Genomic DNA, 114,811 nt, shown 5'->3' with positions numbered 1-114,811 from the left:
GCGGGCGGCTTTGGCGCGGTGCTCATGAACGGCGTGAAGCGCGGCCTGTTTTCCAATGAGGCTGGTTCCGGTTCCGCACCATGCGCGGCGGCTGCGGCGGAGGAGAGCAATCCGGTAAAGGTCGGTCTCGTGCAGGCGCTTGGCGTATTTATCGACACCATCGTGATCTGCAGCTGCACGGCGATGATCATGCTGCTCGTCCCGGAAGAACTGATGACGGGGCTTGTGGGAATGGATCTTTTACAGAAAGTCATGAGCTACTATATGGGTGAGTTCGGCGTGGTATTTATCGCGGTGACGCTGGCGTTATTCAGCTTCTCAACGTTCCTCGGTATCCTGTTCTACGCTAGATCCAACGTTGCGTACCTGTTCGGAAACCGTTGGATTTATCAGACACTCTACAAGATCTTTGCTTTGATCATGCTGTTCGTCGGCGGACTGCAGGCGTACACGGTGGTGTGGGATCTCGGAGACGTGGGCGTTGGTCTTATGACGGTGTTTAACCTGATAGTGCTGTTTCCGCTGTCAGGGGAGGCACTGCGGGCGCTGAAGGAGTATGAGGAGAAAAAGATAAATAAGTAAGAAATAAAGTAACTGTTCCGCAGGTCTGCGCACTTGCCGCGTTGACCGTATGAGACACAGGGAAAAGGCGCTGAACAGTTACGAAATAAAGAAAAAAGATCTGTCAGGATACCGAAGATAGTTTCGTACGGTATGCTGGCGGATCTTTTTTATGGACTTTTCCTGGGAAAAACTAACCGCGGATTCTTGCATGGACTCCGGAAGTGAGATCCGGATGGCGCAGACCGCAGATCCGCTTTTCGGTTCCGCCGCCGATAAATACACGCTTCCAGACGTCCTGGTTTAATTCATCATCGTGGACATACACTTCGATATCGCTCATCGTCGGAAGAGGATTGCCGCCGAGCGTGAAATTTCCGGCCGCATCCTGGAGCAGAATTCCTTCCTTCACGATATCCTTCTGCATGTAGGAAGAGACGAACTGCGCGGAGGAGAGGTGGGTGACAAGTTCTAACATCAGGTCTATTTTCAAGCTGTCCTCAGCGGACATTTTCGTCTTATTCAGCGCGTCCGTGAGCTGTGATTCATATTTTCCGAGAAAACTGCTGCACGCAGATTCCAGCTCGGAGAGATCCTGTTTTAATTCTTTTGTGATTTCCATAAATAAATCCTCCTTTGAAAAGTTGTATATTTAAGAGATCTGCTCCTGTGGTGCGGCAGCAGGATCATATTATTTTGGTTTGATAATGCGTACCAATAAAATCTTCTTGTGACATCCAGTGAATGTCATGACTGTTTTAATAATAACATATATTGTTTGGAGTGACAATTAGTGAATGCCAAACAAGGAGTGTTATTATATGTACAAAAACAAGTCAATATCCGGCAGGAACAATATCTGCGGGATCAAGATCCGTGAACTTCGCAGCAGGATGAACGATGTTTCACAGAAACGACTGGCGGATATGCTTCAGCTTCTCGGTCTGGACCTTGATAAGAACGCGATCCAGAGGATTGAGAGCGGAAAGAGGTTTGTGACCGATATTGAACTGAGATACTTCGCAAAAGTCTTAAATGTCAGTTATGAGGAGCTTTTGAGTGAGGACACTCCTGAGGCAGATTAAAGATTCCTGAGTAACAGGTTCCCGCGAAGGTATCTGCCCGTGCCACATGCCGCCTTTTTGCGGAAAAGTCATCTTTGTCCTGGACCAGATAGGCAATCTCGTAAGGAAGGCTGTCATCGAAGATACGGTGGTAAGCGACACTTCCGTCCTCATGGACCAGAAGCCTTTCCAACGGAACCTTGAACAGCTCACCGAGGACCAGCATATTCGGAAGAGAGGGGAGCGATTCCCCGCGAAGCCACTTATAGATCGACTGGGGACTGTCCAGTTCCAGTGCATCCTGGAGATCGCGGACTGTCATCTTTCTTTTTAACATTTCATCCCGGATCTTTTTTCCGGTCAGCGTTTTCGATAATTCTTTCATACATCATCCTCCAAATTTCCAATCAGGGCAGACTGATGTCAGCTGTCGGCCATTAAAAAATGTTTCTGGCAGCGGGTAATGTAAGTATTCATTAATTTTCATAGGGAAACGGACGACGGATCCTTGTCGCCGGTATATGAGACTTAGAACCTCTGTTTTGTAAGTAGCTATATCATACTATAAAATTCGCGGTTTGTCTTGAACTAAAAGGTTAAAATCACATATTTTTTGAAAAAAATTTATAAGAAAATGCTGACGGACAGAAATGCAGATCATCGGAGAATGCGAAAAGACGAGGAATGATTTTGAACTTCGGAAAAGAGGTAATAACAAAAAGGCATGTAAACTTCAGTCTGGCAAAGCCGTTTCATACACGGAAATAACCGGGAGAAACGACCTGTCAGGACGTAAGCTTACATGTCTGAAAAATTCGATTCTTTAATTAAAAAACTATTTTCCCTGCTGTGCTTTCAACGGAATGATCTCCTTACGGTACACATGGACAAGGCACACACCGCTGAAGATGATCGCGAAAGCTTCGGCGATCGGGAAGGCAAACCACACGGTGTGAAGACCACCGATCCTTGCGAAGATAAATGCCACCGGCAGAAGAACGACAAGCTGACGGAACACGGAGATCCATAAACTCAGCATTCCATGTCCAAGTGCCTGGAACAGGGAAGTACAGACGATGGAGCAGCCCGCAAACAGGAAACTGATGGAGATGATCCGGAGTGCCGGAATGCCGATGGAGAGCATCGTATCGGAGGCGCTGAAGATCATTAAAAGCTTATCCGGCATGAGCTGGAAGACAGCGAAGCCGCACAGCATGATCGTTGTAGCGTACACAGCGGCCAGCTTTATGGTTCCCATAATTCGGTCCGGTTTTCCGGCACCGTAGTTGTAGGCGATGATCGGAACGGTTCCGTTGTTTAAACCGAAGACCGGCATGAACACGAAGCTCTGGAGCTTGAAGTAGACACCGAATACAGCTGTCGCCGTGGAAGAAAAGGCAATAAGGATCTTGTTGATTCCAAAGGTCATGATACTTCCGATGGATGCCATGATGATGGACGGAACGCCCACCGCGTAAATGTGGCGTATGATCTCACCGTTGGGCTTAAAGCTCCTGAGGGAGATCGTGATCTCGTGGTTTTTCGTCTTATTTAAGTAAAAACCGAGGCCGAAGGCGATGATCTGTCCGAAAACAGTGGCGCCTGCGGCACCGGCGATCCCGAGAGCCGGTGCTCCGAAGTAACCGAAGATCAGGATCGGGTCCAGGACGATGTTGATGATGGCGCCGAGTCCCTGGGTGTACATGGAGTAAATCGTTTTTCCGGTAGACTGTAAGAGACGCTCACATGCGATCTCCATAAAGAGTCCGAAGGAAGCGATCGTGCAGACTCTCAAATAAGTAGTTCCGAGATCCACAATCTCCTCGATATCGGTCTGGAGACGGAAGAACTGTCTCGCAAAGAAGAGACCGAAGAGCGCGAATACGATGTAGCTCATAGCCGCCAGGAACAGCGCGTGGTCCGCGATCCTGTTGGCGCGATCAAAGTTCTTTTCGCCGAGATTTCTTGAGAGGGCAGCATTGACACCGACGCCGGTTCCGGTCGCCACGGCGATCATCAGGTTCTGCGCCGGGAACGCCAGGGATACGGCGGTCAGGGCATTCTCGCTTAACTGCGCGACGAACATACTGTCCACAATGTTATAGAGTGCCTGGACGAGCATCGAGATCATCATTGGTACGGACATGGAGATCAGAAGCCGGTTTAGCGGCATGACGCCCATTTTGTTTTCTGTTGCCATTTGGGTAACTCCTTTCGTAAAACATAGATAACCGTGAAGAAATTTCACGGTTACAAATAAACATACATTCTCCCTTTGTGAAGGGACACTGAATGGCATTATAAGGCAAATGAACATGTTCGTCAACCGAAACAGGGAAACATATGGCGGAGTTTCTTTGAGGAACTGTGCAGAGCGGAAGGTTTTGATGGATTGACAAAAATGAATGCCCGTCGTATCATGGAAATGATGTGAAAATTTTAAGGTTTTGCCGGGTCGGCAGCAGAAACTGAGAGGTGCTGCGGGGAGGCAGAAACTTGTGTCAACGAATAAGGAGTATAGGAATGATCCAGGATATCAACCCGCATAAATTTGACCTGACCTACGGACAGCCGAAGGCGCAGGATGAGGACTTTGTCCTTTATATAAAGAAGAGTAAGACACTTTTAAGAAAAGTGGACGAGGAAAATCACGAGATTCCGAAGTTTTCTGATTTCCCGGAGGACAAAGAGCTGCTGAAAGAAAGCGCGTATTATCTGTTCGCCATCGATGGAAATCATTATTACTATGTGACGGAGATGCCGAGATATGATTCCGATGTCTATGAACTCTGTTCGACAGCGGCGTACAGAAAGATGCATCCGATGTATCAGGCTTTCGCGGGAATCACGGCGACACAGATTCATCGCTTTAAAGAGAGCAGAAAGTACTGCGGACGCTGTGGTCATCTGATGGAGAACAGCAAGACTGAGCGTGCGTTAGTGTGCCCGGAGTGCGGACAGACGGAGTATCCGAAGATCTCTCCGGCTGTCATCGTTGCAATCTCCGACGGGGACAGACTTTTAATGTCCAGATACCGCGTGAACAACAACCCGTACCGCGGATACGCGCTGATCGCCGGTTTCGTGGAGATCGGGGAGAGCTTTGAGGAGACGATCCACCGTGAGGTCATGGAGGAGGTCGGACTGAAGGTCAAGAACATCCGCTATTATAAGAGCCAGCCATGGGCATTCTCTGACACGGAGATGATCGGATTTTTTGCGGAGTTAGACGGACCGGATAAGATCAAGCTTCAGGAAGATGAGCTCTCTGAGGCGGGATGGTACCACCGCGACGAGATCCCGGATGAGACGATGATGAACAGCATCGGAAGTGAGCTTAAGATGGTGTTTAAGTATGGAAGTCTTGAGAAGTTTTATGAAGTGACTGGGTATAAGGACCAGAATTAGGGATTTGGTTTGTAAAAACGCGTGCGGAGACTGCGCCTGGAGGAGTGGTTGAGCGTACATAAGAAAAATGAGAGTAAATGTTCAGTAGGTCTACGCACTTGCTGCGCTGACCGTAAGAAAACCTAGGCAAAAAGGCAAAAATCCATCGGCGTAGCCGATTTGGAATGGATTTTTGCATGTAACTGTGAAGGTACTGAACAGTTACAAATGAGAAACTAAAAAGAGCCGTGAACTGGATTTTGTAATTGATCGGAATTCAGTTCCCGGCTCTTTTTTGCGGGCGATTCGTACTTATATTGTTTGTTTGCCAATTCTGGGAAGATCGGTATTAAAAATGCCCGCGATTGTCAGATCATGCTTTGTGGAATGTCCGGGAGAATTCCATGAATTCTCTCAGGGTATCCGGCATATCCTGAGGATGGCAGCAGAAGCCGATGACGCGTTTCGGGATCGGGATATCTAACGGGATCTCAATGAGTGTACCGTTTTTCAGGTCATCCTCGACGAAATCTTTGATGACGCAGCCGATTCCGAGTCCGATCCGGGAGAATTCGATGAGGAGTTCCATGTCAGTGGTCTCCAGGATCTGGTTGATCTCGATCTGGTTGTCAGCCAGGTAGGCGTCCACATGTTTCCGGCTCATATTGGAGCGGTTTAAGAGCATGATGTTTCCGGTTTTAAAAATATCGGTGTCATTGCCTTCTCTCAGATGGAGGTTTTCCAGATAGGCCGGAGTACAGACGAATGCATCGCTGATTTCCATTACCGGCTGGAAGTGGAGGCCTTTTTTGCTTTTTGGCTCCGCCACGAGTCCGATATCGATCTTTCTGGCATCCAGCATGTCGAGGGTCTGGTAGGTGGACTGGCTCTCGATGGCGATGTTTACGTGCGGGTATTTTCCGATGAATCCTTTTAAGTAGGGGAGAAGGACGTATTTGCACAGGGTGTTGCTGACACCGATCTTCAAGTTCCCGATATGGAAATCATGGATCCGCTTCAGTTCGCGTTCGCCGCGGCCGATGGAGTCGAAGGCGGTGTTCACATGCTGGAAGAGGATCGCGCCTTCTCTTGTTAGTTGGACGCCGCGGGAGTTTCGGCTGAAGAGTTTGATGCCGAGGCTTTCTTCAAGTTTGCTGATGGCTTTGCTGATGGCAGGCTGGCTGATGTAGAGTTCTTTGGCGGCGCGGGAGATGTTGCCGCAACGGGCTACTTCGTAGAAGATTTTGTATTGTGACAGGTGCTGTTCCATAAAAATACTGCCGTCCGGGTGGGACCGCAGGAGTATAACCCCCTTTCATATGTGGTATTCGTATTATTTATGTCTATTATATAGAATGGGGGTGGGGGATGTCAATATGAAATGTGCGGGGGATTGGCTAAAGGGTACGTGCTGGCCTGGGATGTGGCTGCGGGGCACCCGGATCCGGACCCAGGCCAGCGCTGAGATTGGCTGCGCGAGGGTGGCCAGCCGAGTGTATTGGCGGGATCGCAGGCGCTGCGCTGTGCGATATGGAGATTACTTTATGCAATTGCACATATGTCCAGTTCTTTCTTTAAGATGTCGTTAACAGAATCCAGGATTCCGAGATGCGTCTCGAGATCCAGGCGGTCGACGGTCATTTCGTTCTTTTTGGTGCAACCGTCTACGCTGCCGGCGGCTACGGCGAGGCGGAGAGACTCGGTCTCTTCCTCGCGGGTCGGGAGGAGATTTTTTTCAGCGAAGAGGGAGCAGAGGGCGGCGATACCAATTCCCCACCAGTTGGAGACGCCGCTGGCGAGGGTGATGTCGGCGGATTCAGCGGTGCAGATCGTTCCACCGAAGGGAACGAAATGTTCGATTACGTCGCGGTAGGTGCCCATGCCCATCTCGTTGCCGCCGTCGCCGATGGAGATGGTGGTGGCTCCGGATTTTTTTGCTTCGGAGAGAAAGAGGGCGGAGTCAGTGATCATGTCATCGAGGACTTCGCCGCGCATGCTGTGGTAGTGGCCGTTGGCGGCTTTACCAGGGCGTTCTAAGGAGATGAGGTGAGTTGGGGCGAAGGTTTTGATGCAATTTCGGATGAAGTCGCCGGTGTCTGTTTTAGGGAGCATCATGAGTTTTGCTTTTGGAGCGCGGTAGCAGACAACGTCGCTTACAATGGAAAAGGCGGGCTCATCGGTGATCACGAGGACGGAGGCGCCGAGAGCGGTCAGGGCTGCTGCAATATCAGCGGTGCCTAAGGGGCCGTCGGTTTCACCAACAAAAGAGCCGTCGCTGAGTCGGACCGGAAAGCCGGTTAAGAGAATGACACGGCGGGCGTCCGCGAGCGTGTTTAAGGTTTCCTGGATCGGATTGTCCGGGAGTGCTTTTAAGAGCCCACGGTTTCCGAAATCCTGTTTCATAATGGTATCCAGATCTTTAAAAAATGTCATGGTATTTATCCTCCAAATATGTTTGATGAGGGGGAAAACTTTTTTCACTGCTGTGTGTATGAAAAAGCCGATATGGATCGTTTTTCGGATTTCAGGCAACAAAAAAAGCCACTGATCCCCTGTTGGAAGATTCATGGCTCTTATTTACGGAGGGAACATCCGGGCAGGAGTCCCGATAAATAAAAGAATCTGTTTTCGTTGTCTCTAGTCTAGTGGAAATGCATAGAAAAGTCAATGGAAAACGAATATATTTTGTGATATACTATGTAACGGGCGCAAAAGTAAAACAAGCGGCACCGCAGATGACATTTGTTTTTCTTGCGCTGTCAGCAAAGGTTTCGTCTGCGTGAGCGGGCAGGTCGGTCACTATGAGCAATTTCTTATATCGGGGAACAAAAAGGGGTATATTATATGGAAAACAAAAACACGATCCTTGTGGTCGGCCAGGCAAAGCCGAGCAAAGAGGATGCGATCTACAATCTCCACGGGGAATTTTATATCAGTCTGATCGTGGAGCGGGATACGGGGAAGATCCTGGAACTGGACTGCAATACGATCCTTGAGGTGACGAAGCAGTTCGTGGCATCCATGTTTGTGGGGAAGAGCCTGAGGACAGACGTTCCGCTGATCGAGAAGGAGATCAGGGAGCGCTATTTTGCTTTGACGCAGAAGCCATTGATCGCGTGCATGAAGGATGCGTGCAACCGGTACCTCACGGCGATCGGGGAAAACCGCGGAAAATAATTGTACAGATGCGGAAACAAGAGAATAGAATTTTTAACATTATTAAGCCGGAGTTCTCCTCCGGTTGTTTTTTTCTCGTTTTTCAAGAGACCGATTGACAATCAAAAAAATCATGATAAAGTTAGGAAGGTCGTTTTTCTAATACCCCATACAAAACGGCAAAGAATCTGAAAACGATGGACCGATTCGGGAAAATACACCATTTGATTTATCAAATACAACAATACCGGATCGCAGCACCAAGAGTATGAAAAAGGAGTACCCCACTTATGAGTTCCTGGAATGATGTTACCAAAAAGGTACGTGAAATACGGAAAAATTTTGTTGTCCGCTGTGCGATTTCCTTCGTGGCAGTTCTGGCATCTGCCCTTCTGCAGTCTTATGTAATTCTGGCCTTTATTCGTCCGGCAGGCCTTCTGTCCAGCGGATTTACGGGACTTGCGATTTTGATCGACCGAATCGCTGAACTGTATGGATTTACCGTCTCGACATCTTTGGCACTCGTTGTTTTAAACCTGCCTGTTGCCCTGATGTGCTGCCGCAGCATCAACGTGAAATTCACGGTGTTTTCGCTGCTGCAGGTATTTTTTGCAAGCTTTTTCTTAAAAGTCTGCCACTATACTCCGCTATTTGAGAATCTGACCCTGAATGTGATCTTCGGCGGTGTGCTTTACGGACTGTCCGTTGTCCTTTCCTTAAAAGGAAACGCATCCACAGGTGGTACCGACTTTATTGCCCTCTATGTTTCCAATAAGACCGGAAAGTCCATTTGGAACTATGTGTTCATGGGAAATGTGTGTATCCTTGTAATTTTTGGACACATGTTCGGTTGGGAGTATGCAGGATATTCCATCCTGTTCCAGTTCATCTCCACAAAGATGATCTCCACCTTCCATCACCGCTATGACCGCGTGACCTTACAGATCACCACGGAGAAAGCGGAAGAGGTCATGAAGGCGTATGTCAGCAAGTATCACCACGGTATTTCCTGCGTGGACGCCATCGGCGGCTATAGCCACAAAAAAATGTACCTGCTCCACACCGTAATTTCTTCCTATGAGATCAACGATATCGTCCAGCTGATCCAGGAAGTAGATGAAAACGTGATCATAAACGTATTCAAAACAGAAGACTTCTACGGCGGATTCTACAGAGAGTCCTTGGACTAGCTTAAAATCAAAAAATATTCCCCAGAAGACATGCTCCATTATATGGGCGGTGTTTTCTGGGGATTTTTGTTTGTGAGACTATTTCTTCCAGTCACTGATGAGAGCGGTGCATGATGTTGGTAAAAAAATTTGTTTAGAAAGATTTTATGGATTAACGGATTGTCATACATCCGAAAAACCTACCGATACCAGAAGCTGTGGATGGGATTCTACTGCCTACACCTCCGTTCCAGCACTGCCACCGCCTGATACAGGATTGCGGACAGAATACAGAGGATCACGATGGACATGATCACGAGATCCAGCTTAAAGACCTGGCTGCCGTAGATGATGAGGAAGCCAAGGCCTGCCTGGGCGGAGAGAAACTCGCCGATGATGACGCCGACGAGGCAGAGACCGATGTTGACCTTCATGTTGCTGATGATAAGTGGAACAGAGCCGGGCAGCAGGACCTTTGTGAGGACATCCTTCTGTTTTCCTCCCAGCGTGTAGATCAGACGGATCTGGTCAGGATCCATGGAGAGAAAGCCGTTGTAGAGCGTTAAGATCGAGCCAAATACCGCCACAGAGACCGCCGCCGTGATGATCGTCTTCATGTTGTTGCCCAGCCATACGATGAGCAGCGGCGCGAGAGCGGACTTCGGCAGACTGTTCAATATGACAAGGTACGGTTCCAGAATCTTTGCCAGCCGCCTGCTGGACCAGAGCGCCACCGCGCCGAAGATCCCGATCCATGTCACAAGAAAAAAGCTCAAAAGCGTCTCCAAAACCGTGACTCCCGTGTGGTAAAAGATCGTCCGGTCTGCCGCCATGGAAAGAAAACAGAAGAGCACCCGGGACGGGGAACTGAAAATAAAATCGTTCAGGATCCCGATCCGGGCGCTGATCTCCCAGGAAAAAAGAAACAGGACCAGAAATAAGATCCTGCAGATGAAGATCTGCCTCCGGATCCGCCGCTCCTGCTCCAGATACCGGCACTGGGCCGGGGAGACCGCAAGATCCGCTGCCGGGATCACAGCCCGGTGCCTGCGCAGGATAAAAGAAGCGATACTATGAAATCTCATCCGGCTCACCTCCCACATTGACAGCGGTCATGAGTCCGTTTCTGGCTGCCGGTGGATTCTCATCACCGGATTCCGTTCCATTGATAATATCTGTATCTCCAGATCCGGCCCCATCGACAGTTGACGTATCATCACCATTCCCGTTCCCAAGAATCTTCCACAATTCATTAAAATAAGAAGAAAACTCCGGATAATTCCGCCGCTTCAAAGGACTCATTTCATGGTTCGGAAACCGAATCACAAGCTCCCCCTTGATCGTCCCCGGTCTGTTCGTCAGCACCAGGATCCGGTCCGCTGTGCTCACCGCCTCCGAAAGATCATGGGTGATCAGGATCGCCGTTTTCTTTCTGCTGCGGATGATCGAACTGATATCATCACAGACCGAAAGCCTCGTCTGATAATCCAGAGCAGAAAACGGCTCATCAAGAAGCAGAAGATCCGGCTCCAAAGCAAGAGTCCGGATCAAAGCAGCCCGCTGCCGCATCCCCCCGGAAAGCTCCGACGGATGCGCATCGTAAAAATACTGAAGTCCATAAGAATCCAGAAGCTCCTTCACCCGGCTCAAATGCTTTGAATCACACTTCCTCCGCACCTCAAGCCCCAGTGAAACATTCGAAAGGATCGTCCGCCACTCAAACAAATGATCCCTCTGCAGCATGTACCCGATCCCCGAAGCCCCCTTCCCGACAGAAACCCCGTCCAAAAGAATCTCCCCCCGCTCAGGGGCCAAAAGCCCGGCAAGCAGAGAAAGCAACGTAGACTTCCCACACCCGGACGGCCCGACAATACAAAGAAACTCGCCGGAATTCACATGAAACGATATATCAGAAAGGGCCTTCGTCTCTCCCTCCATGGTATGGTAGGAATAATCCACCCCTCTAACTTCCAATTTCGGAGTCATGGATACCTCACTCAAACGTACTTACTATAAAATATGTAAAAACCTCTCATCCGTGAGCCAACCGTCAAAAACAACAGCACAGTACACAACTATTATGCAGCATTGCTTATTCCTTTCTCGTCCCTCAGCACAGCCACATCCTCAACGCACAGCGCAGCGCCTGCGCTCCCGCCAGTACACAGCACAGACCAGCTTTCAGATCCTCTGAGCCCGAATCTGAAAGCTGGTCTGTGCGTACCCCCCGCCAATTCACCTCTCCCCCAAAAAACGTAAGAAAATCGCAAGAAAACCGCCAGATAAAAGACCCAAGAAAGAAACATTTCCCTGCTATACTAAATTCCAGTGTTAAAATAATCACATTTAACATAGAAAACCTCGGAAGGAACACATGAGTATGAGCAGTGAAGAAAAAATCTCACCAGAAGAATTCGACAAAGAACTAGACTCCCTACTGGCCGGAACCACAGAAAAGAAACCCAAAAACCCAAAGAGAAAAAAGATCATAATCGCCGCCGCCATTGCCATCCTCGGAATCACCGGCATCAAACTCCTGTCCGGCGGAAAAGATATGGTCCCCGTCGTGGACACTGTGACTCCAACCCGCAAAACCATCCAAAACCGCCTCACCGTCACCGGCCCCATCTCCGGAACCGACAGCGTAGACGTCGTCTCAAACCTCCACGCTGAGATCCTCGAAATTCCCGTAAAAGAAGGCGACAAAGTCACAAAAGGCCAGCCTCTGGCAGTCCTCGACGATTCCGACGTAAAAAAAGAAGCCGACATCGCCAAAAACGACTACGACCTCGCCGTGACCACCTGCGCCGAAAAAGATAAAGAAGCAAGAAACGGCTACGCCAAAGCCATCCAGGACCTGAACACCGCCCAGGCCAACTACGACCGCACAAAAGCCCTCTTTGATGGCGGCAGCGTCCCCAAAGTTGATCTTGAGACAGCGGAAAACGGTCTCCACGACGCAGAACGGGAATGCGACTCCTACACAATAAAAAACGGATCCGCCGTCGCCGATGACTCCTACCGCCTCCAGATCGAAAAAGCAAAATTCGACTACGAAAAAGCCGTAGAGCAGTTAGATAATACGATATTAAAAGCCCCTATCGATGGCACCGTCGTCCGCGTCAACACAAAAGTAGGCCGCTTTGCCGACAAAATGGAAAACGACGCCCCACTCTTCGTGATCGAAAACCTCGATAACCTGGAACTCGAGATCAAAGTCAGCGAGTACACCATCGGAAAAGTCGCCGTCGGCCAGGAAGCCGAGATCTCCGCGGACATCTTAAACGGTGAGACCGTCCACGGCGAAGTCATCTCGATCTCCCCGACCGGCGAAGAAAAAGGCGGCGGTTCCAGCGAGCGCGTCATCCCCACAAAGATCCGCGTCACAGATCAGGACACAAAACTGATCGCTGGAATCACCGCCCGCGCGTCCATTGTCCTGGAAGAATCCGAGAACGCCCTGACAGTCCCAGTCTCCGCCGTGATGGAAAAAGACGGAACGAACTACGTACAGGAGATCAGTGACGGAACCGTATCCTGGGTTCCGGTGGACATCGGTGTGGAAGGCGATGTGGAGATGGAGATCATCCCGGTGGAAGGGAGCTCCCTGGATGAAAACTCCGTCCTGATCGCGGAGCCGGGAGAACAGTACACAGATGGAATGGCAGTCACATCATCCGGAAAACAGGGGGAATAAACAATGTTTGAAAAACTGACAAGATCCCGCTACATGACGGAAAACGTGACAGACGAGCTGATCCGCCTGGAAAACCTCGTAAAGATCTACGACACAGGCGCGATCCGGGTCATGGGACTAAAGAAAATCAACCTGACGATCCACCGCGGTGAGTTCGTTGCGATCATGGGACACTCCGGATCGGGAAAATCTACCCTGATGAATATTTTAGGCTGCCTGGACCGCCCGACACTGGGTCACTATTACCTCGACGGGATCGACACGGCGGCCCTGTCCCCGGACGAACTCTCCGCGGTGCGGAATAAAAAGATCGGCTTCGTGTTCCAATCCTTCAACCTGATCTCCAGGACATCGGCGTTAAAAAATGTGGAGCTCCCGATGACCTACGCGAGGATCCCGAAAAGGAAAAGGACGGAGCGGGCCATGGAACTGTTGGAGTGCGTGGGGCTGGAAAAACGCGCCGGACACATGCCCAATGAGATGTCCGGCGGACAGAGACAGCGCGTTGCCATTGCGAGAGCGCTGGCGAACGAGCCGCCGCTGATCCTGGCGGATGAACCGACGGGAAATCTCGATACAGCCGCGTCCATCGAGATCATGGAGATCTTCTCAGAACTCCACAAGGCGGGAGCCACCGTGATCGTTGTCACCCACGAGGAAAATATCGCCGCCTTTACGGACCGGATCATCCACTTCTCGGATGGTCAGATCATCAAAGATGAGATCAACGAAAACCCGACAAAAGGAAGCGGTAAAGTCCACATGAAAGGTCTCTACAGACATTTCCGGAAAACAGCCGGAACAGAGAGTGGGGTGGTCGGATGCTAGGCGAAAATATGATCATGGCCTTCCATGCCATCATGGCGAACAAGATGCGCTCATTCCTGACGATGCTGGGCATTATCATCGGAATCGGTTCTGTCATCTCCATCGTTTCCATCGGCGATACGATGCGCGGGCTGTTCGCGGACCTCTATAAGGACGCGGGGGCCACCCAGGCGGTGGTCTCCATCGGATACAACGTGGAGGATGTGCGGGACAGCGATTACTTTACCCTGGATGAACTTGATAAGATCAAGGAAGTCTTCGGGGATGAGATATCCTATATCGACAGTTACGCCAGCGTAAATTCAGAAGTCCTTGCGGGACGGACAAACATGAAATTTGACTTCCAGGGGATCGACTGGAATTTTAGCGATGTCCAACCGGTGACCATGATTTCCGGACGTTATTTAAACGAAGGAGATATCCTTGGACGAAAGAAAAATGTGGTGATAGAGGAGGAGAGTGCCAGAAAACTTTTCGGAACGGAAAACGCGGTGGGAAAGACCTTCCGGACCACCGTCTACGGGGATACAGACATGTATACGGTAGTCGGTGTCTATAAAAAAGAGATGAGCGCCTTCCAGAAGCTTTTGACCGGAGGCTCCGGCGATACGGGATCCGCGTATATCCCGTATACACTGCTCACGTGGCCGAATGACCAGTTCTATTACTGCCGTTTGTACGCGAAAGAGGGAACGGACATGGTAAATTTCATGTCAAGGCTGACGGTGTATCTTGGGAAAATTAAGAATAGAAACGCGGAAGATTTCTATACGAATACGGTGGCGGACGAGATGGGATCCATCGACAGCCTCATGGGCGGACTTTCCATGGCTGTGGGCGGGATCGCTGCGATCTCTCTCCTGGTGGGCGGCATCGGGATCATGAACATCATGCTGGTGTCCGTCACGGAGAGGACCCGCGAGATCGGTATCAGAAAGGCGCTCGGTGCAAGGACCCGGGATGTCCTGATCCAGTTCCTGACAGAGTCCGCGATCCTGTCCGCTCTGGGCGGAATCATCGGCGTTCTTCTCGCTGTGAGTCTCGTGACGGCGGGCGGCGCGGCGCTTGGACTCCCTGTTGTGATCAAACCTGGGATCATCCTTCTTGCGGTATCCTTTTCGGCCGTAGTCGGCATCTTCTTTGGGATTTACCCGGCGTCGAAAGCCGCAAAGGCGGATCCGATCGATGCTCTGAGATATGAATAAAGAGGAACTGCCGATCAATGGGACATATGCAAGAAACGTATTATTGGAACGGATGCTATATGGACCGGCAAAAAATCCCCGCAGGATGCGGAAAAACGATCCTGCGGGGATTTTTAAAATTTATGCCAGTGACTATTCTACAAGCGCACCATTCACGTCAACGGTGTATCCGTCCGGAGTCTCACAGTTTACCATGAGAGTGCCCTTGAAGCCATCGCCTTCCTCGTGGAAATAGTACCACTTGCCGCTGATCTCGTGCCAGCCGGTGAAGAGAGCGCCGGTCTTAAGGTCCATGTAGTACCAGTTGCCGTCATCCTTTACCCATCCGGTCTGCATGATATTGTCATGACCGAAATAGTACCAGGTTCCATCGATCTCCAGCCAGTAATCGGTAGCTTCGAGACCTTCCGCAAAGTGATATTTATAGGTACCGTCAGAAAGCTTCTCCCAGGCACCGCCTGCCGGGGACTTTAAACCGCGGCGGCGTCCGCCGTTTGTGCTGCGTTTGTATGTGCCGGATACAACAGTTCCATCTATTGTATCAGCAGCCTGAGCTGTGATCATGGTTCCGAGAGCCAGTGTTGCAGCGAGAGCTGCGATGCAAAATTTTTTCATAAACGTACCTCCTGGGATTTCGTCTTTTGGTACAAAAATGCACATAAAATATATGTAGATTTGTCCTTTTCATATAGATATATCCTAATATGGAAACTGGAAAGAGTCAATGGGATTTAAAAGGAATTTATGGAAAAAAACTGTAAGAATGACTGAAACTGTCAGAAATATACGACTGATGCTTCTCATTCCAAATCGGCAAAATCCACTAGCCGTGTACAGTAATAAAAGAACGGACAGAGCCCTATATATGCGCAGAAAGGTATTGTCATTTTTTTTTTAGTGTGATAAAATGAGTGGCACAGTTTTTGATTCGTTTTTGCTTTATATGGAGGCAGATATGAAATATAAGTGTCTGATCTTTGATCTGGATGGAACGCTGGTAAACTCGATCCATGCGCTGACATACTGTACGAACCTTTCACTGGAGAAGTTTGGGCTCGGTCCTTTGACAGAGGAACAGATGATGACCATCGTCGGCGATGGATATAAAATGCAGATGAAACGTTCCCTCGCGGCCTGCGGGGATACGGATGAGGCGCACTACGAGGCGATCCTTCCTGTATATATGGAGATATTCGGAAAATACTGTAATTATGAGATGCATCCTTACGATGGAATCGTGGAGCTCACATCGAAGGCGAAAGAGCTGGGTTTAAAGATTGCTGTTGTATCCAACAAGCCTGATGCCCAGGCGAAGAAGACCGTAGAATATGTATTCGGCGCGGGATATTTTGACACGGTGATCGGGGAGCAGGAGGGCGTTCCGAAGAAGCCGGATCCGTCGGGAGCATTGAAGGCGGCGAAGATCTGTGGCGCGGATCCGTCAGAGTGCCTGTATTTTGGAGATACGAATACGGACATGAAGACTGGAAAGAACGCGAAGATGACGACGGTGGGAGTTCTCTGGGGATTCAGGGGCCGTGAGGAGCTTGCGGCATTCCAGCCGGAATTTCTGCTTGAGAAACCGCTTGATATCTTAACGGAGATTGAAAAGTAGCTGTTTGGCAGACCTGTGTAGATGCGGCATGACTTATCAATGTGCCATAAAAAGGTGACAGCAGCCCGCGCGTTAGATACCGGAGGAAATGGATTGAAGGATTTTAGAAAAACAAGACGAAAACGGATAGAAGCATGGCTCACCGCAGCGATGTTTCTTTTTGGTACCCTGACAGGCTGTGGCTCTGTTAGTGACACACACGGAGATGTGGGAACTCCGAATGATGGAAAGCTGAAAGTTGTAACGACCCTGTTCCCGTACTACGATTTCACGAGACAGATCGCGGGGGATGCCGTAGATCTTTCCATGGTGATCCCGGCGGGACAGGACAGCCATTCCTTTGAGCCGACACCGGCAGATATCCGCCTGATCCAGAACGCGGACCTTCTGATCTGCAACGGTGGTGCCATGGAGCAGTGGGTGAGCCAGGTTGTGGCATCCCTGGATTCGGAGAGCTTAAAGGTCATCACGATGATGGACTATGTGGATACCGTGGAGGAAGAGATCGTGGAAGGCATGGAGGACGCAGGTGAGGAACATCACCACAGCCATGCGTCGGCAGACGATACCCACGATGACCACGACCATGATGAGGCGGTCCATGCTGATGACGATGATCACGATCACGATGCGGAAGATCATGACCACACGGATGATGAACACGATCATGATGCGGAAGATCACACACACACGCACGATGATGACGACGCAGACTACGAGATCGAATACGACGAGCACATCTGGACTTCCCCGGTGAATGCCATGAAGATCACCCAGGTGATCGCGGACACGCTTCAGGAGATGGACTCGGCGGACGCGGACACCTTTGCGGCAAACGCAGAGGATTATCTCGGAAAACTTAAAAATCTCGATCAGGAATTCCGCAATGTGGCAGACGGCGCGGACTTAGACCTCATTGTCATGGCGGACAAGTTTCCGCTCCGCTATTTTGCGGACACTTACGGACTCCGATACCGGGCAGCGTTTTCCGGCTGCGCCTCCGACACGGAGCCAAGTGCCAAGACCATCGCCTATCTGATCGACAAGGTGCGGGAGGAACAGATCCCGGCGGTCTATTACCTGGAACTCTCCAGCCACCGGGTGGCGGAGATCATCAGCGAGGAGACCGGTGCGAAGCCGCTGTTATTTCACTCCTGTCATAACGTGACGAGAAGAGAGTTTGATAACGGCGTCACCTATCTGGAACTGATGGAACAGAATGTTGTCAATTTACGGGAAGGACTTTATCGATGAACCAGCCATTATTAAAATGTGAACATGTGGACTTTGGATATGAAAATTATGACGTGGTGAAGGACGTGTCCATGGAGATCAATCCTGGGGACTACCTCTGCATCGTCGGCGAGAACGGATCCGGAAAGAGCACCCTGATGAAAGGACTCCTGGGACTTATAAAGCCCACCGGCGGTGTTCTGACGCTGGCGGACGAGTTGAGACGGTCCGGAATCGGATATCTCCCGCAGCAGACCCCCGCCCAGAAGGATTTCCCTGCGACGGTACAGGAGGTCGTGATCTCCGGCTGCCTTGGAAAGCGTGGAAATCGTCCGTTTTATTCAATGGAAGAGAGGAAGCTTGCGGCGGTCAACATGGAAAAGCTCGGAATCACGGATCTCAAAAAGAACTGTTACCGGGATCTCTCCGGCGGACAGAAACAGCGCACCCTGATCGCGAGAGCCCTCTGTGCTACGGACAAGCTCCTGATCCTGGACGAGCCGATCACGGGGCTTGATCCGGCGTCCACCCAGGATTTCTACGCGGTGATCCGCCATTTAAACCGGGATGAGAAGGTGGCGGTCCTCATGGTCTCCCACGATATCGGAAATATCGTGACCCAGGCCAACAAGATCTTACAGTTGAAACAGACGGTCCAGTTTTACGGGAGCGTGGATGAGTATAAGAAATCGGAATTCGGAAGAGAATTCCTCGGAGGTGAGAACTAAATGGGACTTTTACTGGAAATGTTTTCCTATCCGTTTCTCGTGCGGGCGATGATCGGCGGGATCTGCATCTCGCTCTGCGCGTCGCTCCTCGGCGTCAGCCTTGTGCTGAAACGGTATTCGATGATCGGTGACGGACTGTCCCATGTTTCCTTCGGGGCACTCTCCATCGCGGTGGCCTTTAACTGGGCACCTCTCGCGGTATCGATCCCGGTGGTGGCAGCGGCGGCGGTCCTGCTTCTTCGGATCACGGGAAACGGAAAGATCAAGAGTGACGCGGCGATCGCGATGATTTCCGCAGGATCTCTCGCCATCGGTATCATCGTCACATCCCTGACGACGGGAATGACGACGGATGTCAGCAGCTATATGTTCGGAAGTATTTTAGCAATGAGCCGCGAGGACATGTACTTAAGCGTAGTCCTGTCCCTGGTGGTCCTCGGCATGTTTGTGATCTGCTACAACAAGGTCTTTGCCGTGACCTTCGATGAGAGCTTCGCGAAGGCGACGGGTGTGCGGGTCTCCGCCTATAACCTTCTGATCGCGGTCCTGACTGCCATTACGATCGTTCTCGGTATGAGAATGATGGGTGCCATGCTGATCTCGAGCCTTGTGATCTTCCCGGCACTGACATCCATGCGGGTATTTAAGAGTTTCCTCGGCGTTGTGGTATCCTCGGGCGTTGTGTCTGTGGTGTGCTTCTTTATCGGGCTCATTCTTTCCTATGTATATTCAATTCCGGCGGGAGCCAGCGTTGTTGTGGTGAACCTGGCGATGTTCGGGGGGTTCAGTGTCGTTCAGATGGTGAAGCAGTCGAGATAGGGGAGAAACAGCAGGATGCCAGCAGATACGTAATCGCAAGCGCTCAATGAGGCTGGATTTTGCCAGATCCTGAAGACTGTACAAGAAAACAATATTATATGAGAAAATTTCTCGTATTTCTGCCGCTTTCCAGACATCCGCTGGAAGCGGCAGTACTTGACTTTGTTAGAAAATGTGTTAAAGTTAGTAATTGGTAATGAAAAATGAAAGTGCGGCAGTGGATCTGGTCTGTATACAGTATAAAATTAAGGCGGACAGATAAAAATACAGGAATGCCGCGCGGATGGCAAGAAAGAGGTGTCATTATGACAAAAATTGATATTATCTCCGGTTTCCTCGGAGCCGGAAAAACAACATTTATAAAGAAGCTTCTGAAAGAAGCAATTGCGGGCGAGAAAGTAGTCCTGATCGAGAATGAATTTGGTGAGATCGGTATCGACGGCGGCTTCTTAAAGGATTCCGGCATCGAGATCCGTGAGATGAACTCCGGATGCATCTGCTGTTCCTTAGTCGGTGATTTCGGACGTTCCTTAAATGAAGTCCTTACAAAGTATACACCGGACCGTGTAATTATCGAGCCGTCAGGTGTCGGCAAGCTTTCCGACGTCATGAAGGCAGTCTGCGACGTTGCGGGCGAGATCGACGTTGTATTAAACGGTTCCGTGACAGTCGTTGACGCTCAGAAGTGTAAGATGTACATGAAGAACTTTGGTGAGTTCTTCAATAACCAGATCGAGAGCGCAGGAACGATCGTGTTAAGCCGTACCGATGTCGCTGACGCAGACAAGGTCGCTCAGTGTGTAGAGATGATCCGCGAGAAGAACCCGAAGGCAGCTATCGTTACAACTCCGATCGACAAGCTCACAGGCGAGCAGCTTCTTGAGATCATCGAGAAGCCGACAGATGATATGGCTGAGAAGCTCCTTGAGGAGGTAAAAGAGGGCCATCACCATCATCATGACGATGACGACGAGGAGTGCTGCTGTGGCCACCACCATCACCACCACGATGACGATGATGACGACGAAGATGAGCATGAGCACCATCATCACCACCATGACGATGACGAAGAGTGTGAGTGCGGCCACCACCATCACCACCACGATGACGATGATGACGACGAAGATGAGCATGAGCACCATCATCACCACCATGGCGATGACGAAGAGTGCGGATGCGGCCATCACCATCACCACGATGATGACGATGATGAGCACGAGCATCACCATCATCATGACGGCGAGTGTGGATGCGGCCACCACCATCACCACCACGATCATGACGCCGACGAGGTATTCACAAGCTGGGGTCTTGAGACAAACCGTACCATCACAAAGGAGAAACTCGAGTCCCTGTTACAGGAACTCGCACATTCCGAGAAGTACGGCCAGGTTCTCCGCGCAAAGGGAATGCTGCCGGATGCGGACGGAACATGGTACTACTTCGATCTTGTACCGGAAGAGACCGAGATCCGCACAGGCGCTCCGATCTACACAGGAAAAGTGTGCGTGATCGGTTCCAACCTGAAGGAAGGCGAGTTAAAGGCTGCGTTTGAGGCTTAATGAACGTATTCTGCCAGGGTCAGGCTGCCAGATCTGCAGAACCTGTTCAGTGGCAGTTCCTGTCTGCGCAAGACGTGGGCAGGAACCATTTTATATAATTAGGAGAATAAGACAGTGAAACAGCAGGAAAAAATGCCGGTATTTGTCATCAACGGCTTTCTGGAAGCGGGAAAGACCCAGTTCATCACAAATACTTTACAGCAGGACTATTTCCAGGCCGACGGTACGACCGTTCTGATCCTCTGCGAGGAAGGCGATACGGAGTACGATAAGGAAATCTTAAAGAAAACAAGAACAAAGATCGTTACCGTGGAAGATATCTCCGAGATGGACGAGGATTTCTACGGACGGATCGAGGCATTATATGACCCGGCCCGCGTGCTCATCGAGTGGAACGGAATGTGGCCGCAGGATCAGCTGCAGCTCCCGGATACCTGGGAACTCTTCCAGCAGATCACGATCATCGACGGCTCCACCTTCGAGCTCTATTTAAGCAACATGAAGCCGCTCTTAGCGCTCCTTGTAAAGCGCTCCGAGCTTGTGATCATGAACCGCTGCGATGAAGTCAGCGATGAGAACATCACCCGCTACCGCCGCGGCTTAAAGGCTTTAAACCCGCAGGCAGAGCTGATCTTCGAGGACGCGGAAGGCGAGATCGAGCAGGAGGTTCTGGAAGAGGATCTTCCGTACGACATGAAAGCAGATGTGATCAAGATCGATCCGAAGGATTACGGCATCTGGTACATCGACGCCATGGATAAGCAGGACCGCTACGAGGGAAAAGTTGTGGAGTTCACCGGTATGGTATTAAAATCCCCGGAATTCCCGAAGAACTATTTCGTTCCGGGCCGAATGGCGATGACATGCTGCGAGGCAGATATGACATTTTTAGGATTTATCTGCAAGGCGCGTGAGGCGAGAAACCTTGAGACAAAGCAGTGGGTCAAGGTCCGCGCGAAGATCGCATACGAGTTCTGGCCGGACTACGACGGTGTCGGTCCGGTGCTCTACGCCGAGAGCGTGGAACCGGCGCAGGAGATCAAGGATATTGTGCAGTTCTAAATGAAGATTTCAGCTGAAAAACAGAAAATGCAGAATAATACCGGGTACGCTGGATGGAAAAACTGTCCAGCGTATTTTGATTTTCTCGAATTCCGAAGAAGCTGCCGTTGGCAGGCTCTGCGGGTTCCCATGTATTCAGAAGGGACTTCCAGTGAAAGCTTTAGCGGATATAAACAAAAGAAACGGACTTCGTGAGCCATATGAGATATGACTTTTGAAGTCCGTTTTTAATTCCAGGTCTAATTCATCGGTGCCACCGGAACCGGCCGTTCGCGGTCGAAGACCTGGGTCACATCGAAGAGGTCGCTTAAGTGGTCTTTATCCGGATTCGTCTCCGGCAGGTCGTAGTACATGCGGTAGCCGTCCAGGTTCCGGCGTCCCTGGCGGAGATAGTCAGATCCAAACTGTACCCAGTACTGGCTGGAGTCTACATTGCAGAAGTAGCGGAAGCCCAGCTCATGGAGATATGCGTATTTTTCATTTTCCATTGTGTACGGATGCCAGTCGCCAACATCTGATCCGAATGGGTAGAGCAGGATATCCGTCTTTCCGATCAGGGATTCCACCCTGGAGGCCCACTTATCGGAGTCTGTCTTCACATCCTCAAAGGAGCGTTTCCCGAAATTGATATGTCCCCAGCTGTGGGAGGCGAGCTCCCAGCCGTTGTCCCTGAGACACTGTGCCACCTGGCGGACCATCTCTTTATCGGCCTCATAATTTGGGTTGGAGCTCTCATAGGACGGATCCGTCCGGTATCCCAGAACGCCCTGATATCCGGTAAACGCCAGGACCGCCCGGGCACCCCGGTAGGAAAAATCGGGGTGTTCCGTGATAAAGTCCTCAAGGAGCGGCACGAGATCATAAGAGCCCACCGACACGGAGCCGTCATCCATCACCATCTCGCAGGTCGGCTTTCCGTTCTCACCCACGATCATCCGGCTTGCGAAACCATCACCGTCCATATACTCGTAATAGCAGAGGTCATCCTGGGACATGACGAAAGGAATCTTTCCAGGCGGCAGCATAATATCTCCCGCCACCATCTTCGTATTGCCGTTTTCGTCCGTCACCTCGTGGGCAATATCGTGGAGCTTTACGAGAACATATCCTTTCTCGTACATGGAATCCAGGATCTTTAAAAATTCGCTCTTCGTGGTCATCACCTGGTTGTAGCCCTTGGAATCCGCGTCCCCGTCGAAGGCTTTGGAGTTATCCATGATCAGGGAGTGGAAGAACACATGGGTGATCTTGTTTACATCCGCCCGGACGAGTGTGGATTTTGTCTCCTCGCAGGCGGCGAGAAGCTCCTTCACATCGGAATTCTCCGCGTAATCCGGGTTGGAGTTTAAGATCTCGATGGCAGCATCGTAGTCGTAGGTGACGAATTTTGCGTGAGCGCTGTTTAAAATCCCATCCAGGGCAGTATCGCCTGTATTGTAGGCGGCAGCCGGTGCGGCAGCTTCCTGTGACTCCGGAGAAGCGTCTTCTCCGGATCCGCTCTCCGCAAGTGAAACAGTCGTTTTATCATCTCCAGACGGATCGGATTCCGCCGAAGATTCAGAAGTGTTGTTTTTCAACTGTGTGGATAAGCGGCCTCCTTTTTTAAAGAGGAGCAGTCCGCCGATTCCCAGGAGAAGAACTCCGAGAACGATCAGCAGTATCGTAATATGAACTGTCCGCCGCCGTTTCCGCAGCTTTTCGCGGCTTGAAATATATGCGCGGCGCCTTTCAAAATCATTATTGTATTCCAAAATATCACCTCGTAATTTAATTCGTAACCGCCGTCCTTTGCCAGACAGAACAACGGATAAAATTCTGTATTTATTACTTCTATCATAGCACAACCCCATGTCCGACGCTACGAGAAATAGAAAAATTAAGCATTTTGTAAGCAGTGACATAAAGGGGGATGTCCGGGCCATATTTTATAAGGAGAAAACTGGCTGAGAACATGAAAAGCGTGCCGCAGGGCGGAATAAAATGGCGTCCGGGCGAAGAAATTTTATGGAACAGCAGGCAGGTCAGGAGTAGAAATATGAGAGTGGGAAAAAGAAGCATTTGTGGGATCATGGCCGGAATCCTGTTCATGATGGAACCGGTGAGCGGATACGGGATGATGAGGGAAGGGACATGGAAAAAGGATATAAGAAATCAGATCATGGAAATACAGCAGATGCAGCCGGAGCTGACACCGTACACCGGCCCGGAGATCACGGCCCCATCCGCGATCCTCATGGAGGCATCCACAGGAACCGTGATCTGCGAGAAAAACGCGGATGAGCCGAGAAATCCCGCCAGTGTCACAAAGATCATGACGCTGATCCTGATCTTCGACGCCCTGCAGTCAGGGAAGATCCGTCTGACAGACGAGGTGGTGACAAGCGCCCACGCGAAATCCATGGGCGGATCCCAGGTGTTCCTGGAGGAGGGCGAGATCCAGACCGTGGAAACTCTGATTAAGTGCATCGTCATCGCCTCCGGCAACGACGCGTCGGTGGCAATGGCTGAGTTTATCGGAGGCGATGAGGGGACTTTTGTGAAGATGATGAATGAGCGGGCGAAAGGCCTGGGGATGGAGCACACGAAGTTCATTGACTGCTGTGGACTCACGGATTCCCCGGAACATGTGACTACGGCGAGGGACATCGCGCTGATGTCCAGGGAACTTATCACAAAATACCCGCAGATCACAAACTATACGACGATCTGGATGGAGAATATCACCCATGTGACGAAGCAGGGGACAAAGGAGTTCGGTCTCTCCAACACAAATAAGCTCTTAAAGATGGCGACGAATTTCGAGGTGACGGGGCTGAAAACAGGTTCCACCAGTATCGCAAAATACTGTCTCTCCGCCACAGCAAAAAAGGATGGCGTGGAGCTTATCGCCGCGATTATGGCGGCACCGGACTTCAAGGCGAGATTTAAGGACGCGGTGACGCTTTTAAATTATGGGTTTGGAAACTGCAGGCTCTATAAAGATGAGACGCCGCCGGAGCTTCCGAAACTCTCCGTGACAGGCGGAAAAGAGCCGGAGGTGGAACTTTCCTACGGCGTAACCTTTACATATCTGGGACTCCACGGCGAGGACTTTTCCGGTGTGGAGCGGGAACTGATGCTGGAAGAGAGCGCAAAGGCCCCGGTAAAGGCGGGAGACCAGCTTGGAACGCTGCGCTACCGGTTCAATGGGGAGGAGATCGGAAACATCCCTGTCATTGCGGCCCGGGATGTGGATCCCGCGGGATTTTCTGACTATGTGAAGTGGATGATGGGATGGTGGAGAATGAGAGGAGAGGAAGTATAAAAATATCGGAGAGATCTGAATTTAAATGATTAGTAACCTCAGTATTTTCATAGTTACAAGCAAAAACCATTCGAGATCGGCTGCGCCGATGGGATTTTTGCCTTCCAGCTTATGTTTTCTTACGGTCAGCGCGGCAAGTGCGCAGACCTGCTGAACAGTTACAATGATTAAAAAAATTCAGATCTCTCCGATTAGAAGGTTATTTCTCTGCGGCTGCCTTCGCAAACTTCGTATTCACAAGATCCTCATAAGGAACCCGCGTGTCAAGCTCACCGGCTTCCTCCAGAATGTTCTCGAGAAGCTCAAAGCTTTCCTTCTCAAAGACCGTATTTTCTTTCCAGGTATCCTGCTCTTTGTAGCGGTCCACGATGATCGCGATCTTTTCGGTGTCGGTCTCCTTAAACTGCGGGCTTATCGTCTCGGCGATCTCCTCAGCGGAGTGGGTGTTCACATAGTCGAGGCCTTTCTGAATCGCATTTGTGAATTTCCGGATGATCTCCGGGTGCTTTTCGAGATAGCTCTTCTTGGCACTGTAGGCGGTGTAGGGTACATAGCCGGAGTCTTTTCCGAGGGACGCGACTACATAGCCGTTTCCTTCCTGTTCCAGGGCTGTCGCGAAGGGTTCGAACTCGACGGTGTAGTCGGAATCATTGCTGGTGAAGGCCGCGGCGGTGAGACCGAAGCTGATGCTCTGGTCGATGGAGAGATCCTTTGTGGGATCGATGCCGTTCTTCTTTAAGATATACTCAAAGACCATCTGGGGCATGCCACCGGCACGGCCGCCTAAAACTTTCTTCCCAATGAGGTTTTCCCACTTGAAATCAGCTTCCGGTGTCCGTCCAACGAGGAAGTTCCCAGCCCGCTGGGTGAGCTGGGCGAAGTTTACGGCGTAGTCATCATCGCCCTGGATATAAGTATAGATACTCGCCTCAGATCCCATGAACCCGATGTCCGCATCCCCGGATACCAGGGCTGTCATGACCTTGTCAGCCCCTGCACCGTTTACCAGTGTCAGATCGATTCCCTCCTCCTCAAAATACCCCAGCTCGATGGCGGCATATTGGGGGGCGTAGAAGATGGAGTGGGCAACCTCATTTAAAGTCACGGGGGTTAAAGATGATTCCGTGTTCTTCTTACATCCGGCAAGCAGAGCCGCTGCCGTAAACACAAGAAGAACCGGTGCCAGAAATTTTCTCATAATACCAAAAGACCTCTCTTTGCGATCGTTCTATATGTTCAGTGTATGAGAAATGCCGGAAAGGGTGCAAAAGATCATGATTCCTGCGGTGCCTTGACGCAGCATAAAGCAATAGGAAAAACCTATAGCAAACCTTGAGTACATCCAATTAGACAGATTTTCCAACATATGGTACTATTACCTTGCAACCAGATAGGATGGTTGGTAAATGAAAATAAGAAATTTTTCGGGAATGAAATGCGATGTCCCGATCCGGAATAAGAGGAGGAAAATCACTATGGCAAAGAAAACAAGAGCGGAGAGAAACTTCAAATTTGAGACATTACAGCTTCATGTAGGACAGGAGCAGCCGGATCCGGTGACAGACGCGAGAGCGGTTCCGATCTACCAGACCTCTTCCTATGTATTCAGAAACTGCGAGCATGCGGCAGCACGTTTCGGACTCACAGACGCAGGAAATATCTACGGCAGGCTGACAAACCCGACCGAGGATGTATTTGAGAAGAGGATCGCAGCATTGGAGGGCGGCGTTGCGGCACTGGCAGTTGCCTCCGGCGCGGCAGCAGCAACCTATGTATTCCAGAACCTTGCGCATGCAGGTGATCACATCGTCGCAGCAAAGAACATCTACGGCGGAACATATAACCTTTTAGCGCACACACTTCCGGAGTACGGCGTGACAGCAACCTTCGTTGATCCGTTCAACTACGAGGAAGTAGAGAATGCGATCCAGGAGAATACAAAAGCGATCCATGTTGAGACACTCGGAAATCCGAACTCCGATGTCGTTGATATCGAGAAGCTGGCTTCCATCGCCCACGCACATAAGATCCCGCTGGTTGTCGACAACACATTCGCAACTCCGTACCTTGTAAGACCGATCGAGTACGGCGCTGATATCGTATTCCACTCCGCGACAAAATTCATCGGCGGCCACGGAACCACCATCGGCGGTGTGATCATTGACAGTGGCAACTTCGACTGGGAAGCAAGCGGAAAGTTCCCGTCCTTAGTTGAGCCGAATCCGAGCTACCATGGCGTAAGCTTCGTAAAGGCAGCAGGAAGAGCTGCATTCGTCACAAAGATCCGCGCGATCTTACTTCGCGACACAGGCGCAACGATATCCCCATTCCACGCATTCATTTTCTTACAGGGACTTGAGACACTGTCTCTCCGCGTAGAGCGCCATGTACAGAACGCATTAAAGGTTGTTGAGTACTTAAACAACCATCCGCTCGTAGAGAAGGTAAACCATCCGTCTGTATCTGATGATCCGGAACAGCAGAGACTCTACAAGAAATACTTCCCGAACGGCGGCGGCTCCATCTTTACCTTCGAGATCAAAGGCGGCGCAGAGGCAGCGAAGAAGTTTATCGATAACCTCGAGCTCTTCTCTTTACTTGCGAACGTTGCAGACGTAAAGTCCCTCGTGATCCATCCGGCATCTACGACCCACTCCCAGTTAAACGACGAGGAGTTGGCGGATCAGGGCATCAAACAGAATACGATCCGTCTCTCCATCGGTACAGAGAACATCGACGACATCATCGAGGATCTGGACGAGGCGTTTAAGACATTACAGGAATAATCCCCCAACAGTTCAGCCGTGCGTCAAGCTGTGCTGGAAAAAATCCCCCTCAATTAACGAACGAATACAGGACAGCGGTCACTGCGTAGCAATATGTGTGACCGCTGTTCTGTTGTTGGACGGAAGTGGAATATATGTGGATGCCATGCTACCGTCCCCAATATATAAATCTGTAACGGTCTGTGCCGTTGAACAGGCACAGAAAAAACTTCGTAAGAAACTGCCTTAAGACAATTTTTTGCGAAGCTTTTTTTCAACATATAAAATACAATATAAAAAAGTCACAAAGCCGCAGATTTTATGACTGACACGGACCCTTCACACGATTTAAGATCTCCTCAGCTGCCAGTCTGTGCTTTTCCTCGAGCTCATGCTTCTGGTCGAGGATCGTCTGGATTGTGATTCCGTCGAGATAATCCATGATGACGCGGTTTAAGCCTTCCCAGACCGGGAGCGTGTCGCAGGCGGAGCAACGTTCGCAGGGGTTTGGAGTGTGCTCGAGGCAGGAGACCGGGGCGAGGCTGCCTTCAGTGGTCTGTAAGATCGCACCGACGGTGCATTCCGACGGGGATTTTGCGAGTTTGTATCCGCCCTGGTAGCCGCGGGTGGTGGAGAGCATTCCGGTCTTGTTTAAGAGTGGAACGATCTGCTCTAAATATTTTTTCGAGAGACCCTGGCGGGCGGCGATGTCCTTTAAGGAGATAAAGCCATCGTCGGCATGTTCAGCCAGGTCGATGACCATGCGCAGTGCATAACGACCCTTTGTAGATATTTTCATGATTATTTCACCAATTTCAACAGTGATCTGACAAGATGTGAGATGTTCAGATCATTGGACTTCCTAAAAAATGTTATAACTGTGCCGATAAGGAACAATTTTGCGATATTATTCTGCAGAAATGCGCTCAGAGGACATCTGCAGATGAAACAAACAAAGATTCCGCTCATCATGCGGAATCTGGAACTGCTCTGATTATACTACAAAAAAGGTAGGCATTCAACCGACGTTTTGCTTTTTCTCAAGGTTGCCAGAAAAAAACACATGTGATAAAATAGAAGTAATCGTGGATCGAATCAGAAAGGAACCATAAATATTATGAAAAAGCTGGAAGATTATGTAGTAAGCATCCCGGATTTTCCGGAGCCGGGGATTATTTTCCGTGATATCACTTCAATTTTACAGGATCCGGATGGATTAAAGCTGGCGATCGATTCTCTCCTTGAGATGGTAAAAGACGTAGATTTCGATGTGGTCGTTGGAGCGGAGTCCAGAGGATTTATTTTTGGAACACCGGTTGCTTACGCGATGGGAAAAGCCTTTGTTCCGGCGAGAAAACCGGGAAAGCTTCCGAGAGAGACCGTTTCTATGGAGTACGCCTTGGAGTACGGCACCGGAACCATCGAGCTCCACAAAGATTCCATCAAACCGGGCCAGAAGGTCGTGATCATCGATGACCTGATCGCCACAGGCGGAACCGTGGAAGCGATCGCAAAGCTTGTGGAAGAGCTTGGCGGAGAGGTCGTTAAGATCTGTTTTGTGATGGAGCTTGCGGGATTAAAGGGAAGAGATAAACTGCAGAAATATGATGTGGATTCTGCGATCATTTACGAGGGGAAATAAGCTCGTCAGACAGGTTTGAGAGAACATGGCAGCAATGCCGGGAAAGTAAAAAGGTAATGCCGCCAGGGAGCGCTAAAAAGCGGTCTGGCGGCATTTTTACGTCACTGGGCATCCGGAAGAAACTGCCTGTGGCGATGATACAAGGCGGAAAGTGAGAACCAGAAGGTACCGACGAAATGTTTCACGGCTTCTGGAATGCCTGTTACCGTAAATAGAAAAGAGGATAAAAATGAGAGAGATCGTATTTAAAATGGAACGTCCGGGCCTTGTGGAGGTCGGACAGGAGGTGGACGTCAGCGAGTCCATCACGCCGGTCAATGTGAACTACATGATCGAGCCGGCAGTGGCGATGTCGGGATTGTTCCGGTTTACGGAGAGACTGAAGAGCAAAAAGGGCATCGTGAAGGATATTATCCAGAATGACCGCGGGTATTATGTGACGGTGGAATTCGACGAGTGATCATGTAGAGGCCGGACTCTGTTTTCTGTGAAAAAACAGCAGAAACAGGAGATACATGGTGGATAAAAGAAGTATCTGCACTGCAGTCCGGAAAAAATCCGGGAGTCCTGCCGGAAGCGGAAGCGTTTCCGGAAAGAGCCGGAAGAGCCACAGGGCGCAAAGCAGGCAGAAAACAGGCTTTCCGATCAATATCCATGCGTTCCAGTCACAGGGGACGATCCTTCGGAGCGCCAGAATATGGAGCAGGGCTAAAAGCATCTCACTCGCCAGCATCCCCCAGAGGCAGGCGCGGATCCCAAACTCCGGGATCCCGAACCACACGAAGGCGATGCGGATGAGAAGTGAGACCAGGTGATGGAAAAACGTGAGTTTCGTTTTTCCGAGCCCATTTAAAATGCTGCCGGATGAGGTGGCGAGATAGAGAAACGGGCAGAGCCAGGCGAGGATCTGAATGAAGGATCCGGCGTCCTGGCTTTTAAATATCTGTAAGCCCAGCGCATCTCCGAAGACTGTGAAGACCCCGATGCAAAAAATTCCGAGATAAAGGCTGTATCGGAAGGACATGGAGATCCCGGCGGCAATTCCGGAGTCGTTTCCGGCGGACTGGTGCCTCGCAGTGGCGGGCAGCAGGACCACAGCCAGGGAGTTTACCAGGGCCGATGGAAAGAGGACAAAAGGCATCGCCATGCCTGTGAGAGTTCCATATGTACTGACGGCCTGGGAACGGGTGAGTCCGTAGACGGTCAGGCGCTCCGGGATCATGATCGTCTCCGCGCTTTGCAAAAGGTTCAGGATGAGACGGTTTGCCATGAGTGGGGCAGCTAGGGCCAGGAGGGCGGCCATGGGAGAGAACAGATTGCCTGAGAAATCTGAAATTCGTTCGGAATTCCTGAAAAGCGGATTTTTTATGGAACTTTGGCCAATCCTGCAGGATCTGCCTGTATTTTCGTGAAACTCATGAAATAAAAGAAAAAATATCAGCACAAACAACGCCGATCCGGCTTCCCCGGCAACCAGCCCGAATACGGCAAGTGACACTGTGACCGGAATCCGTTTCTCGATGCAGACAGACACCAGCAGAAATACCGTAAAGATCCGGATCATCTGTTCAAAAAGCTGGGCGGCAGCGGGGACGGAGACTTTTTCTTTTCCGTAATAGTACCCGCAGATGCAGGCATGGACGGAGGTACACGGAATCGCGAAGGCCATGACGGAGAGCAGCGGGGCACACCGCGGTTCCATGAGGACATGTTCCGCAAGAGGGCCCGAGAAGTGCCGGATCACAAAGGCGGCGGCCAGAGACATGGCGAAGGATAAAGAAAAGCCAGAGAGCAGCGTCCGCTTCGCATGGTCCGGGTCCGCTGCGGTAAAGCGGGAGATGGCGGTCTGGATCGACCCGGCGCAGAGGGAGAAAAAGATTCCGTAGACTGGGAAGATCATCTGGTAGATTCCGAGTCCCTCCGCACCGATAGTCCGGGAGAGAAAGATCCGGTAGAAAAAGCCGAGGACCCGGGAAAGAAGTCCGGCGGCGGTGAGGAGAATGGTTCCAGTGATCAGTGGGTGAGTTTTATGGGATAAAGGCATGGGCAGCTCCGTTGAGGCAGAAGGATTCTGTTATATATATGTGAAAATAAGAGATGGATATGACGGCTGAAACCGCTGAAAATACGGGGATTTCCTAAATACTTAGCGAGTTACTGTGTATTTCTGAAAAAACATAAGATTACCGGTTGAAATTCCCAACAGGTTTCGTATATAATGTAGGATATCTGTGGCCTGTCCGCGCCTTTTTGGGAGCTGACTTTCGGGTCATGGCATAAAATAAATGGTAACAGTTCAGCCTTGCGGCGGTATAACAGCAAGACTGGATGATCAAGCTTTACAGAAAGGCGGAACAATGAAGAAAGTAATCTATCTCGACAATGCGGCTACGACAAAGGTACGTCCGGAAGTCGTGGAAGCCATGCTGCCGTTTTATACAGAATATTACGGAAACCCTTCCGCGGTATATGAGTTTTCCACCCCGTGCAAGGAAGCCCTCGCAAAAGCAAGAGAGACTGTAGCAAACGCTCTCGGCGCAAAGGACAATGAGATCTACTTCACAAATGGCGGTTCCGAGTCCGACAACTGGGCTCTGATCGCGACTGCGGAGGCTTACGCGTCCAAAGGAAAACACATCATCACAACAAAGATCGAGCACCACGCGATCCTTCACACCTGTGAGTATCTCGAGAAGCGCGGCTATGAGATCACCTACCTCCCGGTAGACGAGTACGGCTCCGTTTCCATCGACGAGTTGAAGAAAGCGATCCGCCCGGATACGATCCTGATCTCTGTGATGTTCGCCAACAACGAGATCGGAACGATCCAGCCGATCAGGGAGATCGGTGAGATCGCCCATGAGAACGGGATCATCTTCCACACAGACGCGGTTCAGGCATTCTGCCATGAGCCGATCAATGTGGATGAGTACCATATCGACATGTTAAGCGCCAGTGGCCATAAATTCCACGGACCGAAGGGAGTCGGCTTCCTCTACATCAGAAAAGGCTTAAAGCTCCGCTCCTTCATCCATGGCGGTGCCCAGGAAAGAAAACGCCGTGCCGGAACTGAGAATGTGCCGGGAATCGTCGGTCTCGGGAAGGCAGTCGAGATCGCGATGGCAGAGCTTGAGAATAATAAGAAGAAAGAGACAGAACTCCGTGATTACCTGATCGGACGTGTCATGGACGAGATTCCGTACACACGCTTAAACGGTCACCGCACGAACCGTCTCTCCAACAACGCAAACTTCGCGTTCCAGTTCATCGAGGGTGAGTCCTTACTCATCATGCTGGACATGGACGGAATCTGCGGATCCAGCGGCTCCGCATGCACATCCGGTTCCCTGGACCCGTCCCATGTGCTCTTAGCCATCGGACTTCCGCACGAGATCGCGCACGGATCCTTACGTCTTACCTTAAGCGAGGAGACAACGAAGGAAGAGATCGACCATACTGTAGACTGCCTTAAGAAGATCGTGGAGAAGCTTCGCGCAATGTCCCCGCTCTATGAGGATTTCATTAAGAAGAACAGAAAGTAAGAGGAAAAATAATGTATTCAGAGAAAGTAATGGACCATTTCCAGCACCCGAGAAACATGGGAGAAATTGAGGACGCCAGCGGCGTAGGTACTGTCGGAAACGCAAAATGCGGCGATATCATGAGAATCTATCTCGATATCGATGACGAGAGCCACATCATCCGTGACTGCAAGTTTAAAACCTTCGGCTGCGGCGCTGCAGTTGCTACAAGCAGCATGGCGACAGAGATGGTAATGGGAAAGACGATCGAGGAAGCGATGGAAGTAACCAATAAGGCAGTTATGGAAGCACTTGACGGACTTCCGCCGGTAAAGGTTCACTGCTCCCTGCTTGCAGAGGAAGCGATCCATGCAGCACTCTGGGATTATGCAGAAAAGCACCATATCGAGATCAAAGGCTTACAGAAGCCAGTGTCCGATATCAGTGAGCATGAAGAGGACGAGGAATATTAATGAAGAAAAAAGTCGTGGTAGGAATGTCCGGAGGCGTGGACTCATCGGTTGCTGCCTGTCTTTTAAAGGAGCAGGGATACGACGTGATCGGGGTCACCATGCAGATCTGGCAGGAAGAGGATTCCTGTACTATTGAGGAAAACGGCGGATGCTGCGGACTCAGTGCGGTGGAGGACGCGAGACGTGTCGCGTGGACACTTGGAATTCCCTACTATGTTATGAACTTCCGGAAAGAATTCCAGAAGAATGTCATTGATTATTTTGTTGCGGAGTATCTGCACGGACGGACACCGAATCCGTGCATTGCCTGCAACCGCTATGTAAAATGGGAGGCACTTTTGGAGCGCAGCCTGGAGATCGGCGCCGATTATATTGCGACCGGTCACTATGCCCGGATCAGCCAGCTGCCGAACGGACGTTACACGATCCGCAATTCCGTGACAGCGGCAAAGGACCAGACTTACGCGCTCTACAACCTGACCCAGTTCCAGCTTTCCAAGACTTTAATGCCCATCGGTGATTACACGAAGGACGAGGTGAGAAAGATCGCCGAGGACCGTGGACTCGCCGTGGCAAAGAAGAAGGACAGTATGGAGATCTGCTTTGTGCCGGATAACGATTATGCCGGATTTATCGAGCGCGAGGCGTCCGGTGTTCCGGGATGCGGAAACTTTGTGGATAAAAATGGCGTGATCCTCGGAAAACATAAGGGAATCACCCACTACACTGTCGGTCAGAGAAAAGGCCTGAACCTTGCGATGGGACATCCGGTGTTTGTCACAGGGATCCGTCCGGAGACCAACGAGGTCGTCATCGGTGAGGGAAATGATGTATTTTCCGATCATCTGATCTGCAGGGATGTGAACTGGATGGCGATCGACGGTCTTCATGGAGAGGAGAAAGAGGTTCTCGCGAAGATCCGCTACAGCCACAAGGGATCCCCTTGTATCATCAGGGAACTCCCGGATGGAACGGTGGAGTGCCAGTTTAAGGAACCGCAGCGTGCGATCACGCCGGGACAGGCAGTTGTATTTTATGAAGATGAATGCGTAGTCGGAGGAGGAACGATCCTATGAGCAGGATGAAAAAGGGAAACGGACTCCTCCGATTCCTTGTCTTTGCAGCCCTTTTTGCTCTGGTGCTTACCGGATGCAATGGGGTGAGGAAATATGAGGCAGTGGATCTGAGCAGTGAGACGGCGGCGGGGGCTGAAATGTCCGGGAATGGTGCAGACCTGGCGGCAGAAAGCACGGATACAGGAGCTTCCGGATCCGGGGATGCGGACGTGCAGGCGCTCGGAGAAGCTGCCGGGGAACCGCTAAGCGCAGATCCAGAGGGTGGTGATGTGGCTTCTGAGAGTTCAGAACTGGCGGAAGAGGCTTCAGAATCAGAAGAACTGTCCTCTGGGATGTCCGAGGCGGAGAGCGTCGAGGCCGCGAGAGAGGCGGCTGCGGCGGCTTACACGGCGGCTGCAAGCGATGATGCTGAGATTGCGCCGGAGATTCCGTTTAACGGTCACACCGTTGCCATCGACGCGGGACATCAGGCGAAGGCGAACACCTCAAAAGAGCCTATCGGCCCATCCTCCACGACCATGAAGGCAAAGATGCCGGAAGGCGCGGTGGGAACATCCAGCGGAGTCCCGGAGTACGAGGTGACGCTGACAGTGGCGAAAAAGCTGGAAAAAGAGCTTATAAACCGCGGCTATCATGTCGTCATGATCCGCACGAGCCATGATGTGAATATGAGCAGCGCGGAGCGGTCTGTGGCGGCAAACAAGAGCGGAGCGGATATCCTGATCCGTCTTCATGCCGGTACTATGGATAACTCCAGCGTCTACGGCGCCCTGTCCACCTGCATGACGTCCCAGAATCCTTATAACGCCAGTCTTCACGACAAGAGCTATAATCTTTCCAAGAAGATCGTTGACACCGTCTGCGGCACCACAGGCACGAAAAACCGCGGCGTCCAGGAGACGGACAGCTCCTCCGATATCAACTGGTGCGAGATTCCGGTCTGTGTGTTTGAAATGGGATTTTTAAGCAATCCGGATGAGGATACCTGGCTGCAGGATGACGGTTACCAGGGGAAAATCGCGAGCGGGATCGCAGGGGCGGTGGACGCTTATTTTGCGGAGGGGAATTAGTGGATTGATGCCTGCTATCTTCTGTTTTCATGTGCATGAAAACCGACGCAAGAGCAAACTGGTGAAAATTATTTTGTGATTTCTCTATACAAATCTCAAAAAATATGTATAATAATATGTAGTCTGCCTTTTTTAAAGAGGCAGACATCCTGGAGACGTAGCGAAGCGGCCGTAACGCGGCGCACTCGAAATGCGTTTATCGGTTCATCCCGGTACGAGGGTTCGAATCCCTCCGTCTCCGCTCCGGAACCCTTGGTTTTCAAGGGTTCTTTTGTTTTTGCGGCACAGGGAAGGCTGTCAGGAAACTGGCGACTTTTATCCTGGACGAAATTTTGCCACAAAGTCTTAGAGGTGTGACAACGAAAATGTAAGAAGTTCTTAATAAAAAAAGAGGGAAATTGTAGTATACTTGTGAAGACTTAAAGAAAACTGTTTGTAACCGTTCAGCATCCTCATAGTCACAACGGTTTCTTGTGCAGCTTTGAAGATGGAAAATATTTAAGGAATAAAACACGGACAGAGAAGAAAGGCGGAATCAGAATGTTTCAGAAAAAATTTCGATATATGGCAGCAGTCCTTGCGGTGCTAATGATCACACAGGGCAGTTTTACCGCGTTTGCGGATGAGATCGGACCGGGTTATGATGAGCAGAATAAGGCATCCACGGATACCAGTGTAACGGATCCTGCAAATGCATGGAAAAAGGTAAATGGTGTTTATGTGGACAATAATGGAAAAACAATAGAGGGAGCGCTTCGCCGCGGCATCAGTGTTGCAAAATGGCAGGGAGATATCGACTGGGCGAAGGTTGCGGCAGATGATATATCATTCGCTTTTATTAAGATGATGTCTTACGGATATGAGGGTGGTTACACCATGGATCCGAATTATGAGAAAAATATGAAGGGTGCTTTGGACAACGGAGTTCAGGCAGCTCCGTATGTTTATCTTCAGACGAAAACTGTGGAGGAAGCGAAGGCGGCTGCGAAATATGCAGTAGAAAAAGTATCCGGATACAATGTAAAGTATCCGATCGCTGTGGATGTAGAGTCAAAATATATCCTGGAGCTTTCGGTTCAGGAGCTCACAGATGTGGTAAACGCATTCTGTGATACGATCGCTGCGGCAGGCTACACACCGATCGTATACAGCGACTACAGCAAATTTACGACCGAGATGGACACAAAGCAGATCCACTATGATATCTGGCTTGCGAGATACGGCGCGGACGGTACATATGAGGGTCGCACGATCTGGCAGTGTACGGATAAGGGGCATGTAAACGGAATCAACGGAAATGTATGCCTGGAATTCGCTTACAAGGATTATGCTCCGGTCACTAAGGGAACCGCGGTGGATACCGGTGAGTGGAAGAATGAGAGCGGCAAAGGGTACTTCTACCGTGATGGCGGAAGAATGAGCGGCTGGATCAATCCGGATGGATACTGGTATTATCTGGATCCGTCTGAGTTAGGTGCTATGGTGACAGGCACGACGATGACGATCGATGGTGTCAGCTATACGTTTGATGCAAATGGCATCATGCAGTAAAACCGGAGCTTCCGGGGAGCAGGCGGCAGATCAGCACATTTTGGATGCTGACGGCCAGGAAAATGGTATGCTTTCTGCGAAAATGCGCAGTGAGCGGATAAAGGTTTCAGGATAGAATAAAGGATAAAAAAGAAGAACGGGGACGCGGTCTCTTGATGAGATCTGCGTTCCTGTTCTTCTTTTTGTAGATATACATTTAAAGTAACTGTTCAGTAGGTCTGCGCACTTGCTGCGCTGACCGCAAGAAAACATAGGCTGGAAGGCAAAAATCCCATCAGCGAAGCTGATCTGGAATGGATTCTACAGGTGACTTTAGCGTGTGGGAAAACTGGTACTTACGATGATTGGTGGAAAACGCTGTTTTTATTCCTCCCATGGAAGATCCACGATCGTCGGCTCGTGATGAACAGCCGGAAGAAATTTCTCCATGATATCGGACGTTTTGAGCTTCATGCTTGTGGTGTTGATACACGGATGGCAGCCGAAATACTCGTCCTTTAAGACGTCAGAATCGATCAGAAGCTTTACATGGTTCTCAGGGTCATTCATGAGTCCCATGATGCTGACAGATCCGGGAGTCAGACCAAGAAATTCCTTCATATGGTCATCATCCGCAAAGGAAAGTCTCGCGGAACCGATCTGTTTGGAGAGAACCTTCGTTTTGAATTTCTTATGTCCAGGCATCAGGAGAAGGTAGAATTTCGTCTTCTGGGCGTTGCAGAGGAAGAGGTTCTTGCAGATATGGATCCCAAGGACTTCGTCGGCACCGTTGCATGCGTCGATAGTGAATGCGGCCTCATGGTCAAAGCGCATGTAGGGAATATTTAAGGAGTCCAGGAGATCGTAGGTGCGGATTTCGGTCTCGATTCGTCCAGTGACGTCCTTCGGGCGTCCGGATTCGGCAACAGGGGTATTGGATTCATTATTCATGATTTGTTTTTCGGCAGTGTCTGGAGTGTCCAGATGCTGCGTCCTTTCTTGAAAATGTGAGGAACAGTTACAACTGGTTTTACTGATGTTTTGTATTCTAAGCCGGCAAAATCTGCATGTTTCATGCAGTATTTTCAGCTCAGAAAATGTCTAACTGTGTATAACGGCCGGAATTGTCCCAGGTAAAAAGTTTCAGTGGAATATTCCGGGAAAAAACGCTATACTTTATGTGTTATTATAATCATCCGCATTCCGGGAATCAAGCGGAATGTTTCAGATATGAATGGAGAAATATTTATTATGGAATACAGGGAAAAGAAGTTTAAAGGTGCCGGGGAGAATGGAAAGAAGAGCTGGAAGAAAGAGAACGCTGGCAGAAACGGGAATAATGGAAGAAATGTGAACGGGAAGACCGAAAGAAATAGCGGAAGAAAAGAAACGCAGAATTTCGTCAGCGGTACAGAGAAAAGAAACGGAAGAAACTACGGAAATCCGGATAAAAGTGTAGAAAAAAAGCTGGGATATATTGATGAAAAATTAGAAAAAAAGTATGGCGGAGCATGGAATCCTACAGGGGAGAAAAACGTGAACGCTGGTGACAAAAAGAAGGCGGCATCCGCAGCCAAACGCCAGGATGACCGCAAAACAGCACATGTTCGAGGAAAAAATGCATCTGTCCAGGCAGAAGCAAAAACAGAGCGGAAAAAATCCCTCTGTCCACATTTCAAGACCTGCGGCGGCTGTCAGTATCTGGATATGCCATATGAGAAGCAGTTAGAGCACAAAAAGAAAGAAGTCTCCGAGCTTCTCCGCCCGTTCTGCAGGGTCGAGGAGATCATCGGCATGGACGACCCGTTCCATTACCGGAACAAGGTCCATGCAGTCATGGCCCGCGACAGGAAAGGTCATATCATCTCCGGTGTATATAAAGAGGGAACCCACACGGTTCTCCCGGTGGAGACATGCCTGATCGAGAACAAAAAGGCGGACGAGATCATCGGAACGATCCGTGAACTTCTTCCCTCCTTCAAAATGAAGGTATTCGATGAGGATACCGGATACGGCTTCCTGCGCCATGTCCTGGTGCGCACCGCCCATGCCACAGGGGAGATCATGGTAGTCCTGATCACCGCATCCCCGGTGTTCCCGTCGAAGAACAACTTCGTGAAGGCGCTCCGCAAGATTCACCCGGAGATCACGACCGTGGTGCAGAACGTAAATGGCCGCGACACCAGCATGGTCCTCGGGGAAAAGGAACATGTGCTTTACGGACCTGGATTTATTGTCGATGTCCTCTGTGGCAAGAAATTCCGGATCTCCTCAAAATCCTTCTACCAGATCAACCCGGTTCAGACGGAGAAGCTCTACAACCTGGCGATCGAGGCAGCAGGACTCACCGGAAAAGAGACCGTTGTTGACGCCTACTGCGGAATCGGAACCATCGGAATCGTCGCAGCGTCTGCCGCGAAGGAAGTCATTGGCGTCGAGTTAAACAAGGATGCCGTCCGGGATGCCGTAACAAACGCGAAGGCAAACGGCGAGAAAAACATCCGCTTCTACAACAACGATGCCGGAAAATTCATGGTCCAGATGGCCTCCCAGAACGCTCATGCCGATGTGGTATTTATGGATCCGCCGAGAAGCGGAAGCACAGAAGAATTCATGGATGCTGTAGCGATCTTGAATCCGGACCGCGTGGTCTATGTGTCCTGCAATCCAGAGACGCTGGCGAGAGATCTGGCGTATTTTAAGAAGAAAGGGTATAGGGCGGAGAAGGCATGGGCTGTGGACCAGTTCCCGGCCACCAGCCATGTGGAGACAGTGATTCTGATGACGTATTGTGGTAGTGACAAGAAATAACACCTATCAACCACAAGATGTTGTGGTTTTCTGAGAAAAAATCAGCAAAAAATGGGGCGAAAAACGAGCGTTTTTGCCCCTTATTTTTTGCCTGTTTCACAGATGACATCGGGTTTTGGACAGATGAAAACAGAAAATTCAGAGGATTGGCAGATGAAAAAAGCGCCGGTCCTCTTTTTTATATATGCCCGTTTTTACAAGCAAAACAGAAGAATGACCGGTGATATTCGTTTTCTGCGCAGCGAATGAAACCGGTCTTTTTTGTGTTCATATTCAAAGAATCGTACAGGAAGAAAGGAGTCAATATGAAAAAAATCACAACCGAAGAACTTAAGAATATGAGTCATCAAGAGGGACTGATCCTTCAGGGGTGTGGCGGTGACCTTCAGGAATGGATAGATGGAATCAATGGAATTCTTCGGGAACAGGGAATTCTTTTAGATGGAAAGCCGCTGGATGATGTTGCAGTCTTTCAGTATGAAGGGCTTACCAATCTGCTCTTTGCCTTTGGGAAACACAAACTGGATATCGGTAAACTTGCCATTTGGAGAATCCAAACCCGTGAGCAGTTTGGAGGAACCTGGCTCTCCGATTATGTGGAAAACAAACTGGGCGGTTTTTCAAAGAGGCAGCAGGCAAAACCGGATTGTCCGCTCATTGGTGAAGATGGAAATATTTTTAATCTGATGGGAATCGCATCCCGAACTCTGAAAGAGAATGGAATGTATGAGCAGGCGGAAAAAATGCGGCAGAGAATCACAGGCGGAGAATGTCACAGCTATGAGGAAGCGTTGATGGTTATTGCCGATTATGTGAATATCACATCCTCAGAGCCGGAAGAAGGCATGAAAATGGAGTTTTCTTAAAACAGCAAACAACAGGATCGGTCAGTAGGAAACTCAGGATGACCGGTCTTTTTTATTGCGCATTTTTGGTAAGAAGAAAGGATGGCAGAGAATTATGAAAACAAGACAGCAAGAGCAGGTTTACGATTTTCCATATGGATGGAACAAAGGTGATACCTGCGTGATGATCATCAATAAAGCCAAGAAAAGCACCTGTGAATATACCGTGGAGAGCTATGACGGAAGATACTTCGGGGTACGCAGCCATACCGGGCTTTTTCATCGAGCCTCTCCGCAAAGATTATTCCATTCAAAGGAAGAAGCGGTTGCAGCCTTGGAACAATCGGAAACACCGACGCAGGAAAGAGGCGGAATGACCTTTCAATAGAAATTTTGAGAGTAAGGAGTGAGAAGATATGACCGCAAGATTTATGAGTGACACCCCCTATGCAGGAACGGAGCAGGAAATGCAACGCATTCCGGGCTTCCATTCCAGAGGAACCGGAATGGCGGTAAGTCATTTTAGGTACAGCGCAAAGGACTGTGACTGTCGCCTATGTGCCTATAAAAGCAGAAAAAGAAAATGCGAAAAAGCGGATGGCTGTATCTGCCTGCGTGAACGGCTTGTGGCAGGCTGTGTGCCATTCGAAGAACTGTTGGAAAAGTTGACAGCAGAGGTAAGCGTCAGCCCGTTTGTGAACCGTGTGGCCCGGCTGTCAGCGCAGTCGCATCCCTGCTTTTTCCTTGCCGGTCACAGAGAACGGTTTGAACCTTTATGGGAGCGTCATATCCGGACAGCAGAAGAAGATGCCATGTGTGCCGCATTATATCTTTTGTCTGCAGACCGATTCCTGTGGGGAAAAGCAATATCCGCAATCGAACCGGATATCATCCATTTTCAAAAGATTCACATTCACGGCGTGGATTTAAACGGGTATGTGCTGTTCCATACTGCAAAGGATTTATATCAGGGAACCAAACACATCAGTCTGTCTGAACTGGTTGATCCGGAATTGGTTGGTGATATGACATTTGAACTGATTATCACAGCATTTTTGATTCGCCGTTATGGATGCGGCGTATTGAGTGCGGAAAGGAGTAAACGATGCTGAATGTATATTTAAGGACTCCACAAACAGATGCAGGAGCATGGCTTAACTTTCCTGCAAGCTATCAAACAGTTCAGCATCTCTTCTCTGTACTTGGGGATTTATTGGATGAAGAAAAAGTCGGGCAGGAAATGCGGCGTTCGGATATGGGAACTTATACAGAAGCCGGATATATATTCCCAAACAGTATGCCGCATCAGGAATGGTATGACGGAATTCATTTGCCGGATATTCCTGATATGCCAAAAGGCGTGATATCTGTTCTGTTGAGCAGTCTTGATAAGCCGGATGAAGTCGGTGTATGGCTGGAACTGCCTGCAACAGAGCAGGAAATGCAGAGTGTGCTGAAACAGCTGGGCGAACACTCTTTTGATAACTGCCTGATAGCGGGCAGTATCAGCACCGCTTTTCCCTATCCCCTTGCCGGTGACGAAGATGTGGAAAAGCTCAATACTCTGGCACAGAAAATACAGGCGTTTCCGGATCAAAGGACTCTGGCAAAATTCAAGGCGGCATTGGAGTTGGAAATCCGCAATGAAATTGATTTTGCATTGGATGTTGCAGAAAACCTTGACTGTTATGATTTTGATCCCAAGATGTACTCCCCTGCGGCATATGCGGAATATATTTTCAGAGAAGCCGGAATCGATCCAAACGATCCGGCTTTTGCCATGTTCGATTTTATGGGATATGGTGAGCGGCAGATGCAGCAAGCCGGACATGTCCAGACCGCATACGGTATGATCTTACGCAACGAGAACCCGTTCGTATCAAAATACAGTCAGACAGAATCCATGCAGATGGGAGGAATGTAAATGAAGGGATTGGATGCCAACACACAGAAGTATGAACTGGCGGAGATTGATCATAACGTTGTGCTGTTTACCAATATGCGGCTTGACCGGGATACGGTTCCGGAAGGAATTTTTTGCTATGATGTCAGGGATTCCGATGACCTTGACGGTAACATGGCGGAAGTGAAACCGTTTGTATTGGTGAATCATTGGGGAACGATACTAAGCAAAGAACCGTTTCCGATGGATGAATCAGGAAGCTATTATCCGGAGGACTGGGGATATCTTGGAGAGGACATGAGCCTTTCGGAGTTCCAGAAAGAAACAGCTGAACAATTGGAGGCACGATTAGAACCACAGCCATCAGGCGGAGAAATGACCATGCAGCCATGAATAGCCTGCCGCCGGAAGGAGGTGATGCGGCATGAACAGTTTTATTGCATGGGTAGGCGGAAAGAAGGCCCTGCGGAAACTGATTTACACGATGTTCCCCGTTCAGTTTGACCGGTACATTGAAGTATTTGGCGGCGGTGGATGGGTATTGTTTGGAAAACCGCCGAATCTGAAGCGGAAGCTGGAGGTTTATAACGACTACAATTCCAATCTGGCAAATCTTTTTTACTGTGTCAAGAACAGGACATGTGCTTTTTTGCTGGAACTGGGATTTTTACCGATCAACAGCCGGGATGAGTTTTCCATGATCCGCACATTCTTGGAAAAGCAGGAGCCGGACACCACATTTTTGCAGGAGGAACTGACTCTTGCCGAGCAGAACCTCTCCCCGCCTGATTATGAGGAAATCCGCGCGATCCTTTTGGAAAATGCACAGATGACGGATGTCAAACGGGCGGCGGCTTTTTTCAAACTGATCCGATACAGCTACGGCAGCGGCTGTACCTCTTTCGGATGCCAGCCATTCGATGTGCGGAAATGCTTTGACGCAATCTGGCAGGCATCTCACAGGCTTTCTGAAACCGTAATCGAGAATAAGGACTTTGAGGCGTTGATACGGCAGTATGACCGTGACAACGCCTTTTTTTATTGCGATCCGCCTTACTATGAAACCGAAGGCCATTATGAGGTGGTGTTCCGAAAGGAGGATCATATGAGGCTTCGGGATACGCTGAAAGCCTGCCGCGGGAAGTGGATGGTAAGCTATAACGACTGTGATTTTATCCGCGAATTGTATGACGGATATTATATCACTGCCGTTACCCGGCTGAACAATCTCGCCCAAAGATATGAAGGCGGCTGTGAGTTTCCGGAAGTGATTATTACCAATTATGATCCGAAAGAAATGGAACGGTCACAGCCAAGACAGATGCGTCTGTTCGGATTGGGTGAAGAAGATGATGAGGACTGCTATGAAATTACAGGGGTATGGTCCCCGGAAAGAGAGGCACTATGAGACATAAAAAACAGAAAAAGAAAAGAAGCGGGCGACAGAGTGTTCTGTCCATTCCCAATACGCTGCTCCATGCGGCAGACATCTCACCGGATACCGATCTGGTGATTGAAACGATCCCCGGCGTGATACTGATTGGAGAAAAAGCGCCTTTAAGTACCGTACAGCAGCCATTTATTGATTTGTTTTCCGCAATGGGGATGACTCCAAAGGAAGTGGCGGATGTAATAGAAAAAGGAGGGTTTAATTATGAGTAAACCAATTTATAAGCTGGTTGACAGCAAAGGGAGAGTGCTGATTCCAAAGGCACTGCGGGAAACTGCCCATATGGAATACGGGGATATTGTGCGTATTGGTCTGAGCAGCGGCAGGATAACCGTCACAAAGGTGGACATTGTGGAGGTTGGCGATCAGTCATCGGAAGCAGTGGAAGCCTATGTGCGTGCGGCAGTTAAAGCGATGCCGGACAGCAAACGTCTGGAACTGCTTGGGGAATTGAGCAGCCTGCTTCAGAAAAAGGAGGGATAAACGATGCGTGTCTATACGCAGGAAGATTGCGTACAACAGAACCTGCCGGAAAACCTGATGAATCGTGTGCTTGTGCTGCCTGAAAATGAAACAGGGCAGCTTTTCTTTTGCCAGAAGGATGCTGGGGATGCCTTGCAAACGGTTTCCCTTAAAACCGGTGAAGTTACATGGTGCAGAAAGCAGGATGTGATGGGGCTTCTCAGACCGGAACTTCTGCCGGATAGTGCCAAGCTTCAACTTTCACAGATCCGACCGGCAGGTGCGGCAGATCTTTCTGAGCATACACCGCAGTATTCCGGCTATAGTTTTCTTCCGGATGGCAGGTATGCTGCCGGGGTATGGCTGTGCAGTCCAGAGGAAGTCCGGGACTATGTGCAGATGCAAAAGGACTATCAGCATCGTGTGCTGATCTGTGACAGGAATGATTTTGCTGTGATGGAGATTGTAGAAGGAAAACTGGTATTTCCAAGTGAGCAGGATCTTCAGGCATTCCCACAGCAGCCAGAGGGAGGAATTCAAATGGGATAAAGGAGAGTGATGAGAAATGAAGCCCATTCAGATCCGGAATGGAGTCATTGTTTATTACGGAAACCGTGTCGGCATGGTACAGGACGGACAGGCCGTTGTCGATCCCATGTTTGAACGGGAAGAATTGAAAGACTTTTTAAACCATCAGCGGGATATTCGGGAAGTTAAATGGCAGAACGGCGTCTTTGACCGGCTGGTGAACCAGGCAGAACCTTCCCCTGACCAGCCGGTACTGAAAAATGTGCGTGTCTGGCAGTTAAAACCGGATGTGGATATCCGTATGAAGTTTATCAGTTATGAGGAAATGTGCAGGCAATTCGGCTCTCCGAGTGCAGAGCAGTATCAGTTGGTATATGACGGAGCCGTAGAAACCAATGATCTGGAGGCACTCTATACGACATTCAATACAGAATGGCCGGAAGGATATACCGGACATTCCCTTTCCATGAGCGATGTTCTGGAGTTATATGACAGAGAGAGCAGTTCTTTTCACTATGTGGATCGGTTCGGCTTTCAACAGGTGGACTTCAACTCTCCGGAGCAAGCCATAAGGACATCCCATACCATGCAGTTTTAGAGCAGGCAGATTGCTGTCAGTTCTTTACTGAACAGATACACAGAAAGGAACCATGAAATGAAAAAGCAGCAGAAAAAAAGGAGGAACTACTATGCCCCAAATCGATGTCCGAATCAATTCCATGTATCCGCCCGGAACCCAGGGAGGAACCAGAGCCTACGCATCCGCTACCATAGACGGGTGCTTTGCCGTCCGGGGAATCAAACTTGTCGAGGGCGGTAAAGACGGCCTGTTTGTATCCATGCCCAGCCGTAAGACACAGGATGGCTACAAGGAGATCTGTTTCCCCGTAACGGCAGAATTTCGCAACCAGCTGTACGGCGCTGTTATGGATGCTTACCATCAGGCATTGGAACTGGCACAGGCTCCGCCGCAGGCGTCCCCTGTACAGCAAGCAGAAGCTCCTCGAAACGGTCAGCAGATGGCCGGAATGTAATCAAAACCAACCTACAATCACGAAAATGGAGGAAAACGATATGAAAATGATGAAAAACCAGATGCTCAAAATCCGCACTGCCATGACGCTCAAAATGCTGGAAGCGAAAGCAAAATTGAGAGAAACTTCCGGCGAAGGTTATGTGGATACCGCCATCAAGATTCTGATCGCAGTGGTACTTGGCGCATTGCTGTTAGCCGGTCTCTATGCCCTGTTTAATGATACCGTGCTTCCGACTCTGGTCGACCGTGTCAAAGAAATGTTTGATTATGGCGGTTGATCCGGCACTTTTGGAGGGAGTATCCATTACCTTTCGGCAAATCCTGCTGCCCATACAGGCGGTATTGTTCCTGATCCTTTTGATAGCTGTATCAGTTTGGGATATTTCAAAAAGGACGATACCGGATGGCCTGCAGGTTGGGATTGCGGCATTATCCCTTCTGCAGTTCCAACCACAGCATCTCTTGGGCATTCTAACAGCATTCCCCTATCTGGCGGCAGCGTTGTGCTGCCGGAACGGGAAAGGAATCGGCGGAGGTGATGTGAAGCTGGCCGGGGCTTTGGGATCGGTATTGGGACTTTCAGGAGGGCTTTTTGCCTCTGTGATCGGTCTTGCAGGATTTGTTATTTACGGCATGGGACTTCAGATGTATCAAAGATACCGGAAGAACGAAAAACAGGCTCCGCTGCCGGTAGGCCCCTTTCTGGCAGCAGGAGCCGCTGTCATATATTTTATGAATATCGGAGGAATGAATCTATGAAAAAGAAAATCATGATTGCCGTATGTACAATGATACCGGTTGTTGCAGGGACGACAGCTTTCCTGCTTTGCCGCCGCAAAAGGTATATTTCTAAGTAACGTATTCGGCGGGTTTCTTTACAGAGGCCCGCCTTTTTTAACCAAAGGAGGAAATTGCTATGAATCTTTTGAAAAACCGGACTGTGATCGGTGTCATCTGCATTGTGCTTTCCCTGATCATTTGTTTTGCGGTAACACCGCTCTTTAATCAGAGCATCAGCGAGAAAACAGAGATTGTCCGTGTAGTAAAGCCTGTGAAAAATGGAGAGGAAATCCAATCTGACATGGTAAAGCAGGTGGAAGTCGGTGGATACAACCTGCCGGAAGATGTTGTGAAAAGTTCCGATACGGTCATAGGCAAATTTGCAACAGCAGATCTGGCTGTGGGCGATTATATTCTTTCATCCAAACTTGCGGAGGAACCGACGGCAGAGAACGCCTATCTTTATCACCTGACCGGAGAAAAGCAGGCCATTTCCGTATCTGTAAAGAACTTTGCAAACGGACTGTCCGGAAAGCTGCAGAGCGGTGATATTGTCTCTGTAATCGCACCGGATTACAAAAAGCAGGGTTCTACCGTCATCCCTGCGGAACTGCAGTATGTGGAAGTGATTGCGGTAACCGCAAACAGCGGCTCAGATGCCAATACAGGCGAACAGACAGAAGAAAGCGAAGAACGGGAACTGCCGGATACAGTGACGCTTTTAGTGACGCCGGAACAATCCAAAATCCTTGCAGAGCTTGAGGCAGACGGAAAACTTCACCTGTCTTTGGTATATCGTGGAGAGCAGAAAAACGCCGTCGTATTTATTGAAGCGCAGGAGGCTGTATTGGCGGAACTGTATCCACCGGTTGAAGAAGAAAACCCATCTGAGCAAACAGAAAAAGAAAATGAAGAAAGTGAGGCCGAAGAATCGGAAACCGTTCCTGCAGAAAGCGAGGTGGAGTAAGCCTTGAATTTCTTGAAAAACAGTATCTTTTCCCGCAGATCCGGTGAAGAAGTGCAGGAGCAGATGCCGGAGAATGAAAATCAAATGCTCGCTGTCTGGGGCAGTCCCGGTTCCGGCAAGACCACAGTTGCGGTTAAACTGGCTGCCCGCCTTGCCATGCAGAAACGGGATGTTGCCTTGCTGCTGTGTGATATGAATACCCCAATGCTTCCCTGCATCTGCCCGCCGGGAGAGTTGGAGGAAGAACACTCCCTGGGCAGTATCCTTGCAGCAACGCATGTATCCGAATCACTGGTACGGCACAATTGTATTACGCACAAACGGTTCCGTCATCTGACGCTTTTGGGAATGCGGAAGGGAGAAAATGAATACACCTATCCTCCCTATGAACGGACACAGGCGGAAGAACTTTTACAGTGCCTGCGGGGAATTGCCCCCTATATCATCATTGACTGCGGCAGTTACATTGCCAATGATATCTTATCCGCTATTGCCCTGATGGAATCGGATGCGGTCCTCCGGCTGGTAAACTGTGATTTAAAGTCCATCAGTTATCTGTCTAGCCAGCTTCCCCTGTTGCGTGAGAGCAAATGGGATGCGGATAAGCAGTACAAGGTCGCAAGCAATGTACGGGCAAATGAAGCCAGCGGCCATATCGAGCAGGTGCTTGGCAGTGTAGCATTCCAGATCCCGCATTCGGAAGAAGTCTTCGCACAGGTATTGGAGGGAAACCTGTTCACGGAACTGAGCATGAAAGACAGCCGCGGTTTTCGTAAATCCATCGAGGCTATTACAAAGGAGGTGTTCGGATGTTAGGAGAAAGACGCAGCAAGCCCGCATTTTTGGAGGATTCTTCAAAAGATGTTCAGCGAATGCATTCTCCGTCTGATGAGCATCAAACACCTCCCCCTGAACATGCAGTCTCACGATTTGGAGAGCTTCAATTTGGCCCGGACTACCCGATTGTGGAGAATGTTTGGGATACAACTTCTCCAAAAGAAGAAAGTCAGAACAAAAAAGAGGCAGAAGAACTTTCGGAAATGCAGGATGATGAGGATGTATATGTGCCGCCGAAAAGGGAACAGAAAACTCTGCGGACCCATGACCTGTTTTTCGCTCCGGAAGATGAGAGCCGTGATTTTTCTTCTGTGCTTCGTGAAGTGCAGGCATACCTTTCCAAAGAATACAGCAGTTTGGTGACTGCGGGAAACAATGAAGAAATCAAGTCTCAGATCCGTCGATTTGCAGGGAAGTACATTCAGGATCATCGTATCCATGTGAATGGGATGACGGCAGAGGACCTGGTAGATGCCATCTATTCCGAAATGGCGGAATTCGGTTTTTTGACCAAGTACATCTATGGGGAAGGCATTGAAGAAATCGATATCAACGCATGGGATGACGTGGAAGTACAGTTCTCAGGCGGTGTCACAAAAAAGTTGGAAGAACATTTTGACAGCCCGGAACACGCAATCAACGTAGTGCGCCGTATGCTTCATGTCTCCGGCATGGTGCTGGATGATGCCAGTCCCAGTGTTCTGGGGCATCTCTCCAAAAATATCCGTATCGCTGTGCTGAAAACCCCCATTGTTGATGAAGATGTGGGCGTGGCCGCATCCATTCGAATCGTGAATCCGCAGAGTATGAAGAAAGAAGATTTTGTAAATGGCGGAACCGCAACCGATTCCATGCTGGATTTTCTTGCGGAATGTATCCGATATGGGATCTCTGTGTGTGTGGCAGGGGCTACCAGCTCCGGAAAGACCACACTGCTCGGCTGGCTTCTTACCACGATTCCGGACGGGAAACGAATTTATAGCATTGAAAACGGCTCCAGAGAGTTGGCATTGGTGCGGCGAAAAGACGGGAAAGTAGTCAATTCCGTTGTCCATACACTGACAAGAGACAGTGAAAATGAGCGCCAGAGGGTTGACCAGATTGCACTGCTGGATATGGCTCTGCGATTCAATCCGGATATCATTGTTGTGGGTGAAATGCGCGGACCGGAGGCGAATGCCGCGCAGGAAGCAGCCAGAACCGGTGTGGCGGTGGTAACAACGATCCACTCCATGAGCTGCGATGCCACTTACCGCCGTATGGTTTCCCTGTGTAAGCGTGCCGTTGACATGAGCGACGAAACCTTGATGGGATTTGTGACGGAAGCCTATCCCATTGTGGCATTTTGTAAGCAGTTGGAAAATAAGGAGCGCCGTCTGATGGAGATCATGGAATGTGAGATCCAGACAGATGGGACACGGAAATTCCGCCCGTTGTTTCAGTACCATATCACGGAGAACCGTGTAGAAAACGGGAAATTTATCATTGCGGGCAGTCATCGTCAGGTTAATCCTATTTCGGAAAGCCTTGCAAGGAGACTGATGGAAAACGGGATGCCGCAGGATATGTTGGAACGCCTGCTGACCATGCCTGCAGAAAAGGAGGTTGAAATATCATGACAGCCATACAGTTACTATCTTGCGCCGGATTGATTGTAGGAGCATTTCTGCTTCTGCATTTAAAACCCGTGGAATTTACAGACAGTCTGTTTGCATTCCTGCTACGTCCGAAAAAAGGAATCCGGGACAAGCTCAAAGAATCATCAGGCAGAAAAAAGCCGGGAATCTTCCGGCGTGAGATCGGAGAAGCACAGGCTGTTTTGGAGATGACCGGACGCGGCAGCCATTTTTCAATCGTGTGCGCGGTTTCTCTTGGGCTGTTCTGTCTGGGCGGTTCCCTTGCCATTTTGCTTGGGAATTTTTTTCTGGCTCCGGTCCTTGCAGTGGGCTTTTTATTTCTCCCGTTTTGGTATGTAAAGCTAACGGCCAGCCACTATAAACGGGATGTATCCGCAGAACTGGAAACCGCCCTCTCCGTCATTACGACCGCCTATTTAAGGACCGAAGATATTGTGACGGCGGTAGAAGAAAATATCACGTACTTAAATCCACCGGTATCCAAAGTGTTTGAACATTTCCTGATGCAGATCCGGCTGGTAAATCCCGATGTGGAAGCAGCGATCCATACTATGCGAGGGCAGATTGAAAATGAAGTCTTTTGGGAATGGTGCGATGCTGTCAGTGACTGTCAGCGTGACCGCAGCCTGAAAACTACCCTCACCCCTATCGTTGCCAAGTTATCGGATATGCGTAACGTCAATGCGGAGCTGGAATATCTGATTGCGGAACCACGCAAGGAATTCATGATCATGGTCATTTTTGTCATCGGGAACATTCCGCTGATGTACATGCTCAATCAGGACTGGTATGACGTGCTGATGCATACCATGCTCGGACAGATCATCCTCTCCATAACTGCGGCGGTTATCTTTATATCGGCAGGATTTGTGGTCAAGCTGACACGCCCGATTGAATACAGGAGGTGAACCGGATGACAGGATTATTATTTTTATTCGGAGCCTTCCTTGCATTGGGGTTGTTTTTTATTGTGGCTTCCATTCTCCGTCTGCCTACGATTGGCGCAGCCAAAGCCATGCTTGGTACGGTTAAGCAGGAACGAAAAGCAGCCAAAAGCCTGGAAACCCATTTGATGACGGCAGCGGTCCGGCTGTCCAAATGGATTCATATGGATGAGTACAAACGAGGACGGATGAACAACATCCTAAAGGCCAGCGGTCTGAACCTGTCACCGGAAGTGTATCAGGCGTATGCCATTGTAAAATCCGGTGCTGTACTGAGCGCAGTCATTCCGTGCCTGTTTTTGCTGCCGCTTTTGTCACCGGTGGTAGTCATTCTTGCGGTGCTGCTCTATTTTAAAGAAACGCAAAAGGCAGATGAGCGCCTCAAAGCAAAACGGGATGAGATTGAACGGGAGCTTCCACGTCTGGTGGCAACGATTGAACAGGAGCTGAAAGCAAGCCGGAATGTAATCGGGATGCTGGAACGGTTCAAAGGAAATGCCGGGCAAGCACTGACCGGAGAGCTGGATATCCTGCTGGCGGATATGCGCTCATCCAACTATGAAGCAGCTTTGACACGGTTTGAAGCAAGGCTGAACTCACCGATGCTGTCGGACGTTGTCCGGGGATTGATCGGTGTGCTTCGCGGAGATGACAGTGCGGTTTATTTCCAGATGTTATCACATGATTTCAAGCAGATTGAACTGCAGCGTCTGAAAGCTGAGGCCCAGAAGATTCCGCCGAAGATCCGGGTATTTTCCTTTGCTATGCTGATGTGTTTTCTGCTGACGTATCTGGCGATTATCTGCTATGTGGCAATCCAAAGCCTCGGCGGAATGTTTTAAGGAGGAATGCAAGATGCTGGTAAAAGATTTTTTAAAGAAATATCCCAACGACAACTTTCAGATGATGACACCGGGCGGTTATGTGGATCTGTCACCGCAGCAGGCTAAGGAACTGTTAGCAGGCAAACCGGTTGCAGCACATCCCGGCGAATCCGGCTGTAAAATGATGTTGGATGCAGAGGAACTTCTCAAGGAATCCGTATTGAGCGCCAACTGGAGACACGGTATATGCTATATGCTGACGGATCTTTTACAGGAGGCTGAGTCACAAAAAGAGGTGGATGGTATGCAGGAGCATGATAAGAAACAGAAACTGAAAGAACGTATCAAAGCCGGATACGAAACGTATATCCAGCAGTTAAAGACAAAGCGGGCGCCGGATTTGATTGAAATGGCTTCAGAAATTGCTGCTGCCAAGTTAGTCTATGAAGGGCTGAATGTGGATGGAGTGATGGCGGAATACGCCGATTACCTTTTGCAGTTTGAGAATCCGTTTGAAGTTGTGCGGGATGAATGGCATATGGCACAAGAATACGACTATCACGAAGAACTGGATCATGTGCTGTGGCGAATGGCGGATCAAGGGATTGGTGAAGGCGAATATCAAATGGCAGAGAAGGATGCCGAATGCCCCTCTTTGGAACAGGGGGTGACCATGTGCTGAAACGACTGCAGGAAGTGCTTCATGACAAACGTGCAGAGGGGTATGTGGATGTAGTGGTACTGGTATTATGCGCTGTGCTGGTGTTGGCCCTTGCCATGCGGGTGCTTCCTGTGTTTATCCAAAAACAGCAGTTGGATATGTTTGCAACCGAGCTGGTACGGGAAGCAGAAGTGTCCGGAAAAGTCGGTACAGAAACAAACAGACGGGCTGAGATTTTGCAGGAAAAGACAGGGCTTGCTCCGGATATTTCATGGTCAGAAAGCGGAGAAATCCAGCTGAACGAGGAAGTCACGGTCACACTTACTTTGGATACGGAAATCGGTCTGTTCGGAGAATTCGGCTCATTCCCAATCACTCTGCGTTCACAAGCCTCCGGAAAATCGGAAGTGTATTGGAAATGAGGTGCAGCCCATGTTTAAGAGAATCAGGAAAATCTTAATGGATACCGGTGGTGCCTCCTTTCCCCTGACCATTGCCATTGTGCTGACGCTTATCATTTTCCTGTGCGGCATCAGCGAGTATTTTCGCCTGCAGGTCATTGCTTCCGGAGTTCGGGAAGCTGTGGAGGATGCCATTATTTCTACCGTTAATGATAACTATGCGGGTGTTTATCATGGAGTCCGTGAGGGATATTCGGGAGGATATATGCCGGATGATGCAGAAGATTGGGAGGAAACGCTCAATACAGGCGATATCTATGCTTACTTGGATGACGCCATCGGCACACAATCTCAGGGCGGGCGGCGTGTAAAATATATCGGGGATGAGGAAATGGAGTTTGCCATTGACCGTTTAGATGTAACGATACGGAATGCTCCGCTGGCTCCGTCCGATCCGAAAAATGCACAGAGGTTTGAAGCAGATGCGGTGGTACGTCTGGAAGTTCCGGTTCGGTTTGGAGGCAAACTGCTCCCATCTATGGTAATAACGCTCAAAGTTCAGGCCGGATATATAGAAGTATTTTAGAACTTTGGAAATCCGCTGGACTTGTAAAGAAGGTTATAGTATGTTAAGTCATAATAAAAGGTGTCAATCCTACACAAGGAGGTAAAAGTGGTATGAAAATGACAGAAAAAACAAAAAAATATCTGGCTGTCGGATCGGGTGCAATCATCTGTGTTGCCCTGATCGCCGCAATTGCACTTCAATTCGGGAAATCTTCTTCCGGAGAAGATAAGACAGTGGGGGAAAGTTCCACAACTACAGAAGTTGTAGTTGATCCCAGCAAATCTTCCGGGAAAGACGATAAGGAATCTTCAGATATAACGCTCCCGCCTGATAAGGAAAGCGGCCAGAGTGCAGAAACGAAGCCTCCCGTGGATAACCGTCCGGCACAGACAGATCAGTCAGAACAGAGCATCCAGCCGGAGGTGACAAAGCCGGAAACACCCAGTGAAGAAGCACTGCATGATCCAACCACTAAGCCGGATGGTACAAAAGTGGATACTCCACCGGAACCTGTGGAACATGAAGATGTAGAACAGCCGGAGGAACTTCCACCGGAGCCAAACGAGCCGCAGGGTGGTGATACCAAAGACGGGCAGGTTTATCTGCCGGGATTTGGTTGGGTAACGGATACCGGAGGCAGTGGAAGCACAGCCGATGATATGTACGAAAATGGAAATAAAATCGGTATTATGGATTAAGACGAAAAACACCGTGGAAGCACGGTGTTTTTTTGTTGGAAGGAGGTTTGCCGTGAAGAAGAAAATCAGTCTGCTGGTAGTCTTATTGCTCCTCTGTTCCCTGTTATTTGCGATTCCGGTGTATGCAATCGGAGAGGGAAACATTGACGGCGGCGGAGGCGGCATGGGACAAGGAACCAGTCAGAATAAATGGAGTCCGGGGATGGAAGGTGTTCGTGTGACGGTAGTGAAAGCAGAAGATGGCACACCGGTTACAACACCCATTGATCTGACCAATAAAAAGCCAACCAATGTACAGGCGCATTTTGGGAAAGTCAGTAAAGTTTCTTATAACCGTGGTTCTTCCCTTTCACCCAGTGGCTCCACTTATGAATTTATCAATCCTGCGCAGGCACTGCCAAAGATTATCAGTTCCGATAGTCTTGGCGCTTCCAGTATTGAGGAAATAAAAAGTTATTTTACCGATGAACAGGTACTGCGAAGCATTGCCGGGTTGACAGGGATGGACTTTGACACAATGGTAGCCGGAGAATACAAACTTCTGATTGAACCGCTTGGATATTACACGTTTCAGGGAGTGTTTATTGCCACAACCGCAACCGAAGCGGCACTGTATGACGAGCAGCTTGGCGGCGGTCTGCGTTCCAAAATGGTGTCTTTTTCCCATCAGAATCTTCCGCTTGCCATTTTTCTCGAAACACCGGATCTCGGTTATCCCGCATGGGGTGGCAGCAGAAATTCTCCGGCATCGAACAGCGATATTAAATCCTCCCTGGGGATTGGAATTGTCCGGTTTAATGAAATGACAACACCGCCAGAAGTCAGCACATATGATTATGAATATCGCACCAATACCGAAGTGATTACATCGGTGGAAGTGCGTGGCGGTCAGAGTGATCCGGACCATCCGGTTTCGGTGACATTCCATGTACAAGGCAATACCTATACAGTAGATCAGGTGTACTATCCTGATGGAGACAGCCAGCTGGCGTGGATTCGCTGGACAACACCGGACGAGCCGCAGACGATGACAATCGCGGTGGAAGTGAACGGCGGAGGCGGTGTAAATAAAGGAACGATCCATGTGAATATTGTGGATTTGGATGAGAATCCACCTCCAGATCCAAATGCGGATGACCGGAAAGATGACTTTACACTTCCCGACCTGCCGCAGAAAACACAGGCGACATCCGCAAACTGGGGTGTCTGGCGGCCGTGGTGGCAGGAATACTGGGTATGGCACAGCAGCGGAGATGGAGATGGCTACTGGTGCGATCATGGATGGTGGGAGTTTGACTACGACCGCTACTCTGCAAGTCTGACTGCCGATATGTCGGTGGTACCGGATGAGAAGGCACCAACCGCAAACGGAAAAACCATGAAATCCGGCTATGGGATCAACGAGACTGTTCGTACCCATGTCAGTACAACACAGAGTTCCGCAGTTACTCCGGCACAAAATGCGGTCACCTATTTCCCGGAGTTCCAGTATCAGGGCTTCTGGCGGCTTCTTAACCGCATGAGTAGTGGCTACGATATGCGGCATGAGTTTCAGGAAAACCGATACAGTACCTATAAAAGGCGGACGCATTTCACTCCAATCTGGTATCCGGATGGAGATTATACGCCATACACTTGGCTGATCGACTGCTGGACACCGACAGGGATGCTATCCATGAATCTGAACGATTCCATTACGATTGACGGAAACCTGTGGAGTGACTGGCATATTGCACCACAGAACCCGAACTAACATCAGAAAAAGACTGCACGGCAATCTTTCTTGCTCTGCAGTCTTTCTTTTTGCAACAACGAAAAGGAAGGGAGATTAAAACAATGAAAATGAAACGACTCATGATGCTTGTTTGCGTAGCAGCTTTGACCGCTTGTGTGTTTTGTGTGCCGACATATGCAGCAAGCGGAGATGTGGCCGGAGCAATTGAGGGAACCTGGGATACAGCATCCGAACAGATTAAAACAGTTGTGAATAACGTGGTTTTTCCTGCAATTGACCTGATCCTTGCCGTCTTTTTCTTTGCCAAACTTGGTACGGCTTATTTTGATTATCGTAAGCATGGGCAGTTTGAATGGGCAGCACCCGCAATTTTGTTTGCCTGCCTTGTGTTTACTCTGACCGCACCGCTTTATGTATGGCAGATTCTCGGAATGTAAGGAGGAACAGAAATGGGATGTTGGGGAATTACAGCCTCTGAATCTGATGCCGGTCTGGATGCTTTGGCAGCGATCCGAACACAAATACAAAAAGACGGAACGCTGAAGCTGGAGGATATCCTTGCTGAATTGAAAAGAGATGCGTGGAATGCACCTGTGGATGTACACAGGTGCGAAGCACATACCAGCCCCATGATGCTGGCAGAAGTGATTGTCCGTTTTTTGGATGGATGTGCTGCAGAGCTGGACTTTGGGGAAACCTATCAGAAAGACAAAAGATTTTCCTGCCTTTCTTCTTTTACGGGTGAAAAAGCTACCATACAGTGGTTGCGGGACTATTTAAGCGATACTTTAAAATATAGCCGTGAAAGAGCCGAAAGCACCCCAAGATGTGGATGGTTCAAAGAACAAGATTGGATCGGATGGCAGGAGCATATGGAACATTTGGTTTTGCGCATGGATATGCTGCTTGCAAGTGATCCGGAAAAAGGAGAACTGGCAGAACTGCAGGTGTCCGGAGAAATAAACTATCAGAAGGAAGTGGAACGCATCTGTGAACAGGAAGGGCATGTTTGGAAGGAAACCAATGCAGACTGCGAAAGCGGAACCAGCGACTTGGAATGTGAAAGATGCCATAAATTTCAGGTGCTGCATTGGTAGAAAGGAGTACCTATATGACAAAGTTTGAACAGGAACTGCGGAAATTATTTGATCATGACAAGCTGTTTTCGGATGTCCGGTTTGTAGGAAATACCTGCTATGGAAGGCTGACCGACCAGATCCGTGTAAAAGTAAGCTTTCAGACAGGTATCGTTGCGGATCGGTATGACCGATTGAAAATCACGCTTCTCAACCGGAATGAAGGGCCGATTGACAGTCTGGTACTGCGGTTAAAAGATATTTGGGGAGTCAAGCCGGTCGCAAACAATCCGAATTTCAGAAATGGCGTGTGTCCGTATCTGTGGGACTGCGATGGCAAAGTGGAGTGGTATGCATACCGCCCTACTTCTGAAGATTATCAGAAATTGACGGAGGCAGCCGGAAATTATCTGGATGTGTTCCGTGAGCCGGTACAGGAAACACAGATGGGCCAGCGTATGTACTAAAAGAAACGGAGGAATTAAGTATGGACAGAAAAGAAACAACGGGGTTGAATCCCATGCTGTCTCTCAGACAGCAAATCGAAGAAAAGAGCGAAGGGCTTTGTAATATTGGCCCCGGACCAGGAGGAATCGGTGTTTCCAATCCTCCTGGATCGGAAGTTTATATGCTCCTTATGTTCGAGCCGAAGCCGGTACAGGATGGTGTGGTTTTTCCGGAATCAGTGGACGGATACTCTGTGAGAATCGCAGGGTTTGACGCAGAGACAGACCGGGAGCTGACAAAGAAGGAACTGGAACAGCTGTTGAAAGAAGATCAAAATCCCACAACACAGAAAATCGCGGGTACCATTCTTGCGTTATCCGAACCACAGTACATTTCCACGGAAGAATGTGTGAATGCCTTTAGAATCATGGCAGATGAAGAAACGCAGGAAATGTGTGAAAAACCTCAAACTGGTATGAACGGTCCGGTGATGTAAAGCCGGACTATTGCCTGAGAAAGGAGGTGCGATTATCAAGTGTTTATATGGGATTTCGTAGCAGACACGGTATTAGGACAGATCATCGACTGGATCTACGGGCAAATCGTAGGTTTTCTCGGTGATTTTTTTATGCAGATGGGAAACATGGGCGCCGATCTATTCGAAATGACATGGGTACAGTCTGTAGTGCTGTTTTTTTCCTATCTGGCTTGGGCGCTATATGTGACCGGACTGGTGGTGGCAGCGTTTGAATGTGGGATTGAGTGTCAAAACGGTCGAGGCAGTATACGGGAAACCGCATTAAATGCAATCAAAGGATTTATGGCGGTCAGCCTGTTTACGGTTGTGCCGGTGGAGCTGTACCAGCTTTGCGTGTCCCTGCAGGGAAGTTTCACTGCGGGCATCACCGGACTGGGAAAAGATTTCGGAACGGTTGCGTCTGAAATCATTGCATCCCTGCAGGATGCGGGGACATGGGAAGATGCTATTGGCGCAGGCGTGTTTGGCGGCTTAAACAGTATCACCAGTCCGATCCTGATGATCTTTATTTTAATCCTGATGGGCTATGCCGTAATCAAGGTCTTTTTTGCCAATCTAAAGAGAGGCGGTATCTTACTCATCCAGATTGCGGTAGGAAGCCTTTATATGTTCAGTGTGCCAAGAGGATACATTGACGGGTTTACCGGATGGTGCAAACAGGTGATCGGGTTGTGCCTGACCACATTCCTGCAGGCCACGGTATTGATCGCAGGGCTGATGGTGGTCAAGGACCATGCCCTGTTAGGTCTTGGGCTGATGCTGTCGGCCGGAGAAATCCCCCGCATTGCAGGTCAGTTCGGATTGGATACAGGAACCAGAGCAAATATCATGGGTGCGGTCTATGCGGCACAGGGAGCCGTGAACCTGACCAGAACCATTGTACAGACAGTAGCAAAATAGAAAGGGGGATTCTCGGTGAAAGAAAGCAGATTGGTATATATCGCTTCCCCTTACGCGGGAGATATTCAATCCAATGTGGAATTTGCGAAAGCCGCCTGTCGCTTTGCGGTATCGCAAGGCGCCACACCGCTTGCGGTACATCTGTTATATCCGCAGATTTTGGATGACAGGATTCCGGATGAACGAACTGCCGGAATTCAAATGGGACTTCGTGTTTTGAGAGCATGTGATGAACTGTGGGTATGCGGGGATTTCATTTCACATGGGATGCAGGCGGAATTGGATGCTGCAAAAGAATGGGGCATCCCGGTCAAACAGATCCGAGCGGAAGAACTGCTTGCTCAAGAAGTACCGGATCGTTCTATGGAGATGGTCTGATGATGACAATGGGAAGCCTGTTTGATGGAATCGGCGGCTTCCCGCTTGCCGCAATCCATAATGGAATCATACCCGTTTGGGCAAGCGAGATTGAAGCCTTTCCCATTCAGGTAACAAAACTCCGTTTTCCACAGATGCAGCATACAGGCGATATTACAAAGCTGAACGGCAAGACGCTTCCCCTTGTGGATGTTATCTGCGGGGGCAGTCCATGTCAGGATCTGTCGGTTGCCGGACAGCGGCGCGGGCTTGCCGGAGAACGCTCCGGCTTATTTATGGAACAGGTTCGGATTGTAAAGGAGATGAGGAATGCAGATGAAAACCGAGGATTACCAGATCACCTTGTTCGACCTCGATACCTCGTTTGGGAAAATGTGCCGGGAGCCTTCAGTTCCGCACAGGGTGAGGACTTCCGTGCGGTCATCGAGGAAATTGTCCGCATTAAGGACAGTGCCTGTCATGTGCCTCGACCTGACACCGGGCGCTGGGAACCTGCTGGGGCTACCATACTGGGAGATCGGTTCAGTCTGGCTTGGCGAGTCCTGGACGCTCAATACTGGGGAGTCGCCCAGCGTCGCCGTCGTATCTTCCTTGTCGCAGATTTTGGAGGACACACCGCACCCCAAATATTATTTGAGCAAGACCGCCTGTTTGGGGATTCTTCGGAGAGCCAAAGCGCGGGGCAAGGAACTGCCGGAACAGCTTCGCAAGGCACTGATCATACAGGCGGAACTTGCCTGACTCCCTGGGATGTACAGAGCCGCCGCATTTTTTCAGAAGATACTGTTTGGCCGGCATTGTATGGAGGCGAAGGAGGCGGACATGGATATATTCAGAAAAAAGAACAGGAAAATGCAGAGCAAGTTTTATGCCTGAACGATCAAGGCGGTGAGCGGATGGACATAACCGAAGGCTTTACCGCTACACTCCGAGCAGGAATGAGTGGTCATCCCCCATTGGTTGCCGAACAGACAGCAGTTTCCGGAGTTGTGACAAAAGGAAACGGGGATTGTTTCCTGACACCGGATGTTCATACTTCCCTGACAGGCGGCGGAGGACAGGCCGGTCAGGGATACCCCTGTGTTTTAACAGCGGGATTTTGTGGTAATGCAAGCGCGGAAGCCGGAGGGATCGGCTATCAATCCGAGCGTTCCCCTACCCTGAAAACCGGTACAGCGCCATCAATTCTGTGCTTGAATGATCAGGGAGAAAGTGAAATGCATCTATCAGAAGCAGTTACGGGAACGCTTCAGGAACAGGAACATGGATACCAACCGCTTGTACTTGCAAGTGGGCAAGGCGGTGCGGAAATCGGAACCGGAATCTGTCCTACAATTACCGAAGCAGCCGGAACCAGCGGAAATAACCAGCCGATACTGTTTGAAAATCACGGCATTGATTCCCGCTATACCGGTCCTCATGCAGTAGCGCCTACGATGTCCGCACGGTATGGAACGGGCGGCAATAACGTGCCTTTGATTTCAGACGATCCGCAAAGCTATTGCATTGCCGGAAATATTATCGACAGAGAAGTACAAAACGGCGGGAACGGTCTGGGGTGCCAGCCGGACATCAGTTATACATTGACCGGTATGGACCGGCATGCTGTGTTCAGCCGGCAGCGAAGCGATGAACTGGTTGAAAATGAGGTGGTATCCACTCAAAGCGCCCGACAGCATAAAGACGCCACTGATCTTGTGTGTCAGCCGGATATTTTCGGACAATCCCAGTACGGAGCCTATGCGGAAGGATGCACAACACTCCGTGCCAGCGGCGGAGATCATGGCGGGGGCAGTGAAAATCTGGTGGCAATGTCAGGAGAAAATCCAGCAGAGCGTCGGTTGATCCGCAGGCTGACACCCCTTGAATGCGAACGTCTGCAGGGATTTCCGGATGGATGGACCGATATGCCGGGGGCTTCAGACAGCGCCAGATATAAGGCTCTTGGAAACAGTGTGGCGATTCCATGTGTGGACTTTGTTCTGCGTGGCATCGCTTATTTTTTGTGCCGGAATCAGGAGGAATGACTATGTAACATTGGTGCTTCTGCTTTACTTTTCGCTTAATCCTTGTCAGATATGGTCATAGCTATTCCATAACATTCCCGATATACTTGGCTTACACAGAATGAAAAGAGAAAGGAGTTTACCGTATGGAAAAACGAAAAAACCTGTGTGCAATGATACCGGAAACATTATACACGCAGGTATGTTCTGAAAAAGAACAGCTGGAACTGACACTCAGCCAATATGTCGAGAGGATACTGAAAGAACATTTCGAAGGAGGAAAAGCAATGGCAAACGGGACAAGGACACTGGCATTTCAGGTATCGGAGGAACTGTTCACACGGATTAAGGAACACCTGAAAAAGACCGGACAGAGCCAGAAAGATTTTGTGATCACCTTAATCGAGCAGGCACTGCAGGATGCAGAAAAAAATGAGGAAGAAGCACCGGAATAATCAGAAGAAAAAACAGAATAACGGATTCTAAAGCCGCCGGACAGCTGAAAAACCGGCGGTATTTTTATTTGGAGGTGAGCCTTTGTACATTTACCCTGACAATCTGAAGTCCAAAGCGACTCTGTGGCTTTGGCAGCTGAAGGATATCGGAATCATCGGAGCCTGCGCAGTGGTCTCCATTTTATTTTTAACACAGGCAGGCTTTTTCCCTCCCATTGTGCTGACGGCAGTCTATGCGTTTCTGACAATCCGCTTTGAGGACACCAGTATTCTGGATTTTATCTGCTATGCGTGTGCGTTCTTTTTTACCCGCCAGCAGCTCTATGAATGGAGGTATACCGAATGAAGAAAAAGAAAATATCAGAAAAAAAGGAAGCAAAGCAGCGTGCTTCCACCCGCCAGCTGATCGGGGCAAAAGCGGTTACCGACTACAGTTTGGTCACCTATGGGCAGGGGGAACTGGTTTATTTCATTGTGAAGCCATCCAACATCTCTGTGCTTTCCGAAGCGAGTATCGGCGCAAGGATCTATGCGCTGATGACTGTATTGAAAGGCGTGGCGGAGATCGAGATGCTGTGTTTAAACAGCAGGGAGAGCTTTGAAAACAATAAGCAGTTCCTGAAAATGCGCATGGAGCAGGAAGATAATCCGGTGATCCGAAAATTGCTGGAAAAAGATCAGAACCATCTGGATCGGATACAGGTACAGATGGCAACAGCCCGTGAATTCCTGATCCTGATCCGCTTAAAAGATGAAAAAGAATCGGAGGTGTTCCCCTACCTGTCCCGTATTGAAAAGTCCCTGAAAGAACAGGGATTCTCTGTCAAACGGGCAGATAAGGAAGATATCAAACGTTTGCTGGCTGTGTATTATGAGCAGAATGTGACCACAGAAAAGTTTGAAGATTTTGACGGAGAACGCTGGATCATACCGGAAGATTAAAGCTGGGGAACGCCTGTTTTTCTACCCTTCTCTGCTACATCATGGTATAATGAGAATGTCTGAAAAATAGCGGATACAGAAAGGAAGATTGCATGATTTATATAACGGGGGATACGCATGGGCAGTTTGAGAGAATAGAAAATTTTTGCCGCCGGTATGGAACCGGCAAAGATGACGTGATGATTATCCTTGGAGATGCCGGAATCAATTTCAGCGGCGGTCTCCGCGACCAGATAAAGAAAGAGTATTTAGAGTCCCTGCCGGTAACGATTTTTGCAATCCACGGGAATCATGAGCGCAGACCATGGACTATAGACAGTTATCAAGAAAAGCGTTGGCATGGCGGTGTGGTGTATTATGAGAAGGAATATCCGAGTCTGTTATTTGCAAAAGACGGGGAAATATTTGACTTAGATGGAAAGAAGGCTATCGTCATAGGCGGGGCATACAGCATTGATAAGATGGTAAGGCTCATATATGGGTATGGCTGGTGGCCGGATGAACAGCCTTCTGAAGAAATCAAGCAGTATGTGGAGAGTCAGTTAGATAGGCTGAATTGGAAAGTGGGTGTGGTTCTAAGCCATACTACACCATTAAAATATGAACCAATAGAGGTGTTTCTGGCGGGGATTGACCAGAGTAAGGTAGATAAATCTACGGAAGAATGGTTGGACAGGATTGAGGACAGATTAAAATATGAAAAGTGGTATTGTGGGCATTATCACACAGAGAAGAAGATTGACCGGCTGGAGATTCTGTTTGAGAACGTATCTATATTTTGTGAAGAACAAAGCGAGATATAACAGACAAAATCCGCAGAGGTTCTCATGCAGAGCATATGAAACAGAAGAATGAGTAAGTGCGTCGGATATTACGGTATCCGGCGTATTTTTTATGCCTGAAAACAGGCAGGAACAGGAGGTGTCCCTTTGAAGAAAGCAAAAACTGCAGCCACAGAAGTGAAAGGTGATGTTCGGATTCAGGAATTTCTGGACATGATCGCCCCTTCTGTGATTAAGTTTGAAACGGACCATTTCATCTGCGGCAACACATACCGCTGTGTGTGGGCGCTCAGAGAGTATCCAACCGCAACGGATGAACAGGCTATCCTGTCGCATCTCGGAGAGAAGGATGGCGTTACCTTGCGGATCTATACCCGCCATGTCACCCCGGTGGAAGAAAAGAAGATCATCAGCAATGCCGCCAATAAAAACCGCATGGATCGGAGCAACACCAACGATCTGCAGCAGACGGTGCTTGCGGAAAGCAACCTGCAGGACGTGACCACGATCGTAGCGCAGATGCACCGCAACCGGGAACCGCTCCTGCACACGGCTGTGTATCTGGAACTGTGCGCCCATGACTTTGATCAGTTAAAACTGCTCCAGACAGAGGTGTTGACTGAGCTTATCCGTTCCAAGCTGAATGTCGACCGGCTGATGCTTCGCCAGCAGCAGGGGTTTCAGTGCGTCATGCCCACCGGATGGAACCTGTTCCGCGATCAGTTTGAACGGGTGCTTCCCGCCAGTAGCGTGGCAAATCTGTATCCGTTCAATTATTCCGGCAAAACCGATCCACAGGGATTCTATATCGGGCGCGACAAGTTCGGCAGCAATGTGCTGGTGGATTTTAACCGCCGTGCCGATGACAAGACGAATGCAAATATCCTGATTCTCGGCAACAGCGGTCAGGGAAAAAGCTATCTCCTGAAGCTCCTGCTGACCAATCTGCGGGAAGCCGGTATGCATGTGTGTGCCCTCGATCCTGAAATGGAATATGAGGATCTCACCAACAATCTTGGCGGCTGTTTCATTGACCTGATGAGCGGCGAGTTTATCATCAACCCATTGGAGCCAAAAACTTGGGATGAAAACGGCAGCCCGGAGGACTTGGATGCACCGCAGACATTCCGCATCCGTTCCCGTTTATCGCAGCATATCAGTTTTCTCAAAGATTTCTTCCGGACCTATAAAGATTTTACAGACCGGGAGATTGATGTGATCGAGATCATGCTCCAGAAGCTGTATACCAAATGGAACATCACAGATCAGACGGACTTCGGAAGATTGACTTCCAACGATTACCCGATCCTGTCTGACCTGTATGCGTTCATGGAAGCGGAATATAAAGAGTTTGACGAGAGCAAACGGCAGCTTTATACCGCAGAAATGCTGCAGAGTATTTTGCTGGGACTCAATTCCATGTGTGTGGGTGCGGAGAGCAAATTCTTCAACGGACATACCAACATTACCGATTCCAGCTTTGTGACCTTTGGCGTCAAGGGGCTGTTGCAGGCCAGCAGGAGTTTGAAAAATGCGCTGCTCTTCAATGTGCTGTCTTTTATGAGCAATGAACTTCTGACAGAGGGAAACACCGCAGCAAGTTTGGATGAGTTTTATTTGTTCCTTACCAACCTGACCGCAGTGGAATACGTCCGCAACTTTATGAAACGTGTTCGGAAGAAAGACTCTGCCGTCATTATCGCCAGCCAGAACCTGGAGGACTTTAATCTGGACGGTGTCAAAGAGTATACCAAGCCGCTGTTCTCTATCCCCACCCACCAGTTCCTGTTCAATGCGGGAAGTATTGATGCCAGATTTTATACGGATACCCTGCAGTTGGAGGAAAGTGAATATAATCTGATCCGCTATCCGCAGCGTGGAGTGTGCCTGTATAAATGCGGAAATGAACGATACAACCTGATGGTGACTGCTCCGGAGCATAAGGCCAGACTGTTCGGAAAGGCCGGTGGCCGTTGATGGAGGTGACGGCCTATGGATCTCAGGGAGCAGCGGTTTGGGATTGAAATTGAAATGACCGGCATTACAAGAGAAAAAGCGGCAGAGGTAACAGCAGAATATTTCGGAACACGGACGCATTATGTCGGAACCTACTATGACACCTATGCGGCCATCGACAATCAGGGACGGCAGTGGAAGTTTATGAGTGATGCCAGTATCACAGCACAGCGGAAAGTAGATGGACGGAGAGTGAATGCGGGAAATGAATATCGTACAGAAATGGTCAGTCCAATCTGTACCTATGAGGATATCGTACCGATACAGGAAATCATTCGGAAGTTGAAAGAATACGGAGCTATCACAAATAAAAGCTGCGGTATCCATGTGCATATCGACGCCTCTCCCTTTGATGCAAAAAAGCTGCGGAATATTACCAACATCATGGCTGCCAAAGAGGATCTAATCTATAAAGCACTGAATGTATCTGTAGATCGCCAACACCGCTGGTGCAGGCCGGTGGATCAGAGATTTTTGGAAGAACTCAATCGTCGGCGTCCGGCTTCCATGCAGGACGTGGAACGGATCTGGTATGACGGACCAAGCCGCAGCTACGAGCATTATGATGACAGCCGGTATCACTGTCTGAATCTTCATTCTGTTTTTCAGAAAGGAACGGTGGAGTTTCGCCTGTTTAACGGGACGCTCCATGCAGGAAAGATCAAAGCGTACATCCAGTTTTGTCTGGCGATTGGTGCTCAGGCACTCAACCAAAACTGTGCCAGCCGTCAGAAAACACAGACCACCAATGAAAAATACACGTTTCGCACCTGGCTGCTCAGGCTTGGACTGAATGGCGATGAGTTCGCAACCGCCAGACAGCATCTGCTTGCAAATCTGGACGGTTGCATTGCATGGCGAGATCCGGCGCAGGCAGAAGCACAAAAAGAACGGATGCGGCAGAAAAAAGAAAAAGAACGGCAGCAAGCCGAACAATTGTCGGAACCGCCTGCCCGTGAGCAGGAACATGAGACAGTCGAGGAAGAAATATCCCCGGCTTTTTGTATGCATATGTAAAGGAGGAAACCGGATGAACAGAAAATCAACTTTGTATATTGCCTATGGCAGTAACCTGAATCTGCCGCAGATGGCGAATCGATGTCCGACTGCGGAAGTGGTGGGGGCAAGTCAGTTAAAAGATTATGAACTCCTGTTTCGCGGCAGCCGCCGAAGTGCCGTGGCTACGGTGGAACCGAAAGAAGGCAGTACGGTGCCTGTGCTTCTTTGGAAAATTCAAGAGAGAGATGAAGCCTTTCTCGACCGTTATGAAGGCTATCCCCGTCTCTATGATAAGCAGATGATGGATGTGGAACTGGATGGAAAACCTGTGTCTGCGATGGTGTATATCATGACTCCGGGGCATGAATTCGGAATCCCCTCTGACTATTATGTGGATACCATTTGGCAGGGATACGAGTCTGCCGGATTTGATACGCAGATTTTAGAGGATGCCGTAGAAAAAGCGATTGAACTGACAAGGTATCAGGAACAACAGGAAGCGACGGAACAGACATCCTTGTTTGGAATGGGCGGAATCAAATAAAACAGCCGTACCCGGACGGATACGGCTTAATTCTCAGAGAGACGTATGGACTTCACATAGGCTGCCAGCAGTTCCTCCACATGAGGAAGATATTTGGGATCAAGCCCTGAAAGAAGTTCCGCTACCCTCATATAGTCAAATGTGTCAGCAGTGCCAAACAGGATATAGTCGGCAGAAAGACCGAGAACCTTGCAAAGCTTCATCAATGTGGAAGCTGAGAAACCCTTTATTCCAAGCTCTACATCCGATAAAAAGGATGGTGACATTTCCGCCTGTTCCGCAACGTACTCCCTGCTGTAGCCTAACATTTCACGCTTTTCACGGATACGCTTTCCAATACTGCTGTCATAGTTTTTCCTCATGGTTTCACCGCCTTCATCCTCAATAACAATAGTTTATCCTACTCAATAGCATATAAACATCATCAATAGAGTTGAGTAAAACACCTCAAAAGAGTATAATAAGTATCAGCAATACAGGATGGAGGAATGAGAAAGATGAAAGAAAATGGGGTCTGCTGTTTTACCGGCCATCGCCCGATGAAGCTCCCGTTCGGGCTGGATGAGTCACATCCGAAATGTAATCAGCTGAAAAGCATTCTGCGGGCAGAGATAGAACGGTTGATTACAGAGCATCGTGTGTGCCGGTTTATTACCGGAATGGCACTTGGGATTGACCAAATTTGTGCGGAAATCGTGTTGGATTTGAAAAAGGAGTATCCACAGATTATGCTGGAATGCGCCATTCCATATGAAGGGCAGGCCATTCAGTGGTCAGTGGAACAAAGGGAACGCTACTTTGGTATTCTTGAAAAATGCGATGAGGAAACCATGCTGCAGACCAGATACACGAAAGACTGTATGCAGAAACGAAACCGATATATGGTGGATCACAGCAATCATGTTCTGGCCGTGTGGGACGGTTCCTTTCGCAGCGGAAGCGGTCAGACCGTCCGCTATGCACAGAAGATGGGAAAAATAATTACCATAATTCGACCGGACACATTGGAAATCACCAGAGAAAAACAAACAAATAAGGCAAACGAATAAGGCTCCTTTTTTCGGGGCTTTGTTTGTGATGTCCCGAAAGGAGGAATCGCCTATGGCAGCACCGGCGGCTGTGCTTGCAGTAAAAGCGGCACTTGTCGCAACAACCGATCAGAGAGCCAGAACCGCTGTCCTTTCCGTGGTGGCGGCTGTGCTGACTCCCTTTATTTTGATTATCGTGGTTCTGCTGTGTACCTTGTCGGGTACCGCAAACCACAACAATGCCGCTGTGGATCTGACATTCCACGGCGGCTATTTATCTTCCGAGATGCCTGCAGAGTACCGGATGTATATTGAAAAAATGCGGGAAAGCTTTGCCGACTTGGACGAGGTGCTGACCGAGATCAATGGCATGTGTGAGGATGGGACGGTAGATGATTACCGGGTAAAGGCCATTTTTTATGCTCTGTTCTTCGGCGCGGATCAGCCCGGAATGAACGATGAGGATTACAGAACTTTCGCAGACTGCTTTGTAACCTATGAGGAACGGCAGGATGAGGACGGAAACACGTATACCGTGGCAGTACCGATTACAAATTTAGAAACCATATACAGCAACTTGGAGTCTGTGTTAAATCGGGTAATTACACCGGAAGATAAGAGCAACGCACAGCGGATTTATACACAGGCAAAGTACGGCTCTGCGGGAGGCGGTGAAGGCGGAAACGGTCTGCCGCCCGGAATTGCAATGGGAGACGGCAGCTTTAAAGCACTTATGGAGGAAGCCACAAAGTATATCGGATGGCCGTATGTGTGGGGCGGCAGTTCCCCAAGTACCAGCTTTGACTGCAGCGGCTATGTGTGTTGGGTATATACTCAGTCCGGTGTTTATAACCTCCCCCGCACGACAGCTCAGGGAATCTTTGATCAGTGTTCTGTTGTTTCCCGTGAGGAAGCCAAGCCCGGTGACTTGATATTTTTCACAGGAACCTATGCTTCCGGAAGCCCTGTCAGCCATATTGGGATTTATGTAGGGGAAAATCAGATGTTGCATTGCGGAGATCCGATCGGTTATGCAAACATTGATTCGGCCTATTGGTCAAGTCATTTTTATGCGATGGGCAGACTGCCCGGTTAGGAGGATGTACATGAAAAGTGCTTTTGAACACAAGCCAGAATTGAGATTATCTGAATTTGTGATTGAAAAAACAGTCCGGATTTCTGATGAAAGTTTTGAAAGAATGCTGCGCCGCCCGATGGACGGGCGGCCATTCATTGCGGAAAATATTGATTTGATGTATCAGGATGACGATGACGTGTTCCATTGCATTCTGGTGACCGGAGAGAATCGGACGGATGGGATACTGGTGGAAAGTGAGGGATACGGCTATGCCCGATACGCATCCTATATACCGGAAATTTCTGCATTGGGTTACCCTTCCTTGGCCGCATGGAATCGAAAATTGATGTCCGCCGCAGACCTGATTGTGGAAGCCGGCATCAACCGGAGTGAAAGCAGTAAATGGAGATTGACCTATGAAGAACTGGAAAAGCAGACCGGACTGTGCTTAAAGGAACAGCCCTTTTGGGGAGAAATGCTGCGGGATATGCTGTTGTGTGACAGCGGGGCAGTATCGGAATTGTGCTTGGGAGACGATGCCCTGGAGGTGGTATACAATCCGGATTTCTATCTGTGTGGTTCAGAAGCGCAGGCCGTGTCCAACACTAAATTACAATTCTAAAAGGAGGAATCGTTCATGAAGAATGCAACTTTGACTGTCACATTCAATGCAGAAAAACTGGATGCCCTGGAGTTTCATATGAGCAGAAAGGATACAGATCTGCAGGAAGAACTCAATGATACGGTCCAGAAACTTTATGAAAAATATGTGCCGCAGGCAACCCGTGAATATCTGGATGATAAAATATCCCGTGAGCCAAAGGTACGGGAGCGGCCGCGGCGTCCGACCCGTGCCGCAGCTTCTTCCGAAGGTTCCATCCATCAGGAGGAATCATAGGATACCGTACAGTTCAAAGAATGAGGCGGCATTTATCACCGGACAAAAGAAGCTGCCATGCACTCGCCCCGTGTTGCCCCCTGTGTGCCCTTGTGTGGGCTTTTGTGGGAGGGGGTGGCATTTGTATACCCTTGCAGGTGCTTTGAGGACTGTCGGGCGAATGTGAGCGAAGTCCGGAAAATACAGGAAAGTTGTGGATAAGAGCCGATTGCGGCGGGAAGATTGCAAGGTCGAAACGTGTGCAGGTTAAAGGGCGGGTGGCTTTGAAAAGCCCCCTCGCCCGATTTACACCGCCCGGCAAAGCCGTGCGGGGATTTCTTCTGCCACCCAGAAAATTCTGTTTCTAAAATTCGGGTGGCATCTTTTACCGAGTAACAGGAAAACAGGAGGTTTTACAGGTGGCATCCCGTAAAAACAGCAGGAAAGGAGGACTTTATGGGAGGAAATGCAGAAAAGACCAAGTTCTCCATTCGGGTAGACACAGACCTGGTGGAATTGGCAGATACCTATATCCGGAGTTCCACGGTAAAAAACCGTACAGAACTGATTGAGGATGCTCTGCGGTTTTATCTTGGTTTTCTCACAGCTCAAAAGGCAGAAGATTATTTGCTGCAGTCGTTGTCATCTGTGATGACGGGAACTGTGCAGGACAGTGAAAACAGACTGGCTCGAATGGATTTTAAAATTGCGGTGGAGTTGTCCAAGCTGTCGCAGGTGATTGCGTATTCTCATGACATTGATGAGGATGCATTGAAACGTTTGCATCTGAAATGCCTGGAGGAAGTCCGACGCATCAATGGTGCCATTGATTTTGAAAGTGCATATAAATACCAGAAGCGCAAAACCTAAAGAGTGAAAAATCTTTGTTGGTTTTGGATATGGATTGTTTCTGGTGATTCGGATATGGTTTGTAAAAAGGAGTTGATACACAGTATGGATCAAAAAGACATTTTGGAAACCGTCATCTGTGAGATGACAGAACGCGCATTGGCGATACGGAGGGAGACATGCGAAGAAGCGGAACAGCAGCTCTACAAAAAAGCATCCGCCCTCTCCAAGCAGAAACAGGAAGTGCTTCTAAAACTCACACCGGAGGAACGTCAGGCGGTGGAAGATTATATTGTCACAATCAATTTAATCGCACAGCATGAGTGTGAGTACCTCTATGTGCAGGGTGCAAAGGACTGCGTAGAGTTATTAAAGAAACTCGGTGTGCTGTAACGGATTGCAAAGGAAGGTCTGCTGCGGCAGATCTTTTTTGTTTGTAGAGGGATGGTGCTATGCCCAAAATTATTTTTACTTCCCGCTATCTGCGTGACGCACCTCCGGAGCAATTAGAAAACTATGTTCGATACATCGGAACCCGTGAGGGTGTGGAAAAAATGGATGAAAGCAAGAGGCATCTGCCTGCGACCATTCATCAGAAAGAGTTTATCAGACAATTAATCCGTGATATTCCGCAGGCAAAAGAAATGCTGGAGTATGCGGATTTTTTATTGCGTCCAACCATCGGGAATGCATCGGAACTGATCTCCTGCGCATTGGAACAACATCTGGATCTGGTTGCAAAGCGGGAAAACTATGTGGATTATATTTCCAATCGGCCCCGTGTGGAGCGCATCGGAGAACACGGTCTGTTTACAGACGCAGGAAAAGCGGTGGTGCTGCGGCAGGTACAGGAAGAAGTGATGCGGCATAAAGGTCCGGTCTGGACACATGTGGTCTCTCTGCGGCGGGAGGATGCGGCACGGCTCGGATATGACAGTGCAGAACAGTGGATGGCATTGCTGCGTTCCAAACGGGCTATGCTGTGCAGGCATATGAAGATCGACAGCACCAATCTGAGATGGTATGCAGCTTTTCACAATGAGAGTCACCACCCACACGTGCATCTGATGGTTTACTCTGCAAAAGACAATGACGGGTATCTTACCAAACAATCCATCGAAGCAATGCGGTCAGAATTGGCACATGATATTTTCCGTCAGGACTTTGCTCATATTTATGAGGAACAAAATCAGGCGCGCGCAGATTTGAAATCCCAAGCAGAAGAAGTCATGCGGCAGATGACAGACGCTCTGCGTGCCGGAACAACCGTAAATCCTGTCATAGAAAAAAAGATAGTTCAGTTGTCCAAGCGCTTGCAAAATACCACTGGGAAAAAAGTATATGGCTATCTCAAACGGGATGTAAAAAGCCTGATCGATGAGATTGTGGATGAGCTTGTAAAGGACAGCCGTGTGGATGCGCTCTATCAGGCATGGGGAAAATGGCAGAACGAAATCCTGCTGACTTACCAAACGCAGGGGTCTTCCCTGCCTCCCCTGTCTCAGCAGAAAGTGTTTAAAAGTATTAAGAACATGGTTATTGCAGAAGCAATGCAGCTTGCAGGTCAGAACTTTATATTTGAAGATGAAGCGATGACGGAATCCACCGGAGAACCGGAAATGATACTGCAAGAAGCAATGCCAAGCATGGATGCTGTTCCGGAACAGTATGAACCGTATCCGGAGCAAGGAAATCACAAAAATCGTGACGCCGGATGGTGGAGCAAAGAGTATAAACAGGCACGGAAATATTTATATGGCGATGATTCCACCCCACAGGATTTTGTAAAGGCGTTTCATATGTTCCGGCAGGAAGCGGAAAAAGGCAACGGATTTGCGATGCATGATCTGGGACGGATGTGCGCTGACGGGTTAGGATGTGAAATCAATCCGGAGTTGTCACAGGAGTGGTATGCAAAAGCATTGTCTGCATTCCATGCAGCGGAACAGAGCGTTCAGCCAAAGCAGCGCCCCTATCTTTGGTATCGCATCGGGAAAATGTATGCAGCGGGGCTTGGTACGGAACAAAATTATGAAACCGCAGCCGAATGGTTCTCGCAGGCGGTTGCAGCCGACCATAAGTATGCCCAGTATTCTCTTGCCGGTTTGTATTACCGCGGACAAGGTGTGGAGCAAAGCTATGAACAGGCGTTTCACTTGTACTGCCGCTCTGCGGAACAAGGGAATCCTTACGCAGATTATGAAACAGCAAAAATGTATCGGGACGGGATCGGAACAACGGTACAGCCGAAACAGGCGGAACAGTCTTTCCAATCCGCTTTTCGTGGTTTTACCGCTTTGGAAAAGCAAAGTCATGACGATAAACTGCAGTACCGTTTGGGACAAATGCTGCATACGGGAACCGGAACGGAAAAAGATGAGAAAGCTGCGGCAGAGTATTGGGAAAAGGCCGCAAAGCTCGGAAATGTCCATGCTCAGTATGCTTTGGCAAAGCTGTGGCTGGAAACAAACAACGGAGATGTATCCAAAGCACTGCAATGGTTAACAAAAGCGGCGGATGGCGGTCATGCGCAGGCCCAATACACATTGGGAAAATGTTATCGGGACGGGATTCATGTAGACAAAAGTATAGAGCAGGCAGTACATCTGTTTTTATTATCTGCAGAACAAAACAATGCGTATGCAGCATACCAGCTTGGCAAGTTGTATCTTGCCGGAGAAGGAATTCCAAAAGATGCAGAGCAGGCGGTAAAGTGGTTGAAGTGTGCTGCAGAACAGAGAAATGCCTATGCCCAATATACGTTAGGAAAACTTTATCTCTGCGGGGAAGATGTGCCGCGGGATATTGAAAAAGCACTGGATTACTTGAAAGCGTCCGCGGAGCAGAAGAACGAGTATGCGTCCTATCAGCTTGGAAAATTGTATCTTACCGGAGAAGTGGTTCCAAAAGATGTGGAAACTGCGGTACGCTATCTGGAAACATCCGCAGGAAACGGAAATCAGTTTGCCCAATATGCACTGGGGAAGCTGTACCTGCAGGGAAAGGACGTTCCCCGTGACAAAGAAAAAGCGGTGCGTTATCTGGAAGCATCCGCCGCACAGGGAAATCTGTATGCCAAGTTTCTGCTGGAACATTTGGACTCTTTTCGAGATCCGTCTACGTTTCTTGCGGCTACCCGTTTACTGCATCGTCTTGAAAGTCTGTTCCGTGAGGATTATCGCAAAACAACCGGCGGCACTTCTTACTTGATTGACCGCAAGCGCAGACGCAAGCTGGCTGAGAAAAAACAGGCACAGGGACATAAACGGGATGACTATGAACCCATTCGGCAGATTTATTGACAGGAGGTGTGTAAATGCCGGGATATGTTTATTTTACAGAAGAACAAAAACAGCGGGCCAATGCCGTGGATCTGGAGGACTTCCTTGTCCGGCAGGGAGAAAAGCTGCTTCGTTCCGGCAGAGAAAAGCGGCTTGCCGGTGATCACAGTATCACCATACGCGGAAATCGATGGTATGACCATGCAACAGAAAAAGGAGGTTTTGCAATTGATTTTGTCCGGACGTATTATAATCAGAGTTTTCCGGAGGCGGTCACGATGCTGCTTGGCGGAGAGCAGGGACAGGTCTATCGGGAGAGCAAACCACAGGAGCAGGAGCCGGCAAAGCCGTTTGTGTTGCCGGAAGCACATACCGATATGCACCGGGTGTTTGCTTACCTGATTAAGACACGGTGTCTGGATCGCGGAGTCGTGGCAGAATTTGCAAAGGCGAAGATGCTCTATGAGGATGCCAAATATCACAATGCGGTATTTGTGGGATATGATGCAGAAGGAATCCCCCGTCATGCGCATAAGCGCGGAACGTATACCAACGGTGATGCGTTCAAAGGAAATGTGGACAGCTGTGATCCGCGGTACAGTTTTCATTGGATCGGGCAAAGCGATACGGTGTATGTATTTGAAGCGCCGATTGATATGCTTTCGTTTCTTTCCCTCTACCGGCAGAACTGGAAACAGCACAGCTATGTGGCACTTTGCGGTGTAGCAGAGCATGCATTGATGCGGTTGCTGACAGACGCACCGCATGTGAATAAAATTGCCTTGTGTCTGGATAACGATAAAGCGGGCGTACAGGCACGGGAGCGCATACAAAAACATCTTACAGAGCGAGGATACCAAAATGTATTCTCGCTCTTTTCAAATTTGAAAGACTGGAATGAAGATCTGCAGGCATTGAGCAAGCCTCCGCCGGAGCCGGCAGAGGAACAACAGCCGGTCATGCAGATGGGATGAAAGGAGGCCGTCATGCAGACACATCAGATTGTATTATTCGTGTGCATTGGGCTTGGTATGTTCGCTGTGATTGGCGGTCTCGCACTGCTGTCCAATTACTATACGCTCAACGGGATCAAGTCACGGACGGTTGGAGACGGGCAGCACGGAACCGCACGGTTTGCCACTGAAAAAGAAATCCGGGAAACGTATGCTCATATCCCCTATCAGCCTGAAAAATGGAGGAAAGGAGAATCGCTTCCGGCAGAACAGGGATTGGTGGTCGGATACAAAAAGAAAGGCGGAGCGGTTACCGCACTGGTAGACAGCGGAGACATCCACTGCCTGATGATCGGTGCGGCCGGTGTTGGTAAGACCGCTAATTTTCTGTACCCCAATATTGAGTATGCCTGTGCATCCGGCATGAGTTTTCTGACCACAGACACGAAAGGCGATTTGTTCCGAAACTATGCCGGAATTGCGAAAAAGTATTACGGATATAAAATCTCTGTTCTGGATTTGAGAAATCCTACCCGCTCGGATGGAAATAACATTCTGACACTGGTCAACAAGTACATGGATGAATACCTGAAGGATAACCACAATCTTGCAGCAAAAGCGAAAGCGGAAAAATACGCAAAGATTACTGCGAAAACCATCATCTGTTCCGATGGTGCGTCTGCCAGCAGCTATGGGCAGAATGCATTTTTTTATGATGCGGCGGAAGGGCTGCTGGCATCCGTAATCCTGTTGATTGCGGAATATTGTGAGCAGGAGAAACGCCATATCATATCCGTGTTTAAATTGATTCAGGATCTGCTGGCTCCATCCCCTGTGAAGAACCGAAGCCTGTTTCAGCTTTTGATGGATAAGCTACCGCCAACACATAAGGCAAAATGGTTTGCCGGAGCTGCGCTCAACAGTGCGGATCAGGCAATGGCGTCTGTGCTTTCCACTGCAATGTCCCGCTTGAATGCGTTTCTGGACAGTGAGATGGAACAAATCCTCTGCTTTGACAGTTCTCTGGATACGGAAACATTCTGTAAAGAAAAATCCGCAATTTTTATTGTTCTTCCGGAGGAAGATAATACAAAGTATTTTATGGTGTCGCTGTTTCTGCAGCAATTGTATCGTGAAATGCTGACCATCGCTGACGAACATGGCGGGAAGCTGCCGAACCGTGTGATGATGTTTGCGGATGAGATTGGTACGATCCCCAAAATTGAATCAATGGAGATGATGTTCTCTGCAGGACGTTCCAGACGGATCAGCATGGTTCCCATTATCCAGAGCTTTGCACAGCTGGAAAAGAATTACGGAAAGGAAGGCTCCAGCATCATCATTGATAACTGTCAGGACATTCTGTTTGGCGGATTTGCGCCGAATTCGGAAAGTGCGGAGATTTTATCGAAAGCACTTGGAAACCGGACCGTTCTGTCCGGCTCCATCTCCAGAGGGAAGAACGATCCGAGCCAGAGCCTGCAGATGATGAGCCGTCCTCTAATGTCACCGGACGAATTGAAAACACTTCCAAAGGGACATTTTATCCTTGCAAAAACGGGAAACTGTCCTATGCAGACACAGCTTCCTCTGTTTCTTAAATGGGGGATTCAGTTTGGCGATGCGTATGAGGTGCCGGAGCAGGCTACCAGAAGTGTGAAATACGCAGATCGCTTTGAACTGGAGCAGGAGATTGTACGGCGCAGAGATGCGGAAGATGATGAATGGGAAGAACCGCCAATGTCTGATGCTGATGGAACACGCAAGGGCGGTCAGCAGCAGTCACAAGTGCAGACGGCGAGAGAACACAGTAGCATACCAAGACGTCCTCCGTTGCGAACCGATTAGGAGGTGATCTGTGTATGGGGTATTTTTCTAATATTTATAAAGCAGAACTGCCCCATCGTGCCAAAACCGTGTACATGTATTTGAAAGACCGGAGCAACGCACAGGGACAGTGCTATCCGGCGATCGGTACCATCGCAAAGGAACTGCATCTGTCCCGGCGCACGGTGGAACGTGCGATTCAGGATTTGATCACAGCTGGGTTCTTAAAAAAGGAACAACGCTGGCGAGAGAACGGCGGCAGGAGCAGTCTGCTGTTTACCCTGACAGACTGCAATTAAAAAATAGCGCCACCAAGGGGAAGGTTTGTCCTCTTGGTGGCATATGGATTATGTCACTGCGGCGTATGCAGAAGGGATCACCTGAAGAAATACGGACAGGCAGAGAAAGTGATATAGAGTCATATCACATGATGTTTGTGGCAAAGGCGTACACTGGATTCTATGTTACAGTATCGTTGTTTTTTTAGAGAACTATTGAAAAAAGAAAAGTGGAGTGATATAATTAAACCAATCTATAAGTGATTGGAGGGATTGATATGTTTGTTGGTCAGATTCTACAAGCAAGGGTTCAGCCTATATTGGGAAATAGACAATTGTTCGGTCAAGTTAAGGTGTTTTCTGAGGCCATAGTGCAAGGGACAACTTTGCGGGAAGATAAAGTCGAAATAGGCACGAACTTTTCGCAAGATGTTGACATCGGTCTGTATCGACCAAATGGAAATCAGATGCGGATACTTTCGTCAGTTTCTTGTACGAAAGTTGAATCAGATGAAAAACTGCAGAATGAATTACTGCCTCCATCAGAACAATCCTCATATACTGAAAAAGATGCATTGATAAATCAGTACATGAAACAGTCTCGTATTGAGGGGTATTTTGAGGGGGATACATTTGTACGTACTTCTACTGATCCTGTTAAATTAATTTTAAAGGATCAAATTTCAGAGCAAGAATTGGAAAGTTTAAAAAGTGAACTTGTTGAAAAAGGGCTTGGAAACGAGATTGACTGGCATAAGGTAGCAAGTGATTTGTCAAGTATGAATGTTGGCTTTGACAACATTGAAAATTTTGAGAAAAAAACGGACTATCTGGCATCCCGATATGCAGTTTTGAAAGATCGTATTCAAACACAATTTACTGGAGATAAGCAGGAAACGGAATTACAGAAACTGGAACAACTTTATACTGACGCAAAAGAAGAAATGGCAAATTCCTTTGCTGAGAGTATAGGTGGATTTTATGAAAGTCTCGGACAATCTGGTACAATTGATGAAATGCGCAATAGCGTTTTGGCTGTGATTGATGGAAAAGCGAAAGAATATGCTAATTATCTCAGACAAAACGATATTTATGCAAAGATAGATGAGCCAGATGACCAATGGCTGAAACAGGATGATGCCTATATGGCTGCCCAATTGCGTGAAAGCGTTTTATCAGTGCAAAATGATACTCAAACAGAAAGTATTAATTCACAAGCACCATACAGTGAAAAAGACTTAACATATGCAGGTATCTATGCAAGAGATTTATTGCAACAATTGGAAAAACCTCAATGGGATACCTTTACATTAAAAGAAAATGACAGTGATTTGGGTAAATATCTAGCAGAACAGTATAAGACGGTTTCAGATGAGATTGACAATGCCGGAATCAGCGATAAATTATCGAATATGCTCAAAAATTCATTTGAACCATTCATTGAAAAATTTATGAATGCTTTAGATGCAAAAATTGATCAGAATCGGCAACGTGTTGCTGAAAATTTATGGCAGACTGGATTAATCAGAACAGACTATATTGATAGAAGTAGTGTTTATGATGCTTTTCAAAATGCTATTGTTGGTATGTAAGAAGAGGGAGGAAAATGAAGTATGAAAAAAATCAGTAGTCTTTTGTGTGCTTTAGCATTGATGGTTAGCTGTTTTTCAGTCAGTGCTTATGCGGCTGAAAATAATCCAATGCCAGAAGTAGAGGCAACGGAGGCACAAGATGTTGGTATGCAGTCTCTAACAATGGATGAGGCTGAAGTAATGCCGTCACAGAAATTTAATGATTTAGAAAATTTGTCAAATACGAATCGACTTACGGATTCGCTTTCTGGCGTTCCGGAAAGTGCACTTAATGCAAGAGAAAATTGGGCAATTAATGATCCAGTATTTGTTGGTAATGGTACATTAACAGATTCGTTTGATATTTATGTGGTGACATTAACTTCAAAGCAGCTGTCTTTCTTGAAGCTCAACTCTGCTAATTCAAATCTAATGGCAGTTCTCTATTATGTGGACAACGGTATGTTGGGTGATTCTACTGGTTGGGGTGTATACGCTAATGGTGGAGAGAACTATATTAACATTCCGGCTGGACAGTATGCAATTGTAATCGGTTCATCTACTGGAACTGAAAAAGGAGATTACCAGTTGATGTGGAATTGCTCAAATCCATCTGGTGCTACAAGTATCGTTGATGCAACTGATGATTTGTCGCGAGTAGTATTGTATTATGATAACAGTACGATTTTGAGCAATGGACAAAATATTTTAACAGATCTGAAATGGGAAGAACACGAAACGTGGTATATGCCTCTTGGATATTCTGCCCGTGATATGTCAATGGATTTAATTGAAGCGAAAGGTGTATATTTAGGTTCTTTCTCTAGTAGTGCGCCATATTCAGCACCTAATGCCTTATTAGTTGAGATAAACCGTGGAACGTGGTTATACACAAATAGTTATTACAGTAACGATACGGGTGATGTAACTCACATAATTAATTGGTATGATCCTTCAGGAATGAAAACTCCTCGAACTTTTGGTGAGGGTCTTTATGATTTTTCCTATGGTCCTAGTTATATTGTGATTGATTTGGATACGTTCCAGGTTTGCGAATTTTTAAGTGCTTTTAACTATCACTATACACAAGATGGTGGTCGTACATTTACTTTAACAAATTTACGACAGTTGGGGTAAATAAAAAAGAAATTTTTTATTTGGATTGATTAGATATCTAATATGGAATGGAGGCTTGAATTTTATGATTCAAGCCTCCATTTTTTTCTTTGTCAAGTATTGAGGTAAAACATTTTTAGATATTTACAAAATATAAGTTAGCATATAAAAACATCTATAGAAGGAGAAAGGATAACTGCCACCTTTTTCGTAAAATTGTAGTTACTTATTTATTGTTTAGCATCACTTGAATTGCTGCACGGATAACATCTTTATCACGATTATTCAAGCACATAAATTGACGTAAAAGTTGTTGATCTTCACTGTCAATATGTTGAATCTGTGGATGTAGGATGGCATCACCGGGAATGTTTAATGTGTCAACGAGACGTAAAAGATTATCAAGACTTGGACGCTTTTCCTCGTTCTCCAAAGCCATAAGGAATCGAGAAGTAATCCCAACCTTTTCCGCAACATCCTCTTGTGTTCTTTTTGCATCTATACGGTATTTTTTGAAAATAGGCCCCATATAGGAAATATCCTTTTTTTCTGTTTCAGCCATTATCAGTTCACCTCCAATATCATTTTACAGTTCGGGTATTAAGATGTGAACGTTGTGATAGTTCGTGTTTAACACGAACTTTTATTGCGCTTTTATTAAAAGAAAAATTTTCTGTAAATATGAGTGAGGAATTTGAACATCTTTCTTTTTTTATCCTAAAATTGGTTTAAGTGCAAGAGATGTTATTATTTTGCATTGAGGAACATTTCGGAATAAAATTTGAGGAAACATCTCTTACAAATCCTTCTTTTTGCACCTTGTCTGGTCTTGAAAAAGCAATATGAAAGTCGCAATCTTTAAATTAAATAGTAGAAAATGAGTATATGTATAAAAGGGTGGAGTCTTTTAATATAAATTAGAAGTCTCCATCCTTTTATTTCTTGAATTTACCCCTTTAGGATAATGAAACCGATGAGCTGATTAATGCAGGACGAGATTGACACAATCAATCTACAAATTAAAAAATGGATAAAAATAGACATAGTTTGAATATTACGTTGAAAATGTACCCCTGTTCCGGAAGAACAGATACCGTAAGTCCGTCAATGTCCAGAATTACGGTATATATCAAAACGGAATTGCAGTACTGTGCTTTGAATATTCAATAGTTTACAAACTTCTGGTAGAATGAAGTTGAACACATCATCCGAACAATCTGCTATGACTAGTGATGCTGCTACTGTCACGTTGTTCAACTAATTATGATATTGTTATGTGACTTTGGAGTAATAAAATCAATATTTAAGTTAAAGAATATCTTTGACGATTTATGTCAGTACATAGAATGCTTCTTCTGACTTCGTTGAGGAGGGAGGGGTGTTTTTATGTGTTGGGATACTATGTTGCTGATCCGAAGCAGCACCATTTATTGAAACCGGATATCAATGTAATGGTGACCGCTTAAAAAAAGCGTATCTCTGCAACCGGGATATTCCGGACAACAAGAGGAACAATCAGAACATGAAAAATACGAATTGAGCGTCTGCATAGACTTTTATGTCTATGCAGGCGCTTTTTTGCGTTCCGGCAGAACTTTATGCCACTGCCGGAGTCCACCGCTTGTCCTTCGTTTTCGCATGAATTCGAAAAGGAGGACAAGCCTATGGCAAAGCCATATAAAATCCCGGATTTCAGAAAATTGTATCCGGAAGCCAGCGAAGAAGTAATCGCTGTTTTAAGAATGACAGAACGGAAGATGCAGTATCAGGAGTATGACTTGAAAACAGAAAGAACCGTAATCGATCAAAAAACACAGACCGTTCGGATAATCCCAAGCCGTGAGGATTCTTATGAACGCCTGCTGGAACAGGAAGTGCAGTTTGAGGGGGAGAATCAGACAGAGGAATCGGTCATCCGGAATATGCAGCTTGAACAACTGTATACAGCCCTTTCCCTGCTCTCTGAAGATGAACAATATCTCATTAGACAACTGTTTTTTGAGGAACGGACGGAACGTGATCTGGCGGAAGAATTGAAGATCTATCATAATGCGGTTCACAAGCGGAAAAACCGTATCCTGAAAAAACTCAAAAATATTTTAGAAAATTTGTAATCCGGGGTGTGCAAAGATTTCCGCCAACGTGGAAGTAAGTGAGAGGACTTATTCTCTCATCTGTTCTTTGAAAAATACTGCCATCAGGCAGTCATATCCGGCAGCACAGATACATTAGCTGTTCAGCCCAAAAGGAAAAGCACTGGAAGGATACGCGGGGACCGCCTGCAGATGGAGTACACCTGTCAATACGATCACATCAGAGGCGCAGAGCGAGAAATATCCGTTCCAAAGCAGCCTGCGGTGGGCTGCCCTGCCATGACCTGAACAGCCTACAATGATACTTCCGTCCAGTCACAGCCCCGTGAAAAGCGGGATCACGCAATGAGGGCGGCTCGGAGAGATCCTCGGAGGGGTGAGAATCCCATGACGGTCCCTGACCAAGACCGGTCTGTGTCTGCCGCCCAGTGATGCATCGCATCCGGCTTCGGGGAGTAGTGTCGAATAGAAGCCAGAGAAAACGAAGAACAAGTCGTTTTTCATAACAGAAACTACGGCGGCAGTTCCCTGTCTTCCTGATGATACAGGCATTGTAATGAATCGGAACTGCCGCTGTCCTTGTGTTATGAAACTGGGCAAAAATAAAGGAGGAAAACAGTATGAATCAGAAAGAAAAGCAAATGGTGGAACGGATCATGGATACGGAAGCAATCGGGTATGCCTATTTGTATCCTGCAGCCGGAGGGGAGCGCAAAGAGTATTTGATTTCAACCACACCGGAAAATCTCGCAAATTTTGTCGGCGGCCATTTCATGGATGCCCGGCAGATGATAGTAACGGATATGCTGGATCGGCTGATCTTGGATACGGCAGGTGGATTTTTGAATCGGTGTCCGAATCAGAATCTCTGCCGTGAAATCTTAAAATCTCTTGCCCCGATCCAGATGGGAGAAGCAGAGCCGGGAGAAATCCTTGCCGTAGACAGAGACACAGCAGATGAATATTTTATGGAAGAAGATCAGGCAGTCACAATGGCGGAGATTTCTATGCAGTAAGAGGTGGTACAGATGCAGATAAGAAAAGGTGATATTTTCTATGCGGACCTCTCCCCGGTTATCGGGTGCGAGCAGGGCGGCATCCGTCCGGTTTTGATCGTTCAGAATAATACCGGCAATAAATACAGCCCGACCGTGATCGTGGCTGCGATTACCGGACGCAGGTTCAAGCATCCTCTGCCCACTCATGTGGCTTTGTATCACGTCAAAGGGCTTCGGTACGGATCGGTCGTACTGCTGGAACAGATACGGACCATTGACATTTCGAGACTAAGAGAGTACCTCGGAAGAATCAACCGAAAGGAAATGGCAGAGGTGGAGCAGTCTTTGGCAATCAGTTTTGGAATGGAGCAGCGATTAAGAGAAAAATAAGCACGAGATATCAACAGTCAGGAGGGATGGTTATGCATCAGGAACCAAAAGCATGGATTTACTGCCGTATTGATGCACCGGAAGATGTGCATGGCATGTTGAAAGTACAGAGGAAACAGCTGATGGATTATGCGGAGCAGATGGGATTTCAGGTGAAGGGCTCTTCCACCGATCTGGCAGCCGGAAACAGTGACATTCTCCCCGGATGGGAATACTTTTTGAAAACCGCCCCTTTGCAGCAGGTGGAAGTTTTACTGGTACATAACCTGTCACGGATTCATCGGGATACCTGTCAGGCACTGAGGATACTGGAACAACTTCAAAAGATGGGGATTGCGGTTTATTCCCCGCTGGAGGGGAAACTGAATTTCGGATTCCAGCGTATCATCGGAAGAATGGAGGGTATATAGTGAGTGAACAGAGAGAAACCAGAGAAATGCAGTATCAACTGTCCAGAAAACTGCTGGATCTGATGCTGAAAAACGGCTTTTTGGAGCCGGAGGAATATGCAAAAATTGATACCCTGAACCGGTCAACATTTTCTCCGGAACTGGCAGAAGTATATGCGTAAAAACACTGGATATCTGAAAAAAGGTGTGGTATTGTGTTGTGCTGACAGGAGGGAATGCTCCTGAGAAAGGAGAAAGCTATGGGCAAGAAGATTACAAAAATAGAGCCTGTGAAGCAAAAACAGGCCGCAGAATATGCCGCTCTCAAACGGGTATGCGCCTACTGCCGTGTCAGCACCGGTAGTGCAGAACAGAAAAATTCCTTTGAAGCACAGGTACAGTACTACACCCGATTTATTGAGGAAAAGCCGAATTGGATATTGGTTGGAATCTATGCGGATGAAGCACGAAGCGGTACAAAAGTGAAAAGTCGTGACAGATTCCAACAGATGATACAGGACTGCAGGCAAGGAAAAATTGACCTCATCCTGACCAAGTCCGTCACCCGCTTCGCAAGAAATACGGTGGACAGTATCCATACCATCCGTATGCTGAAAGAACTTGGCGTAGAGGTCTACTTTGAGAAAGAACGAGTCGGTACGCTGTCTCAGAAAAGTGAACAGCTGCTGACTATCCTAAGTTCCATCGCACAGGGCGAGTCAGAGAGTATCTCTACAAACAGCAGGTGGTCTATCACCCGGCGGTTTCAGAACGGGACATTCACAATAGGCTCTCCGGCTTACGGATACCAAAACGATGAAAACGGCAACTTGATTATTCAGCCGGAGGAAGCTGTAATCGTCCGCAGAATTTTTGATGAATATCTCGGTGGAAAAGGTTCCTATGCGATTGCAAAAGAACTGCAGGCAGAAGGAGTTCCTACCATCCGGACAGCGAAGTTATGGCAGGATAGTGTAATAAAAGGCATTTTGCAGAATCCCGTATATGAGGGAGATCTGCTCTACCAGAAAACATATACAACAGAAGGTGTCCCATTCACGAAAAAACATAATCACGGAGAACTGCCAAAGTATCTGGTATCGGATAATCATGAACCGATCATCAGCAGAGAAGAAGCGGAGGCGGTACGTCAGATTTATGAATATCGCAGGCAGAAACACCACATGGATAATGTAGAGATTTATCAAAGCCGTTATGCGTTCAGCAGTCGGATCATCTGTGGAGAGTGCGGCAGTACATTCCGCCGGCAAAAAATCTATATCGGCAAGCCATATGAAAAGATTCAGTGGAGCTGCCGTCAACATATCACAGATATTACAAAGTGCAGGCAGAAACCAATTCGGGAAGATGTGATTCGGCAAATGTTTGTGAATATGTGGAACAAGCTTGCCGGGCATGCGGAAGATGTCCTGCTTCCCCTGCTTGCGGTACTGAAGGCGGTGCCAAACGATATGGAACAAGAGCAGGAACTGCTCACATTGGAAAACAGAATACAGGATCTGAAACAGCAGAGCCATTGGTTGCAGAAAGTCCTCTCGGACGGCGACATAGGCTCTGCTGTTTTTATAGAACGCCGGAATCAGCTGGATACCGAGCTGGAAGAAATCAGCCGCAGGAAGCAGTTCCTAAAAGAACAGAACCTGATGGAACAGGAAATCGCACAGACCGAGTATCTGTTGACGGTCTTCCGTACCCGGCCGGTTATCATAGAAGAATTCGATGAAGAATTGTTCCGACTGATTGTTGAAAGAATCAGAGTGTATCCCAACAGGCTGTGCTTTGAACTGAAAAACGGGCTGGAACTGGAAGAACACTATAGAAAGGAAGTGTAATCAATGCAGAGATATGTACCATTTGGGTATCAGATTCAAAACGGCAAAGCCAAGATCGAGCCTGAGACCGCAGAATTCGTGCGGGAGATTTTCATCATATACTTGGCAGGTACTTCCACATATCGAATCGCAAAAAATTTTACACAGCGGGGAATCTTAAATGCAAGTCATAAACCCTCTTGGAACCACGGATCTATCGGAAAGATTCTGGAGAACCAAAAATATCTGGGAGACGAGTTCTACCCTCCCCTGATTGAACAAAGTATATTTGAACAGGTACAGAGCAGACGAAAACAACGCGTGAAAGACCTGGGCAGAGCCGCCCAACTGAACAGCTTTGCGAATCAAAGCGTCTGGAGCAGCCTGCTGGTCTGCGGAGAATGCGGGCAGCCTTATCGCAAATACACAGAGAAAGGAAAACCCCCGAAGTGGAGGTGCAAACATTACATCTATTGTAACCGTGTACACTGCCGTAACCGATTTTTAAGCGAAGAACAATTGGAACAGGCATTTGTGCGGGTGATCAATCAGGTAATCGGAAACCCTGCCTATCTGAATCCGGACTTTAAGGAATTACCGCTGACGGAAAGCATAGCCGAGCGAAAGCTGACTGTCCAAATCAACCGTCTGCTGGCAGAACCGAGTTGTGATGCACAGGAGGTCAAACAGCTGGTATTCCAGAGGGCTGCGGAACAATATCGGAATATCCGCATCGATGACAGAGCCTATCAGAATGAAAAAACAGCAGATGCTCTGAATGGCGTCGGAATACAGACTGCATGTGACCTGATACTGCTGGAGAAAACCATAGGAAAAATTGTGGTACAAAAACATACCGGTCTGGAGTTTTATCTGAAAAACGGCCGGAGCATTACCATACCGATAAAGGAGGAAACATAAATGGCACAGGCAAAAAAGAACATATCGGTCATTCCGGCCGCGGGAACCTATGACCGCCATATCCGACCACAGATGAAAGCCTTGCGTGTAGCTGCATACTGCCGTGTCAGCACCCTGCAGGAACAACAGGAAAGCAGCTATGAGGCACAGGTCAGCTACTATACAGAGAAGATACGAGGAAATCCCAACTGGAAACTGGCGGGCATCTACGCCGATGACGGAAAAAGCGCGACCAGCACGAAAAAACGCTCGGATTTTCAGGCAATGATCGATGACTGTATGGCGGGAAAAATTGATATGGTATTGACCAAGTCCATCAGCCGCTTCGCCCGCAACACAGTGGATGCACTGATCAATATCCGCAAATTGAAAGAAAAGAACATCGCGGTATTCTTTGAAAAGGAAAGCATTAATACGCTGGAAGGAAGCGGCGAACTGCTCCTGACCATACTGAGCAGTCAGGCACAGGAAGAAAGCAGGAATGTCAGTGAGAACTGCCACTGGGGAATCGTCCGGAAATTCGAGGATGGCAAGGTGATCGTCAATCACAGCAAGTTTATGGGCTACACCAAAGACGAGGATGGAAACCTTGTAATCGTGCTGGAAGAAGCGGAAGTGGTGCGCAGAATCTTCCGACTGTTTCTGGAGGGCAACAGCAGCTACCGGATCAAAAGGATTCTGGAAGCAGATGGCGTCAAAACCGCAACTGGGCAGACAACATGGTATGCAACCACCATAGACAAGATGCTTTCAAATGAAAAATATATGGGAGATGCCCTGCTGCAGAAAACCTATACCGTGGATTTCCTGACCAAGAAGAAAGTGAAGAATCGAGGGATTGTGCCGCAATATTACATTGAAGATGATCATGAGCCTATCATTCCCAAAGAGTTGTTCCATCGGGTACAGGAGGAAAAAGCACGCAGAGCTAGCATCTACCGTCCGGCATCCCGCAAAAAGGATGCACCACAGAAAGGAAAATACAGTTCCAAATATGTGCTGTCAGATATTATGGTCTGCGCGGAATGCGGTCAGCCTTACCGCAGGCAGGTATGGTCAAAGTATGGACAGAAACAGGCGGTTTGGCGCTGTGACAACCGTTTAAAGCACGGTTCCAAGAGGTGCAAACATTCCCCTACCCTCAAAGAAAAAACGATCCATGAAGCGATTATGACAGCCATCGGCAGCGTGGTGGAAGATCAGGGAGAATTCGTGCAGGCGTTCCGTGAAAATGTAATCCGAGTCATCGGCAGCTACTCCGCATCTGCAGAGCCGACAGAATATGCTAAGCAAATCGAAGCATTGCAACAGAAAATGTTGAAGCTGATCGAAGAAAGTGCCGGAAAGCAGGCCGCAGATGAGGACTTTGATAAAGAATACCGTGTGATTGCAGACCGGATGAAAGAACTGAAAAAACAGAAGGCGAAGAAACTCAAGGAATGCCAACTAGCGGATGCTTATGGACAGCGCGTGAAAGATATGGAGCAGTATACTCGTAAGATTGGCTACTTGAAACGGGAATTTGATGATGAACTGGTACGGCGGCTTTTGAAAACGGTACGAGTTATAAATGAGAATAAAATCGAGCTACAGTTCCAATCAGGAATAGTGATTACACAAAGCATTGATTTCAATGTATAAGCAGTGGCAGGAACTGAAGGATAGTTCCTGCCATACAAAACTGATAAGAATAAAATCCTCAGAGAGACTGAGGATTTTATTGTTGGCAGTTACAGTGACATATAGAAAACACTTGTTTATTCTGATATAATATTTTAAAAGAATGGCATTTTTGAAAATTATAAATTATGAAGAATTGTGAGGAAGAAAAATTGGATAATAGAAAGCGGATGGGAAAGAATAAAGACGGGGTGATATTTCCTGTCGCTCCTAATCTTTCCGAGATGAGTGATACTTATTTGAATTTTATAGAAGAAATAAAAGCAGAGATTCAGAAGCAGCGCATCTCTGTTGTATTGAATGCAAATTCCAGTATGATTTGTCTTTACTGGAACATTGGCAAAGCCATTATAAAAAAGCAGGAGAAAGAGGGCTGGGGTACGAAAGTTATCGACCGCATGGCTAAAGACTTGAAGGACGCATTTCCTGATATGTCTGGATTTTCTCCGAGAAATATCAAATACATGCGGAAATTTGCCGAGTGCTGGCCTGACTATGAAATAGTGCAACGGGTCGTTGCACAAATTCCGTGGAGAAGCAATATTTCTTTGATGGATAAGCTGACAGACCAAAAGAGCCGCATATGGTATGCACAGAAAACAATAGAAAACGGATGGAGCAAAACAATTCTCGATATGCAAATTGAGAGTAGGCTGATGGAACGTGCAGGTCAAAGCGTAAACAATTTCCAGGCAGCACTACCGCCAACAGATTCTGATCTGGTAAATCAGGTATTCAAAGATCCCTATCTGTTTGATTTTCTTGGAACAGATATTCCTCGCAGAGAGGTGGAAATAGAGCGCCAGCTGACAGAACATATTCAAAGTTTTCTGCTGGAATTAGGGCAAGGATTTGCCTTTGTCGGCAGACAGGTTCATCTGGAAGTTGGTGGTGATGATTTCTATATTGATCTTCTGTTTTATCATCTGAAGCTACGGTGCTATGTCGTTATCGAACTGAAAGCCTGTGATTTTGAACCGGGCTTTATCAGTCAGTTAAATATGTACCAAAATGCGGTTAATGATATTTTACGTCATCCAGATGATAAGCCGACAATTGGTTTGTTGTTGGTAAAAGGAAAAAATAAAACTGTAGTAGAGTATTCTCTGGCAGGATATCAAAATCCGATTGGTGTAGCAGAATGGAAAAACCAAATTGCAAAAGCATTGCCGGAGGAACTGCGAAGTAGTCTTCCGTCTGTTGAAGAAATTGAAAAGGAGTTAGAGTAATTGTGCAGCGACCCGTTGCACAATTAAAGTTGGTGCAATCAATGCTCAAAATTTTTGTTCCGCCAAGAGCAAATTCTGTTTTTGGGGAATCTGAATTGCACACTCAACACACGTGGAGACGGTAGTTCTTTTGTCCCACAAAAAAGCCGACAGTTATATCCACATTGATGTGGAGTTTGGAGAGGGCGAGGGCAAGATTCCGGTAGATAGTATTGCTAAAAGAGCCGAAGCGTACAAGCCCAAAGAAAAAGTGACCTACAAAATGATTAAGGAGTACATAGAAGCGAAATACGGCTTCAAGGTACATACCGCATATATCGCAGAGGTAAAGCGAAATTTGGGATTGCCGATGTATGATGCTCCTAATGCGGTAGAAGAATTGAAACAGCCGAGGAAACATCCGACACCAGAAAAGGTAGAAGCAATCAAAGATGCACTTCGTTATTTTGCAGTGATATAAAACTTTACTTACAATCGAATATTTCTTACATAGCCGTTTATTCATTTATTTGAGTAAGCGGCTTTTTTCATCCTTATTTTTCGGAATAGGGATATTTTTTGTAGAAGGAGGAGGTTTATTTGAACACGCAAATCATCGCCATCGCCAACCAGAAAGGCGGCGTTGGCAAAACAACAACCTGTGCGAACTTGGGAATAGGTCTGGCACAGGCCGGAAAGAAAGTGCTTCTGATTGACGGGGACCCGCAAGGAAGCCTGACAATCAGCTTGGGAAATCCGCAACCAGACAAGCTGCCATTTACACTGTCGGATGCAATGGGCAAAATTCTGATGGATCAGCCTATACGCCCCGGAGAAGGTATTCTGCATCATGCAGAAGGCGTTGACCTGATGCCCGCCGACATTCAACTTTCCGGTATGGAAGTGTCCTTGGTAAATGCTATGAGTCGTGAGACTATCTTGCGGCAATATCTGGACACACTGAAGGGGCAATACTCCCATATCCTCATCGACTGCCAGCCCTCCCTTGGTATGCTCACAGTCAATGCGCTGGCGGCTGCGAACAGGATCATCATTCCCGTTCAGGCAGAGTATCTGCCCGCTAAAGGGCTGGAACAGCTGCTCTCCACGGTAAACAAGGTAAAGAGGCAAATCAACCCCAAGCTCCAGATTGACGGTATCCTGCTGACGATGGTGGACAGCCGAACCAACTTTGCCAAAGAGATTTCCGCGCTCCTGCGGGAGACCTATGGCAGCAAGATCAAAGTATTCGGCACAGAGATCCCCCATTCTGTCCGGGCAAAGGAAATCAGTGCAGAGGGAAAAAGTATTTTCGCCCATGACCCTGGCGGCAAGGTGGCAGAGGGGTATCGAAATCTGACGAAGGAGGTGTTGAAACTTGAAAAGCAGCGCGAAAAAAATAGAGCTGGCCTCGGTAGATGATCTGTTCTCCACCGAAGAAGGCCGTCAGGATGCAAAGCTGGAAAAGATTCAGGAGATTCCGCTGTCTGAACTGCATCCCTTTAAGAACCACCCATTCAAAGTCAAGGATGACGAAGCCATGATGGAGACCGCTGACAGTATCAAGCAGTATGGCGTTCTGGTTCCGGCGATTGCTCGACCGGACCCGGAGGGCGGTTATGAGCTGGTAGCCGGACACAGGCGGCACAGAGCCAGTGAGCTGGCAGAAAAAGAGACCATGCCGGTAATTGTCCGTGATCTGGACGATGATGCAGCCACAATTATTATGGTTGACAGCAATCTGCAACGAGAAAGTCTCCTCCCCAGTGAAAGAGCATTTGCTTATAAAATGAAACTGGATGCTATGAAACATCAGGGAGAGCGAGTTGATTTAACTTGTTCCCAAGTTGGGAACAAGTTAGAGGGCAAGAAGTCCAGTGAGATTTTGGCAGAGCAAGTAGGTCAGAGTAAAAACCAGATTTTTCGCTATATCCGTCTGACAGAGCTGATTTCTGAATTGATGGATATGGTGGATGAAAAGAAGATTGCCCTGAACCCTGCCTATGAGCTGTCCTTTCTCAAAAAGGAGGAACAGGTAGACCTGTTGGACGCGATGGACAGCGAACAGGCTACCCCTTCTCTTTCTCAAGCCCAGCGGCTCAAGAAATACAGTCAGGAGGGGCATCTGACCCTCGATATGATGCGTGTCATCATGGGTGAGGAAAAGAAAAGCGATCTGGACCGAGTGACATTTACCTCTGACACCTTGCGGAAGTATTTCCCTAAAAGCTATACGCCCCAGCGAATGCAGGAAACCATCATCAAGCTGCTGGAGGCATGGCAGAAAAAGCGTCAGAGAGATCAGGAACGATGAAAGGAGCCGCCTATGAGGGATATTTCAGCCCGTGAGCTGAAAGGACACAACATTCTCGCCGTAGAGAGGTTTTGGGATAACACCCGCTGGATGATTGAGTTTTCCGTCCTGCGTCCCAGCACAGCTTACGGCAGCCCCGGAGAGGAAATGCGGATGTTTTTGACCGAGGACGGGTATCAGGCTGCCCTGCAAAGCCAGCAGCGCCGGGAGATTAAGATCAAGCGTTACGCTCGTGTGATTGAGGGACATATCCTCGATTTCAAACCGGGAAAACGCCGCCGCTCATAAACCCATACAACGAAAGGAAAGGAATGACTATGTGTACGGTAAAGGAAATTCAAGAAGCAATCCGGGAAGATTGCAAATCTCAGCATGACATGGATTCAACGGATATTGACCGAGTGATGCAAACACTTCCTTTCGCCCAGGAGGAGCCATTTACAGAGGCGCGTCCTCGAAAGCCGCTGTTTTGGTTCTATGCAAGAAAATTTGAAAAGTGTTGAACACCGCAATTCTTTGGAATGAGGATTGCGGTTTTTTTGTACCCAAAATTCGGAAGGAGTGAGGTCGATGGCCGTTTTTCGCATTGAACGGACCCGTGATTATACCGTGATGAGCAATCATCATTTACGAAATGCAAACCTGTCGTTAAAAGCCAAGGGACTGCTTTCCATGATGTTATCTTTGCCAGAGGACTGGAATTACACCACCCGTGGTCTTGCAAAGATCTGTAAGGAGGGCGTGGATGCCATAGGCGCTGCGTTGCGGGAATTGGAGGCTGCCGGTTACATTGTGCGGCACAAACTGCGTGACAGCCAGGGACGCATCAGTGATACGGAGTATGTCATATACGAGCAGCCACAGCTTAGAAAACCGGATACGGATTCACCAGATACGGAAAACCCGTATATGGATAAACCGGATACGGAAAAGCCCGCAGAATTAAATATAGGGAAATCAAATACAGAAAAATCAATTACTTATGGATCAAGTACCGATTCCATTCCCTTCCGGGAAACAGCGGCGGCAAGACCGCCGGAACGGAAAGGAAGAGATGCGATGTCTGTCACAGAGATAGAAAATTATCGGGAATTGATTTTGGAGAATATCGAGTATGACTGTCTGAAGCAGCGTTATCCTCTCTACCTGGATGACCTGAATGAGATCGTAGAGCTGTTGGTAGAAACGGTCTGTGCCAGACGAAAGACCACCCGGATCTCTGGGGCAGACTTTCCTCACGAGATCGTGCGTTCCCGTTTTTTGAAACTGGACAGCTCCCACATCGAGTTTGTCATGGACTGTCTGCAAAAGAACACCACCCAGGTACGCAACATGAAGCAGTACCTGCTTGCGGTGCTGTTCAATGCGCCTACCACCATGAATAATCACTTCACTTCATTGGTCAACCACGATATGCACGCAGGCGGCTGGTAAAGGCCGCCTTTTATCATGCCAAAGGAGGCACGACATGAACCAGATGGAAATTTTCAAAAACCCGGAGTTTGGCAGTATCCGGGTCATCGAAGAAAACGGCAAATACCTGTTCTGCGGAACGGATGTGGCCGCTGCGCTGGGGTACAGCAATTCCCGCGATGCAATTATCCGCCATTGTAGGTATGTCGTGAAACGCGACGCACCTCACCCACAAAGCCCCGACCGCAAAATCAGTATGACTTTTATCCCCGAAGGAGATTTGTACCGCCTGATTGTTCACAGCAAATTGCCATCGGCAGAACAGTTTGAACAGTGGGTATTCGATGAGGTTCTGCCTACCATTCGCAAGCACGGGGCCTATCTCACAAGAGAGAAGCTTTGGGAGGTAGCTACTTCCCCGGAGGCTCTGATGAAGCTCTGCTCAGACTTGTTGGCTGAGCGTGAAGCAAATATTTCTCTGCGTAAGGAAAATGCACAGCTGGAGGGCAAAGCCGCTTTCTATGACCTGTTCATCGACTTAAAGCACAGCACCAATCTCAGGACAACCGCCAAAGAGTTGGATGTCCCGGAGCGCCGGTTTGTTCGGTTTCTGATAGAACGACGGTTTGTGTACCGCACAGCATCCGGCAATGTGCTGCCCTATGCCAATGTGAAAAATACGGGGCTGTTCTGTGTGAAAGACTACTGCAATCACGGGCATACCGGCTCCTACACGCTGGTTACGCCAAAGGGAAAGCTCTACTTTGCTCAGCTGCGGGAGATGATCTTGCTGGTCTCATAAGAACGGAAAGGAAGTGGGTTTTATGCAGGAAGGCAAAACAATCGGGCAGCTGATGGAGGAAATGCGCCAGAAAGCCGGGGCGCAGAACTATCACGGTCATGACTACATGGATCTCCAGCGATTTGCGGAGAACACCCGGCACATGATTATTTTTGATGTGCTGACGCATGATTCCCCGGTGGGCTGGAAAGGAGAACGCACCCGCCTGTTTTTGTCAGAGATAGGCTATGAAAAAGCTCTGGACAGTCAGGCAAAGGGGCAGATCAAGATTCTCAGCCATGCAAAGGTCAGAAATGGAGATTTGTTTTATGACCACAAAGAACAGATACGATAGGAGGAATCCGATATGAATGAGGAAAAGAAAGTACCCTTTAAGTGGGAATATGGGGAAGAAACCATATCGCTGCAACTTGGGATGTATGCGAATAATCATCGGCTTTATATCGGCATGATTACCCATACAGAAGATGGGGAGGAACCGTTTGCAGATATGACGGTGAACCTTCCGGGGTATTCCCTGGACCCCGGAGAGGCGTTTATTTCCGGTGACATCAGCAAGGACCTGCTGCGATTCATCAAAGAGAACAAATTGGGGAAGGTGCTTCCCTACCAGGTGCAGTCCGGTTATGGAAAATATTCTGCCGTTGCCTTTGATCTGGAGAAGTTGAAGGCATTTAACCCCAAAGGTGTGGCTGAGTTTCGGAAAGAGTGGAATCTGCCGGATAAGAAGCCGGTAAAGAAAAAGAGCCGCGGGATGGAGCGATGAAGAAATATTTTCTCCGGAGGCTGGTGGTTCCGCCTTAGAAATAAATGCACCACCCCTGCACATTTTGTGGAAAGGAGGCGATGAAAATGCAGGAAGAAGTGGAAAACAGGACTTTAACGCTGGTTGTCAGTGGAACAAAGTTCACCGGCAGGCTGCTCAAAGCCGCCATCAGCAAGTACATGGCCCACTGCAAGGAAAAGAAGCTGCAAAAGCAAAGAAGCCGTGACGCTCCTGTGACACCCCACGGCAAACAGACCGTCAAGCAGCTCATTGGTCAGAATCAGGGGATCTCCAATATCGAGATCACAGACCCTTCCATCAAGGAATTTGAGAAGATCGCCCGGAAATATGGTGTGGATTATGCGGTGAAGAAAGACCGCAGCAGCTCCCCGCCCAAGTACCTGATCTTTTTCAAAGGCCGTGACGCCGATGCGCTGACCGCTGCATTTACCGAGTACACCAGCAAAAAGGTCAAGAAGGCCGAGAAAACGGAACGCCCGTCCGTACTGGCAAAACTCAGTCAGTTCAAAGAGATGGTCAAAAATGCCGTGGTGGACCGCACCAAGCGAAAGGAGCTGGAACGATGAAAAAGCAGCTTGACATCAAAAAGCTCGTTTTGCTGAACCTGCCCTATCTCCTGATGGGGCTGTTTGCTACCAACTTCGGGGAGGCATGGCGGCTGGCACAGGGGGCAAATGCTTCAGAGAAATTCCTTTCCCTGTTTGCTGTCCTGCCTGGGGCGCTGCAAAGTTTCTGGCCCAGCCTGCACCCGTTGGATCTGCTGGTGGGGCTGTGCTGCGGTGCTGGCCTGCGTCTGGCGGTGTATCTCAAAAGTAAAAACGCCAAGAAGTACCGTCATGGCATGGAGTATGGTTCTGCCCGTTGGAGTGCATAATTTTAAGTGTAAATGACACATACATGGACGCACAGGAGGTTATGCACATGACTGATTATAGCAAAATTACAGCCCTTTACTCCCGCCTTTCCGTGGGCGACGAGGACAGGGATGGCGGCGAGAGCAACAGCATACAGAACCAAAAAATATTTTTGGAGAACTATGCCAGAGGGCAGCACCTAACCAATATCCGGCACTACATCGACGATGACGAAAGCGGCAGGTTTTTTGACCGTTCCGCCTACTCCCGCATGATGGACGATGTGGAAAACGGGAAAATCGGTGTCTGCATTATGAAAGACCTTACCCGCTGGGGGCGCGACTATCTCCAAGTCGGCAACGCGATGGAGATATTCAGACGGAACAATGTGCGCTTTATCGCGGTCAACAACGGCATTGACAGCGAGAAGCCCGACACATTGGAGTTTGCGCCCTTTATCAACATCATGTCGGAGTGGTACGCAAAGGACATCAGCAAGAAAGTGAAAACGGGCATTAAGACCAAGGGCATGAGTGGAAAGCCGATTGTCACCGAAGCCCCTTACGGCTATATCAAAGCCCCGGATAACAAGGACTTTTGGATAATCGACGAAGAAGCCGCCGAGGTTGTACGCCTTATTTTCCGCCTGTTTATCGGTGGGAAGAACCGCAACCAAATCGCCGTATATCTGACACAGGAGCGAATCCCAACCCCCACTTTCTATATGAAAGACCGAGGGCGGGGAACCTGTAAAAATAAGACGCTCAACGAGGATAACCGCTGCAAGTGGAACAAAGCCACCTTGACCAATATCCTCACACGGCAGGAGTATTGCGGCGATGTGGTCAACTTCAAGACTACAAAGCATTTCCGGGATAAACATAACCACTATGTAGACCGGAGCCAGTGGCACATCACAGAAAATGTGCATGAGCCGATTATCAGCCGCAGCGATTTTGAAACCGTACAGCGGATTTTGGAAAACGCACCCGTCAGACGCCCCAACGGGGACGGGGAAATCCACCCTCTGTCCGGCTTACTTTTCTGTAAGGACTGCGGCGCAAAAATGCACATTCGTATTGATTACCGGAACGGCGGCAAGCGGCACGTTGCTTTTTGCAGCGAGTACCACAAGGGGAAAGCCAAGAACCCCAAATGCCATTCTCCGCACATCATGGACGCGGACTTGCTCATGCAGACCATCGCGGAAGTGCTGAAGAAAATCGAGGACTATTCTATCAGCAATCGGGCGGAGTTTGAAGCATTAGTGAAAAAGAACCTTGCCATGCAGCAGACCGACCAGACCAAAAAGCAGCAGAAGCGTATTCCGCAAATCACGACGCGCCTTGAACAGATTGACAAGGTGCTGAATAAGCTCTATGAGGACAACGCCCTCGGCACGATCCCGCAAGACCGCTATGAGCAGATGTCGCAGAAGTATTCGGAAGAATACTACGCGCTGAAAGCGGAGCTTGCCACGCTCCAAGAGCAGCTATCCGCTTATGAGAACGCGGGAGGACGGGTGCAGAAGTTTTTGAAGCTGACGGAACGCCATGCGGCCTTTACCGAACTTACACCCGCCATTCTCAACGAGTTTATCAGCAGGATTGAAGTGCATGAGCGCGACCAGAAAAGGGCGAGATACGCAATCCAGCACATCAGCATATATTTCAATTATATCGGCAAGTTTGAGAATGAAGTGACGCAGCTTGCAGAGCCGACCGAGCAGGAAATCCGGCAAATGCGGGAGGAAATCGAAGAAGCCAAAAAGGAAAAGAGCCGCGCCTACCACCGGCAGTATTCAAGGGAGTACCGGGCGCGAAACCTTGAAAAGCAGCGGGAGTATGACCGCATGAAAGCGCGGGAATACCGGGCAAGGCGAAAGGCGCAGGCAGCCGCCGCACAGCCCACACAGTAAAACAGAATAACCGTCAACCAAGAGGGATTTTCCGAACTACGGGAAATCCCTCTTTTGCGCCCAAAGAAAGGAGCCGCCTATGGCAGAACAGACCCCCGACAGTATCATTACGACCCAGAGGAACGGGCAGACCATTGTTGCGGAGTTATTTTTCAATCACAGCAGCAAAGAAACATTCCGCGACAAGCTGCTCAAACTGGCACTTGCCGACAGCTCGCGTTTATCCGCGTCTGACGGTCAAGAGCCGGAAAAAACAGAAATCTTGTGATAACAGCCGCCCTGACGATACACTCCCCGTCCGGGCGGTTTCTATTTGAAAATCCTCATTTTCCCCAAGTCAAGAGCCGGGAAAAACACCCGAAAATGCCCCTATTGCGTAACAGGGGCGCAGAAAGGAGAGTTTATGAGAACAGGGCTTACGAAGCAGGAAAAGACCACCGATATTTGGTTTGACGAGAAAGGCCCCCTTATCCATATCCGCACCCACAACACCGACTTAAAGAAGCGGCTTGCCGCCTACGCCGGACAGCACCCCGACCAGTGCCGCCAGACCGACGCAGACCCCGAAACGGGCTGCATGGAGTTTGATATTGCAAAGGGGCGTTTCTCTTTCCGTCTGACCGCCCCATACAGCGAGAAACGGCGGGAAGCAGCGCGAAGGTATGCCAGAGAAAATAATGCCGCTGACAGGCTGAATTGATATGGATTTGTTCATACTCTTGTGCTATGATATTTATGAATAATGAAACCTTTTCCTCTTTTTTGCGTCTATATAAATAACAGAAAAATGAAAGATAAAGGAGGCTTCTGTTATGAAAAAGAAATGGTTAATAATCACAATGGTGTGCATGGTCTTATTGTGCATTGTGGTAATGGTCTTTCTGTTTACAATGGGGAAAAAACCATATAAAAATCTGGACGCAGCACAAATAGCGTCAGCCAAAGTGCAATTAACGCCGCCAGACAAAACAGTTGAAATTGAGGATATTTCAGAGTTAGTAGGCTATTTGAATGATGTAGTTATCTATAATCAAGATAATTCTTACACAGAATATGTAGGGCAAGGCGTTACTTTTACCCTGATTATGACCGACGGCACACAGACAGAGATTACGGCATATAACCCATTTCTTATAATTGATGGTGTAGGCTATAAAACAAAGTATGAGCCATGCCAAGCACTTAATAGCTATGCCAATGAATTATTAAATTCTGGAACTGCCAATGTGATTTTGGAAGAGCCGCCTGCTTTAGGTTTAGTAAGTGATAACACCTATGTCAGTGCATTATTAGGTGCTTATTCGTGGCAGAAAAAAGATGTTGATGGAAATTCTATAAGTACAACTACCGATAGCGCACACCCTTTAGATTGTGAAGAATTATTATCCCCGCCGTATGAAACACCAGAAGCAACAGCTACACTAAGTTTTACAGAAGAACCCGATACTATTTTAAGTGTAAAATGTTGGAGTGATGAATATTGGGGGAAACCTACTACAAACAGCGAAGATGTAACTATGACTGGAAATGTCCTCACTCTTAAACCGGGCGGGTATATCTATGAAATAATAGCCGACTGGAATACCCAAAACGGTTATGGAGGAACTGCAAGCTATTTTATTTACTTGAAAATGATAGAGTAAAACTAAATAAACCACCTACAAGGGACAGCCGAGAAAATCGACTGTCCTTTTTCTATGCCGACAGGCAGAAAGGAGCGACCAACCATGACGAAACCGAGAGAGAAAACCCGCGAGGAGCTGCAAGCCGAGATTGAGGACGGAAAGAAGAAAATCCGGCAGTTTGAAAATCGGGAAAAGGTGTTGCGTCAAAAGCTATCCAAAGAGGAACGCAGAACACGCAGCCACCGCCTTATCGTCCGGGGCGCAGTCTTTGAAAGCATTGTGCCGGAAGCAAAGACCATGACCGACGAGGAAGCTGCCGCGCTTCTCCGGCTTGCACTGACGAGTGAACCAGCACGGGAATATCTGAAAAAACGAGCCGAAAGCGGGAACGCCGAATAAATCCCTTAGGAACTAAGGGCGCACTTATACACCCTTGCGGGCGTGTGCGCTCTGCCGAGGGCTTATCTCCGCACAGGGAGAGTTCCCCGCGCTCCGATATGGCGGCTTTGCCGCAACAAGGGGCTGCACCCCTTGCGCCGCTTTGCGGCTATCCCTGCACACCCGCAAAAACAGTACACCCGCCGTTGGCGTCTGTACCATTTTTGAGGGCTTTATTATCCTATCCGGGAGGTGATACCCATAGCCATTTACCATTGGAACATCGGCATTGTGAGCCGAGGAAAAGGCAAATCAGCCATTGCCGCAGCCGCCTACCGAAGCGGTGAAAAGCTGACAAACGAATGGGACGGAATGACCCATGACTACACCCGCAAAGGCGGCGTTGTCCATACAGAGATCATGCTGCCGCCCCATGCCCCGCCCTCTTTCTCTGACCGCTCAACCTTGTGGAACAGCGTGGAGCTTTACGAGAAAGCCGGGAACGCCCAGCTTGCCAGAGAGATTGACGCGGCGCTCCCCATAGAATTATCCAGAGAGGAACAGATCCGGCTTGTCCGGGAATACTGTTCCTCTCAATTTGTTTCCAGAGGAATGTGCGTTGATTATGCCATTCACGACACCAACAGCGGCAACCCCCATTGTCATATTATGCTTACCATGCGCCCCCTTGACGAGCGCGGAGCATGGGCGGCGAAATCCAAAAAGGAATATGACCTTGACGAAAACGGCGAGCGTATCCGCTTGCCAAGCGGAAGATACAAAACCCACAAGGTTGACCTCACAGGCTGGAACAGCCAAGAGAATGCGCTTGTTTGGCGCAAGGCATGGGCTGATATTTCAAACGACTATCTTGAGCGTGCCGGAAGCCCGGAGCGTATCGACCACCGCAGTAACGCCGAGCGCGGCATTGACGAAATACCGACCGTCCATATGGGCGTGGCGGCTTGCCAGATGGAGAAGAAAGGTATCGCCACCGAGAAAGGCGAACTGAACCGCAGTATTCAAAAGGCAAACCGCCTTATCCGGGAAATCCGGGCGCAGATTGGGAAGCTCAAAGAGTGGATTGCCGACCTGTTCAAAGCGCGGGAAACCGCCCCGAAGCAGCCGCCGCAATCTCCCAACCTTGCAAATCTGTTGATGAAGTATTTGAGCGTTCAGAGAGAAAAGAGCCGGAAGTATTCGCAGCGATGGCAACAACAGCACACAGCCGATGAACTGAAAACCATAGCGGCAGCGGTCAACTATCTTTCCGAGCATGGTATCTCTAATCTTGATGAGCTGGACGCTTCTCTTTCCTCTGTCAGTGATAAAGCCTATTCAATCCGGGAGGGAATGAAAACCACCGAGGAACGCATGAAGAAGCTGCAAAAGCTAATTGAATACGGGAAGAACTATACAGAGTACAAGCCCATTCACGATGAGCTGAAAAAGCTGCAAAACGGCTGGACAAACAAGCGCGACAAGTACGAGGAAGCCCACCGCGCCGAGCTGACCCTATGGAACGCAGCAAGCCGCTATCTCCATGCAAATCTGCCTAAAGGAACAAAGACCTTGCCTATTGCGGAATGGGAACAGGAATATGCTGACCTCAAAACACAGAGGGAAGCGGAATATGACACGCTGAAAGAGACCCGCGCCGAGGTTGCCGAGCTTCAAAAAATCCGCAAATGCGTGGATATTGCACTCCGCGCCGACCAGCCGGAGCAGACGCAGAGCCGCACCAAGCGGCACGAACAGGAGCGATAAAGAAAAGGACGGGCAAGCCATTTTGCTTGTCCGCCCTAAATGCTTTCTGATAAACTGGAAGTTGTTTATCCAAAATGAAATGGAATAACCATATCAAGTAAAACTGCAAGAACTATACTAATCGTTCCCATTAGCGCAGAACTCCTCAATGTGTCTCTCCTCAAAACAATAAGTCCAATAATAAAGACTATCACTTCCAAAACAGATTTTGCATTAAAATACCAGCATCCATATACAAAGCACATATTGAACAATACTGCCAAAATCAGTGCTGATAGTATAAATGCCAGTTTGCTTTTCCCCTTTGCATACCAACAGACAAAAGCCAATAATGGAGAAACAGCTGTAAATCCAAACCAAATCATCGCATAACTTCTTGGGAAAAATCCTGCAATATAGTTTGAATACAAATAGTAGCTTGCAACCATACCAACAAAGAATACAAAAACATTGATGCTTGCTCTTATTGCAGAATTGCTATAAATAGAAATACACAGTGCAATCAATATCCAGATTGCAAAACGCCCAAGAAAATTACCAATATCTAAGACTCCATTTATTGCCATAAGCACACCTGGAAGTTCAGTTTGACGAAAATCCAGATATTTTGAGAAAGTTCCCAAAGCTATTCCGAGAAACAATATCGCTATGGTATTTATAAGTTTTCTATTATTGGATATTGGATTTTCTGCATTCCTTATATCATTCAAAAAATTTATCATAATTACCCTCACAAATTCCAATTTGTCGATTTCATTATACTCAAAACCTATGAACAATTCAACCACAGAAAGCGAGGTATCAACCATGTACTACACCCAAGAACAGATAGACCGCGCCAACCAAGCCGACCTTGTTTCTTTCCTGCAATCACAGGGCGAGCAGCTTACCCGCGCCGGGAATGAATACCGCTGGAAGCGGCACGACAGCTTGACCGTCCGGGGAAACAAATGGTACAGGCACAGCCAGAGCAAGGGCGGCGCACCCATTGATTTTGTCATGGAGTTTTTCGGCAAGAGCTTCACCGAAGCCGTTGAACTTCTCGCAGGAGAAAAGGGAGCTACACCGCCGCCGGACAGACCAAGCCCCGCGTCCTTTTCTGACTTCCGACTGCCGCCCCGCAGCACCGACAACCGAACAGCGAGGAACTACCTCACAGCTGCCCGCCGCATTGATGAAGATGTGACGGGCTTTTTCTTTGCCAGCGGCGATATTTACGAGGACGCAACCCACCACAACGCCGTATTCGTCGGCAGAGATGAAAGCGGCATACCACGCTACGCCCACCAGCGCGGAACAGCCGGGAGTTTCCGGCTTGATGTGAAAGGCAGCGACAAAGCCTTTAACTTCTGCTACCGGGGCGAGGGCGAAAGATTGTTTGTCTTTGAAGCCCCGATAGACCTCTTATCTTTCCTCTGCCTGTTCAAAAAGGATTGGCAAAAGCAAAGCTATCTGGCGTTGGGCGGCGTGGGCGAAAAAGCCCTTTTGCGTTTCCTTTCTGACCGTCCGAACATCAAGACCGTGTACCTCTGCCTTGACAGCGACAACGCCGGAAACGATGCTTGCAGCCGCCTTGCGGAGCTTGTGCCGGAGGGCTTGACCGTCCACCGCCTTCTCCCGCTTTACAAGGACTGGAATGAGGTATTGCAGCACCGGGCAGAAATCGCGGACGGGAAGTATATCCGGGAAGCGATTTACGGCTTGAAAGAGCCGCCGCAGGAAGAAACCGTTGAGATTATTCGCATGAGCGAGGTAGACACGCAGACCGTTGAATGGCTATGGGAGCCGCATATCCCCTTTGGGAAAGTAACCATTGTGCAAGGCAATCCCGGCGAGGGCAAGACCACCTTTGCCCTACGCCTTGCCGCCGCCTGCACCACCGGGGGAACGCTGCCGGGAATGAAGCCCTTGCCGCCATTCCAAGTGATTTACCAGACCGCCGAGGACGGGCTGGGCGATACCGTGAAGCCCCGCTTGATGGAAGCAGAAGCCGACCTTGACCGGGTGCTTGTGATTGATGAAGCCAAGCGGGAGCTTACCCTCTCTGATGAGCGCATAGAAAAGGCAATCACGCAGAACGGGGCGCGTCTGATTATCCTTGACCCCATACAAGCGTATATGGGAGACAAAGCCGACATGAACAAGGCAAACGAGGTGCGCCCTATCTTTCGCCGCCTTGCCGATGTTGCCGAGCGTACCGGGTGCGCCATTATCCTTATCGGACATCTCAACAAAGCTGCCGGAGGGCAGAGCGCATACCGGGGCTTAGGTTCTATCGACTTCCGCGCCGCAGCAAGGAGCGTCCTGCTGATCGGGCGCGTGAAGCGAGAACCGAATGTGCGCGTTATCGTCCATGACAAATCTTCCCTTGCGCCGGAGGGCAAGCCCGTTGCCTTTTGCCTTGACCCGGAAACGGGCTTTTCGTGGATAGGCGAATATGATATAACCGCCGACGAGCTGCTGTCCGGCGCGGGCGGCAACACCGCCACCAAGACCGAGCAAGCCGAAAGGCTGATACTTGACCTGCTTGCAGACGGGAAAGAGCTTGCCAGCGAGGAAATCGTAAAAGCAGCCGCCGAAGCCGGAATATCCGAAAGGACGGTACAGAACGCCAAGCGCAACATGGGCGGCATTTTGGGCGCAAGGCGTGTCGGCGGTCAATGGTACAACTTCATCAAGAAGAAGCAGCCACCCGAAACCGCAAGCTGAAAGTGCAAAACGCAGAGCCTTTGCACCTTGCACTTTCGCACTTTCACGATAATTTGCGTCAATAACTCAAAAAAGCACTTGACAAAACGCTTCATGGGGAACCAGTGAGGATATTGCTCCCTACATCGACCCGGTGTTCCAGAACAATGTCATTCTCACAAAAACCGAAAGCCTGACCATGAACAGCCGCCCCAAGGACCCAAAGACCGCCAGAAACAAAAATGTGCTGGTGATCGGCGGCTCCGGTTCCGGTAAGACCCGTTTCTGGCTCAAACCAAATCTGATGCAGATGCACAGTTCTTATGTGGTCACAGACCCGAATGGTAATTTACAATAAGGATAAAGGGAGCGCGCACCCTCAAGAAAGGAGGTTACACCCCATGAAGAAACAGCCGGACAAGGGAAAAATCACAGCCCTGTACGAGCGTCTTTCCCATGACGATGAGCGAGCCGGGGAAAGCGTGTCGATAGAAAACCAAAAGCGCATTTTGGAGGACTACGCCCAAAAGAACGGCTTTACGAATATCCGGCACTTCACCGATGACGGAGTGCGGGGAACGACTTTCAAGCGTCCGGGGCTGGACGCTATGCTGGAAGAAATCCGGGCGGGAAATGTGGCTACGGTCATTATCAAAGACCAAAGCAGGATTGGCCGTGATGTTGTCGAAGTGGGGCTTTTGAAGCGCACCTTTGACGAGTACCATGTACGCTTTATTGCGGCAAATGACAACCTTGATACCGCCAACGGCTTTGATATAATGTCCATTTTCCGAGATGTGATAAACGAGTGGTATGTTGCCGACACCAGCCGGAAAATCAAGACCGTTTTCAAGTCGAGAATGGAAAAGGGCTTGCGCTGCTCCGGCAGCGTCAGCTATGGCTACCTTGCGTCCAAGGAGAACAAGGGCGAATGGGTAATCGACGAGGAAGCCGCCGCCGTTGTGCGCCGTATCTTCCACAGCGTTGTTGCCGGGGAGAGTATCGCCAGCATAGCAAGGGCACTCCGCGCCGAGAAAATCCCTATCCCGTCCGAGCATTGGAAGCGGATAGGCGCACCCGTCCGGTCGGCGAAGTACACAGACCCCTACGCATGGTCAACAACAACTATCAGCTATATCCTCAAACGCCCGGAGTACACAGGGCGCAAGGTTTTAGGGAAAACCGTCTGCGAGAACTACAAGACCAAAAGCACCCGCAAGACCGCGCCGGAGGAACAGTATATTTTTGACGGGGAAATCCCCGCCATTGTGGACGAGGAAACATGGAACACCGTCCAGCGGCTTATGGGAACAAAACGCCGCGCCCCCAAGCGGCAGAACACCCCAAACCGCTTGACCGGGCTTCTCTACTGCGCCGACTGCGGCGCGAAGCTGACCCACCGCAGCAGCCTTGTGCAAGGCAAGTATCTGGACGACGCTTTTGTGTGTTCCAGCTACCGCCAGCTTACCCGCGACTGCACCATGCACTATATCCCCACCGCGAAAATGGAAGCCGCCATTCTTGCCGCAATCCAGCGCGTGAGCTGGTATGTACGGCACAATGAAGCGGAGTTTATCGAGCGTGTGCGGAAAGCCACCGACCAGCACCAAGAAAATGCCGTCAAGGAGTACCGGCAGAAAGTGAGCAAGGCGCAGCGGCGGTATAAGGAGCTGGACGGGCTTGTAAAAAAGCTGTACGAGGGAAACGCCACAGGCAAGATACCCGATAAGCACTTTACCCGTCTGCTTGCCGAATATGACGAGGAACAGACCGGGCTGGAAGCCGCTATCGCACAATGGCAGGAAGCAATCGAGAGCTGGAACGCCGACAGGCTGAAAACAGATAAGTTTATCGAGCTTGTGAGCCGCTACACCGACTTTTCCGAATTGACAACGCCCATGCTCAACGAGTTTATCGAGAAAGTGGTTGTCCATGAGGGCGAGGGGCGCGGGAACAGCCGCCGCCAGCGGATAGATATTTACCTCAACTTCATCGGCGCGTTTGAAGTCCCCGCCCATATCGTTACCCCAATGGAAGCTGAGGAACAACGCCGCCAGCAGGAGGAACAGGCGGCAAAGGAAGCCCGTTCACAGGAGCTTGCCAAAGCGCGGGAGGAAAAGCGCAAGGCAGAGAAGCGGGAGTTTACCGCGAGGAAGAAAGCGGGCTTGCTGACCCCGGAGGAACAGGCGGCAGACGAAGCGCGGTTAGCCCATAACCGGGCATGGCAAAAGGAATGGCGGAAGAAACGGAAAGCCGCCGAGCCGCCCAAGCCCCCGAAGCCGAAATCCTTAAAGGAGCTTGCCGCGCTGCAAAAGGCCGGAGCCGACCTCACGCCGGAGGAAGCAGAACGCCTTGCCGCTTACCGCGAGAGGAAAAACCGCCAGCACAAGGCATGGTATGAACGGCAGAAAGCAGCGCAGCCGCCCAAGCCCCGGACGCTCAAAGAGCTTGCCGCCGCGCAAGTCGCGGGACAGCCCCTCACGCCAGAGGAAACAGAACGCCTTGAAGCCAGCCGGAGCCGGAAGAAGAACGCCTACCAAGAACTGAAAGCCCAAGCGGAAACCGACCCCGCCGCAGCCGCCGAGCTTGCAAGGCGGCGGGCTTACCACTCGGAAGCCACCAAGAAATCCCGCCAGAAGATGTACGAGGAAGCCGCAGCCGGAAACCCCGCAGCCCAAGCCCGGTATGAGAACTTCCTTGCTGCAAGGCGGGAGAACTACCACAGGAAGAAGCACGACGAGAAAGGAGAACAAATCGCATGAGAAGATTGATTGATAACGGGAACCGCCCCATTACCCCAAAGCCCCATATCGGCCACTACGGGCGGCTGCGGAAAGCCTATCTGGAACAATACCGCCACCGCCTTTATACCGCCCTTGTAGCCAGCGAGAAGCTATACCCCCACCTTGCGGAAACAGACCGGGCGGCGCGGGATATGCTGGACTACCTCATGCCCCGCCTTGCCAGAGAAGCGGGAGCCACCGAAGCCCTCAAAGCCGCCGACCCGATGAAATGGGTAGGTTTGATGAACAACTGCAAGGCGATAGCCGAGGAAATCGTAATGCATGAGTTAATCTATGTTTAACGGTCAAGAGCCGGAAAAATCGGAAATCTTGCGATAACAGCCGCCCTGACGAACCATTCCCCGTCCGGGCGGTTTTTATCGTCAAAAACGCCGTTTTCTCCAAGTCAAGAGCCGGAGAAAACACCCGAAAAATGCCCCTATTGCATAACAGGGGCGCAGAAAGGAGAGCTTATGAGAACAGGGCTTACCAAGCGGGAAAAGACCACCGACATTTGGTTTGACGAGAAAGACCCCCTTATCCATATCCGCACCCACAACACCGCCTTGAAGAAGCGTCTGCTTGCATACAGCCGCCGTTATCCGGCGATCTGCCAGCAGACCGACGCAGACCCGGAAACGGGCTGCATGGAGTTTGATATTGAGAAAGGCCGCTTCTCTTTCCGTCTGACCGCCCCATACAGTGAGGAACGGCGGGAAGCAGCGCGGCAGTTTGCCAAGGAAAACAATGCCGCCAGCAGACTGAAATGAGGTGGATTTGTTCATAATCCTGTGCTATACTTCTCTTGAAAAAAGAACAACAAATCGAAATTTTGAGGAGGTTTACTATGATATATAAGTTTACGGAAGTATTAAACGATCTTGTTAATTATTTTATTCTTGGTGACATTTTACTACTGGAAAGTTGGAAAAGAGCCAATAATCTTTCAGACGATTTGGCAACGGAATTTACCACAAATGAAAGTGGGGATAGGGCTTTTAGTGAAGGTATTGTTATCCCCATGAGTGGCATTGAAAACTATCCTTATACCGTATTGTTTAATCTCTCTGGTGATAAACCGGAGTTGTGCAAAGGGGAAAGCCGATTGCAGTTTAGAAGGAGTGGTTATTCCCTCAAAGTGGATAATAATATGCTTATGCTTTTTACATGGCACATATTAAAACAGTTTACTCCCGAAAAAGTGAAAACTCTAATTTCTTATTACAGACAGAATAAAAAGCCAATTGTCGAACTTGCAAATGGCTGGTATCATATCGAGATTTTGGGTGGAGAAACCTTGCAGGACGGGGACTATGAGCCTACATTTGAATTTGTGATACAACCAATAGAAAATGAAGAAAAAGCCGCAAATGCTGATATGAATTTAAGCTTTGAAATTATAAGTTCTGCTTATTAAAACTAAATATATTATCCACAAGGGCAGCCGAGAAAATCGACTGCCCTTTTTCCATGCCTACGGGCAGAAAGGAGCGACCAGCTATGACGAAACCGAGGGAGAAAACCCGTGAGGAATTGACCGCCGAGATTGAGGAAGGCAAGAAGAAAATCCGGCAGTTTGAAAACCGGGAGAAAATCATCAAGCAGAAGCTATCCGTCGAGGAACGCAAGGCGAGAAACCACAGGCTTTGTAAGCGCGGCGGCTTCATGGAGAGCCTTGTGCCGGAGCTGATTGCCATGCCGGACGAGGACGCGAAAGCCTTTTTACGGCTTGCCTTGATGAGCGAGCCAGCACAGGAGTTTTTGAAAAAACGAGCCGGGGACGGGAATGCGGAGTAATCCCTTTGGAACAAAGGGCGCACTTATACACCCTTGCGGGCGTGTGCGCTCTGCCGAGGGCTCATCTCCGCACAGGGAACTTTCCCCGCGCTCCGATATGGCGACTTTGCCGCAACAAGGGGCTGCACCCCTTGCGCCGCTTACGCGGCTATCCCTGCACACCCACAAAAACAGTACACCCGCCGTTGGTGTCTGTACCATTTTTGCGGGTCTTGTTATCCTATCCGGGAGGTGATACCCATAGCCATCTATCATTGTAATATCAGCATTGTCAGCCGGGGCAAGGGCAAATCAGCCGTTGCCGCAGCCGCCTACCGAAGCGGCGAGAAAATCACAAACGAGTGGGACGGAATGACCCATGACTACACCCGCAAGCGCGGCGTTGTCCATACGGAAATCCTATTGCCGCCCCATGCCCCGCCCTCTTTCTCTGACCGCGCTACCCTATGGAACAGTGTGGAGCTTTACGAGAAAGCCGGGAACGCCCAGCTTGCCAGAGAGATTGACGCAGCACTCCCCATAGAATTATCCAGAGAGGAACAGATCCGGCTTGTCCGGGAATACTGTTCCTCTCAATTTGTTTCCAGAGGAATGTGCGTTGACTTTGCCATTCACGACACTGACAGCGGCAACCCCCATTGTCATATCATGCTTACCATGCGCCCCCTTGACGAGCGCGGCGCATGGGCGGCGAAGTCCAAAAAGGAATATGACCTTGACGAAAACGGCGAGCGCATACGCTTGCCAAGCGGCAGATATAAGACACACAAAGTTGACCTCACAGGCTGGAACGACAAGGGCAACGCGCTTTTGTGGCGCAAGGCATGGGCGGATATTTCAAACGCCTACCTTGAACGCGCCGGACACCCGGAGCGTATCGACCACCGCAGCAACGCCGAGCGCGGCATTGACGAGCTGCCTACCGTCCACATGGGCGTAGCGGCTTGTCAAATGGAGAAGAAAGGCATAGCCACCGAGAAAGGCGAGCTGAACCGGAATATCCAAAAGGCAAACCGCCTTATCCGGGAAATCCGGGCGCAGATTGGAAAGCTCAAAGAATGGATTGGCGAACTGTTCAAGGCGCGGGAAACTGCCCCGGAGCAGCCCCCGCAATCCCCCGGCCTTGCAAATCTGCTGATGAAATATTTAAGCGTTCAGAGAGAAAAGAGCCGGAAGTATTCGCAGAGTTGGCAAAGGCAGCACGCCGCCGATGAACTGAAAACCGTTGCAAAGGCGGTCAACTATCTTTCCGAGCATGGCATTTCCACCCTTGACGAGCTGGACGCTGCTCTTTCCTCTGTCAGCGATAAAGCCTATTCAATCCGGGAGGGAATGAAAACCGCCGAGCAGCGCATGAAAGAGCTGCAAAAACTCATGGAGTACGGCAGAAATTATCAAACCTACAAGCCCATACAGGACGAGTATCGGCAAATCCGCTGGAAAGGAAAACAGGAGAAGTTTGCGGAAGCCCGCCGCGCCGAGCTTACCCTATGGGACGCGGCAAACCGCTATCTCCATGCCCATTTGCCGGAGGGCGTGAAAACCCTGCCGATCTCCGCGTGGGAGAAAGAATATACCGCCCTCAAAGCACAGCGGGAAGCGGAATATGAAACGCTGAAAGATACCCGCGCCGAAGTTGCCGAGCTTCAAAAAATCCGCAAATGCGTGGATATTGCACTCCGCGCCGACCAACCGGCACAGACGCAGAGCCGCACCAAGCGGCAGGAACAGGAGCGATAAAGGAAAGGACGGGCAAGCTGTTCGGCTTGTCCGCCCTCTGTACTATTGGATGGATAAAAGGCGACTCATTTCTTTTTGAATTTTGTTACAATCTTATTTACCCATATATCTACAATTATATCACCTATGGTTGCAAGGAAATCAACTATTAAATCAATCATAAGATCACCTCTTAAATCCAACTTGCTAACCCCATTATATTTGAAATCTGTGAACAATTCAACCACAGAAAGAGAGGTATCAACCATGTATTACACCCAAGAACAGATAGACCGGGCGAACCAAGCCGACCTTGTTTCTTTCCTACAATCACAGGGCGAGCAGCTTACCCGCGCCGGAAATGAATACCGCTGGAAACGGCACGACAGCTTGACCGTCCGGGGAAACAAATGGTACAGGCACAGCCAGAGCAAGGGCGGCGGCCCCGTCGATTTTGTCATGGAGTTTTTCGGCAAGAGCTTCACCGAAGCCGTGGAACTTCTCACAGGAGAAAAGGGAGCCGTACCGCCGCCGGACAGACCTTGCCCCGCGTCCCTATCCGACTTCCGGCTACCGCCCCCAAACAGCGACAATCGAACAGCGAGGAACTACCTCACAGCAGCCCGCCGCATTGATGAAGATGTGACGGGCTTTTTCTTTGCCCGCGGCGATATTTACGAGGACGCAGCCCACCACAACGCCGTATTTGTGGGGCGGGACGAGGACGGAATACCGCGTTACGCCCACAGCAAGGGGACGGCGGGAAACTTCCGGCTTGATGTGAAAGGCAGCGACAAAGCCTTTAATTTCTGCTACCGGGGCGAGAGCGACAGGCTTTTTGTCTTTGAAGCCCCCGTTGACCTGCTCTCTTTCCTCTGCCTGTTCAAAAAGGCATGGCAGAAACAGAGCTATTTGTCATTGGGCGGCGTGGGAGAAAAAGCCCTGTTGCGTTTCCTCTCTGACCGCCCAAACATCAAGACCGTTTACCTCTGCCTTGACAGCGACCAAGCGGGAAACGACGCTTGCAGCCGCCTTGCGGAGCTTGTGCCGGAGGGATATACCGTCCACCGCCTTGTGCCGCTGTTTAAGGACTGGAACGAGGTATTGCAGCACCGGGCAGAAATCACAGACGGGAAGTATATCCGGGAAGCGGTTTACGGCTTGAAAGAGCCGCCGCAGGAAGAAACCGTCGAGATTATTCGCATGAGCGAGGTTGACACACAGACCGTTGAATGGCTATGGGAGCCGTATATCCCGTTTGGAAAAGTAACCATTGTGCAAGGCAATCCCGGCGAGGGCAAGACCACCTTTGCCCTACGCCTTGCCGCCGCCTGCACCACCGGGGGAACGCTGCCGGGAATGAAGCCCTTGCCGCCATTCCAAGTGATTTACCAGACCGCCGAGGACGGGCTGGGCGATACCGTCAAGCCCCGCTTGATAGAAGCCGAAGCCGACCTTGACCGCGTGCTTGTGATTGATGAAGCCAAGCGGGAGCTTACTCTCTCCGACGAGCGCATAGAAAAGGCAATCACGCAGAACGAGGCGCGGTTGATTATCCTTGACCCCATACAGGCGTACATGGGCGAGAAAACCGACATGAACAGGGCAAACGAAGTGCGCCCCATGTTCCGCCGCCTTGCCGATGTTGCCGAGCGTACCGGGTGCGCCGTTATCCTTATCGGACACTTGAACAAAGCTGCCGGAGGGCAGAGCGCATACCGGGGCTTAGGTTCTATCGACTTCCGCGCCGCAGCAAGGAGCGTCCTGCTGATCGGGCGCGTGAAGCGGGAGCCGAATGTGCGTGTTATCGTCCATGACAAATCTTCCCTTGCGCCGGAGGGCAAGCCCGTTGCCTTTTGCCTTGACCCGGAAACAGGCTTTTCATGGATAGGCGAATACGACATAACCGCCGACGAACTGCTATCCGGCGCGGGCGGGAACACCACCACCAAGACCGAACAGGCCGAGAAGCTGATACTTGACTTACTCGCAGACGGGAAAGAGCTTGCCAGCGAGGACATTGTAAAGGCCGCAGCCGAAGCTGGAATATCCGAGAGGACGGTTAAAAATGCCCGCCGCAATCTTGATACCCGGATAGAAGTCATACGCCGGGGAAATCAATGGTACTATCGCAGGAACGAAGCCAAGAGTGCAAAGTAAGAATGCAATCCGTAGATACCTTTGCATTGTTGCACCCTTGCACCCTTACCCGATATGACCGCCTCATGTGCCGACCACATGGGGCTTTATCTTTGAAAGGAGAGCCTATGAACAATGAAACCAGCAAGACCAGCACCCCCGCAGCCGTTTCCCCTCTGACCGCCAAACCCGACCTTGTGAAGAACATCGGCGGCACGACCTTTGACATTCATATCCATTTCAGCGAAACCAGCCGGGAAACCTTTACGGACAAGGTTGTGCGCCTTATCCAGAACGACAGCGGCGATGAAACCGCTTAAAAGCAAGATACTATTTTCTTGTTCCTTATTGACAAAACCCGAAGGGAACCATTTTGGTGGAGTGCGGGAAAATGCTCCAAAGGGGCGCACCCAAACTGGGAAAGGACGGAAAGCCCATGAAGGATAAGCACGGCAAGGTCATTTATGAGCCGTACCGCATCAAGGTTCTAAATACCATCAACTTCCGAAAATCAATGCACTATAACCCTTTCGCCTATATCCATAGCGAAAAGGACATCTTGAAGCTGGTCACAACGCTGATCGCCAATACCAAAGGCGAAGGCAAGGCCGGGGACGATTTTTGGGTCAAAGCAGAGACCTTGCTGTATTGCGCGCTGATTGGGTATATCCACTATGAGGCTCCGGTAGAGGAGCAGAATTTCTCTACCCTCATCGAGTTCATCAACGCCATGGAAGTCCGGGAGGATGACGAGGAGTTCAAAAATCCCGTAGACCTGATGTTTGATGCACTGGAATCGGAAAAGCCAAACCACTTTGCAGTGCGGCAGTATAAGAAATATAAGCTGGCAGCCGGTGTTGTATGCTCTAAAAGACTTCTTAATCAAGCGGTTGGGAAGTCTCTTAGAACACACAACCTAAAACCGAAGAAAGGAGCGCAAGTTATGAGAAAAAACGAGAAAATCACAGCTCTGTACGAACGATTGAGCCGTGATGACTTTGGCAAAGATGATGACCAACAGCGTGAGAGCAATTCCATTTCCAATCAAAAAGCTATGTTGGAGGAGTTCGCCGCACGGCAGGGCTTTACAAACATTGTCCATTTCACGGACGATGGCATTAGCGGCACCTGCTTTGACCGTCCCGGATTTTTGGCAATGATGAGAGAGGTTGAAGCCGGGAATGTGGAGTATCTGTGTATCAAGGACATGAGCCGCATGGGTCGTGACTATCTGAAAGTCGGTCAAATTATGGAAATCCTGCGTCAGCGTGGCGTTCGCCTTATCGCCATCAATGACGGCGTGGACAGCGCCAGAGGGGACGATGATTTTACCCCTTTCCGCAACATTATGAACGAGTATTACGCCAGAGACACCAGCCGTAAAATCCGTTCCACTTTCCAGTCCAAAGGCAAGTCCGGCAAGCACCTTACAGGCACGGTCATTTACGGCTATCTCTGGAACGAAGCCAGAGACCAATGGTTGGTTGACCCCGAAGCCGCCGAGGTGGTCAAGCGCATCTTTGCCATGACGATTGACGGCTACGGTCCGTATCAGATCGCCAGCAAACTGAAATCGGAAAAGGTGCTTATTCCGTCTGCTTACCTTGCCCAACACGGCGAGGGCGTGAACAAAAACAAGACTTTCAAAGATGTGTACGGCTGGGGTTCTTCCACCATCTGCAACATTCTTGAAAAGCGTGAGTATCTGGGACACACCATCAATTTCAAGACCCGAAAGCACTTCAAGGACAAGAAAAGCCATTATGTCCCGGAGGACGAATGGACGATTTTCGAGAATACCCATGAAGCTATCATTGACCA

The 114,811-nt window shown here is 49.0% G+C and carries 122 protein-coding genes, 1 tRNA gene and 3 pseudogenes (1 of these 126 cut by a window edge); 110 read left to right on the top strand and 16 right to left on the bottom strand.

Going from position 1 to position 114,811, the window contains the following annotated elements; genetic code table 11:
• Positions 1-582: the 3' portion of an alanine/glycine:cation symporter family protein gene (locus ABCW45_RS03140; protein WP_343220250.1), read on the top strand. 810 nt of this gene lie to the left of the window's left edge; 582 of the gene's 1,392 nt are visible here — the last part of the coding sequence; the start codon falls outside the window, past its left edge; it ends in the stop codon at positions 580-582.
• A 172-nt stretch (positions 583-754) separates the two neighbouring features.
• On the opposite strand, the gene ABCW45_RS03135 is transcribed toward ABCW45_RS03140, so the two are convergent.
• On the bottom strand, positions 755-1,183 hold the full coding sequence (locus tag ABCW45_RS03135) for a hypothetical protein (protein ID WP_343220249.1): 429 nt from the start codon (positions 1,181-1,183) through the stop codon (positions 755-757).
• A gap of 199 nt (positions 1,184-1,382) precedes the next feature.
• Here ABCW45_RS03135 and ABCW45_RS03130 point away from each other — a divergent pair, with 199 nt between their 5' ends.
• Positions 1,383-1,646: a helix-turn-helix domain-containing protein gene (locus ABCW45_RS03130; RefSeq protein WP_015553524.1), complete on the top strand. Its 264-nt coding sequence runs from the start codon at positions 1,383-1,385 to the stop codon at positions 1,644-1,646.
• Here ABCW45_RS03130 and ABCW45_RS03125 read toward each other — a convergent pair.
• Positions 1,600-2,010 (bottom strand): helix-turn-helix domain-containing protein, encoded by a 411-nt coding sequence (locus ABCW45_RS03125; protein ID WP_117470705.1) that lies wholly within the window; start codon positions 2,008-2,010, stop codon positions 1,600-1,602. The two genes, ABCW45_RS03130 and ABCW45_RS03125, sit on opposite strands and share 47 nt — an antisense overlap.
• 450 nt (positions 2,011-2,460) lie before the next feature.
• Positions 2,461-3,825, bottom strand: coding sequence for an MATE family efflux transporter (locus ABCW45_RS03120; RefSeq protein ID WP_117504428.1), 1,365 nt, complete (start codon positions 3,823-3,825; stop codon positions 2,461-2,463).
• Positions 3,826-4,148: 323 nt separating this feature from the next.
• Between ABCW45_RS03120 and nudC the strand changes: the two genes are divergently transcribed.
• Positions 4,149-5,033: an NAD(+) diphosphatase gene (gene nudC / locus ABCW45_RS03115; RefSeq protein ID WP_343220248.1), complete on the top strand. Its 885-nt coding sequence runs from the start codon at positions 4,149-4,151 to the stop codon at positions 5,031-5,033.
• A gap of 352 nt (positions 5,034-5,385) precedes the next feature.
• Here the strand turns inward: nudC and ABCW45_RS03110 are convergent, their stop codons facing one another.
• Together ABCW45_RS03110 and ABCW45_RS03105 are read right to left on the bottom strand one after the other, a co-directional pair.
• The gene (locus ABCW45_RS03110; protein ID WP_015553520.1) at positions 5,386-6,282 is read right to left on the bottom strand and encodes a LysR family transcriptional regulator; all 897 of its coding nucleotides are present in this window, start codon (positions 6,280-6,282) and stop codon (positions 5,386-5,388) included.
• 272 nt (positions 6,283-6,554) lie between these two features.
• Positions 6,555-7,580 carry a DUF4392 domain-containing protein gene (locus tag ABCW45_RS03105; RefSeq protein ID WP_343220247.1) on the bottom strand — a complete coding sequence of 342 codons (1,026 nt, stop codon included), beginning with the start codon at positions 7,578-7,580 and terminating at the stop codon, positions 6,555-6,557.
• A gap of 276 nt (positions 7,581-7,856) precedes the next feature.
• Between ABCW45_RS03105 and ABCW45_RS03100 the strand changes: the two genes are divergently transcribed.
• Both ABCW45_RS03100 and ABCW45_RS03095 read left to right on the top strand, forming a co-directional pair.
• Positions 7,857-8,189: a DUF3870 domain-containing protein gene (locus tag ABCW45_RS03100; protein WP_015553518.1), complete on the top strand. Its 333-nt coding sequence runs from the start codon at positions 7,857-7,859 to the stop codon at positions 8,187-8,189.
• Positions 8,190-8,458: 269 nt separating this feature from the next.
• Positions 8,459-9,358 carry a YitT family protein gene (locus ABCW45_RS03095; protein WP_343220246.1) on the top strand — a complete coding sequence of 300 codons (900 nt, stop codon included), beginning with the start codon at positions 8,459-8,461 and terminating at the stop codon, positions 9,356-9,358.
• 209 nt (positions 9,359-9,567) lie between these two features.
• Here ABCW45_RS03095 and ABCW45_RS03090 read toward each other — a convergent pair whose 3' ends face one another.
• A complete protein-coding gene (locus ABCW45_RS03090) occupies positions 9,568-10,422 on the bottom strand; it encodes an ABC transporter permease (RefSeq protein WP_343220245.1) in 855 nt (284 codons plus the stop codon).
• A gap of 142 nt (positions 10,423-10,564) precedes the next feature.
• Positions 10,565-11,323: pseudogene (locus ABCW45_RS03085) on the bottom strand (ABC transporter ATP-binding protein); the annotation flags it as partial.
• Between the two features lie 394 nt (positions 11,324-11,717).
• On the opposite strand from ABCW45_RS03085, the gene ABCW45_RS03080 reads away from it, so the two are divergent.
• Genes ABCW45_RS03080 through ABCW45_RS03070 form a run of 3 tightly spaced genes read left to right on the top strand, consistent with a single transcriptional unit; the run spans position 11,718 to position 15,067 of the window.
• Entirely contained in the window at positions 11,718-13,034 is a 1,317-nt protein-coding gene (locus ABCW45_RS03080) for an efflux RND transporter periplasmic adaptor subunit (protein WP_242990559.1), read from the top strand.
• Between the two features lie 3 nt (positions 13,035-13,037).
• Positions 13,038-13,862: an ABC transporter ATP-binding protein gene (locus ABCW45_RS03075; protein ID WP_120041148.1), complete on the top strand. Its 825-nt coding sequence runs from the start codon at positions 13,038-13,040 to the stop codon at positions 13,860-13,862.
• Positions 13,856-15,067 carry an ABC transporter permease gene (locus ABCW45_RS03070; protein WP_117567590.1) on the top strand — a complete coding sequence of 404 codons (1,212 nt, stop codon included), beginning with the start codon at positions 13,856-13,858 and terminating at the stop codon, positions 15,065-15,067. The genes ABCW45_RS03075 and ABCW45_RS03070 overlap by 7 nt, the downstream gene beginning before the upstream one ends.
• A 132-nt stretch (positions 15,068-15,199) precedes the next feature.
• Here ABCW45_RS03070 and ABCW45_RS03065 read toward each other — a convergent pair whose 3' ends face one another.
• The gene (locus tag ABCW45_RS03065; protein WP_158553073.1) at positions 15,200-15,682 is read right to left on the bottom strand and encodes a hypothetical protein; all 483 of its coding nucleotides are present in this window, start codon (positions 15,680-15,682) and stop codon (positions 15,200-15,202) included.
• A gap of 340 nt (positions 15,683-16,022) precedes the next feature.
• Between ABCW45_RS03065 and ABCW45_RS03060 the strand changes: the two genes are divergently transcribed.
• The 6 genes from ABCW45_RS03060 (at position 16,023) to ABCW45_RS03035 (ending at position 22,086) form a co-directional block, all read left to right on the top strand.
• Complete coding sequence (locus tag ABCW45_RS03060) at positions 16,023-16,682, top strand: HAD family hydrolase (protein WP_015553508.1); 660 nt, start codon at positions 16,023-16,025, stop codon at positions 16,680-16,682.
• Between the two features lie 93 nt (positions 16,683-16,775).
• Positions 16,776-17,936 (top strand): metal ABC transporter substrate-binding protein, encoded by a 1,161-nt coding sequence (locus ABCW45_RS03055; RefSeq protein ID WP_343220244.1) that lies wholly within the window; start codon positions 16,776-16,778, stop codon positions 17,934-17,936.
• Positions 17,933-18,643 (top strand): metal ABC transporter ATP-binding protein, encoded by a 711-nt coding sequence (locus tag ABCW45_RS03050; RefSeq protein ID WP_015553506.1) that lies wholly within the window; start codon positions 17,933-17,935, stop codon positions 18,641-18,643. Before ABCW45_RS03055 ends, ABCW45_RS03050 begins: the two co-directional genes overlap by 4 nt.
• On the top strand, positions 18,644-19,462 hold the full coding sequence (locus ABCW45_RS03045) for a metal ABC transporter permease (protein WP_015553505.1): 819 nt from the start codon (positions 18,644-18,646) through the stop codon (positions 19,460-19,462).
• Between the two features lie 305 nt (positions 19,463-19,767).
• Complete coding sequence (locus tag ABCW45_RS03040; RefSeq protein WP_343220243.1) at positions 19,768-21,024, top strand: CobW family GTP-binding protein; 1,257 nt, start codon at positions 19,768-19,770, stop codon at positions 21,022-21,024.
• A gap of 114 nt (positions 21,025-21,138) precedes the next feature.
• Positions 21,139-22,086 (top strand): TIGR03943 family putative permease subunit, encoded by a 948-nt coding sequence (locus tag ABCW45_RS03035; RefSeq protein WP_343220242.1) that lies wholly within the window; start codon positions 21,139-21,141, stop codon positions 22,084-22,086.
• A 239-nt stretch (positions 22,087-22,325) separates the two neighbouring features.
• Here the strand turns inward: ABCW45_RS03035 and ABCW45_RS03030 are convergent, their stop codons facing one another.
• Entirely contained in the window at positions 22,326-23,837 is a 1,512-nt protein-coding gene (locus tag ABCW45_RS03030; RefSeq protein ID WP_343220241.1) for a polysaccharide deacetylase family protein, read from the bottom strand.
• Positions 23,838-24,244: 407 nt separating this feature from the next.
• On the opposite strand from ABCW45_RS03030, the gene ABCW45_RS03025 reads away from it, so the two are divergent.
• A complete protein-coding gene (locus tag ABCW45_RS03025) occupies positions 24,245-25,390 on the top strand; it encodes a D-alanyl-D-alanine carboxypeptidase family protein (RefSeq protein ID WP_343220363.1) in 1,146 nt (381 codons plus the stop codon).
• A 199-nt stretch (positions 25,391-25,589) separates the two neighbouring features.
• On the opposite strand, the gene ABCW45_RS03020 is transcribed toward ABCW45_RS03025, so the two are convergent.
• The gene (locus tag ABCW45_RS03020) at positions 25,590-26,588 is read right to left on the bottom strand and encodes an ABC transporter substrate-binding protein (protein WP_015553501.1); all 999 of its coding nucleotides are present in this window, start codon (positions 26,586-26,588) and stop codon (positions 25,590-25,592) included.
• A 277-nt stretch (positions 26,589-26,865) separates the two neighbouring features.
• Here ABCW45_RS03020 and ABCW45_RS03015 point away from each other — a divergent pair, with 277 nt between their 5' ends.
• Positions 26,866-28,176 carry an O-acetylhomoserine aminocarboxypropyltransferase/cysteine synthase family protein gene (locus ABCW45_RS03015; protein ID WP_015553500.1) on the top strand — a complete coding sequence of 437 codons (1,311 nt, stop codon included), beginning with the start codon at positions 26,866-26,868 and terminating at the stop codon, positions 28,174-28,176.
• Positions 28,177-28,474: 298 nt separating this feature from the next.
• Here the strand turns inward: ABCW45_RS03015 and ABCW45_RS03010 are convergent, their stop codons facing one another.
• A complete protein-coding gene (locus ABCW45_RS03010; RefSeq protein WP_343220240.1) occupies positions 28,475-28,954 on the bottom strand; it encodes an RrF2 family transcriptional regulator in 480 nt (159 codons plus the stop codon).
• Positions 28,955-29,272: 318 nt separating this feature from the next.
• Here ABCW45_RS03010 and ABCW45_RS03005 point away from each other — a divergent pair, with 318 nt between their 5' ends.
• Complete coding sequence (locus ABCW45_RS03005) at positions 29,273-29,797, top strand: adenine phosphoribosyltransferase (RefSeq protein ID WP_343220239.1); 525 nt, start codon at positions 29,273-29,275, stop codon at positions 29,795-29,797.
• Positions 29,798-30,026: 229 nt separating this feature from the next.
• The gene (locus ABCW45_RS03000; protein ID WP_015553497.1) at positions 30,027-30,257 is read left to right on the top strand and encodes a hypothetical protein; all 231 of its coding nucleotides are present in this window, start codon (positions 30,027-30,029) and stop codon (positions 30,255-30,257) included.
• On the opposite strand, the gene ABCW45_RS02995 is transcribed toward ABCW45_RS03000, so the two are convergent.
• On the bottom strand, positions 30,258-31,841 hold the full coding sequence (locus ABCW45_RS02995) for an oligosaccharide flippase family protein (protein ID WP_343220238.1): 1,584 nt from the start codon (positions 31,839-31,841) through the stop codon (positions 30,258-30,260).
• 313 nt (positions 31,842-32,154) lie between these two features.
• On the opposite strand from ABCW45_RS02995, the gene nifS reads away from it, so the two are divergent.
• The 6 genes from nifS to ABCW45_RS02965 all read left to right on the top strand — a co-directional run bounded on the left by nifS (position 32,155) and on the right by ABCW45_RS02965 (position 37,488).
• On the top strand, positions 32,155-33,339 hold the full coding sequence (gene nifS / locus ABCW45_RS02990; RefSeq protein ID WP_015553495.1) for a cysteine desulfurase NifS: 1,185 nt from the start codon (positions 32,155-32,157) through the stop codon (positions 33,337-33,339).
• A gap of 11 nt (positions 33,340-33,350) precedes the next feature.
• Positions 33,351-33,791 carry a Fe-S cluster assembly scaffold protein NifU gene (gene nifU / locus ABCW45_RS02985; protein WP_015553494.1) on the top strand — a complete coding sequence of 147 codons (441 nt, stop codon included), beginning with the start codon at positions 33,351-33,353 and terminating at the stop codon, positions 33,789-33,791.
• Positions 33,791-34,867: a tRNA 2-thiouridine(34) synthase MnmA gene (gene mnmA / locus ABCW45_RS02980; RefSeq protein WP_343220237.1), complete on the top strand. Its 1,077-nt coding sequence runs from the start codon at positions 33,791-33,793 to the stop codon at positions 34,865-34,867. Before nifU ends, mnmA begins: the two co-directional genes overlap by 1 nt.
• Positions 34,864-35,937 (top strand): N-acetylmuramoyl-L-alanine amidase family protein, encoded by a 1,074-nt coding sequence (locus tag ABCW45_RS02975; protein ID WP_343220236.1) that lies wholly within the window; start codon positions 34,864-34,866, stop codon positions 35,935-35,937. The genes mnmA and ABCW45_RS02975 overlap by 4 nt, the downstream gene beginning before the upstream one ends.
• Before the next feature lie 151 nt (positions 35,938-36,088).
• Positions 36,089-36,178 (top strand) — tRNA-Ser (locus tag ABCW45_RS02970).
• Positions 36,179-36,477: 299 nt separating this feature from the next.
• Entirely contained in the window at positions 36,478-37,488 is a 1,011-nt protein-coding gene (locus tag ABCW45_RS02965) for a GH25 family lysozyme (RefSeq protein WP_343220235.1), read from the top strand.
• Between the two features lie 363 nt (positions 37,489-37,851).
• Here the strand turns inward: ABCW45_RS02965 and ABCW45_RS02960 are convergent, their stop codons facing one another.
• Positions 37,852-38,418, bottom strand: coding sequence for a prolyl-tRNA synthetase associated domain-containing protein (locus ABCW45_RS02960; RefSeq protein WP_117504463.1), 567 nt, complete (start codon positions 38,416-38,418; stop codon positions 37,852-37,854).
• A 300-nt stretch (positions 38,419-38,718) separates the two neighbouring features.
• Here ABCW45_RS02960 and rlmD point away from each other — a divergent pair, with 300 nt between their 5' ends.
• The 38 genes from rlmD to ABCW45_RS02770 all read left to right on the top strand — a co-directional run bounded on the left by rlmD (position 38,719) and on the right by ABCW45_RS02770 (position 67,637).
• Positions 38,719-40,278 (top strand): 23S rRNA (uracil(1939)-C(5))-methyltransferase RlmD, encoded by a 1,560-nt coding sequence (rlmD, locus tag ABCW45_RS02955; protein WP_343220234.1) that lies wholly within the window; start codon positions 38,719-38,721, stop codon positions 40,276-40,278.
• 305 nt (positions 40,279-40,583) lie between these two features.
• Positions 40,584-41,144 carry a hypothetical protein gene (locus tag ABCW45_RS02950; RefSeq protein WP_343220233.1) on the top strand — a complete coding sequence of 187 codons (561 nt, stop codon included), beginning with the start codon at positions 40,584-40,586 and terminating at the stop codon, positions 41,142-41,144.
• A 94-nt stretch (positions 41,145-41,238) separates the two neighbouring features.
• Positions 41,239-41,511, top strand: a complete 273-nt coding sequence (locus ABCW45_RS02945) for a hypothetical protein (RefSeq protein ID WP_238045546.1) — start codon at positions 41,239-41,241, stop codon at positions 41,509-41,511.
• A gap of 28 nt (positions 41,512-41,539) precedes the next feature.
• Positions 41,540-42,235, top strand: a complete 696-nt coding sequence (locus ABCW45_RS02940; RefSeq protein ID WP_238045547.1) for a hypothetical protein — start codon at positions 41,540-41,542, stop codon at positions 42,233-42,235.
• Positions 42,236-42,378: 143 nt separating this feature from the next.
• A complete protein-coding gene (locus tag ABCW45_RS02935) occupies positions 42,379-43,047 on the top strand; it encodes an antirestriction protein ArdA (RefSeq protein WP_343220232.1) in 669 nt (222 codons plus the stop codon).
• Positions 43,048-43,419, top strand: a complete 372-nt coding sequence (locus tag ABCW45_RS02930; protein ID WP_238045551.1) for an LPD28 domain-containing protein — start codon at positions 43,048-43,050, stop codon at positions 43,417-43,419.
• A gap of 31 nt (positions 43,420-43,450) precedes the next feature.
• A complete protein-coding gene (locus ABCW45_RS02925) occupies positions 43,451-44,434 on the top strand; it encodes a DNA adenine methylase (RefSeq protein ID WP_238045552.1) in 984 nt (327 codons plus the stop codon).
• Positions 44,431-44,688, top strand: coding sequence for a hypothetical protein (locus ABCW45_RS02920; protein WP_343220231.1), 258 nt, complete (start codon positions 44,431-44,433; stop codon positions 44,686-44,688). Before ABCW45_RS02925 ends, ABCW45_RS02920 begins: the two co-directional genes overlap by 4 nt.
• The gene (locus ABCW45_RS02915; RefSeq protein WP_238045554.1) at positions 44,681-44,959 is read left to right on the top strand and encodes an AbrB/MazE/SpoVT family DNA-binding domain-containing protein; all 279 of its coding nucleotides are present in this window, start codon (positions 44,681-44,683) and stop codon (positions 44,957-44,959) included. Before ABCW45_RS02920 ends, ABCW45_RS02915 begins: the two co-directional genes overlap by 8 nt.
• 3 nt (positions 44,960-44,962) lie before the next feature.
• Positions 44,963-45,487 carry a hypothetical protein gene (locus ABCW45_RS02910; RefSeq protein WP_343220230.1) on the top strand — a complete coding sequence of 175 codons (525 nt, stop codon included), beginning with the start codon at positions 44,963-44,965 and terminating at the stop codon, positions 45,485-45,487.
• A 16-nt stretch (positions 45,488-45,503) separates the two neighbouring features.
• Positions 45,504-46,064 carry a YodL domain-containing protein gene (locus ABCW45_RS02905; protein ID WP_238045556.1) on the top strand — a complete coding sequence of 187 codons (561 nt, stop codon included), beginning with the start codon at positions 45,504-45,506 and terminating at the stop codon, positions 46,062-46,064.
• Between the two features lie 91 nt (positions 46,065-46,155).
• The gene (locus ABCW45_RS02900) at positions 46,156-46,500 is read left to right on the top strand and encodes a septation protein SpoVG family protein (protein ID WP_238045557.1); all 345 of its coding nucleotides are present in this window, start codon (positions 46,156-46,158) and stop codon (positions 46,498-46,500) included.
• A gap of 82 nt (positions 46,501-46,582) precedes the next feature.
• Positions 46,583-46,780, top strand: a complete 198-nt coding sequence (locus ABCW45_RS02895) for a DUF6133 family protein (RefSeq protein WP_425518585.1) — start codon at positions 46,583-46,585, stop codon at positions 46,778-46,780.
• Positions 46,770-47,261, top strand: coding sequence for a prepilin peptidase (locus tag ABCW45_RS02890; RefSeq protein ID WP_343220228.1), 492 nt, complete (start codon positions 46,770-46,772; stop codon positions 47,259-47,261). Before ABCW45_RS02895 ends, ABCW45_RS02890 begins: the two co-directional genes overlap by 11 nt.
• Before the next feature lie 157 nt (positions 47,262-47,418).
• The gene (gene cpaB, locus ABCW45_RS02885; RefSeq protein WP_238044195.1) at positions 47,419-48,249 is read left to right on the top strand and encodes a Flp pilus assembly protein CpaB; all 831 of its coding nucleotides are present in this window, start codon (positions 47,419-47,421) and stop codon (positions 48,247-48,249) included.
• 3 nt (positions 48,250-48,252) lie between these two features.
• Positions 48,253-49,065: a CpaE/TadZ family protein gene (locus ABCW45_RS02880; RefSeq protein WP_343220227.1), complete on the top strand. Its 813-nt coding sequence runs from the start codon at positions 48,253-48,255 to the stop codon at positions 49,063-49,065.
• The gene (locus ABCW45_RS02875; RefSeq protein WP_343220226.1) at positions 49,059-50,705 is read left to right on the top strand and encodes an ATPase, T2SS/T4P/T4SS family; all 1,647 of its coding nucleotides are present in this window, start codon (positions 49,059-49,061) and stop codon (positions 50,703-50,705) included. The genes ABCW45_RS02880 and ABCW45_RS02875 overlap by 7 nt, the downstream gene beginning before the upstream one ends.
• Positions 50,702-51,631, top strand: a complete 930-nt coding sequence (locus ABCW45_RS02870) for a type II secretion system F family protein (protein WP_343220225.1) — start codon at positions 50,702-50,704, stop codon at positions 51,629-51,631. Before ABCW45_RS02875 ends, ABCW45_RS02870 begins: the two co-directional genes overlap by 4 nt.
• Positions 51,632-51,636: 5 nt before the next feature.
• Positions 51,637-52,509 carry a secretion protein F gene (locus tag ABCW45_RS02865; protein ID WP_343220224.1) on the top strand — a complete coding sequence of 291 codons (873 nt, stop codon included), beginning with the start codon at positions 51,637-51,639 and terminating at the stop codon, positions 52,507-52,509.
• Between the two features lie 13 nt (positions 52,510-52,522).
• Complete coding sequence (locus ABCW45_RS02860) at positions 52,523-53,173, top strand: DUF3848 domain-containing protein (protein WP_238044142.1); 651 nt, start codon at positions 52,523-52,525, stop codon at positions 53,171-53,173.
• The gene (locus ABCW45_RS02855) at positions 53,167-53,574 is read left to right on the top strand and encodes a DUF4320 family protein (RefSeq protein WP_238044140.1); all 408 of its coding nucleotides are present in this window, start codon (positions 53,167-53,169) and stop codon (positions 53,572-53,574) included. The genes ABCW45_RS02860 and ABCW45_RS02855 overlap by 7 nt, the downstream gene beginning before the upstream one ends.
• A gap of 10 nt (positions 53,575-53,584) precedes the next feature.
• Positions 53,585-54,139, top strand: coding sequence for a hypothetical protein (locus ABCW45_RS02850; protein ID WP_238044131.1), 555 nt, complete (start codon positions 53,585-53,587; stop codon positions 54,137-54,139).
• 92 nt (positions 54,140-54,231) lie between these two features.
• Positions 54,232-54,819, top strand: a complete 588-nt coding sequence (locus ABCW45_RS02845; RefSeq protein WP_238044129.1) for a DUF6550 family protein — start codon at positions 54,232-54,234, stop codon at positions 54,817-54,819.
• A gap of 52 nt (positions 54,820-54,871) precedes the next feature.
• Entirely contained in the window at positions 54,872-56,572 is a 1,701-nt protein-coding gene (locus tag ABCW45_RS02840; protein WP_343220223.1) for a DUF8193 domain-containing protein, read from the top strand.
• 83 nt (positions 56,573-56,655) lie between these two features.
• The gene (locus ABCW45_RS02835) at positions 56,656-56,991 is read left to right on the top strand and encodes a DUF3852 domain-containing protein (RefSeq protein WP_238044126.1); all 336 of its coding nucleotides are present in this window, start codon (positions 56,656-56,658) and stop codon (positions 56,989-56,991) included.
• Positions 56,992-57,183: 192 nt separating this feature from the next.
• On the top strand, positions 57,184-57,651 hold the full coding sequence (locus tag ABCW45_RS02830) for a hypothetical protein (protein WP_425518583.1): 468 nt from the start codon (positions 57,184-57,186) through the stop codon (positions 57,649-57,651).
• 14 nt (positions 57,652-57,665) lie between these two features.
• Positions 57,666-58,097: a hypothetical protein gene (locus ABCW45_RS02825; RefSeq protein WP_343220222.1), complete on the top strand. Its 432-nt coding sequence runs from the start codon at positions 57,666-57,668 to the stop codon at positions 58,095-58,097.
• A 20-nt stretch (positions 58,098-58,117) separates the two neighbouring features.
• Complete coding sequence (locus ABCW45_RS02820; RefSeq protein WP_343220221.1) at positions 58,118-58,573, top strand: hypothetical protein; 456 nt, start codon at positions 58,118-58,120, stop codon at positions 58,571-58,573.
• A 39-nt stretch (positions 58,574-58,612) separates the two neighbouring features.
• Positions 58,613-59,515: a conjugal transfer protein TrbL family protein gene (locus tag ABCW45_RS02815; RefSeq protein WP_343220220.1), complete on the top strand. Its 903-nt coding sequence runs from the start codon at positions 58,613-58,615 to the stop codon at positions 59,513-59,515.
• A 15-nt stretch (positions 59,516-59,530) separates the two neighbouring features.
• Positions 59,531-59,893 (top strand): DUF7768 domain-containing protein, encoded by a 363-nt coding sequence (locus tag ABCW45_RS02810; RefSeq protein WP_343220219.1) that lies wholly within the window; start codon positions 59,531-59,533, stop codon positions 59,891-59,893.
• Positions 59,893-61,920 carry a DNA cytosine methyltransferase gene (locus ABCW45_RS02805; RefSeq protein ID WP_343220218.1) on the top strand — a complete coding sequence of 676 codons (2,028 nt, stop codon included), beginning with the start codon at positions 59,893-59,895 and terminating at the stop codon, positions 61,918-61,920. Before ABCW45_RS02810 ends, ABCW45_RS02805 begins: the two co-directional genes overlap by 1 nt.
• 125 nt (positions 61,921-62,045) lie before the next feature.
• Positions 62,046-62,354, top strand: a complete 309-nt coding sequence (locus ABCW45_RS02800) for a 4-oxalocrotonate tautomerase (RefSeq protein WP_238044114.1) — start codon at positions 62,046-62,048, stop codon at positions 62,352-62,354.
• A gap of 82 nt (positions 62,355-62,436) precedes the next feature.
• A complete protein-coding gene (locus ABCW45_RS02795; RefSeq protein WP_343220216.1) occupies positions 62,437-62,700 on the top strand; it encodes a hypothetical protein in 264 nt (87 codons plus the stop codon).
• Positions 62,697-63,296 carry a hypothetical protein gene (locus ABCW45_RS02790; RefSeq protein WP_343220215.1) on the top strand — a complete coding sequence of 200 codons (600 nt, stop codon included), beginning with the start codon at positions 62,697-62,699 and terminating at the stop codon, positions 63,294-63,296. Before ABCW45_RS02795 ends, ABCW45_RS02790 begins: the two co-directional genes overlap by 4 nt.
• 92 nt (positions 63,297-63,388) lie before the next feature.
• The gene (locus tag ABCW45_RS02785) at positions 63,389-64,099 is read left to right on the top strand and encodes a metallophosphoesterase family protein (protein WP_343220214.1); all 711 of its coding nucleotides are present in this window, start codon (positions 63,389-63,391) and stop codon (positions 64,097-64,099) included.
• Positions 64,100-64,291: 192 nt separating this feature from the next.
• Positions 64,292-66,055 (top strand): VirB4 family type IV secretion system protein, encoded by a 1,764-nt coding sequence (locus ABCW45_RS02780; RefSeq protein WP_343220362.1) that lies wholly within the window; start codon positions 64,292-64,294, stop codon positions 66,053-66,055.
• A 15-nt stretch (positions 66,056-66,070) separates the two neighbouring features.
• Positions 66,071-67,111 carry an amidoligase family protein gene (locus ABCW45_RS02775; protein ID WP_343220213.1) on the top strand — a complete coding sequence of 347 codons (1,041 nt, stop codon included), beginning with the start codon at positions 66,071-66,073 and terminating at the stop codon, positions 67,109-67,111.
• A gap of 13 nt (positions 67,112-67,124) precedes the next feature.
• Positions 67,125-67,637, top strand: a complete 513-nt coding sequence (locus tag ABCW45_RS02770; RefSeq protein ID WP_343220212.1) for a gamma-glutamylcyclotransferase family protein — start codon at positions 67,125-67,127, stop codon at positions 67,635-67,637.
• Positions 67,638-67,663: 26 nt separating this feature from the next.
• Here ABCW45_RS02770 and ABCW45_RS02765 read toward each other — a convergent pair whose 3' ends face one another.
• A complete protein-coding gene (locus ABCW45_RS02765) occupies positions 67,664-67,999 on the bottom strand; it encodes a helix-turn-helix domain-containing protein (protein WP_343220211.1) in 336 nt (111 codons plus the stop codon).
• Between the two features lie 126 nt (positions 68,000-68,125).
• On the opposite strand from ABCW45_RS02765, the gene ABCW45_RS02760 reads away from it, so the two are divergent.
• From ABCW45_RS02760 to ABCW45_RS02705, 12 genes are all read left to right on the top strand, one after another.
• The gene (locus ABCW45_RS02760) at positions 68,126-68,686 is read left to right on the top strand and encodes an SLOG family protein (protein ID WP_343220210.1); all 561 of its coding nucleotides are present in this window, start codon (positions 68,126-68,128) and stop codon (positions 68,684-68,686) included.
• Positions 68,687-68,738: 52 nt separating this feature from the next.
• Positions 68,739-69,761, top strand: a complete 1,023-nt coding sequence (locus tag ABCW45_RS02755; protein WP_343220209.1) for a C40 family peptidase — start codon at positions 68,739-68,741, stop codon at positions 69,759-69,761.
• Positions 69,697-70,365 carry a DUF6329 domain-containing protein gene (locus ABCW45_RS02750; RefSeq protein WP_343220208.1) on the top strand — a complete coding sequence of 223 codons (669 nt, stop codon included), beginning with the start codon at positions 69,697-69,699 and terminating at the stop codon, positions 70,363-70,365. The genes ABCW45_RS02755 and ABCW45_RS02750 overlap by 65 nt, the downstream gene beginning before the upstream one ends.
• A 15-nt stretch (positions 70,366-70,380) precedes the next feature.
• On the top strand, positions 70,381-70,641 hold the full coding sequence (locus ABCW45_RS02745) for a DUF6103 family protein (RefSeq protein ID WP_343220207.1): 261 nt from the start codon (positions 70,381-70,383) through the stop codon (positions 70,639-70,641).
• Positions 70,642-71,076: 435 nt separating this feature from the next.
• Entirely contained in the window at positions 71,077-71,490 is a 414-nt protein-coding gene (locus ABCW45_RS02740) for a ribbon-helix-helix domain-containing protein (RefSeq protein ID WP_343220206.1), read from the top strand.
• 84 nt (positions 71,491-71,574) lie between these two features.
• Positions 71,575-71,862, top strand: coding sequence for a hypothetical protein (locus ABCW45_RS02735; protein WP_343220205.1), 288 nt, complete (start codon positions 71,575-71,577; stop codon positions 71,860-71,862).
• Positions 71,863-71,921: 59 nt separating this feature from the next.
• The gene (mobP3, locus tag ABCW45_RS02730) at positions 71,922-74,771 is read left to right on the top strand and encodes a MobP3 family relaxase (RefSeq protein ID WP_343220204.1); all 2,850 of its coding nucleotides are present in this window, start codon (positions 71,922-71,924) and stop codon (positions 74,769-74,771) included.
• Between the two features lie 14 nt (positions 74,772-74,785).
• Entirely contained in the window at positions 74,786-75,724 is a 939-nt protein-coding gene (locus ABCW45_RS02725; RefSeq protein WP_343220203.1) for a DUF3991 and toprim domain-containing protein, read from the top strand.
• Between the two features lie 12 nt (positions 75,725-75,736).
• A complete protein-coding gene (locus ABCW45_RS02720; RefSeq protein WP_343220202.1) occupies positions 75,737-77,551 on the top strand; it encodes a VirD4-like conjugal transfer protein, CD1115 family in 1,815 nt (604 codons plus the stop codon).
• Between the two features lie 14 nt (positions 77,552-77,565).
• Positions 77,566-77,829: a helix-turn-helix domain-containing protein gene (locus ABCW45_RS02715; protein ID WP_343220201.1), complete on the top strand. Its 264-nt coding sequence runs from the start codon at positions 77,566-77,568 to the stop codon at positions 77,827-77,829.
• Between the two features lie 257 nt (positions 77,830-78,086).
• Positions 78,087-79,400 (top strand): hypothetical protein, encoded by a 1,314-nt coding sequence (locus ABCW45_RS02710; protein ID WP_343220200.1) that lies wholly within the window; start codon positions 78,087-78,089, stop codon positions 79,398-79,400.
• A 21-nt stretch (positions 79,401-79,421) separates the two neighbouring features.
• Positions 79,422-80,516 carry a hypothetical protein gene (locus tag ABCW45_RS02705; protein ID WP_343220199.1) on the top strand — a complete coding sequence of 365 codons (1,095 nt, stop codon included), beginning with the start codon at positions 79,422-79,424 and terminating at the stop codon, positions 80,514-80,516.
• 205 nt (positions 80,517-80,721) lie between these two features.
• Here ABCW45_RS02705 and ABCW45_RS02700 read toward each other — a convergent pair whose 3' ends face one another.
• The gene (locus ABCW45_RS02700) at positions 80,722-81,057 is read right to left on the bottom strand and encodes a helix-turn-helix domain-containing protein (RefSeq protein ID WP_343220198.1); all 336 of its coding nucleotides are present in this window, start codon (positions 81,055-81,057) and stop codon (positions 80,722-80,724) included.
• 1,102 nt (positions 81,058-82,159) lie between these two features.
• Here ABCW45_RS02700 and ABCW45_RS02695 point away from each other — a divergent pair.
• The 25 genes and pseudogenes from ABCW45_RS02695 to mobQ (ABCW45_RS02570) all read left to right on the top strand — a co-directional run bounded on the left by ABCW45_RS02695 (position 82,160) and on the right by mobQ (ABCW45_RS02570) (position 101,864).
• The gene (locus tag ABCW45_RS02695; protein WP_343220197.1) at positions 82,160-82,609 is read left to right on the top strand and encodes a sigma-70 RNA polymerase sigma factor region 4 domain-containing protein; all 450 of its coding nucleotides are present in this window, start codon (positions 82,160-82,162) and stop codon (positions 82,607-82,609) included.
• 599 nt (positions 82,610-83,208) lie between these two features.
• Entirely contained in the window at positions 83,209-83,604 is a 396-nt protein-coding gene (locus tag ABCW45_RS02690; protein ID WP_343220196.1) for a hypothetical protein, read from the top strand.
• 12 nt (positions 83,605-83,616) lie between these two features.
• Positions 83,617-83,976, top strand: a complete 360-nt coding sequence (locus tag ABCW45_RS02685) for a type II toxin-antitoxin system PemK/MazF family toxin (protein WP_343220195.1) — start codon at positions 83,617-83,619, stop codon at positions 83,974-83,976.
• 32 nt (positions 83,977-84,008) lie between these two features.
• Positions 84,009-84,386, top strand: coding sequence for a recombinase family protein (locus ABCW45_RS02680; protein ID WP_343220194.1), 378 nt, complete (start codon positions 84,009-84,011; stop codon positions 84,384-84,386).
• Entirely contained in the window at positions 84,386-84,547 is a 162-nt protein-coding gene (locus ABCW45_RS02675) for an SHOCT domain-containing protein (RefSeq protein ID WP_343220193.1), read from the top strand. Before ABCW45_RS02680 ends, ABCW45_RS02675 begins: the two co-directional genes overlap by 1 nt.
• 78 nt (positions 84,548-84,625) lie before the next feature.
• A complete protein-coding gene (locus ABCW45_RS02670; RefSeq protein WP_343220192.1) occupies positions 84,626-86,218 on the top strand; it encodes a recombinase family protein in 1,593 nt (530 codons plus the stop codon).
• Positions 86,219-86,221: 3 nt separating this feature from the next.
• Complete coding sequence (locus ABCW45_RS02665; RefSeq protein WP_343220190.1) at positions 86,222-87,118, top strand: recombinase family protein; 897 nt, start codon at positions 86,222-86,224, stop codon at positions 87,116-87,118.
• Positions 87,119-88,759: a recombinase family protein gene (locus tag ABCW45_RS02660; protein WP_343220189.1), complete on the top strand. Its 1,641-nt coding sequence runs from the start codon at positions 87,119-87,121 to the stop codon at positions 88,757-88,759. It abuts the gene before it with no gap.
• A gap of 191 nt (positions 88,760-88,950) precedes the next feature.
• A complete protein-coding gene (locus ABCW45_RS02655; RefSeq protein ID WP_330489656.1) occupies positions 88,951-90,027 on the top strand; it encodes a PDDEXK nuclease domain-containing protein in 1,077 nt (358 codons plus the stop codon).
• Between the two features lie 130 nt (positions 90,028-90,157).
• On the top strand, positions 90,158-90,487 hold the full coding sequence (locus ABCW45_RS02650) for an RNA methyltransferase (protein ID WP_117472716.1): 330 nt from the start codon (positions 90,158-90,160) through the stop codon (positions 90,485-90,487).
• A 119-nt stretch (positions 90,488-90,606) separates the two neighbouring features.
• Positions 90,607-91,428: a ParA family protein gene (locus tag ABCW45_RS02645; RefSeq protein ID WP_004797470.1), complete on the top strand. Its 822-nt coding sequence runs from the start codon at positions 90,607-90,609 to the stop codon at positions 91,426-91,428.
• Positions 91,385-92,320: a ParB/RepB/Spo0J family partition protein gene (locus ABCW45_RS02640; protein WP_118753550.1), complete on the top strand. Its 936-nt coding sequence runs from the start codon at positions 91,385-91,387 to the stop codon at positions 92,318-92,320. The genes ABCW45_RS02645 and ABCW45_RS02640 overlap by 44 nt, the downstream gene beginning before the upstream one ends.
• Before the next feature lie 12 nt (positions 92,321-92,332).
• Positions 92,333-92,608 carry a DUF5720 family protein gene (locus tag ABCW45_RS02635; RefSeq protein ID WP_343220188.1) on the top strand — a complete coding sequence of 92 codons (276 nt, stop codon included), beginning with the start codon at positions 92,333-92,335 and terminating at the stop codon, positions 92,606-92,608.
• Between the two features lie 282 nt (positions 92,609-92,890).
• Complete coding sequence (locus ABCW45_RS02625; protein WP_343220187.1) at positions 92,891-93,754, top strand: DUF6017 domain-containing protein; 864 nt, start codon at positions 92,891-92,893, stop codon at positions 93,752-93,754.
• Between the two features lie 34 nt (positions 93,755-93,788).
• Positions 93,789-94,535, top strand: coding sequence for a BRO family protein (locus ABCW45_RS02620; RefSeq protein WP_009004944.1), 747 nt, complete (start codon positions 93,789-93,791; stop codon positions 94,533-94,535).
• 22 nt (positions 94,536-94,557) lie between these two features.
• Entirely contained in the window at positions 94,558-94,869 is a 312-nt protein-coding gene (locus ABCW45_RS02615) for a DUF5720 family protein (protein WP_007045765.1), read from the top strand.
• A 12-nt stretch (positions 94,870-94,881) separates the two neighbouring features.
• Entirely contained in the window at positions 94,882-95,301 is a 420-nt protein-coding gene (locus tag ABCW45_RS02610; protein ID WP_343220184.1) for a DUF4313 domain-containing protein, read from the top strand.
• An 86-nt stretch (positions 95,302-95,387) separates the two neighbouring features.
• Complete coding sequence (locus ABCW45_RS02605; RefSeq protein WP_002570687.1) at positions 95,388-95,888, top strand: PcfB family protein; 501 nt, start codon at positions 95,388-95,390, stop codon at positions 95,886-95,888.
• A pseudogene (locus ABCW45_RS02600) lies at positions 95,885-96,187 on the top strand (VirD4-like conjugal transfer protein, CD1115 family); the annotation flags it as partial. The gene ABCW45_RS02605 and the pseudogene ABCW45_RS02600, both read left to right, overlap by 4 nt.
• A gap of 32 nt (positions 96,188-96,219) precedes the next feature.
• On the top strand, positions 96,220-98,094 hold the full coding sequence (locus ABCW45_RS02595; RefSeq protein ID WP_343220183.1) for a DUF4368 domain-containing protein: 1,875 nt from the start codon (positions 96,220-96,222) through the stop codon (positions 98,092-98,094).
• Between the two features lie 79 nt (positions 98,095-98,173).
• Positions 98,174-98,362, top strand: a complete 189-nt coding sequence (locus tag ABCW45_RS02590) for a transposon-encoded TnpW family protein (protein WP_343220182.1) — start codon at positions 98,174-98,176, stop codon at positions 98,360-98,362.
• A 135-nt stretch (positions 98,363-98,497) separates the two neighbouring features.
• The gene (locus ABCW45_RS02585) at positions 98,498-98,794 is read left to right on the top strand and encodes a hypothetical protein (RefSeq protein WP_343220181.1); all 297 of its coding nucleotides are present in this window, start codon (positions 98,498-98,500) and stop codon (positions 98,792-98,794) included.
• 112 nt (positions 98,795-98,906) lie between these two features.
• Positions 98,907-99,737, top strand: a complete 831-nt coding sequence (locus tag ABCW45_RS02580; protein ID WP_243000247.1) for a hypothetical protein — start codon at positions 98,907-98,909, stop codon at positions 99,735-99,737.
• An 84-nt stretch (positions 99,738-99,821) separates the two neighbouring features.
• Positions 99,822-100,118 (top strand): DUF3847 domain-containing protein, encoded by a 297-nt coding sequence (locus ABCW45_RS02575; protein ID WP_117853057.1) that lies wholly within the window; start codon positions 99,822-99,824, stop codon positions 100,116-100,118.
• Positions 100,119-100,349: 231 nt separating this feature from the next.
• A complete protein-coding gene (gene mobQ / locus ABCW45_RS02570; protein ID WP_343220180.1) occupies positions 100,350-101,864 on the top strand; it encodes a MobQ family relaxase in 1,515 nt (504 codons plus the stop codon).
• 65 nt (positions 101,865-101,929) lie between these two features.
• On the opposite strand, the gene ABCW45_RS02565 is transcribed toward mobQ (ABCW45_RS02570), so the two are convergent.
• Entirely contained in the window at positions 101,930-102,586 is a 657-nt protein-coding gene (locus ABCW45_RS02565; RefSeq protein ID WP_004851532.1) for a hypothetical protein, read from the bottom strand.
• An 85-nt stretch (positions 102,587-102,671) separates the two neighbouring features.
• On the opposite strand from ABCW45_RS02565, the gene ABCW45_RS02560 reads away from it, so the two are divergent.
• From ABCW45_RS02560 to ABCW45_RS02510, 11 genes and pseudogenes are all read left to right on the top strand, one after another.
• Positions 102,672-104,573, top strand: coding sequence for an AAA family ATPase (locus ABCW45_RS02560; protein ID WP_343220361.1), 1,902 nt, complete (start codon positions 102,672-102,674; stop codon positions 104,571-104,573).
• 85 nt (positions 104,574-104,658) lie between these two features.
• A pseudogene (locus tag ABCW45_RS02555) lies at positions 104,659-104,904 on the top strand (type IV secretory system conjugative DNA transfer family protein); the annotation flags it as partial.
• 49 nt (positions 104,905-104,953) lie between these two features.
• The gene (locus ABCW45_RS02550; RefSeq protein ID WP_118043023.1) at positions 104,954-107,314 is read left to right on the top strand and encodes a recombinase family protein; all 2,361 of its coding nucleotides are present in this window, start codon (positions 104,954-104,956) and stop codon (positions 107,312-107,314) included.
• Positions 107,311-107,637, top strand: coding sequence for a TnpV protein (locus ABCW45_RS02545; protein WP_117534721.1), 327 nt, complete (start codon positions 107,311-107,313; stop codon positions 107,635-107,637). Before ABCW45_RS02550 ends, ABCW45_RS02545 begins: the two co-directional genes overlap by 4 nt.
• A 171-nt stretch (positions 107,638-107,808) precedes the next feature.
• Positions 107,809-108,105, top strand: a complete 297-nt coding sequence (locus ABCW45_RS02540; protein WP_117534722.1) for a hypothetical protein — start codon at positions 107,809-107,811, stop codon at positions 108,103-108,105.
• 77 nt (positions 108,106-108,182) lie between these two features.
• On the top strand, positions 108,183-108,752 hold the full coding sequence (locus ABCW45_RS02535) for a hypothetical protein (RefSeq protein ID WP_117534723.1): 570 nt from the start codon (positions 108,183-108,185) through the stop codon (positions 108,750-108,752).
• Positions 108,753-108,835: 83 nt separating this feature from the next.
• Positions 108,836-109,132, top strand: a complete 297-nt coding sequence (locus tag ABCW45_RS02530) for a DUF3847 domain-containing protein (protein WP_117534724.1) — start codon at positions 108,836-108,838, stop codon at positions 109,130-109,132.
• 231 nt (positions 109,133-109,363) lie between these two features.
• Positions 109,364-110,872 carry a MobQ family relaxase gene (mobQ, locus tag ABCW45_RS02525; RefSeq protein ID WP_117534725.1) on the top strand — a complete coding sequence of 503 codons (1,509 nt, stop codon included), beginning with the start codon at positions 109,364-109,366 and terminating at the stop codon, positions 110,870-110,872.
• Between the two features lie 246 nt (positions 110,873-111,118).
• Complete coding sequence (locus tag ABCW45_RS02520; RefSeq protein WP_242985068.1) at positions 111,119-113,011, top strand: AAA family ATPase; 1,893 nt, start codon at positions 111,119-111,121, stop codon at positions 113,009-113,011.
• Positions 113,012-113,118: 107 nt separating this feature from the next.
• Positions 113,119-113,310: a transposon-encoded TnpW family protein gene (locus tag ABCW45_RS02515; RefSeq protein WP_087286542.1), complete on the top strand. Its 192-nt coding sequence runs from the start codon at positions 113,119-113,121 to the stop codon at positions 113,308-113,310.
• Between the two features lie 71 nt (positions 113,311-113,381).
• A partial coding sequence (locus tag ABCW45_RS02510; protein ID WP_343220179.1) for a recombinase family protein occupies positions 113,382-114,811 on the top strand: 1,430 nt, incomplete at its 3' end.

Origin of the sequence: Pilosibacter fragilis, from assembly GCF_032490495.1 — a bacterium.
Classification (GTDB): Bacteria; Bacillota; Clostridia; order Lachnospirales; family Lachnospiraceae; genus Pilosibacter; species Pilosibacter fragilis.
The sequence above is the reverse complement of the archived record's forward strand: the minus strand, read 5'-3'. Positions and strand labels throughout refer to the sequence as shown.

Bases quoted from the DNA above. Each gene is read 5' to 3' on its own strand.
- ABCW45_RS02895 (WP_425518585.1), top strand. From the start codon at position 46,583: ATGACGCTCAAAATGCTGGAAGCGAAAGCAAAATTGAGAGAAACTTCC.
- ABCW45_RS02705 (WP_343220199.1), top strand. From the start codon at position 79,422: ATGAAAAAAATCAGTAGTCTTTTGTGTGCTTTAGCATTGATGGTTAGC.
- ABCW45_RS02790 (WP_343220215.1), top strand. From the start codon at position 62,697: ATGAAGAAAAAGAAAATATCAGAAAAAAAGGAAGCAAAGCAGCGTGCT.
- ABCW45_RS03130 (WP_015553524.1), top strand. From the start codon at position 1,383: ATGTACAAAAACAAGTCAATATCCGGCAGGAACAATATCTGCGGGATC.
- ABCW45_RS02535 (WP_117534723.1), top strand. From the start codon at position 108,183: ATGATATATAAGTTTACGGAAGTATTAAACGATCTTGTTAATTATTTT.
- ABCW45_RS02905 (WP_238045556.1), top strand. From the start codon at position 45,504: ATGAAGCCCATTCAGATCCGGAATGGAGTCATTGTTTATTACGGAAAC.
- ABCW45_RS02780 (WP_343220362.1), top strand. From the start codon at position 64,292: ATGATCGCCCCTTCTGTGATTAAGTTTGAAACGGACCATTTCATCTGC.
- ABCW45_RS02580 (WP_243000247.1), top strand. From the start codon at position 98,907: ATGAAAAAGAAATGGTTAATAATCACAATGGTGTGCATGGTCTTATTG.
- ABCW45_RS02575 (WP_117853057.1), top strand. From the start codon at position 99,822: ATGACGAAACCGAGAGAGAAAACCCGCGAGGAGCTGCAAGCCGAGATT.
- ABCW45_RS02590 (WP_343220182.1), top strand. From the start codon at position 98,174: ATGGCAGAACAGACCCCCGACAGTATCATTACGACCCAGAGGAACGGG.
- ABCW45_RS02845 (WP_238044129.1), top strand. From the start codon at position 54,232: ATGAAAATGACAGAAAAAACAAAAAAATATCTGGCTGTCGGATCGGGT.
- ABCW45_RS02920 (WP_343220231.1), top strand. From the start codon at position 44,431: ATGAGACATAAAAAACAGAAAAAGAAAAGAAGCGGGCGACAGAGTGTT.
- nifU (WP_015553494.1), top strand. From the start codon at position 33,351: ATGTATTCAGAGAAAGTAATGGACCATTTCCAGCACCCGAGAAACATG.
- mnmA (WP_343220237.1), top strand. From the start codon at position 33,791: ATGAAGAAAAAAGTCGTGGTAGGAATGTCCGGAGGCGTGGACTCATCG.
- ABCW45_RS02910 (WP_343220230.1), top strand. From the start codon at position 44,963: ATGCGTGTCTATACGCAGGAAGATTGCGTACAACAGAACCTGCCGGAA.
- ABCW45_RS03045 (WP_015553505.1), top strand. From the start codon at position 18,644: ATGGGACTTTTACTGGAAATGTTTTCCTATCCGTTTCTCGTGCGGGCG.
- ABCW45_RS02755 (WP_343220209.1), top strand. From the start codon at position 68,739: ATGGCAGCACCGGCGGCTGTGCTTGCAGTAAAAGCGGCACTTGTCGCA.
- rlmD (WP_343220234.1), top strand. From the start codon at position 38,719: ATGGAATACAGGGAAAAGAAGTTTAAAGGTGCCGGGGAGAATGGAAAG.
- ABCW45_RS02935 (WP_343220232.1), top strand. From the start codon at position 42,379: ATGGGAACTTATACAGAAGCCGGATATATATTCCCAAACAGTATGCCG.
- ABCW45_RS02685 (WP_343220195.1), top strand. From the start codon at position 83,617: ATGCAGATAAGAAAAGGTGATATTTTCTATGCGGACCTCTCCCCGGTT.
- ABCW45_RS02710 (WP_343220200.1), top strand. From the start codon at position 78,087: ATGTTTGTTGGTCAGATTCTACAAGCAAGGGTTCAGCCTATATTGGGA.
- ABCW45_RS02700 (WP_343220198.1), bottom strand. From the start codon at position 81,057: ATGGCTGAAACAGAAAAAAAGGATATTTCCTATATGGGGCCTATTTTC.
- ABCW45_RS02715 (WP_343220201.1), top strand. From the start codon at position 77,566: ATGGGGTATTTTTCTAATATTTATAAAGCAGAACTGCCCCATCGTGCC.
- ABCW45_RS02870 (WP_343220225.1), top strand. From the start codon at position 50,702: ATGACAGCCATACAGTTACTATCTTGCGCCGGATTGATTGTAGGAGCA.
- ABCW45_RS02770 (WP_343220212.1), top strand. From the start codon at position 67,125: ATGAACAGAAAATCAACTTTGTATATTGCCTATGGCAGTAACCTGAAT.
- ABCW45_RS02515 (WP_087286542.1), top strand. From the start codon at position 113,119: ATGAACAATGAAACCAGCAAGACCAGCACCCCCGCAGCCGTTTCCCCT.
- ABCW45_RS02890 (WP_343220228.1), top strand. From the start codon at position 46,770: ATGGCGGTTGATCCGGCACTTTTGGAGGGAGTATCCATTACCTTTCGG.
- ABCW45_RS02965 (WP_343220235.1), top strand. From the start codon at position 36,478: ATGTTTCAGAAAAAATTTCGATATATGGCAGCAGTCCTTGCGGTGCTA.
- ABCW45_RS02660 (WP_343220189.1), top strand. From the start codon at position 87,119: ATGGCACAGGCAAAAAAGAACATATCGGTCATTCCGGCCGCGGGAACC.
- ABCW45_RS02520 (WP_242985068.1), top strand. From the start codon at position 111,119: ATGTATTACACCCAAGAACAGATAGACCGGGCGAACCAAGCCGACCTT.
- ABCW45_RS02950 (WP_343220233.1), top strand. From the start codon at position 40,584: ATGAAAAAAATCACAACCGAAGAACTTAAGAATATGAGTCATCAAGAG.
- nifS (WP_015553495.1), top strand. From the start codon at position 32,155: ATGAAGAAAGTAATCTATCTCGACAATGCGGCTACGACAAAGGTACGT.
- ABCW45_RS03025 (WP_343220363.1), top strand. From the start codon at position 24,245: ATGGAAATACAGCAGATGCAGCCGGAGCTGACACCGTACACCGGCCCG.
- ABCW45_RS02540 (WP_117534722.1), top strand. From the start codon at position 107,809: ATGAGAACAGGGCTTACCAAGCGGGAAAAGACCACCGACATTTGGTTT.
- ABCW45_RS03120 (WP_117504428.1), bottom strand. From the start codon at position 3,825: ATGGCAACAGAAAACAAAATGGGCGTCATGCCGCTAAACCGGCTTCTG.
- ABCW45_RS02975 (WP_343220236.1), top strand. From the start codon at position 34,864: ATGAGCAGGATGAAAAAGGGAAACGGACTCCTCCGATTCCTTGTCTTT.
- ABCW45_RS02605 (WP_002570687.1), top strand. From the start codon at position 95,388: ATGCAGGAAGAAGTGGAAAACAGGACTTTAACGCTGGTTGTCAGTGGA.
- ABCW45_RS02900 (WP_238045557.1), top strand. From the start codon at position 46,156: ATGCCCCAAATCGATGTCCGAATCAATTCCATGTATCCGCCCGGAACC.
- ABCW45_RS02585 (WP_343220181.1), top strand. From the start codon at position 98,498: ATGAGAACAGGGCTTACGAAGCAGGAAAAGACCACCGATATTTGGTTT.
- ABCW45_RS02865 (WP_343220224.1), top strand. From the start codon at position 51,637: ATGACAGGATTATTATTTTTATTCGGAGCCTTCCTTGCATTGGGGTTG.
- ABCW45_RS03100 (WP_015553518.1), top strand. From the start codon at position 7,857: ATGGAAAACAAAAACACGATCCTTGTGGTCGGCCAGGCAAAGCCGAGC.
- ABCW45_RS03060 (WP_015553508.1), top strand. From the start codon at position 16,023: ATGAAATATAAGTGTCTGATCTTTGATCTGGATGGAACGCTGGTAAAC.
- ABCW45_RS02670 (WP_343220192.1), top strand. From the start codon at position 84,626: ATGGGCAAGAAGATTACAAAAATAGAGCCTGTGAAGCAAAAACAGGCC.
- ABCW45_RS02740 (WP_343220206.1), top strand. From the start codon at position 71,077: ATGGGAGGAAATGCAGAAAAGACCAAGTTCTCCATTCGGGTAGACACA.
- ABCW45_RS03070 (WP_117567590.1), top strand. From the start codon at position 13,856: ATGCTAGGCGAAAATATGATCATGGCCTTCCATGCCATCATGGCGAAC.
- ABCW45_RS03125 (WP_117470705.1), bottom strand. From the start codon at position 2,010: ATGAAAGAATTATCGAAAACGCTGACCGGAAAAAAGATCCGGGATGAA.
- ABCW45_RS02565 (WP_004851532.1), bottom strand. From the start codon at position 102,586: ATGATAAATTTTTTGAATGATATAAGGAATGCAGAAAATCCAATATCC.
- ABCW45_RS02550 (WP_118043023.1), top strand. From the start codon at position 104,954: ATGAAGAAACAGCCGGACAAGGGAAAAATCACAGCCCTGTACGAGCGT.
- ABCW45_RS03050 (WP_015553506.1), top strand. From the start codon at position 17,933: ATGAACCAGCCATTATTAAAATGTGAACATGTGGACTTTGGATATGAA.
- ABCW45_RS02595 (WP_343220183.1), top strand. From the start codon at position 96,220: ATGGACGCACAGGAGGTTATGCACATGACTGATTATAGCAAAATTACA.
- ABCW45_RS02835 (WP_238044126.1), top strand. From the start codon at position 56,656: ATGAAAATGAAACGACTCATGATGCTTGTTTGCGTAGCAGCTTTGACC.
- ABCW45_RS02530 (WP_117534724.1), top strand. From the start codon at position 108,836: ATGACGAAACCGAGGGAGAAAACCCGTGAGGAATTGACCGCCGAGATT.
- ABCW45_RS02735 (WP_343220205.1), top strand. From the start codon at position 71,575: ATGGATCAAAAAGACATTTTGGAAACCGTCATCTGTGAGATGACAGAA.
- cpaB (WP_238044195.1), top strand. From the start codon at position 47,419: ATGAATCTTTTGAAAAACCGGACTGTGATCGGTGTCATCTGCATTGTG.
- ABCW45_RS02750 (WP_343220208.1), top strand. From the start codon at position 69,697: ATGCAAACATTGATTCGGCCTATTGGTCAAGTCATTTTTATGCGATGG.
- ABCW45_RS03080 (WP_242990559.1), top strand. From the start codon at position 11,718: ATGAGCAGTGAAGAAAAAATCTCACCAGAAGAATTCGACAAAGAACTA.
- ABCW45_RS02805 (WP_343220218.1), top strand. From the start codon at position 59,893: ATGATGACAATGGGAAGCCTGTTTGATGGAATCGGCGGCTTCCCGCTT.
- ABCW45_RS02760 (WP_343220210.1), top strand. From the start codon at position 68,126: ATGAGAAAGATGAAAGAAAATGGGGTCTGCTGTTTTACCGGCCATCGC.
- ABCW45_RS02690 (WP_343220196.1), top strand. From the start codon at position 83,209: ATGAATCAGAAAGAAAAGCAAATGGTGGAACGGATCATGGATACGGAA.
- ABCW45_RS02560 (WP_343220361.1), top strand. From the start codon at position 102,672: ATGTACTACACCCAAGAACAGATAGACCGCGCCAACCAAGCCGACCTT.
- ABCW45_RS02725 (WP_343220203.1), top strand. From the start codon at position 74,786: ATGCCGGGATATGTTTATTTTACAGAAGAACAAAAACAGCGGGCCAAT.
- ABCW45_RS03135 (WP_343220249.1), bottom strand. From the start codon at position 1,183: ATGGAAATCACAAAAGAATTAAAACAGGATCTCTCCGAGCTGGAATCT.
- ABCW45_RS03075 (WP_120041148.1), top strand. From the start codon at position 13,038: ATGTTTGAAAAACTGACAAGATCCCGCTACATGACGGAAAACGTGACA.
- mobP3 (WP_343220204.1), top strand. From the start codon at position 71,922: ATGCCCAAAATTATTTTTACTTCCCGCTATCTGCGTGACGCACCTCCG.
- ABCW45_RS02625 (WP_343220187.1), top strand. From the start codon at position 92,891: ATGGCCGTTTTTCGCATTGAACGGACCCGTGATTATACCGTGATGAGC.
- ABCW45_RS03015 (WP_015553500.1), top strand. From the start codon at position 26,866: ATGGCAAAGAAAACAAGAGCGGAGAGAAACTTCAAATTTGAGACATTA.
- ABCW45_RS02680 (WP_343220194.1), top strand. From the start codon at position 84,009: ATGCATCAGGAACCAAAAGCATGGATTTACTGCCGTATTGATGCACCG.
- ABCW45_RS03010 (WP_343220240.1), bottom strand. From the start codon at position 28,954: ATGAAAATATCTACAAAGGGTCGTTATGCACTGCGCATGGTCATCGAC.
- ABCW45_RS02745 (WP_343220207.1), top strand. From the start codon at position 70,381: ATGAAGAATGCAACTTTGACTGTCACATTCAATGCAGAAAAACTGGAT.
- ABCW45_RS02545 (WP_117534721.1), top strand. From the start codon at position 107,311: ATGAGAAGATTGATTGATAACGGGAACCGCCCCATTACCCCAAAGCCC.
- ABCW45_RS02930 (WP_238045551.1), top strand. From the start codon at position 43,048: ATGAAGGGATTGGATGCCAACACACAGAAGTATGAACTGGCGGAGATT.
- ABCW45_RS02995 (WP_343220238.1), bottom strand. From the start codon at position 31,841: ATGCCTTTATCCCATAAAACTCACCCACTGATCACTGGAACCATTCTC.
- ABCW45_RS03000 (WP_015553497.1), top strand. From the start codon at position 30,027: ATGAGAGAGATCGTATTTAAAATGGAACGTCCGGGCCTTGTGGAGGTC.
- ABCW45_RS02850 (WP_238044131.1), top strand. From the start codon at position 53,585: ATGTTTAAGAGAATCAGGAAAATCTTAATGGATACCGGTGGTGCCTCC.
- ABCW45_RS02620 (WP_009004944.1), top strand. From the start codon at position 93,789: ATGAACCAGATGGAAATTTTCAAAAACCCGGAGTTTGGCAGTATCCGG.
- ABCW45_RS02635 (WP_343220188.1), top strand. From the start codon at position 92,333: ATGAGGGATATTTCAGCCCGTGAGCTGAAAGGACACAACATTCTCGCC.
- ABCW45_RS02720 (WP_343220202.1), top strand. From the start codon at position 75,737: ATGCAGACACATCAGATTGTATTATTCGTGTGCATTGGGCTTGGTATG.
- ABCW45_RS02610 (WP_343220184.1), top strand. From the start codon at position 94,882: ATGAATGAGGAAAAGAAAGTACCCTTTAAGTGGGAATATGGGGAAGAA.
- ABCW45_RS03065 (WP_158553073.1), bottom strand. From the start codon at position 15,682: ATGAAAAAATTTTGCATCGCAGCTCTCGCTGCAACACTGGCTCTCGGA.
- ABCW45_RS02915 (WP_238045554.1), top strand. From the start codon at position 44,681: ATGAGTAAACCAATTTATAAGCTGGTTGACAGCAAAGGGAGAGTGCTG.
- ABCW45_RS02765 (WP_343220211.1), bottom strand. From the start codon at position 67,999: ATGAGGAAAAACTATGACAGCAGTATTGGAAAGCGTATCCGTGAAAAG.
- ABCW45_RS02800 (WP_238044114.1), top strand. From the start codon at position 62,046: ATGGAAAAACGAAAAAACCTGTGTGCAATGATACCGGAAACATTATAC.
- ABCW45_RS03095 (WP_343220246.1), top strand. From the start codon at position 8,459: ATGAGTTCCTGGAATGATGTTACCAAAAAGGTACGTGAAATACGGAAA.
- ABCW45_RS03110 (WP_015553520.1), bottom strand. From the start codon at position 6,282: ATGGAACAGCACCTGTCACAATACAAAATCTTCTACGAAGTAGCCCGT.
- ABCW45_RS02775 (WP_343220213.1), top strand. From the start codon at position 66,071: ATGGATCTCAGGGAGCAGCGGTTTGGGATTGAAATTGAAATGACCGGC.
- ABCW45_RS02825 (WP_343220222.1), top strand. From the start codon at position 57,666: ATGACAAAGTTTGAACAGGAACTGCGGAAATTATTTGATCATGACAAG.
- ABCW45_RS03020 (WP_015553501.1), bottom strand. From the start codon at position 26,588: ATGAGAAAATTTCTGGCACCGGTTCTTCTTGTGTTTACGGCAGCGGCT.
- ABCW45_RS03005 (WP_343220239.1), top strand. From the start codon at position 29,273: ATGAAAAAGCTGGAAGATTATGTAGTAAGCATCCCGGATTTTCCGGAG.
- ABCW45_RS03105 (WP_343220247.1), bottom strand. From the start codon at position 7,580: ATGAATCTTCCAACAGGGGATCAGTGGCTTTTTTTGTTGCCTGAAATC.
- ABCW45_RS02925 (WP_238045552.1), top strand. From the start codon at position 43,451: ATGAACAGTTTTATTGCATGGGTAGGCGGAAAGAAGGCCCTGCGGAAA.
- ABCW45_RS02830 (WP_425518583.1), top strand. From the start codon at position 57,184: ATGATGCTGGCAGAAGTGATTGTCCGTTTTTTGGATGGATGTGCTGCA.
- ABCW45_RS03040 (WP_343220243.1), top strand. From the start codon at position 19,768: ATGACAAAAATTGATATTATCTCCGGTTTCCTCGGAGCCGGAAAAACA.
- ABCW45_RS03090 (WP_343220245.1), bottom strand. From the start codon at position 10,422: ATGAGATTTCATAGTATCGCTTCTTTTATCCTGCGCAGGCACCGGGCT.
- ABCW45_RS02665 (WP_343220190.1), top strand. From the start codon at position 86,222: ATGCAGAGATATGTACCATTTGGGTATCAGATTCAAAACGGCAAAGCC.
- ABCW45_RS02615 (WP_007045765.1), top strand. From the start codon at position 94,558: ATGCAGGAAGGCAAAACAATCGGGCAGCTGATGGAGGAAATGCGCCAG.
- ABCW45_RS02860 (WP_238044142.1), top strand. From the start codon at position 52,523: ATGCTGGTAAAAGATTTTTTAAAGAAATATCCCAACGACAACTTTCAG.
- ABCW45_RS02960 (WP_117504463.1), bottom strand. From the start codon at position 38,418: ATGAATAATGAATCCAATACCCCTGTTGCCGAATCCGGACGCCCGAAG.
- nudC (WP_343220248.1), top strand. From the start codon at position 4,149: ATGATCCAGGATATCAACCCGCATAAATTTGACCTGACCTACGGACAG.
- ABCW45_RS02940 (WP_238045547.1), top strand. From the start codon at position 41,540: ATGACCGCAAGATTTATGAGTGACACCCCCTATGCAGGAACGGAGCAG.
- ABCW45_RS02785 (WP_343220214.1), top strand. From the start codon at position 63,389: ATGATTTATATAACGGGGGATACGCATGGGCAGTTTGAGAGAATAGAA.
- ABCW45_RS02820 (WP_343220221.1), top strand. From the start codon at position 58,118: ATGGACAGAAAAGAAACAACGGGGTTGAATCCCATGCTGTCTCTCAGA.
- ABCW45_RS02695 (WP_343220197.1), top strand. From the start codon at position 82,160: ATGGCAAAGCCATATAAAATCCCGGATTTCAGAAAATTGTATCCGGAA.
- ABCW45_RS02875 (WP_343220226.1), top strand. From the start codon at position 49,059: ATGTTAGGAGAAAGACGCAGCAAGCCCGCATTTTTGGAGGATTCTTCA.
- ABCW45_RS02945 (WP_238045546.1), top strand. From the start codon at position 41,239: ATGAAAACAAGACAGCAAGAGCAGGTTTACGATTTTCCATATGGATGG.